The sequence below is a fragment of the Streptomyces griseosporeus genome (genome assembly GCF_014656055.1).
Classification (GTDB): Bacteria; Actinomycetota; Actinomycetes; order Streptomycetales; family Streptomycetaceae; genus Streptomyces; species Streptomyces griseosporeus.
The window spans coordinates 1-115,343 of sequence record NZ_BNBR01000004.1; the positions used below are offsets into that span (position 1 = coordinate 1).

At 72.8% G+C, this 115,343-nt stretch carries 94 protein-coding genes, 1 tRNA gene, 1 rRNA gene, 1 other RNA gene and 1 pseudogene; 58 read left to right on the top strand and 40 right to left on the bottom strand.

All coding sequences use genetic code 11. From position 1 onward, the window contains the following. Nucleotides 1-64, top strand: a 5S ribosomal RNA gene (gene rrf, locus IE308_RS37580); the annotation flags it as partial. Nucleotides 65-175: 111 nt separating this feature from the next. Here the strand turns inward: rrf and IE308_RS19025 are convergent. Genes IE308_RS19025 through IE308_RS19045 form a run of 5 tightly spaced genes read right to left on the bottom strand, consistent with a single transcriptional unit; the run spans nucleotide 176 to nucleotide 5,753 of the window. After that, nucleotides 176-1,486: a DUF58 domain-containing protein gene (locus IE308_RS19025; protein ID WP_190218868.1), complete on the bottom strand. Its 1,311-nt coding sequence runs from the start codon at nucleotides 1,484-1,486 to the stop codon at nucleotides 176-178. Next, nucleotides 1,486-2,475, bottom strand: a complete 990-nt coding sequence (locus tag IE308_RS19030) for an AAA family ATPase (RefSeq protein WP_110628547.1) — start codon at nucleotides 2,473-2,475, stop codon at nucleotides 1,486-1,488. Before IE308_RS19030 ends, IE308_RS19025 begins: the two co-directional genes overlap by 1 nt. After that, complete coding sequence (locus IE308_RS19035; protein WP_190218869.1) at nucleotides 2,475-3,668, bottom strand: DUF4350 domain-containing protein; 1,194 nt, start codon at nucleotides 3,666-3,668, stop codon at nucleotides 2,475-2,477. Before IE308_RS19035 ends, IE308_RS19030 begins: the two co-directional genes overlap by 1 nt. Further along, nucleotides 3,665-4,441, bottom strand: coding sequence for a DUF4129 domain-containing protein (locus tag IE308_RS19040; protein ID WP_190218870.1), 777 nt, complete (start codon nucleotides 4,439-4,441; stop codon nucleotides 3,665-3,667). The genes IE308_RS19035 and IE308_RS19040 overlap by 4 nt, the downstream gene beginning before the upstream one ends. A 4-nt stretch (nucleotides 4,442-4,445) precedes the next feature. Beyond that, nucleotides 4,446-5,753, bottom strand: a complete 1,308-nt coding sequence (locus tag IE308_RS19045) for a DUF7847 domain-containing protein (RefSeq protein WP_190218871.1) — start codon at nucleotides 5,751-5,753, stop codon at nucleotides 4,446-4,448. A 140-nt stretch (nucleotides 5,754-5,893) separates the two neighbouring features. On the opposite strand from IE308_RS19045, the gene mtnA reads away from it, so the two are divergent. The 7 genes from mtnA to IE308_RS19080 all read left to right on the top strand — a co-directional run bounded on the left by mtnA (nucleotide 5,894) and on the right by IE308_RS19080 (nucleotide 15,156). Further along, nucleotides 5,894-7,036 carry an S-methyl-5-thioribose-1-phosphate isomerase gene (gene mtnA / locus IE308_RS19050; protein ID WP_190218872.1) on the top strand — a complete coding sequence of 381 codons (1,143 nt, stop codon included), beginning with the start codon at nucleotides 5,894-5,896 and terminating at the stop codon, nucleotides 7,034-7,036. Between the two features lie 339 nt (nucleotides 7,037-7,375). Continuing rightward, complete coding sequence (gene mtrA / locus IE308_RS19055; protein ID WP_187283109.1) at nucleotides 7,376-8,065, top strand: two-component system response regulator MtrA; 690 nt, start codon at nucleotides 7,376-7,378, stop codon at nucleotides 8,063-8,065. Between the two features lies 1 nt (nucleotide 8,066). After that, nucleotides 8,067-10,322 carry an MtrAB system histidine kinase MtrB gene (gene mtrB / locus IE308_RS19060; protein WP_190218873.1) on the top strand — a complete coding sequence of 752 codons (2,256 nt, stop codon included), beginning with the start codon at nucleotides 8,067-8,069 and terminating at the stop codon, nucleotides 10,320-10,322. After that, a complete protein-coding gene (locus IE308_RS19065) occupies nucleotides 10,312-12,144 on the top strand; it encodes an LpqB family beta-propeller domain-containing protein (protein WP_190218874.1) in 1,833 nt (610 codons plus the stop codon). Before mtrB ends, IE308_RS19065 begins: the two co-directional genes overlap by 11 nt. 180 nt (nucleotides 12,145-12,324) lie before the next feature. Continuing rightward, complete coding sequence (locus tag IE308_RS19070; RefSeq protein WP_190218875.1) at nucleotides 12,325-13,197, top strand: ComF family protein; 873 nt, start codon at nucleotides 12,325-12,327, stop codon at nucleotides 13,195-13,197. A gap of 316 nt (nucleotides 13,198-13,513) precedes the next feature. After that, on the top strand, nucleotides 13,514-14,206 hold the full coding sequence (gene hpf / locus IE308_RS19075) for a ribosome hibernation-promoting factor, HPF/YfiA family (RefSeq protein ID WP_373314527.1): 693 nt from the start codon (nucleotides 13,514-13,516) through the stop codon (nucleotides 14,204-14,206). A gap of 203 nt (nucleotides 14,207-14,409) precedes the next feature. Then, nucleotides 14,410-15,156, top strand: coding sequence for a response regulator (locus IE308_RS19080; RefSeq protein WP_110628538.1), 747 nt, complete (start codon nucleotides 14,410-14,412; stop codon nucleotides 15,154-15,156). Nucleotides 15,157-15,221: 65 nt separating this feature from the next. Here IE308_RS19080 and IE308_RS19085 read toward each other — a convergent pair whose 3' ends face one another. Together IE308_RS19085 and IE308_RS19090 are read right to left on the bottom strand one after the other, a co-directional pair. Then, complete coding sequence (locus IE308_RS19085; protein WP_190218876.1) at nucleotides 15,222-16,400, bottom strand: winged helix-turn-helix domain-containing protein; 1,179 nt, start codon at nucleotides 16,398-16,400, stop codon at nucleotides 15,222-15,224. A gap of 55 nt (nucleotides 16,401-16,455) precedes the next feature. After that, nucleotides 16,456-17,040: a GNAT family N-acetyltransferase gene (locus IE308_RS19090; RefSeq protein WP_190218877.1), complete on the bottom strand. Its 585-nt coding sequence runs from the start codon at nucleotides 17,038-17,040 to the stop codon at nucleotides 16,456-16,458. Nucleotides 17,041-17,311: 271 nt separating this feature from the next. Between IE308_RS19090 and secA the strand changes: the two genes are divergently transcribed. Then, nucleotides 17,312-20,125, top strand: a complete 2,814-nt coding sequence (gene secA / locus IE308_RS19095; protein WP_110628535.1) for a preprotein translocase subunit SecA — start codon at nucleotides 17,312-17,314, stop codon at nucleotides 20,123-20,125. A gap of 80 nt (nucleotides 20,126-20,205) precedes the next feature. On the opposite strand, the gene IE308_RS19100 is transcribed toward secA, so the two are convergent. Continuing rightward, nucleotides 20,206-20,808 carry an Rv3235 family protein gene (locus tag IE308_RS19100; RefSeq protein ID WP_190218878.1) on the bottom strand — a complete coding sequence of 201 codons (603 nt, stop codon included), beginning with the start codon at nucleotides 20,806-20,808 and terminating at the stop codon, nucleotides 20,206-20,208. Between the two features lie 335 nt (nucleotides 20,809-21,143). On the opposite strand from IE308_RS19100, the gene IE308_RS19105 reads away from it, so the two are divergent. Both IE308_RS19105 and IE308_RS19110 read left to right on the top strand, forming a co-directional pair. Next, entirely contained in the window at nucleotides 21,144-21,659 is a 516-nt protein-coding gene (locus tag IE308_RS19105; RefSeq protein ID WP_190218879.1) for a DUF6912 family protein, read from the top strand. A gap of 58 nt (nucleotides 21,660-21,717) precedes the next feature. After that, complete coding sequence (locus tag IE308_RS19110) at nucleotides 21,718-22,407, top strand: HAD family hydrolase (protein ID WP_190218880.1); 690 nt, start codon at nucleotides 21,718-21,720, stop codon at nucleotides 22,405-22,407. 124 nt (nucleotides 22,408-22,531) lie between these two features. Here the strand turns inward: IE308_RS19110 and IE308_RS19115 are convergent, their stop codons facing one another. Continuing rightward, on the bottom strand, nucleotides 22,532-23,098 hold the full coding sequence (locus IE308_RS19115; RefSeq protein ID WP_110628531.1) for a DJ-1/PfpI family protein: 567 nt from the start codon (nucleotides 23,096-23,098) through the stop codon (nucleotides 22,532-22,534). Nucleotides 23,099-23,632: 534 nt separating this feature from the next. Here IE308_RS19115 and IE308_RS19120 point away from each other — a divergent pair. Then, nucleotides 23,633-28,609 carry an NAD-glutamate dehydrogenase gene (locus tag IE308_RS19120; RefSeq protein ID WP_190218881.1) on the top strand — a complete coding sequence of 1,659 codons (4,977 nt, stop codon included), beginning with the start codon at nucleotides 23,633-23,635 and terminating at the stop codon, nucleotides 28,607-28,609. 60 nt (nucleotides 28,610-28,669) lie between these two features. Here the strand turns inward: IE308_RS19120 and IE308_RS19125 are convergent, their stop codons facing one another. Both IE308_RS19125 and IE308_RS19130 read right to left on the bottom strand, forming a co-directional pair. Beyond that, a complete protein-coding gene (locus IE308_RS19125) occupies nucleotides 28,670-29,491 on the bottom strand; it encodes an ABC transporter ATP-binding protein (RefSeq protein ID WP_190218882.1) in 822 nt (273 codons plus the stop codon). After that, entirely contained in the window at nucleotides 29,484-30,401 is a 918-nt protein-coding gene (locus tag IE308_RS19130) for an ABC transporter permease (RefSeq protein ID WP_190218883.1), read from the bottom strand. The genes IE308_RS19125 and IE308_RS19130 overlap by 8 nt, the downstream gene beginning before the upstream one ends. Before the next feature lie 182 nt (nucleotides 30,402-30,583). Here IE308_RS19130 and IE308_RS19135 point away from each other — a divergent pair, with 182 nt between their 5' ends. Next, nucleotides 30,584-31,231, top strand: a complete 648-nt coding sequence (locus IE308_RS19135; RefSeq protein WP_190218884.1) for a TetR/AcrR family transcriptional regulator — start codon at nucleotides 30,584-30,586, stop codon at nucleotides 31,229-31,231. A gap of 130 nt (nucleotides 31,232-31,361) precedes the next feature. Here IE308_RS19135 and IE308_RS19140 read toward each other — a convergent pair whose 3' ends face one another. Beyond that, the gene (locus IE308_RS19140; protein ID WP_190218885.1) at nucleotides 31,362-32,303 is read right to left on the bottom strand and encodes an ADP-ribosylglycohydrolase family protein; all 942 of its coding nucleotides are present in this window, start codon (nucleotides 32,301-32,303) and stop codon (nucleotides 31,362-31,364) included. A 55-nt stretch (nucleotides 32,304-32,358) separates the two neighbouring features. Here IE308_RS19140 and IE308_RS19145 point away from each other — a divergent pair, with 55 nt between their 5' ends. Next, nucleotides 32,359-32,772, top strand: a complete 414-nt coding sequence (locus IE308_RS19145) for an ankyrin repeat domain-containing protein (RefSeq protein WP_190218886.1) — start codon at nucleotides 32,359-32,361, stop codon at nucleotides 32,770-32,772. An 8-nt stretch (nucleotides 32,773-32,780) separates the two neighbouring features. Here IE308_RS19145 and IE308_RS19150 read toward each other — a convergent pair whose 3' ends face one another. Both IE308_RS19150 and IE308_RS19155 read right to left on the bottom strand, forming a co-directional pair. Continuing rightward, a complete protein-coding gene (locus tag IE308_RS19150) occupies nucleotides 32,781-33,953 on the bottom strand; it encodes a glycosyltransferase 87 family protein (RefSeq protein WP_190219363.1) in 1,173 nt (390 codons plus the stop codon). A gap of 152 nt (nucleotides 33,954-34,105) precedes the next feature. Continuing rightward, complete coding sequence (locus IE308_RS19155) at nucleotides 34,106-34,624, bottom strand: MarR family winged helix-turn-helix transcriptional regulator (RefSeq protein WP_229908951.1); 519 nt, start codon at nucleotides 34,622-34,624, stop codon at nucleotides 34,106-34,108. Nucleotides 34,625-34,747: 123 nt separating this feature from the next. On the opposite strand from IE308_RS19155, the gene IE308_RS19160 reads away from it, so the two are divergent. Further along, the gene (locus tag IE308_RS19160) at nucleotides 34,748-35,161 is read left to right on the top strand and encodes an organic hydroperoxide resistance protein (RefSeq protein WP_110628524.1); all 414 of its coding nucleotides are present in this window, start codon (nucleotides 34,748-34,750) and stop codon (nucleotides 35,159-35,161) included. Nucleotides 35,162-35,164: 3 nt separating this feature from the next. On the opposite strand, the gene IE308_RS19165 is transcribed toward IE308_RS19160, so the two are convergent. The 6 genes and pseudogenes from IE308_RS19165 to IE308_RS19190 all read right to left on the bottom strand — a co-directional run bounded on the left by IE308_RS19165 (nucleotide 35,165) and on the right by IE308_RS19190 (nucleotide 45,604). Next, entirely contained in the window at nucleotides 35,165-36,766 is a 1,602-nt protein-coding gene (locus IE308_RS19165; RefSeq protein WP_190218888.1) for a hypothetical protein, read from the bottom strand. Nucleotides 36,767-37,040: 274 nt separating this feature from the next. Then, nucleotides 37,041-37,875: pseudogene (locus IE308_RS19170) on the bottom strand (CDP-glycerol glycerophosphotransferase family protein); the annotation flags it as partial. Between the two features lie 106 nt (nucleotides 37,876-37,981). Then, complete coding sequence (locus IE308_RS19175) at nucleotides 37,982-38,899, bottom strand: carbohydrate ABC transporter permease (RefSeq protein WP_190218890.1); 918 nt, start codon at nucleotides 38,897-38,899, stop codon at nucleotides 37,982-37,984. Beyond that, nucleotides 38,896-40,179 (bottom strand): carbohydrate ABC transporter permease, encoded by a 1,284-nt coding sequence (locus IE308_RS19180; protein ID WP_229908952.1) that lies wholly within the window; start codon nucleotides 40,177-40,179, stop codon nucleotides 38,896-38,898. Before IE308_RS19180 ends, IE308_RS19175 begins: the two co-directional genes overlap by 4 nt. Nucleotides 40,180-40,255: 76 nt before the next feature. After that, on the bottom strand, nucleotides 40,256-41,638 hold the full coding sequence (locus tag IE308_RS19185) for an ABC transporter substrate-binding protein (RefSeq protein ID WP_190218892.1): 1,383 nt from the start codon (nucleotides 41,636-41,638) through the stop codon (nucleotides 40,256-40,258). A gap of 216 nt (nucleotides 41,639-41,854) precedes the next feature. Beyond that, nucleotides 41,855-45,604, bottom strand: coding sequence for an FHA domain-containing protein (locus IE308_RS19190; RefSeq protein WP_190218893.1), 3,750 nt, complete (start codon nucleotides 45,602-45,604; stop codon nucleotides 41,855-41,857). 350 nt (nucleotides 45,605-45,954) lie between these two features. Here IE308_RS19190 and IE308_RS19195 point away from each other — a divergent pair, with 350 nt between their 5' ends. The 4 genes from IE308_RS19195 to IE308_RS19210 all read left to right on the top strand — a co-directional run bounded on the left by IE308_RS19195 (nucleotide 45,955) and on the right by IE308_RS19210 (nucleotide 51,749). Next, nucleotides 45,955-47,619, top strand: a complete 1,665-nt coding sequence (locus IE308_RS19195) for a serine/threonine-protein kinase (RefSeq protein WP_110628518.1) — start codon at nucleotides 45,955-45,957, stop codon at nucleotides 47,617-47,619. 116 nt (nucleotides 47,620-47,735) lie between these two features. Further along, nucleotides 47,736-49,007 carry a serine/threonine-protein kinase gene (locus tag IE308_RS19200; RefSeq protein ID WP_110628517.1) on the top strand — a complete coding sequence of 424 codons (1,272 nt, stop codon included), beginning with the start codon at nucleotides 47,736-47,738 and terminating at the stop codon, nucleotides 49,005-49,007. A gap of 482 nt (nucleotides 49,008-49,489) precedes the next feature. Beyond that, on the top strand, nucleotides 49,490-50,596 hold the full coding sequence (gene prfB / locus IE308_RS19205; RefSeq protein ID WP_110628516.1) for a peptide chain release factor 2: 1,107 nt from the start codon (nucleotides 49,490-49,492) through the stop codon (nucleotides 50,594-50,596). A 283-nt stretch (nucleotides 50,597-50,879) separates the two neighbouring features. Beyond that, nucleotides 50,880-51,749 (top strand): hypothetical protein, encoded by an 870-nt coding sequence (locus tag IE308_RS19210; RefSeq protein ID WP_190218894.1) that lies wholly within the window; start codon nucleotides 50,880-50,882, stop codon nucleotides 51,747-51,749. Nucleotides 51,750-51,853: 104 nt separating this feature from the next. Here the strand turns inward: IE308_RS19210 and IE308_RS19215 are convergent, their stop codons facing one another. Continuing rightward, nucleotides 51,854-52,045, bottom strand: a complete 192-nt coding sequence (locus tag IE308_RS19215; RefSeq protein WP_110628514.1) for a hypothetical protein — start codon at nucleotides 52,043-52,045, stop codon at nucleotides 51,854-51,856. Between the two features lie 288 nt (nucleotides 52,046-52,333). Here IE308_RS19215 and ftsE point away from each other — a divergent pair, with 288 nt between their 5' ends. The 7 genes from ftsE (at nucleotide 52,334) to IE308_RS19250 (ending at nucleotide 58,516) form a co-directional block, all read left to right on the top strand. Then, nucleotides 52,334-53,023: a cell division ATP-binding protein FtsE gene (gene ftsE, locus IE308_RS19220; protein WP_110628513.1), complete on the top strand. Its 690-nt coding sequence runs from the start codon at nucleotides 52,334-52,336 to the stop codon at nucleotides 53,021-53,023. A 32-nt stretch (nucleotides 53,024-53,055) separates the two neighbouring features. Further along, nucleotides 53,056-53,973 (top strand): permease-like cell division protein FtsX, encoded by a 918-nt coding sequence (gene ftsX / locus IE308_RS19225; RefSeq protein ID WP_110628512.1) that lies wholly within the window; start codon nucleotides 53,056-53,058, stop codon nucleotides 53,971-53,973. Nucleotides 53,974-54,041: 68 nt separating this feature from the next. After that, the gene (locus IE308_RS19230; protein WP_190218895.1) at nucleotides 54,042-55,217 is read left to right on the top strand and encodes a S41 family peptidase; all 1,176 of its coding nucleotides are present in this window, start codon (nucleotides 54,042-54,044) and stop codon (nucleotides 55,215-55,217) included. 55 nt (nucleotides 55,218-55,272) lie between these two features. Then, complete coding sequence (gene smpB, locus IE308_RS19235) at nucleotides 55,273-55,752, top strand: SsrA-binding protein SmpB (RefSeq protein WP_110628510.1); 480 nt, start codon at nucleotides 55,273-55,275, stop codon at nucleotides 55,750-55,752. Nucleotides 55,753-55,864: 112 nt separating this feature from the next. After that, nucleotides 55,865-56,233: a transfer-messenger RNA gene (gene ssrA, locus IE308_RS19240) on the top strand. 184 nt (nucleotides 56,234-56,417) lie between these two features. Then, entirely contained in the window at nucleotides 56,418-57,518 is a 1,101-nt protein-coding gene (locus IE308_RS19245; RefSeq protein WP_190218896.1) for a glycoside hydrolase family 18 protein, read from the top strand. Nucleotides 57,519-57,613: 95 nt separating this feature from the next. Beyond that, on the top strand, nucleotides 57,614-58,516 hold the full coding sequence (locus IE308_RS19250) for a DUF4232 domain-containing protein (protein ID WP_190218897.1): 903 nt from the start codon (nucleotides 57,614-57,616) through the stop codon (nucleotides 58,514-58,516). 23 nt (nucleotides 58,517-58,539) lie between these two features. Here IE308_RS19250 and IE308_RS19255 read toward each other — a convergent pair whose 3' ends face one another. Both IE308_RS19255 and IE308_RS19260 read right to left on the bottom strand, forming a co-directional pair. Continuing rightward, nucleotides 58,540-59,223, bottom strand: coding sequence for a nitroreductase family protein (locus tag IE308_RS19255; RefSeq protein ID WP_190218898.1), 684 nt, complete (start codon nucleotides 59,221-59,223; stop codon nucleotides 58,540-58,542). A gap of 52 nt (nucleotides 59,224-59,275) precedes the next feature. Continuing rightward, the gene (locus IE308_RS19260; RefSeq protein WP_190218899.1) at nucleotides 59,276-60,637 is read right to left on the bottom strand and encodes an MFS transporter; all 1,362 of its coding nucleotides are present in this window, start codon (nucleotides 60,635-60,637) and stop codon (nucleotides 59,276-59,278) included. Nucleotides 60,638-60,773: 136 nt separating this feature from the next. Between IE308_RS19260 and IE308_RS19265 the strand changes: the two genes are divergently transcribed. Together IE308_RS19265 and IE308_RS19270 are read left to right on the top strand one after the other, a co-directional pair. Then, the gene (locus IE308_RS19265; protein WP_110636558.1) at nucleotides 60,774-61,235 is read left to right on the top strand and encodes a MarR family winged helix-turn-helix transcriptional regulator; all 462 of its coding nucleotides are present in this window, start codon (nucleotides 60,774-60,776) and stop codon (nucleotides 61,233-61,235) included. Nucleotides 61,236-61,334: 99 nt separating this feature from the next. Next, nucleotides 61,335-62,369, top strand: a complete 1,035-nt coding sequence (locus IE308_RS19270; protein ID WP_190218900.1) for an extracellular catalytic domain type 1 short-chain-length polyhydroxyalkanoate depolymerase — start codon at nucleotides 61,335-61,337, stop codon at nucleotides 62,367-62,369. On the opposite strand, the gene IE308_RS19275 is transcribed toward IE308_RS19270, so the two are convergent. Further along, nucleotides 62,314-63,645 carry an MFS transporter gene (locus IE308_RS19275; protein WP_229908953.1) on the bottom strand — a complete coding sequence of 444 codons (1,332 nt, stop codon included), beginning with the start codon at nucleotides 63,643-63,645 and terminating at the stop codon, nucleotides 62,314-62,316. The genes IE308_RS19270 and IE308_RS19275 overlap by 56 nt on opposite strands. Before the next feature lie 84 nt (nucleotides 63,646-63,729). On the opposite strand from IE308_RS19275, the gene IE308_RS19280 reads away from it, so the two are divergent. The 4 genes from IE308_RS19280 (at nucleotide 63,730) to IE308_RS19295 (ending at nucleotide 69,815) form a co-directional block, all read left to right on the top strand. Beyond that, nucleotides 63,730-64,710, top strand: a complete 981-nt coding sequence (locus tag IE308_RS19280) for a LysR family transcriptional regulator (RefSeq protein WP_190218901.1) — start codon at nucleotides 63,730-63,732, stop codon at nucleotides 64,708-64,710. A gap of 157 nt (nucleotides 64,711-64,867) precedes the next feature. Beyond that, complete coding sequence (locus IE308_RS19285) at nucleotides 64,868-66,202, top strand: hypothetical protein (protein WP_190218902.1); 1,335 nt, start codon at nucleotides 64,868-64,870, stop codon at nucleotides 66,200-66,202. Beyond that, nucleotides 66,202-68,403, top strand: a complete 2,202-nt coding sequence (locus IE308_RS19290) for a bifunctional polysaccharide deacetylase/glycosyltransferase family 2 protein (RefSeq protein WP_190218903.1) — start codon at nucleotides 66,202-66,204, stop codon at nucleotides 68,401-68,403. The genes IE308_RS19285 and IE308_RS19290 overlap by 1 nt, the downstream gene beginning before the upstream one ends. Next, complete coding sequence (locus IE308_RS19295; protein WP_373314531.1) at nucleotides 68,400-69,815, top strand: acyltransferase family protein; 1,416 nt, start codon at nucleotides 68,400-68,402, stop codon at nucleotides 69,813-69,815. The genes IE308_RS19290 and IE308_RS19295 overlap by 4 nt, the downstream gene beginning before the upstream one ends. Before the next feature lie 82 nt (nucleotides 69,816-69,897). Here IE308_RS19295 and infA read toward each other — a convergent pair whose 3' ends face one another. The 4 genes from infA to IE308_RS19315 form a co-directional block, all read right to left on the bottom strand. Beyond that, entirely contained in the window at nucleotides 69,898-70,122 is a 225-nt protein-coding gene (gene infA / locus IE308_RS19300) for a translation initiation factor IF-1 (protein ID WP_110628501.1), read from the bottom strand. 53 nt (nucleotides 70,123-70,175) lie between these two features. Further along, nucleotides 70,176-70,937 (bottom strand): GNAT family N-acetyltransferase, encoded by a 762-nt coding sequence (locus tag IE308_RS19305; protein ID WP_190218904.1) that lies wholly within the window; start codon nucleotides 70,935-70,937, stop codon nucleotides 70,176-70,178. 217 nt (nucleotides 70,938-71,154) lie between these two features. Next, nucleotides 71,155-71,664, bottom strand: a complete 510-nt coding sequence (locus tag IE308_RS19310; protein ID WP_229908955.1) for a hypothetical protein — start codon at nucleotides 71,662-71,664, stop codon at nucleotides 71,155-71,157. Then, the gene (locus tag IE308_RS19315) at nucleotides 71,664-71,828 is read right to left on the bottom strand and encodes a hypothetical protein (RefSeq protein WP_229908956.1); all 165 of its coding nucleotides are present in this window, start codon (nucleotides 71,826-71,828) and stop codon (nucleotides 71,664-71,666) included. Before IE308_RS19315 ends, IE308_RS19310 begins: the two co-directional genes overlap by 1 nt. Before the next feature lie 460 nt (nucleotides 71,829-72,288). On the opposite strand from IE308_RS19315, the gene IE308_RS19320 reads away from it, so the two are divergent. The 9 genes from IE308_RS19320 (at nucleotide 72,289) to IE308_RS19360 (ending at nucleotide 83,714) form a co-directional block, all read left to right on the top strand. Continuing rightward, complete coding sequence (locus tag IE308_RS19320; protein WP_229908957.1) at nucleotides 72,289-73,056, top strand: PT domain-containing protein; 768 nt, start codon at nucleotides 72,289-72,291, stop codon at nucleotides 73,054-73,056. A 161-nt stretch (nucleotides 73,057-73,217) separates the two neighbouring features. After that, nucleotides 73,218-74,600 carry a nitrate/nitrite transporter gene (locus IE308_RS19325; protein ID WP_190218906.1) on the top strand — a complete coding sequence of 461 codons (1,383 nt, stop codon included), beginning with the start codon at nucleotides 73,218-73,220 and terminating at the stop codon, nucleotides 74,598-74,600. 121 nt (nucleotides 74,601-74,721) lie between these two features. Continuing rightward, entirely contained in the window at nucleotides 74,722-75,876 is a 1,155-nt protein-coding gene (locus tag IE308_RS19330) for a uroporphyrinogen-III synthase (RefSeq protein WP_110628497.1), read from the top strand. Nucleotides 75,877-76,742: 866 nt separating this feature from the next. Then, on the top strand, nucleotides 76,743-77,351 hold the full coding sequence (locus tag IE308_RS19335; RefSeq protein ID WP_190218907.1) for a CGNR zinc finger domain-containing protein: 609 nt from the start codon (nucleotides 76,743-76,745) through the stop codon (nucleotides 77,349-77,351). Nucleotides 77,352-77,582: 231 nt separating this feature from the next. Beyond that, nucleotides 77,583-78,167, top strand: a complete 585-nt coding sequence (locus IE308_RS19340; RefSeq protein ID WP_030167252.1) for a sigma-70 family RNA polymerase sigma factor — start codon at nucleotides 77,583-77,585, stop codon at nucleotides 78,165-78,167. Further along, nucleotides 78,167-79,006, top strand: a complete 840-nt coding sequence (locus tag IE308_RS19345) for an anti-sigma factor family protein (RefSeq protein ID WP_190218908.1) — start codon at nucleotides 78,167-78,169, stop codon at nucleotides 79,004-79,006. The genes IE308_RS19340 and IE308_RS19345 overlap by 1 nt, the downstream gene beginning before the upstream one ends. Before the next feature lie 60 nt (nucleotides 79,007-79,066). Further along, on the top strand, nucleotides 79,067-81,352 hold the full coding sequence (locus tag IE308_RS19350; RefSeq protein ID WP_190218909.1) for a HelD family protein: 2,286 nt from the start codon (nucleotides 79,067-79,069) through the stop codon (nucleotides 81,350-81,352). A 359-nt stretch (nucleotides 81,353-81,711) separates the two neighbouring features. Further along, nucleotides 81,712-83,127 carry an NAD-dependent malic enzyme gene (locus tag IE308_RS19355; protein ID WP_190218910.1) on the top strand — a complete coding sequence of 472 codons (1,416 nt, stop codon included), beginning with the start codon at nucleotides 81,712-81,714 and terminating at the stop codon, nucleotides 83,125-83,127. A gap of 305 nt (nucleotides 83,128-83,432) precedes the next feature. Next, a complete protein-coding gene (locus IE308_RS19360) occupies nucleotides 83,433-83,714 on the top strand; it encodes an HU family DNA-binding protein (RefSeq protein ID WP_003990598.1) in 282 nt (93 codons plus the stop codon). Between the two features lie 168 nt (nucleotides 83,715-83,882). On the opposite strand, the gene murA is transcribed toward IE308_RS19360, so the two are convergent. Then, on the bottom strand, nucleotides 83,883-85,223 hold the full coding sequence (gene murA / locus IE308_RS19365) for a UDP-N-acetylglucosamine 1-carboxyvinyltransferase (RefSeq protein ID WP_110628492.1): 1,341 nt from the start codon (nucleotides 85,221-85,223) through the stop codon (nucleotides 83,883-83,885). A 250-nt stretch (nucleotides 85,224-85,473) separates the two neighbouring features. Between murA and IE308_RS19370 the strand changes: the two genes are divergently transcribed. From IE308_RS19370 to IE308_RS19410, 9 genes are all read left to right on the top strand, one after another. After that, nucleotides 85,474-86,046 carry a YqgE/AlgH family protein gene (locus tag IE308_RS19370; RefSeq protein ID WP_162655526.1) on the top strand — a complete coding sequence of 191 codons (573 nt, stop codon included), beginning with the start codon at nucleotides 85,474-85,476 and terminating at the stop codon, nucleotides 86,044-86,046. A gap of 28 nt (nucleotides 86,047-86,074) precedes the next feature. Continuing rightward, nucleotides 86,075-86,359, top strand: a complete 285-nt coding sequence (locus IE308_RS19375) for a DUF3039 domain-containing protein (RefSeq protein ID WP_110628490.1) — start codon at nucleotides 86,075-86,077, stop codon at nucleotides 86,357-86,359. Between the two features lie 84 nt (nucleotides 86,360-86,443). Further along, nucleotides 86,444-88,093 (top strand): beta-N-acetylhexosaminidase, encoded by a 1,650-nt coding sequence (locus tag IE308_RS19380; RefSeq protein ID WP_190218911.1) that lies wholly within the window; start codon nucleotides 86,444-86,446, stop codon nucleotides 88,091-88,093. A gap of 280 nt (nucleotides 88,094-88,373) precedes the next feature. Beyond that, nucleotides 88,374-89,267 carry an FAD binding domain-containing protein gene (locus IE308_RS19385; protein ID WP_110628488.1) on the top strand — a complete coding sequence of 298 codons (894 nt, stop codon included), beginning with the start codon at nucleotides 88,374-88,376 and terminating at the stop codon, nucleotides 89,265-89,267. Beyond that, nucleotides 89,264-91,162, top strand: a complete 1,899-nt coding sequence (locus IE308_RS19390) for a 2Fe-2S iron-sulfur cluster-binding protein (RefSeq protein ID WP_190218912.1) — start codon at nucleotides 89,264-89,266, stop codon at nucleotides 91,160-91,162. The genes IE308_RS19385 and IE308_RS19390 overlap by 4 nt, the downstream gene beginning before the upstream one ends. Then, a complete protein-coding gene (locus tag IE308_RS19395; protein ID WP_190218913.1) occupies nucleotides 91,159-93,483 on the top strand; it encodes a xanthine dehydrogenase family protein molybdopterin-binding subunit in 2,325 nt (774 codons plus the stop codon). The genes IE308_RS19390 and IE308_RS19395 overlap by 4 nt, the downstream gene beginning before the upstream one ends. A 250-nt stretch (nucleotides 93,484-93,733) precedes the next feature. Continuing rightward, nucleotides 93,734-94,264 (top strand): SUKH-4 family immunity protein, encoded by a 531-nt coding sequence (locus IE308_RS19400; RefSeq protein ID WP_229908958.1) that lies wholly within the window; start codon nucleotides 93,734-93,736, stop codon nucleotides 94,262-94,264. Nucleotides 94,265-94,335: 71 nt separating this feature from the next. Beyond that, nucleotides 94,336-95,352, top strand: coding sequence for a DUF6528 family protein (locus IE308_RS19405; RefSeq protein ID WP_190218915.1), 1,017 nt, complete (start codon nucleotides 94,336-94,338; stop codon nucleotides 95,350-95,352). Nucleotides 95,353-95,365: 13 nt separating this feature from the next. Then, nucleotides 95,366-95,590 carry a hypothetical protein gene (locus tag IE308_RS19410; RefSeq protein ID WP_190218916.1) on the top strand — a complete coding sequence of 75 codons (225 nt, stop codon included), beginning with the start codon at nucleotides 95,366-95,368 and terminating at the stop codon, nucleotides 95,588-95,590. A gap of 30 nt (nucleotides 95,591-95,620) precedes the next feature. On the opposite strand, the gene IE308_RS19415 is transcribed toward IE308_RS19410, so the two are convergent. Further along, nucleotides 95,621-95,971, bottom strand: coding sequence for a hypothetical protein (locus tag IE308_RS19415; protein ID WP_190218917.1), 351 nt, complete (start codon nucleotides 95,969-95,971; stop codon nucleotides 95,621-95,623). A 250-nt stretch (nucleotides 95,972-96,221) separates the two neighbouring features. Continuing rightward, nucleotides 96,222-96,293 (bottom strand) — tRNA-Cys (locus IE308_RS19420). A 235-nt stretch (nucleotides 96,294-96,528) separates the two neighbouring features. Between IE308_RS19420 and IE308_RS19425 the strand changes: the two genes are divergently transcribed. From IE308_RS19425 to dapE, 4 genes are all read left to right on the top strand, one after another. Further along, the gene (locus tag IE308_RS19425) at nucleotides 96,529-98,028 is read left to right on the top strand and encodes an MFS transporter (protein ID WP_190218918.1); all 1,500 of its coding nucleotides are present in this window, start codon (nucleotides 96,529-96,531) and stop codon (nucleotides 98,026-98,028) included. Between the two features lie 156 nt (nucleotides 98,029-98,184). Then, on the top strand, nucleotides 98,185-99,990 hold the full coding sequence (locus IE308_RS19430; RefSeq protein ID WP_190218919.1) for a DEAD/DEAH box helicase: 1,806 nt from the start codon (nucleotides 98,185-98,187) through the stop codon (nucleotides 99,988-99,990). Between the two features lie 323 nt (nucleotides 99,991-100,313). After that, nucleotides 100,314-100,955, top strand: a complete 642-nt coding sequence (locus IE308_RS19435; RefSeq protein ID WP_110636542.1) for an IclR family transcriptional regulator — start codon at nucleotides 100,314-100,316, stop codon at nucleotides 100,953-100,955. An 89-nt stretch (nucleotides 100,956-101,044) separates the two neighbouring features. Beyond that, nucleotides 101,045-102,106 (top strand): succinyl-diaminopimelate desuccinylase, encoded by a 1,062-nt coding sequence (gene dapE, locus IE308_RS19440; RefSeq protein WP_190218920.1) that lies wholly within the window; start codon nucleotides 101,045-101,047, stop codon nucleotides 102,104-102,106. On the opposite strand, the gene IE308_RS19445 is transcribed toward dapE, so the two are convergent. After that, the gene (locus IE308_RS19445; protein ID WP_190218921.1) at nucleotides 102,087-103,637 is read right to left on the bottom strand and encodes a PucR family transcriptional regulator; all 1,551 of its coding nucleotides are present in this window, start codon (nucleotides 103,635-103,637) and stop codon (nucleotides 102,087-102,089) included. The two genes, dapE and IE308_RS19445, sit on opposite strands and share 20 nt — an antisense overlap. Nucleotides 103,638-103,767: 130 nt before the next feature. Here IE308_RS19445 and IE308_RS19450 point away from each other — a divergent pair, with 130 nt between their 5' ends. The 3 genes from IE308_RS19450 to IE308_RS19460 all read left to right on the top strand — a co-directional run bounded on the left by IE308_RS19450 (nucleotide 103,768) and on the right by IE308_RS19460 (nucleotide 106,590). Further along, nucleotides 103,768-104,532 carry a chorismate synthase gene (locus tag IE308_RS19450; protein WP_190218922.1) on the top strand — a complete coding sequence of 255 codons (765 nt, stop codon included), beginning with the start codon at nucleotides 103,768-103,770 and terminating at the stop codon, nucleotides 104,530-104,532. After that, nucleotides 104,529-105,638, top strand: coding sequence for an o-succinylbenzoate synthase (gene menC, locus IE308_RS19455; protein ID WP_190218923.1), 1,110 nt, complete (start codon nucleotides 104,529-104,531; stop codon nucleotides 105,636-105,638). The genes IE308_RS19450 and menC overlap by 4 nt, the downstream gene beginning before the upstream one ends. A 160-nt stretch (nucleotides 105,639-105,798) precedes the next feature. Then, entirely contained in the window at nucleotides 105,799-106,590 is a 792-nt protein-coding gene (locus IE308_RS19460) for a S16 family serine protease (RefSeq protein ID WP_110628476.1), read from the top strand. 13 nt (nucleotides 106,591-106,603) lie between these two features. On the opposite strand, the gene IE308_RS19465 is transcribed toward IE308_RS19460, so the two are convergent. The 7 genes from IE308_RS19465 to IE308_RS19495 all read right to left on the bottom strand — a co-directional run bounded on the left by IE308_RS19465 (nucleotide 106,604) and on the right by IE308_RS19495 (nucleotide 111,857). Next, nucleotides 106,604-106,792 (bottom strand): hypothetical protein, encoded by a 189-nt coding sequence (locus tag IE308_RS19465; protein ID WP_190218924.1) that lies wholly within the window; start codon nucleotides 106,790-106,792, stop codon nucleotides 106,604-106,606. A gap of 77 nt (nucleotides 106,793-106,869) precedes the next feature. Then, the gene (locus IE308_RS19470) at nucleotides 106,870-107,460 is read right to left on the bottom strand and encodes an ArsR/SmtB family transcription factor (protein WP_229908959.1); all 591 of its coding nucleotides are present in this window, start codon (nucleotides 107,458-107,460) and stop codon (nucleotides 106,870-106,872) included. Nucleotides 107,461-107,554: 94 nt separating this feature from the next. Continuing rightward, nucleotides 107,555-108,508 (bottom strand): glycine betaine ABC transporter substrate-binding protein, encoded by a 954-nt coding sequence (locus IE308_RS19475; RefSeq protein WP_229908960.1) that lies wholly within the window; start codon nucleotides 108,506-108,508, stop codon nucleotides 107,555-107,557. A 101-nt stretch (nucleotides 108,509-108,609) separates the two neighbouring features. Next, the gene (locus tag IE308_RS19480) at nucleotides 108,610-109,428 is read right to left on the bottom strand and encodes an ABC transporter permease (protein ID WP_373314533.1); all 819 of its coding nucleotides are present in this window, start codon (nucleotides 109,426-109,428) and stop codon (nucleotides 108,610-108,612) included. After that, complete coding sequence (locus IE308_RS19485) at nucleotides 109,425-110,633, bottom strand: betaine/proline/choline family ABC transporter ATP-binding protein (RefSeq protein ID WP_190219367.1); 1,209 nt, start codon at nucleotides 110,631-110,633, stop codon at nucleotides 109,425-109,427. Before IE308_RS19485 ends, IE308_RS19480 begins: the two co-directional genes overlap by 4 nt. A gap of 76 nt (nucleotides 110,634-110,709) precedes the next feature. Further along, nucleotides 110,710-111,357 (bottom strand): ABC transporter permease, encoded by a 648-nt coding sequence (locus IE308_RS19490; RefSeq protein ID WP_190218927.1) that lies wholly within the window; start codon nucleotides 111,355-111,357, stop codon nucleotides 110,710-110,712. A gap of 20 nt (nucleotides 111,358-111,377) precedes the next feature. Next, nucleotides 111,378-111,857, bottom strand: coding sequence for an Lrp/AsnC family transcriptional regulator (locus IE308_RS19495; protein ID WP_110628472.1), 480 nt, complete (start codon nucleotides 111,855-111,857; stop codon nucleotides 111,378-111,380). Nucleotides 111,858-111,984: 127 nt separating this feature from the next. Between IE308_RS19495 and hppD the strand changes: the two genes are divergently transcribed. Beyond that, complete coding sequence (gene hppD, locus IE308_RS19500) at nucleotides 111,985-113,133, top strand: 4-hydroxyphenylpyruvate dioxygenase (protein WP_190218928.1); 1,149 nt, start codon at nucleotides 111,985-111,987, stop codon at nucleotides 113,131-113,133. Between the two features lie 78 nt (nucleotides 113,134-113,211). On the opposite strand, the gene IE308_RS19505 is transcribed toward hppD, so the two are convergent. Next, nucleotides 113,212-114,594 (bottom strand): tetratricopeptide repeat protein, encoded by a 1,383-nt coding sequence (locus IE308_RS19505; protein WP_190219368.1) that lies wholly within the window; start codon nucleotides 114,592-114,594, stop codon nucleotides 113,212-113,214. Between the last annotated feature and the right edge of the window lie 749 nt (nucleotides 114,595-115,343).

Sequence of the window (115,343 nt, forward strand, 5' to 3'; positions counted from 1 at the left end):
TAAGCCTCACAGCGCCGATGGTACTGCAGGGGGGACCCTGTGGGAGAGTAGGACGCCGCCGAACAATTTTTCCGGGAAACCCCGCACCTTCTGGTGCGGGGTTTTCTGCGTTTCCGTGCAGTTTTCAGGACGTGCAGGGAATGGAATGCGGGCCCTTTCCAGGGCCCGCATCGCCTCAGAGACGTCCGCCCGCTTTCAGGGCCAGGTAGGCGTCCGCCAGCGCCGGCGCGAGCTCGTCCGGCGTCGCGTCCACGACCGTAACGCCGTGGCGTCGGAGTTGTTCGGCGGTACGGTGGCGTTCCGACTGGGCCTGGGCCGCTGCTGCGGCCTCGTACACCGCGTCCGTCGTACCGCGGGAGCGAGCCATGGCGGCGATGTGCGGGTCGGCGACAGACGCCACCAAGACCGTGTGCCGCTGGGTGAGTTGGGGGAGGACGGGGAGGATGCCCTCCTGGAACGGGGCCGCGTCGAGGGTCGTGAACAGGACGATCAACGAGCGGCGTGGTGCCGTACGCAGAGCGGTCGCCGTGAGGCCCCGGGCGTCCGTTTCGACGAGTTCCGGTTCGATGGTGGCCATGGCGTTGACCAAGGACGGCAGGACGTCGCCTGCCGTGCGGCCCTGGACGAGGGCGCGTACGCGGCGGTCGTAGGCGAGCAGGTCGACGCGGTCGCCCGCCCTGGAGGCCAGGGCCGCGAGGAGAAGCGCCGCGTCCATCGCGGCGTCGAGACGCGGGGCGTCGCCCACGCGGCCGGCCGAGGTACGGCCTGTGTCCAGGGCCAGGAGGATGTGCCGGTCCCGTTCCGGGCGCCAGGTGCGTACGGCGACCGAGGACTGGCGGGCGGTCGCGCGCCAGTCGATGGAGCGGGTGTCGTCGCCGGGGACGTATTCGCGCAAGCTGTCGAACTCTGTGCCCTCACCGCGTTGGAGGACGCTCGTGCGGCCGTCCAGTTCTCGCAGGCGGGCCAGTTTCGACGGGAGGTGCTTGCGGCTGGTGAAGGGCGGGAGGACGCGGACCGTCCAGGGGACGCGGTGGGTGCCCTGGCGGGTGAAGAGACCCAGGGGGCCGTACGAGCGGATGGTGACGCGGTCGGCCCGGTGGTCGCCGCGTCGGGTGGGGCGCAGGCGGGTGGTGATGCGGCGGCGTTCGCCCGCCGGGACGGTGAGGCGGTGGCGGGAGGCCGCGGTCTCGGTGCCGGGCTGCCAGCTGCTGGGGGGCCAGGCGTCGCGCACGTGAGCGCGCAGCGGGCGGCGGGAGGGGTTGGTGACGGTGAGCGTGATGTCCGCGGGATCGCCCAGGCGGACGGAGGTGTCGCCGGAGCGGGTCAGGCCGAGGCGCCGTACGGGTGCCGCGAGGGCGAAGTCGCAGGCGCAGGCTACGGCCAGTGGTGCGTTGACGGCGAGGATGCCCGCCCAGCCGGGTTCCCAGAGGCCGATGGGAAGGGAGCCGAGTGCCGCGAGGAGCGCGGTGCGTCCGGTGAGTGCCATCAGCGGGGGACGGGGACGTGGGTGAGGATCGCGTTGATGACCGAGTCGGCGGTCACGCCCTCCATCTCGGCCTCCGGGCGGAGTTGGACGCGGTGGCGGAGGGTGGGGAGGGCCAGGGCTTTGACGTCGTCGGGGATGACGTAGTCGCGGCCGGTCAGCCAAGCCCAGGCGCGTGAGGTGGCGAGCAGGGCGGTGGCGCCTCGTGGTGACACGCCGAGGGTGAGGGACGGCGATTCGCGGGTGGCGCGGCAGATGTCGACGACGTAGGCGGTGATCTCGGGGGAGATCGTGGTCTTGGCGACGGCGGCGCGGGCCGCTTCCAGGTCGGCGGCGGTGGCGACGGGGCGTACGCCGGCGGCGTGCAGGTCGCGTGGGTTGAAGCCGGCGGCGTGGCGGGTGAGGACGTCGATCTCGTCCTCGCGGGAGGGGAGCGGGATCGTCAGCTTGAGGAGGAAGCGGTCCAGCTGGGCTTCCGGGAGGGGGTAGGTGCCCTCGTACTCGACCGGGTTCTGGGTCGCGGCGACCAGGAACGGGTCGGGGAGCGGGCGGGGGGTGCCGTCGACCGTGACCTGGCGTTCCTCCATGGCTTCGAGGAGGGAGGACTGGGTCTTGGGCGGGGTGCGGTTGATCTCGTCCGCGAGGAGGAGGTTGGTGAAGACGGGGCCGGGCTGGAAGGAGAACTCGGCGGTGCGGGCGTCGTAGACGAGGGAGCCGGTGACGTCGCTCGGCATGAGGTCCGGGGTGAACTGGACGCGCTTGGTGTCCAGTTCGAGTGCGGACGCGAGTGCGCGGACGAGCAACGTTTTGGCCACCCCGGGGACTCCTTCAAGGAGAACGTGTCCGCGGCAGAGCAGAGCGACGACGAGGCCGGTCACGGCGGGGTCCTGGCCGACCACGGCCTTGGCGATCTCGGCGCGCAGGGCTTCGAGGGCGGCCCGGGGGCTGCCCGGATGCCCGGTCTGCCCGGCGTTGTCAGTGGTCGGGTCCATCATGGACGGCGTACCTCTCTTTCGAGGGCGTCGAGTTGGTCGGCGAGGGTGATGAGGGCCGCGTCGTCGTGCGGCGGCGGGCCGAAGAGGAGGGTGTGCAGGGGCTGTCCGTCACCGTGGAGATGGGCGGACAGGGCGGGGAGCAGGGCCTCGGGCGCGTGCGCCTGGGTGACGGGGACGCCTACGAGGGGGGCGAGGCGGGTGCGGGTGGTGGAGCGGAGAGCGGCGGCCGCGCGGTCGCGGGCGTTCGCCTTGCGGTAGAGGCGGGCGCGGCCTTCGACGGTTTCGGAGGCGCGGATCGCCACGGGGAGTTTTTCGGGGACGAGGGGGCCGAGCCGGCGTGCCCGCCAGAGGGCGGCCAGGGCTACGGCGATGAAGAGTTGCAGGGTTCCCCACAGCCAGCCCGAGGGGAGCAGGTCCAGCAGGCTCTGCTCGTCGTCGGGGTCGGTGGCGGTGGTGTCGGACAGTGAGGGGAGGTACCAGACCAGATGGGGGCGGGAGCCGAGGAGTTGGAGGGCGAGCGAGGCGTTGCCCTGCTCGTCGAGGCGTTTGTTGAAGAGGATGTCGGGCGCGCCCAGGACGACGGTGTCGCCGTTCCCGGAGGCCGGCAGGCGCAGGAGGGTGGCGAGGCGGCGGCTGGGGTAGCACTCGTCGGCGTCGAGGCGGGTGGTGGTGTAGCGGATGCCGCCGGTGTCGGCGGTGCCGGCGCGGCGGGCGGCGGGCAGGTCGCAGTCCGGGGAGAGGGTGGAGTCGGCGCTGGTGGCGGGGTCCGCGGTGACCCCGGGCGCGAGTGTCTCGACGGAGGTGGTGCCGGGGGCGACGAGGAGGGTGCGTCCGCCGGACTCCGCGGTGGCCGTGTGGAGTTGCCGTTGCTGACCGGCTGTCAGCAGGTCGGGGACGGCGACGAGGAGGGTGGTGTCCGGGCCGGCGGCGTTGCGTGCCTCGTCGAGGGTGGTGACCACGCGGGTGTGCACGCCGCGGTCGGCGAGGAGCTGGGCGACGGCGCGGCTGCCGAGGGGGTCGGCGGAGCGCGGGTCGAGGGTGCCGTGCCGGTCGTTGGAGCGGACGACGGCGATGGCGATCGCCCCGGCCAGCAGCAGCACCAGGGCGAGGGCGATGCCGCGGGTGCGGGTGAGGACCTGGCGGGCGGTGGGGGAGGCCGAGGTGGACGGGAGCGTGGCCTCGGTCGTCATCCGGCGGCTCCCTGGCGGCTGTTGTTGTCGGTGCTGGGTGCGCTGCTCGCGAGGTGGGGCCTGCTGCGTTCCAGGTCGCGGTCGAGTTCGGCGATGCGGTGGTACGACTGCTCGGACGCTCTGCGTCCGCCGTACGTGACGTCGTCGAACTCGCGGGCGGCGGCGCGGAGTCGGTCGGTGTGGGCGGGAAGGGTGCGGCCCGCTTCGGCTGCGGCCTCGTCGGCGGTGCGGCCGGGGCGGGTGTCGAGGAGGGCGCGTTCCTCCAGGGCGCGGACGATGGCGCGCATGCGTTCCTGGAGGGCCTGGTTCCAGTGGCCCTGGGCGGCGTGGGCCTCGGCGGCCGCGCGGTGGTCGGCGGCGCTGCGCGGGCGGTCGTCGAAGAGCGCGGCGGAGAGGGCGGGTTGGCGGCGCGGGGTGCCGAGGCGCCACCAGAGGGCGGCCAGGACGGCGATGACGGTCACGATGATGACGACGAGTCCGACGGCCCCGCCGGGTGCGGCGGTGGAGGCGGCGCCGAAGAGTTTGTCGAGCCAGTCCCAGAAGGCGTTGAGGGCGCGCTCCACCGGGCTGGGGTCGTTCTCGTGGTACATGCCCTTGGACAGTTCGCGCCGGGCCGCCTCCCGGGCGGGGCCACGGTCGATGACGACTGGGGGGCCGTCGTCGCCGCGCGCCGACGACAGGATCTCGCCCGCGCGCAGCAGGGACCGTACGGGCGGCCCGGCGGCGGGGGGCAGTGCCGGTGCCGTGGTGAGGACCTCCCCCGTCAGGCTCACCGCATCAGCTCCTGGGAGTGGTGGGGGACGTGTTGTAGCCGGGGAGACCGGCGGCGCGGCCCAGTTCGAGGTCGAGGGCTTCGCGGCGGATGCGCTGGTCGATGTAGAGGAGTACGGTCACGCCGGCCGTGATCGGGAAGGTGATCATGGAGCCGATCACCGCGCCGATGCCGCTGATGATCAGGAAGGCCCAGCCGGGGCTGCCGCTGCTGTTGACGAAGCCGGAGATGCCGTCTCCGCTGGAGGCGGCGCCGAGCAGGGTGAAGGGGACGACGATGATCGCCGCGACGATGTTCGCGATGATCATGGCGAGCAGCTGGATGCCGAAGACCCGCCACCAGGAGCCGCGGACGAGCTTCACGGAGCGGCTCATGGACTTGCCGATGCCCTGCTTCTCCAGCATCAGCGCGGGGGAGGCCAGGGAGAAGCGGATCAGCAGCCACAGGGCGACGACGCCGGCGCCGAGGCCGCCGAGGACGATGAGGCCGGCTCCCGCCTCGACCTGGCCCGAGACCGCCAGGAGGATGCCGGGGAGGGCCCCGAGGGCGCCGAGGCCCACGGCGATGAGGAGCAGCAGGAAGATCAGGCCGAAGAGTCGCGGCAGCTGGGGGCGGGCCTCCTGCCAGGCCTCGCGGGCCGTGACGGACCGGCCGAGGACGGCGCGGCTGGTGACCGTGGTGAGCAGGGCGGTCGCGATGACCATGCCGATCATCTGGATCAGGGAGACGACCGCGCTGTCGAGCATGACGTCGCCCATGGCGCGGGTGATCTCGCTGAGGGTGGCGCTGGGGTCGTCGAGGGCGTCGGTGCTCGCCCTGTCATTGAGGACGAGGCCGCGCAGAAGCACCGTGACGACCTCGATGACGACGGCGACGGTCAGGGAGATGCCGAGCACGGTGCGCCAGTGGGTGCGCATCGTGGACACCGCGCCGTCGAGGATCTCGCCCACGCCGAGCGGGCGCAGCGGGATCACGCCGGGCTTGGCGGCGGGCGGGGGACCGCCCCAGCCGGCGCCCCAGGCGCCGTAACCGGCGGGGCCGGGGCCGCCGTAGCCGCCGGGGTGCTGAGGGGCGCCCCAGCCGGGGCCGGGCGGCGGGGGCGGCGGGGTCTGGCCGGGCTGCTGCGGGGCGCCGGTGGGCGCGGACCACTGTCCGGGCGGCGGCTGAACGGGGGACCATTTCGCGGCGGGGCCGTGCGGGTTCTGGTCCGGCTGGTCCGCGGGCTGTGCCTGGTCGGCAGGCGGGTGGCCGCCGGGCTGCGGCCCGTCGGAGGGGGCGGATCCGGGCGACGCCCAGCCCGGAGTGTCGTTCATCGTCGCTCCTTCACGGTGCCCGTCCGCGGTCGCGGCGGCAGGTTGGCAGCCATCGTGCCATGGGGTGGTTCTCGGGGTACCGGCCGAGGTCGGGGCTGTACACCTTCAATTGTCCGCCGGATAAGGGGCAGACTGACGGCATGGCTGATCAGTACGCGCAATCCGGCGAGGACAAGCAGCCCACCGGGATCCCCGCGATTCGATGGGAGGAGCCACCCGAAGGACCCGTTGTGGTCCTGCTCGATCAGACGAGGCTGCCCGCCGAGGAGGTGGAGCTGGTCTGTACGGACGCGTCCGCGCTGGTGGAGGCGATCGGTTCGCTCGCCGTGCGCGGGGCGCCGCTGCTGGGCATCGCGGGGGCGTACGGCGTCGCGCTCGCCGCCGCGCGCGGCTTCGACGTGGACGAGGCCGCGACCGCGCTGGCCGGTGCCCGGCCCACCGCGGTGAACCTGTCCGTCGGGGTGCGCCGGGCGCAGGAGGCGCACCGGGCCGCGCTGGCCGGGGGCGGCTCTCCCGGCCAGGCGGCGCAGGCGGCGCTCGCGGCGGCGCGGACGCTGCACCGGGAGGACGCCGAGGCCAGTGCGCGGATGGCGGAGCACGGGCTGCGGCTGCTGGAGGAGCTGCTGCCGGGCGGCGGGCACCGCATCCTCACGCACTGCAATACCGGGGCGCTGGTGTCGGGTGGTGAGGGCACGGCGCTCGCGGTGGCGCTGGCTGCGCACCGGGCGGGGCAGCTGCGGCGGCTGTGGGTGGACGAGACACGTCCGCTGCTGCAGGGTGCCCGGCTGACGGCGTGGGAGGCGGCTCGGCACGGCATGGCGTACTCGCTGCTCACCGACAACGCGGCGGGGTCGCTGTTCGCGGCCGGTGAGGTGGACGCGGTGCTGATCGGGGCCGATCGCATCGCGGCCGACGGGTCGGTGGCGAACAAGGTCGGCAGCTATCCGCTGGCGGTGCTGGCGCGCTACCACCATGTGCCGTTCATCGTGGTGGCGCCGGCGACGACGGTCGACCTGGACACGCCGGACGGGGCGTCCATCGAGGTCGAGCAGCGGCCGGGGTACGAGGTGACGGAGATCAGCGCGCCGCAGGCCCCGGTGACGGGGGCCGGCGGGGGCATCCCGGTGGCGCCGCTGGGCGCGCAGGCCTACAACCCGGCGTTCGACGTGACGCCGCCGGAGCTGGTGACGGCGATCGTCACCGAGGGCGGTACTGCGTCGCCGGTGACGGCCGAGTCCCTCGCGGAGCTGTGCGCCCGCTCGCGGCAGGAGGCGCTGGGCTAGCGCGGCGGTCCGTGTTCTCCCGCACGCCGCGCGTGGGCGCGGGCGTGCGGGAGGCGTGTGTGCCGTTCGTGCGTGTGCCGTTCGTGCGGGTGTCGTTCGGGGCGGCGGTCCCTGGGGCGGAGTCTCCGAGGTCGGCCGCTGCCGCTTCTTGCGCGCGCGCACGGCGACGGCTGAGATCATCGAGGGGCCACAGGCCGCCTCGCGGCGTCATCCCCGCACCCGGTGGGGACATCGGCACGGCACCGGGAGACGAGGGCAGACAGTGACGGCTCGGTACGACTATCGTCACAGGCCAGTGAGCTGCCTCACCACGCCGACAGACACTGTTACGAGAATGGGATGATGTCGTTTATGAAGGGACGAGTCCTTGTCGTCGACGACGACACCGCACTGGCCGAGATGCTCGGCATCGTGCTGCGTGGTGAAGGTTTCGAGCCGTCTTTCGTGGCCGACGGCGACAAGGCGCTGGCTGCATTCCGTGAGGCCAAGCCCGATCTGGTGTTGCTGGACCTGATGCTGCCCGGCCGGGACGGCATCGAGGTGTGCCGCCTGATCAGGGCCGAGTCCGGGGTGCCGATCGTGATGCTCACGGCGAAGAGCGACACCGTCGACGTCGTGGTCGGCCTCGAGTCGGGGGCGGACGACTACATCGTCAAGCCGTTCAAGCCGAAGGAGCTCGTCGCGCGGATCAGGGCGCGGCTCAGGAGGTCGGAGGAGCCGGCTCCGGAGCAGCTGGCCATCGGTGACCTGGTCATCGACGTGGCCGGGCACTCCGTGAAGCGGGACGGGCAGTCGATCGCGCTGACCCCGCTGGAGTTCGATCTGCTGGTCGCGCTGGCCCGCAAGCCCTGGCAGGTGTTCACCCGTGAGGTGCTCCTGGAGCAGGTGTGGGGCTACCGGCACGCGGCGGACACGCGGCTGGTCAACGTGCATGTGCAGCGGCTGCGCTCCAAGGTCGAGAAGGACCCGGAGCGGCCGGAGATCGTGGTGACCGTCCGTGGTGTCGGTTACAAGGCCGGGCCGAGCTGACATGTCCGGGGACAGTGCCGCTTCGGCGCCCGGCCGGTCCGGGGCCGGTGCCGGGCGGCCTGTCGGCCGGAAGGCGGCGGGTTCGCGCTGGGGACGCCTGCTGGAGGACGGGCTGCTGCAGGGCGGCGTCCAGGGCAGCCCGGTCGTCCGCCTGTTCATGCGGTGGGTACGCCGTCCGCTGCTGCCGGTGATACGGCTGTGGCGGCGCAACATCCAGCTCAAGGTCGTCGCCACCACGCTGCTCATGTCACTGGGCGTGGTGCTGCTGCTGGGCTTCGTGGTGATCGGGCAGGTCCGCAACGGGCTGCTGGACGCCAAGGTGAAGGCCTCGCAGAGCCAGGCCACGGGCGGGTTCGCGGTGGCCAAGCAGAAGGCCGACGAGGCCGCGGCCGGCACCGACGACGACGCCTCCGGGGTGGACGGGCGGCCCGCGCCGAACGTCATCGAGTGGATGAGCAATCTGGTGCTGTCGCTGTCCAGCGGCGGTCAGGGTGCCTTCGACGTGGTGACCCTGCCCGCGGGCGAGGACAGCGCGGGCGGCCGCGGTCCGCGTGCCTCCGGCTTCGTCGTCCCCTCCGCCAGCGTGCCCGAGGATCTGCGTGAGCGGGTCGACTCCGGTACGACGGCGGCCCAGAGCTACACACGGATCGTCTACTACAACGGCAAGGAGTCCCAGCCGGGACTGGTCATCGGCAAGAAGGTCAACGACCCCAACGGCAACCCGTACCAGCTGTACTACCTCTTCCCGCTCACGCAGGAGGAGAAGTCCCTCAGCCTGGTCAAGGGCACGCTGGCCACCGCCGGGCTCTTCGTCGTCGTACTCCTCGGGGCCATCGCGTGGCTGGTGGTGCGGCAGGTCGTCACGCCGGTGCGGATGGCGGCGGGGATCGCGGAGCGGCTGTCGGCCGGGCGGCTGCAGGAACGGATGAAGGTCACCGGCGAGGACGACATCGCGCGGCTGGGCGAGGCGTTCAACAAGATGGCGCAGAACCTCCAGCTGAAGATCAACCAGCTGGAGGACCTGTCGCGGATGCAGCGGCGGTTCGTGTCCGATGTGTCGCACGAGCTGCGTACGCCGCTGACGACCGTGCGGATGGCGGCGGACGTCATCCATGAGGCGCGGGAGGACTTCGACCCGGTGACCGCGCGGTCGGCGGAGCTGCTGGCCGATCAGCTGGACCGGTTCGAGTCGCTGCTCGCGGACCTGCTGGAGATCAGCCGGTTCGACGCGGGCGCGGCGGCGCTGGAGGCGGAGCCGATCGACCTCAGGGACGTCGTGCGGCGTGTGGTCAGCGGGGCCGAGCCGCTCGCCGAGCGCAAGGGCACGCGGATACGGGTCGTCGGCGACCAGCAGCCCGTCATCGCCGAGGCCGACGCCCGGCGGGTCGAGCGCATTCTGCGCAACCTCGTCGTCAACGCCGTCGAGCACGGCGAGGGCAAGGACGTGATAGTCAAGCTCGCCGCGGCGGGCGGCGCGGTCGCGGTCGCGGTGCGCGACTACGGCGTCGGGCTCAAGCCGGGCGAGGCGACACGCGTGTTCAGCCGGTTCTGGCGGGCCGACCCGGCACGCGCGCGTACCACGGGCGGTACCGGCCTCGGGCTGTCCATCGCGCTGGAGGACGCGCGGCTGCACGGCGGCTGGCTGCAGGCGTGGGGCGAGCCCGGTGGTGGCTCGCAGTTCCGGCTGACGCTGCCCAGGACCGCCGACGAGCCGCTGCGGGGCTCGCCGATACCGCTGGAACCGAAGGACTCGCGGCGCAACCGCGGGCTCGACGACGCAGGTCTGCCGCGCGGCGAGAAGACCGCCACCGTGCCGGCCCAGCCGAACGGGGACAAGGGCACGCCGCTCGCGTCGCGTTCGGCGATACCGCCCCGGCTGTCGGCCGTGCCGCCGACGGCCGATCCGACGGCGCTGCCCGGCAACGGCGCGCGTGTCGTGCCGCGGCCGGGCGGCGGGACGCTGCGACCGGACGGGGCGGGGCGTCGGGAGAGGGGGCCTGCGGGGCCTGGCGGGTCGGCGGGGGCCGCGAGGGCGGGTGACCCGGGCGGTTCCGGTTCCGGCACGGGCCGGGCCGATCGTCCGGAGGCAGGGCGCGCGGATCACGAGGAACGTACAGGGCGGCCCCAGCGGTCTGAGCAGTCCGAGCCGTCCGCGCGGTTCGGTGGAGCGGCAGGGGCCGAGGGCGCCGGTGGTGGCCGGGGCTCCGCCGGGGCTCAGCAGTCCGATCATCAAGGGGAGGCGTTCCGTGGGCGGTGACCGCAAGGGGGGCGCCCGGCGTACGCCGGTGCGCGCGGTGGCGTACGCCGTCTGCGGGGTCGTTCTGCTGGCCGGGTGCGCCTCGATGCCCGACAGCGGGGATCTGCGCGGGGTGGAGTCGACGCCGCGGCAGGACTCGCAGGTGCGGGTCTTCGCCATGCCGCCCCGGGAGGGGGCGCTGCCCTCGGAGATCGTGCAGGGCTTTCTGGAGGCCCTGACCAGCGACGACCCCACGTATGCGACGGCACGGCAGTACCTGACGAAGCAGGCGTCGGCCCACTGGAGGCCGGAGCGGTCCACCACGGTGCTCGAGGACGGGCCCGGCACGGAGGCCGACCGTTCCGCGGACCGGGAGGACGGTGACGACTACTCGTTCACCCTGACCGGGACCCGGGTGGCCACGATCGACGAGCAGCAGTCGTACACGCCCGCTCCGGGGACGTACCGGCAGCCGGTGCACCTCGTGCGGGACCGGAAGACGGGCCAGTGGCGCATCGACGGACCGCCGCCCGGGGTCGTCATGGGCAGGTCGGACTTCCAGCGCAACTACATGTCCGTCGACAAGTACTACTTCGCCTCGAACGGGGCCCAGACGTCCGGCGCGCCTGTGGCGGTCGCCGATCCCGTGTATGTGCGGGAGCGGGTGAACCCCATGACGCAGATCGTGCGGTCGGTGCTGACCGGCCCCACGAGATGGCTGCGGCACGTGGTCCGGTCGAGTTTCCCCACCGGTACGGCGCTGGCCGACCGGGCCGGCACGCTGACGCCGGACGACCAGAACAAGCTGACCGTGCCGCTCAACGACAAGGCCGCGCGGGTGGGGCGGGGCAAGTGCGAGGAGATGGCGGCCCAACTGCTGTTCACCCTGCAGAAGCTGACGCCCGCGGTGGACGAGGTCGAGCTGAAGTCGGGCGGCCGGCATCTGTGCTCCCTCAGTGAGGACCGGGCCGACGCGGTCGCCGTGCGCGGTTCGCAGAAGCATCCCGAGTACCTGTACTTCATCAACGGCGACGGCCGGCTGGTGCGGCTGGCCGGCGGCAGCAGCGGCATCAAGCCCGACCCGGTGCCGGGGCCGCTCGGCGAGGGCGCCGTGCAGCTCGGGGCGGTGGCGGTCTCGCGCGACGAGCACGAGGCGGCCGGTGTCACCGCCGACGGCGCCAGGCTGTACGTCGCGTCGATGGTGTCGGCCAGCTCGCTCGACGGCAGCCTGGTCACCAGCAAGGGCAAGACCGAGCGGGAGCGGCTGACGACGCCCAGCTGGGACGCGCGCGGCGACCTGTGGGTGGCCGACCGCAACCCCGCAGGCGGGGGACTGTTCATGCTGGCGCAGGGCGCCGGGAAGCCGGTGCGGGTGGCGCTGCCGGGGCTCGACGGCACCATCCAGGACGTGCGGGTCGCCGCCGACGGGGTGCGCATCGCGCTGGTCGTCGAGAAGGGCGGCAAGCAGTCCTTGGCCATCGGCCGGATCGAGCGCGGGGACGGCAAGGACGGCGGGCAGCCGGAGGTGTCCGTCCTCGAACTGCGGTCATCCGCGCCGGAGTTGGAGGAGGTCGCGGCCATCTCGTGGGCCGGTGACAGCCGGCTCGTGGTGGTCGGGCGCGAGGAGGGCGGCGTGCAGCAGATGCGGTACGTCCAGGTCGACGGCTCCACGCCGGAGGGGCCGGCGCCTGCAGCGCTGACCGGGGTGCAGGAGATCGCCGCCTCCGAGGACGACCGGGTGCCGCTCGTCGCCCACTCGGTGGACGGCATCGTGCGGCTGCCCTCCGGGGGGCAGTGGGAGAAGGTCGTGAAGGAAGGGTCGGCGCCGGTTTATCCGGGGTGAGTCACCCGTCTTCGCCTCTTTCTCGGGGCGGAGGCATGCATCCGCTTTTACCGCTGTTTCCGGCCGGACCGCGGTTACTCACTCGTATGGGTGAGGGACCGTGGAGAAAGCGCGGAGTTTTCCACAAGGCGTTTTCCACAGGGCTGGTCGGGTCCCGCGGGTGTTGGCACAGTGGAGTGCATGCGGGGGTGGTGGCAGGACCTCACCGACCTGGTGCTGCCGGCCGAGTGCGGAGGCTGCGGAAAGCCTCGCACGGTGCTCTGTCCCGAGTGCCGTGCCGCCCTGACCGGGGCCGTACCGAGCCGGGTGCGACCGGTGCCGGAGCCGCCCGGGCTGCCGGTGGTGCACGCGGCGGCCCGGTACGCCGACGAGGTGCGCGCGGTGCTGCTGGCCCACAAGGAACGGGGCGCGCTGGCCCTGGCGGCTCCCCTGGGCGCGGCGCTGGCCCGGGCGGTGCGGGCAGGGCTGGAGTCCGCCGACGGCCGTCAGGTGCTGCTCGTTCCCGTGCCGTCCGCGCGCGGTGCGGTGCGGGCGCGGGGGCACGATCCGGTGCGGAGGACGGCGCTCGCGGCCGCGGGCGACCTGCGGCGGAGCGGGATGCCGGTGCGGGTGGCCGCCGTGCTGCGGCAGCGGCGTCCCGTGGCCGACCAGTCGGGGCTGGACTCCCGGCAGCGGCAGGAGAACCTGGCGGGCGCGCTGTCGGTGGTGTCCGGCGGGGGCCGGCTGCTGGCGACGGGCTCGGTGGTGCTCGTCGACGACCTGATGACGACGGGTGCCTCTCTGGCGGAGGCCGCCCGCGCCGTCCGGGAGGCGGTGAGCGCGGAAGCGGGCTCTGCGGAGGTGTCGGCCGTGTACGGGCGGGCCACTCGGGAAGAAAGAGGGGAACACCGGGCCACGGGGACGGAAGGGAACCCTGGGACCGGGGCGTCGGAAGGGAGCGTGGCGGAGATGCCCGTCGTGCGGGGAGACGCGGGGGTCCGAGTGCCTGGTGGCGGGCTGTGCGCGGCGGTGGTCGCCGCTTCTCCCGATGCTTTCGCAATAAACCGGAACTGACAGCAAAGTTGCGTCGTTGCAGGTAATGAGAGAGCCAATTCACCGGAACGGAGGTACGCCGCGGTAGAGGGTGACGACATCCGTCCGGGCGAGATATGTTCGGTTGTGAGGGAAAGCCGCAGGCCATGCCCCTCAAATCCGAATGCCGTGCTGCGGGATCGCGGTAATCGCCCGCAGCCCTGGGGGTGTAGATCTTGCCCTTGGGGGAGGAGGAGGTGGACGTCACCGAGTCCGAGGTTCCGGCACTCACCGGAGCCTGGTGCAAAAGGGAGATGCTCCGCCAGTGATGCGGAGTGATCCGGGAACGGAGTTCTGCGTGGACATCGTCGTCAAGGGCCGCAAGACCGAGGTGCCCGAGCGGTTCCGCAAGCACGTGGCCGAGAAGCTGAAGCTGGACAAGATCCAGAAGCTCGATGCCAAGGTGATCAGCCTCGATGTCGAGGTGTCCAAGGAGCCCAACCCGCGACAGGCCGACCGCTGCGACCGAGTGGAGATCACGCTCCGTTCCCGCGGTCCGGTGATCCGGGCGGAGGCGGCGGCCAGCGATCCGTACGCGGCACTCGACCTGGCCGCGGAGAAGCTGGATGCCCGGCTGCGCAAGCAGCACGACAAGCGTTACACGCGCCGCGGAGCCCGCAGGCTCACGGCAGCAGAAGTTGCCGACCACGTTCCGGGAGTGGCGACGCTCAACGGAAACGGCCTTCCCGTCCCGGCGGAAGAGTCCGACAGCGTGCCCACCAAGAAGATCGGCTCGCTGGAAGTGCAGGGCGAAGGACCCCTCGTGGTCCGCGAGAAGACACACGTCGCCTCCCCGATGACGCTCGACCAGGCCCTCTACGAGATGGAGCTGGTCGGCCACGACTTCTATCTGTTCGTCGACTCCGAGACCAAGGAGCCCAGCGTCGTCTACCGACGCCACGCCTACGACTACGGCGTGATCCACCTCAGGACGGACACGATGGTCACCCGGTCCCACACCCCCGAAGCGGGCGGAACGCTGGGCGGCTGACACTCCGGACGACAGCTGGGCCGGTGCCCCTGGAGCGCGGCGTGCGCCCCCAGGGGCACCGGTGTGCGACCCTTCGCCCACCGTGCTGTCACCGCGTTGTCGTCCGGACATGGAATCATGGCGGCAACGGCTCAACCGGTGGGCCGGCGCCTTGGGTTGGCGATGGCTCAGGACCACAGGCCACAGCCTCAGGGGGAGGAACGATGGCGGACAGCTTCGGACCGATGCGGGACGAGGACGCCGACGGCGGCGTCGACGGCATGGGCCCGGAGGCGGGCTCTCCACGCAAGGAGCCGATCAGAGTCCTGGTCGTGGACGACCACGCCCTGTTCCGCCGTGGCCTGGAGATCGTGCTCGCCGCCGAGGAGGACATCCAGGTCGTGGGCGAGGCCGGCGATGGTGCCGAGGCCGTCGACAAGGCCGCCGACCTGCTGCCCGACATCGTCCTGATGGACGTGCGGATGCCCAAGCGGGGCGGGATCGAGGCCTGCACCTCCATCAAGGAGGTCGCCCCCAGCGCCAAGATCATCATGCTGACGATCAGCGACGAGGAGGCCGACCTCTACGACGCGATCAAGGCGGGCGCCACCGGCTACCTCCTCAAGGAGATCTCCACCGACGAGGTGGCCACCGCCATCCGCGCGGTCGCCGACGGACAGTCCCAGATCAGCCCCTCCATGGCCTCCAAGCTGCTCACCGAGTTCAAGTCGATGATCCAGCGCACCGACGAGCGGCGGCTGGTGCCGGCGCCGCGGCTGACCGACCGGGAGCTGGAGGTCCTCAAGCTCGTCGCCACGGGGATGAACAACCGGGACATCGCCAAGGAACTGTTCATCTCCGAGAACACCGTGAAGAACCACGTCCGCAACATCCTGGAGAAGCTTCAGCTGCACTCCAGGATGGAGGCCGTGGTGTACGCGATGCGGGAGAAGATCCTCGAGATCCGGTAGCCGTAACCGGGCTGCCGGGCAGGCGGGCTGCCGGGCAGGCGGCCAGACGGCCAGGCGGCGGTGGGTCAGCCCACGGTGCGGGACAGCTCCGCGGTGAGCGGTTCGCGCAGCTCGGGGGCGTCGACGCGTTCGACCCGGACGTTGGTGCAGTCGACCCAGGTCGCCGCCTCCAGCAGGGCCTGGGCCACCGCCGGGACCGCCTTGGGGCCGTCCAGGGTGACCTGCTTGGCGACCAGGGTGCGCCCCTCGCGCGCCGGGTCCACCCGGCCGACGAGGCGCCCGCCGGCCAGTACCGGCATAGCGAAGTAGCCGTACACCCGCTTGGGCTTCGGGACGTACGCCTCCAGGCGGTGGGTGAAGCCGAAGATCCGCTCCGTGCGGGCCCGTTCCCAGATCAGGGAGTCGAACGGGGACAGCAGCGTCGTGCGGTGGCGGCCGCGCGGCGGGGTCCGAAGGGCCGCCGGGTCCGCCCAGGCCGGCTTCCCCCAGCCCGCCACCGTGACCGGGACCAGGCCCGAGTCGGCGATCACCGCGTCGACCTGCTCGCCCTTGAGCCGGTGGTAGTCGGCGATGTCCGCGCGTGTGCCCACGCCGAGGGCCTCGCCGGCCAGGCGGACCAGGCGGCGCAGGCATTCGGTGTCGTCCAGGTCGTCGTGCAGCAGGTCGGCCGGGACGGCGCGCTCGGCGAGGTCGTAGACGCGCTTCCAGCCGCGGCGCTCCACACACACCACCTCGCCGTACATCAGGGCGCGTTCCACGGCGACCTTGGTGCCGGACCAGTCCCACCACTCGCTCGTGCGCTTGGCGCCGCCCAGTTCAGTGGCCGTCAGCGGTCCCTCGGCGCGCAGTTGCTTGATGACCTGGTCGTAGGTGCCGTCGGGGAGCTGGTGGTTCCAGTGCGGGCGGTCGCGGTAGGCGCGGCGGCGGAAGGCGAAGTGGGGCCACTCCTCGATGGGGAGGATGCAGGCGGCGTGCGACCAGTACTCGAAGGCGTGGGTGTCCTTCCAGTAGGCGTCCTCGACGGTCTTGCGGCCCACGGCGCCGAGGCGGGCGTAGGGCACCAGCTCGTGGGAGCGGGCCAGGACGGAGATCGTGTCCAGCTGGACCGCGCCGAGATGGCGGAGCACGCCGCGGACGCCTGCGCGGCGGGCGGCGGCGGGCATGCCGAGAAAACCCTGGGCGCGGAGGGCGATGCGGCGGGCTTCGTCGGCCGAGAGTTCTGTCGTCGGGCGCGAGGTCGTCATGAAGGCACGGTAGGGGGTGGGACTGACAGCGGGCTATGAGCTGGGGTTTTCGGGGTTACCTCGGCGACGGGTCGGGAGCCGGGAGGTAAGGGGCCGTCGACGGGAGGCCCAGGTCCGAGGGGAGGAGGGACGCGACCCAGCAGTCCCGGCGCACGCCCTTGTTGTTGACTGCGGAGCGCAGCGTGCCCTCCACGGTGAAGCCGGCGCGCAGGGCGACGGCCCGGGAGGCGTGGTTGCCGACCTCGGCGCGCCATTCGACCCGGTCGACGGCGATGGCGGTGAACGCCCAGTGCGAGGCGGCCACGGTGGCCTCGGTGAGGTAGCCGCGGCCGCGGTGCTCCTTGGTGGCCCAGAAGCCGATCTCGGCCACCCCCAGGGAGCGCATCGTCAGCCCCACCATGCCCACCAGCTCCTCCCCTTCGGGGAGGAAGACGCCGAAGGTGTACATGGAGCCGTCGGCCCAGCCGTCGGGGACGACCTGTTCCGTGAAACCACGCGCGTGCTCGCGGAGGTACGGCGAGGGGATCGTCGTCCAGCGCTGGATGTCGGGGTCCTGGGCGGCGGCGTACACCGCGTCGGTGTCCTGCGGGCCCACCGCGCGCAGGAGCAGACGGCCGGTGGTGAGCGTGACGGGTTCCATCGGGCGATTCTGCGCGGGGCCGGCCCGGACGCGCCATCTTTTCGCCGTGCGTGAAGAGGCGATCACAATTCGCGCAATTCGTCGGAGTGATCCGGCACCATCCGCGGGGCCCGGACGTTGTCCCCATCGAAGGAGATCAGAACGGCGGCGGTCACGCCTCCTTACAGCAGGCCTCCCGGCGCAGCGGGGTCCTCGCATACGATGGCCGTTGCTCAGTAAGTCAAATCGAAACCGACCGTCCCAGGCCCGACCGGCAAGGAGACCAACCCCCGTGTCCGTCCTCTCGAAGATCATGCGTGCAGGCGAAGGCAAGATCCTGCGCAAGCTGCACCGCATCGCGGACCAGGTCAACTCCATCGAAGAGGACTTCGTCGACCTCTCCGACGCCGAGCTGCGGGCCCTCACCGATGAGTACAAGCAGCGGTACGCGGACGGGGAGAGCCTTGACGACCTGCTCCCCGAGGCCTTCGCGACCGTCCGCGAGGCCGCCAAGCGCGTCCTCGGCCAGCGGCACTACGACGTCCAGATGATGGGCGGCGCCGCCCTGCACCTCGGGTATGTGGCCGAGATGAAGACCGGTGAGGGCAAGACTCTCGTCGGCACGCTCCCGGCGTATCTGAACGCGCTGTCGGGAGACGGCGTCCACATCGTCACGGTCAACGACTACCTGGCCGAGCGCGACTCGGAGATGATGGGCCGCGTCCACCGCTTCCTCGGCCTGTCCGTCGGCTGCATCCTCGCCAACATGACGCCGGCGCAGCGCCGCGAGCAGTACGCGTGCGACATCACCTACGGCACCAACAACGAGTTCGGCTTCGACTACCTGCGCGACAACATGGCGTGGTCGAAGGACGAACTGGTCCAGCGCGGCCACAACTTCGCCATCGTCGACGAGGTCGACTCCATCCTCATCGACGAGGCCCGTACGCCGCTGATCATCTCCGGTCCGGCCGACCAGGCCACGAAGTGGTACGGCGACTTCGCCAAGCTGGTCAAGCGCCTCAAGCGCGGCGAGCCGGGCAACCCGCTCAAGGGCCTGGAGGAGACCGGCGACTACGACGTCGACGAGAAGAAGCGCACGGTCGCCATCCACGAGTCCGGCGTCAGCAAGGTCGAGGACTGGCTGGGCATCGACAACCTCTACGAGTCGGTGAACACCCCCCTCGTCGGCTACCTGAACAACGCCATCAAGGCCAAGGAACTGTTCAAGAAGGACAAGGACTACGTCGTCATCGACGGCGAGGTCATGATCGTCGACGAGCACACCGGCCGTATCCTCGCCGGCCGCCGCTACAACGAGGGCATGCACCAGGCGATCGAGGCGAAGGAAGGGGTGGACATCAAGGACGAGAACCAGACGCTCGCCACGATCACCCTGCAGAACTTCTTCCGCCTCTACAACAAGCTCTCCGGCATGACCGGTACGGCGATGACCGAGGCCGCCGAGTTCCACCAGATCTACAAGCTCGGCGTGGTCCCGATCCCGACCAACAAGCCGATGGTCCGCAAGGACCAGTCCGACCTCATCTACCGCACCGAGGTCGCCAAGTTCGAGGCGGTCGTCGACGACATCGCGGAGAAGCACGAGAAGGGCCAGCCGATCCTCGTCGGCACGACCTCCGTGGAGAAGTCGGAGTACCTGTCGCAGCAGCTGAGCAAGCGCGGCATCCAGCACGAGGTGCTCAACGCCAAGCACCACGAGCGTGAGGCGCAGATCGTCGCGCAGGCCGGCCGCAAGGGTGCCGTGACCGTGGCCACCAACATGGCCGGCCGTGGTACGGACATCAAGCTCGGCGGCAACCCCGAGGACCTCGCCGAGGCCGAGCTGCGCCAGCGCGGCCTCGACCCGGAGGAGCACATCGAGGAGTGGGCGGCGGCCCTGCCCGAGGCGCTCAAGCGCGCCGAGGCGGCGGTCAAGGCCGAGAAGGAAGAGGTCGAGGCGCTCGGCGGCCTGTACGTGCTGGGCACCGAGCGGCACGAGTCGCGCCGTATCGACAACCAGCTGCGCGGTCGTTCCGGCCGTCAGGGCGACCCCGGTGAGTCGCGGTTCTACCTCTCCCTCGGCGACGACCTGATGCGTCTGTTCAAGGCGCAGATGGTCGAGCGCGTGATGTCGATGGCGAACGTCCCCGACGACGTGCCGATCGAGAACAAGATGGTCACGCGCGCGATCGCGTCCGCGCAGTCGCAGGTCGAGACGCAGAACTTCGAGACCCGTAAGAACGTCCTGAAGTACGACGAGGTCCTCAACCGGCAGCGCGAGGTCATCTACGGCGAGCGGCGCCGCGTCCTGGAGGGCGAGGACCTGCACGAGCAGATCCAGCACTTCATGGACGACACGATCGACGCGTACATCGCCGCGGAGACCGCCGAGGGCTTCCCCGAGGACTGGGACCTGGACCGGCTGTGGGGCGCCTTCAAGCAGCTCTACCCGTGCAAGGTGACCATCGAGGAGCTGGAGGAGGCGGCCGGCGACCGGGCCGGGCTGACCGCCGAGTTCATCGCCGAGTCCATCAAGGACGACATCCACGAGCAGTACGAGGCGCGCGAGGCGCAGCTCGGCTCCGAGATCATGCGTGAGCTGGAGCGCCGGGTCGTGCTGTCCGTCCTGGACCGCAAGTGGCGTGAGCACCTCTACGAGATGGACTACCTCCAGGAGGGCATCGGCCTGCGCGCCATGGCGCAGAAGGACCCGCTGGTCGAGTACCAGCGCGAGGGCTTCGACATGTTCAGCGCCATGATGGACGGCATCAAGGAGGAGTCCGTCGGCTACCTGTTCAACCTGGAGGTCCAGGTCGAGCAGCAGGTCGAGGAGGTCCCGGTGGAGGACGCCGCGCCGGCCGCCGAGGGCGTGCAGGACGCGGTGCCCGCGCAGGCGGGTGCCCGGCCGGAGATCCGCGCCAAGGGGCTCGACGCGCCCCAGCCGCGCAACCTCCACTTCACCGCGCCGACCGTGGACGGCGAGGGCGGTGTCATCGAGGGCGAGTTCACCGCCGACGGCGAGCCGGTCCGCTCCGAGGCCGACGGTCTGACCCGTGCCGAGCGCCGCAAGCAGGCGCGTGCGGGGCGGCGCCGTAAGAAGTGACGCGGGCTCCTCGCCGGACGGGGAGCTGTGGTGAGAAGGGCCGGGCACCGGAGGGTGTCCGGCCCTTCGCATGCCGGTGGTCAGTCGGTGGCCTGACGGGGCGGGCGGGGGCCGCCCAGTTCGACGGCCGTGCAGCGCCAGCGCAGGTCGGGGCCGCGTTCCAGGCGGAAGGCCATCGCGCGGAGCTGGTCGCCGGCGCCGATGCGGGCGAAGGCCTCGACGGCGCCCGGCCGGACGACGTAGTAGCCGATGTCGCGGACGACGGGACGGATGCCGCGGGTGGTGCGTAGCGGGCCGCGTTCGGCGAGCCAGGCCAGCTCGTCGTAGGCGCGGCCCACGGTGTGGCGGAGCATCGAGTGGACCGGGCGGTGGCCGCTGAGCACGGCGAGGAGGCGGTCGGCGAAGACGTCGGTGGGGCGGGGAATCGGCTGGGCGGCGTCAGGGCTCGCCGTGGGCGCGGCGAGTGCCGCGGGGCGGCTCGGGGAGCGGGTGTCGGCCGGCTTCGTACGGCTGAGGGTGGTCCGGGAGCCGGGCGCGCGTGGGGGGCGGCCGTCGCCGGACGCGGGGCGGGTGGGGCCGCCGCCCGGGGTGCGGGGCGGGGGACCGCCGGGGCGGCGCTGGTCGCGGCGGGCCGGGGGGCGGGTGCCGGGGAGGGGCTGCGTCCTGGTCATGACCTTGTTCATGGGGTCCCCGTTTCGTCGTGCCCGGCCGGGTCGGCGTGTACCGGGCAGTAACTTCCTGTTGGAGATCTTGTACGGGCTGTGACGAGCGCCCGGCAAGCGCGGGGAGGGGCCGCTGGGAGCCGGCGGGACATTCACTTATCCGGGTGATCCCATGGGGCGTCCCGCCTGTGGTCGCGGGGATGTGCCGGGTGAATCCCGGGCGGAAGGTGGACGCTCGGTGCGCGGTGGCCGGGGCCTCGAAAGAGGACCCCCGCACGTATCCTGAAGGCGCTCCGGCGGTGCGCCCGCGCCGTGCCGGAGACCTGCGGAGTCCTCCGACACGAAAGCGGCCGGCCATGCGCGTTTACGTCCCCCTGACCCTCTCCGGTCTCGCCGAGGCGTACAAGACGGGTGAGCTGGCGGCCGGGGCGGAGGGAGCCGTCGTCGCCTACGCCGTCACGCCCGCCCTGCGCGAGTGGTACCTCTCCGACGACATCGAGGAGCTGGAGTACGCCGCGCTCGGCCGGGCCGCGCTGGCCTCGCTGCGACTGCTCGCAGCCGACCCCGGGGCGGTCCGGCGCCGGGTCGTCGTCGCCGTCGACGTGCCCGACGGGGCCGCGAGCGCCGACCCCGACCGCGGGCTCGACCCGGCGGCCCTCGGTGAGGTGCGGGTGGCCGGTCCCGTACCGCTGGCGAAGGCGGCGGCCGTGCACGTCGACGCGGCGGACGCGGAGGCGGACGTCGCCGCGGCGGCCGGCGCGGTGGAGGCGGCGGACGGCGGGGACGACGACGCGCAGTTCGTGGTGGACGGCGCCGAGGACCACGAGCTGCTGTGGTTCGCGACGCAGGAGATCCCCAACCTGGTGGGCTGAGGCCCCCGGCCCTTCCCTCGATCTCTGGTTGTCAGTGGGGCCGGGTACGTTGAGGGGTATGGGGAAGCGCGGAGCTTCGCACATTGTGTGGGACTGGAACGGGACGCTGTTCCACGACAATGACGCGATCATCGGGGCGACGAACGCGGCGTTCGCCGACCTGGGAATGGAACCGATCACGCTGGAGCGGTACCGGGCGCTGTACTGCGTGCCGGTGCCGAAGTTCTACGAGCGGCTGCTCGGACGGATGCCGACCGACGCCGAGTGGCAGGTCATGGACGACACCTTCCACCGGTACTACACCGAGCACCGGGTGCGGTGCTCGCTCACCGAGGGCGCGGGCCTGCTGCTCGCCGAGTGGCGGTCGGCGGGGCACAGCCAGTCGCTGCTCAGCATGTACGGGCACGAGGAGCTGGTGCCGCTGGTGCGCGGGTTCGGCATCGAGGAGCACTTCATACGCGTGCAGGGGCGGGTCGGCCCGTCCGGGGGCAGCAAGGCGGACCACATGGTGCGGCACCTGGAGGCGCTCGCCCGGCACGGGGTGGAGCCCGGGCGCACGGTGGTGATCGGGGACGCCGCCGACGACGCGGTCGCCGCCCGGCACGCGGGGGCGCGGGCCGTGCTGTACACCGGGGGGTCGCACAGCCGGGCCAGTCTGGAGGCGGTGGGGGTGCCGGTGGTGGACACCCTGGCCGAGGCCGTGGCGGTCGCGAAGGACTTCGGGAGCGGCGCAACGGCCTTCGGCTGAGGTGCGGCTCGCGGCTCTCGGCCCTCGGATCTGGGCCCTCGGCTCTCGGCCCTCGGCCCTCGGCCCTCGGCCCTCGGCCCTCGGCTCTCCGCGCGGCCGCACCTCCCGGATGTCGCCCGCGGGGTCAGCTCGCCGGGGCCTTGGCGCGCAGGACCTTCAGGAACTCGCGCATCCACGTGGGATGGTCCGGCCAGGCGCGGGAGGACACCAGCGTGCCGTCCACCACGGCCTCGGAGTCCTGGTAGGTGGCGCCGGCGGCCTGCATGTCCAGCTCCAGCGCGGGGTACGCGGTGACGCGGCGGCCCCGGAGGCTGTCGACCGCGGCGGTGATCAGCGGGCCGTGGCAGATCTGGGCGACGGGCTTGTCCGCGTCGAAGAAGGACTTCAGGATCTTGCGGAGCTCGGGGTCGTTGCGGAGGTACTCGGGGGCGCGGCCGCCGGGGATGACGACGGCGACGTACTCGCCGGGGTCCACGTCGGCGAAGGCGAGGTCGGCGGGCCAGGTGTAGCCGGGCTTCTCCGTGTAGGTGTCGAAGCCGGGTTCGAAGTCGTGGACGACGAAGCGGAGGGTCTTGCGGGTGGGGGCCGCGACATGGACCTCGTAGCCCTCTTCCAGGAGGCGTTGGTAGGGGTAGAGGACTTCGAGGGACTCTGCGGCGTCACCGGTGACGATGAGGACTTTCGCGGCCATGGGGGGCTCCCCTCGGGGATGCGGGTACCAGCGGTGTCTCTCAGCGTGCCCGGTGCGACGGGCGGCGTCTACCGCGCCGCACCCGGCAGTCGGCCCTGTGCAGAACGTCAAACTTCCACCCCCAGTTTTGTACACATACGGCTCATGACGGGCCCCCGGTAAGGAGCGATAGCCTTGGTGGCGTGATCAGCGCGATATCTCGCGGGGGCGGCGTTGCCCCTGCCCTGCGCCCGGCACACCCGGAGTACCTCCGGGGCCGGGCGGCGGTCGCTGGTTTCCGCGGGTGGGAAGGGGCCTTCGAGGAGGCCCGGACGCCTCGGGCGTCGGATCAGGCCCACAGCCCCGAACAGGTGGCGCTCGCGGCCTCCCGTGCTACGGGCGTGTTGAAAATGGCTGACATCCCCCCGCTCATCTCACCTCGCGGCATAGCGTCGGAGCAGACCGGACACCCCGCGTCTCGGCGTTACGTCGGAGGGCAAGAGACCGTACTTCCTTCTACGTCACGCAACGGCGCGCGACAGGAGCCAGAGGACAATGCAGACCAAGCTGGACGAAGCCAAGGCCGAGCTGCTCGAGAGGGCGGCCCGGGTCGCTGAGAACAGCCCGGTCGGGGGGCACCTACCGACCGGGACGACGGGCGAGGGCTCTCCGGACACCCCGGACACCCAGGGCACCTCGGACCGTGAGTCCGTGCTCGCGTTCCTCCAGCGTTACTACCTGCACACCGCCCCCGAGGACCTCACCGACCGCGACCCGGTCGACGTCTTCGGAGCCGCCTACTCGCACTACCGGCTCGCCGAGAACCGGCCGCAGGGCACCGCCAACGTGCGCGTGCACACGCCGACCGTCGAGGAGAACGGCTGGACCTGCAGCCACTCCGTCGTCGAGGTCGTCACCGACGACATGCCCTTCCTCGTCGACTCCGTCACCAACGAGCTGACCCGCCAGGGACGCGGCATCCACGTCGTGATCCACCCGCAGGTCGTCGTGCGCCGGGACCTGACCGGCAAGCTCATCGAGATCCTGCCCTCCACCCCGGCCGCCGCCGAGCTGCCGCACGACGCGCACATCGAGTCCTGGATCCACGTCGAGATCGACCGTGAGACCGACCGCGCCGACCTGAAGCAGATCACCGCCGACCTGCTGCGCGTGCTGTCCGACGTGCGGGAAGCCGTCGAGGACTGGGAGAAGATGCGGGACGCGGCGACCCGGCTCGCCGAGGGCCTGCCGGACGAGCCCATCCCCGCGGACCTGCCCGGACCGCAGGTCGAGGAGGCGCGGGAGCTGCTGCGCTGGCTCGCCGCCGACCACTTCACCTTCCTCGGGTACCGGGAGTACCAGCTGCGCGAGGACGACTCCCTCGCGGCCGTGCCCGGCACCGGGCTCGGCATCCTGCGCGCCGACCCGCACCACGCCGGGGACGACCAGCACCCCGTCAGCCCCTCCTTCGAGCGGCTGCCCGCCGACGCCCGCGCCAAGGCGCGCGAGCACAAGCTGCTCGTCCTCACCAAGGCCAACAGCCGGGCCACCGTGCACCGGCCGTCCTACCTCGACTACGTCGGCGTGAAGAAGTTCGACGCCGACGGCAACGTGGTCGGCGAGCGGCGGTTCCTCGGGCTGTTCTCGTCCGCCGCGTACACCGAGTCCGTGTCGCGCGTGCCCGTCATCCGGCGCAAGGTCGAGGCCGTCCTGCAGGGCGCCGGGTTCTCGCCCAACAGCCATGACGGGCGCGACCTGCTGCAGATCCTGGAGACCTACCCGCGCGACGAGCTGTTCCAGACGCCCGTCGACGAGCTGCGGGCCATCGCCACGTCCGTGCTGTACCTCCAGGAGCGACGGCGGCTGCGGCTCTACCTGCGCCAGGACGAGTACGGGCGCTACTACTCCGCCCTCGTCTACCTGCCCCGCGACCGCTACACCACCAGCGTCCGCCTGCGGATCATCGACATCCTGAAGGAGGAGCTCGGCGGCATCAGCGTCGACTTCACCGCCTGGAACACCGAGTCGATCCTCTCCCGCCTGCACTTCGTCGTGCGCGTGCCGCCGGGCACCGAGCTGCCGCAGCTCAGCGACAGCGACAAGGAGCGCATCGAGGCACGGCTGGTGGAGGCGGCCCGGTCCTGGGCGGACGGGTTCGCCGAGGCGCTCGGCGCCGAGTTCGGCGAGGAGCGCGCCGCCGAGCTGCTGCGCCGCTACGGCAACGCCTTCCCCGAGGGCTACAAGGCCGACCACACCCCGCGCTCCGCGGTCGCCGACCTGGCCCGTCTGGAGGGCCTCGGCGACGGCGAGAGCGGCCCGGACTTCGCGCTGAGCCTGTACGAGCCGGTGGGCGCCGCCCCCGACGAGCGCCGCTTCAAGATCTACCGCCGCGGCGAGGCCATCTCCCTGTCCCGGGTGCTGCCGGTGCTGGCCCAGCTCGGCGTCGAGGTGATGGACGAGCGGCCGTACGAGCTGCGCTGCGCGGACCGCAGCATCGCCTGGATCTACGACTTCGGCCTGCGGATGCCGCGCTCGCAGAGCGGTTCCGCCGACGGCGCCTACCTGGGCGACGACGCCCGTGAGCGGTTCCAGGACGCCTTCGCCGCGACCTGGACCGGCCAGGCGGAGAACGACGGCTTCAACGCGCTGGTGCTGAGCGCCGGGCTGACCTGGCGCCAGGCGATGGTGCTGCGGGCGTACGCGAAGTACCTGCGGCAGGCCGGGTCGACGTTCTCGCAGGACTACATGGAGGACACCCTCCGCAACAACGTCCACACCACCCGGCTGCTCGTCTCCCTGTTCGAGGCGCGGATGTCGCCGGACCGGCAGCGCGCCGGGCACGAGATCGTCGACGCGCTCCTGGAGGAGCTGGACGCGGCGCTCGACCAGGTGGCGAGCCTCGACGAGGACCGCATCCTGCGGGCCTTCCTCACCGTCATCAAGGCGACCCTGCGGACCAACTTCTTCCAGGAGGCGCTGGGCGGCAGGCCGCACGACTACGTCTCCATGAAGTTCGACCCGCAGGCCATCCCCGACCTGCCGGCGCCGCGTCCGGCGTACGAGATCTGGGTGTACTCGCCGCGGGTGGAGGGCGTGCACCTGCGGTTCGGCAAGGTCGCGCGCGGTGGCCTGCGCTGGTCCGACCGGCGTGAGGACTTCCGCACCGAGATCCTCGGCCTGGTGAAGGCGCAGATGGTGAAGAACACCGTCATCGTGCCGGTCGGCGCCAAGGGCGGCTTCGTCGCCAAGCAGCTGCCCGACCCGAGCGTCGACCGGGACGCGTGGCTGGCCGAAGGCATCGCCAGCTACCGCACCTTCATCTCCGCGCTGCTCGACATCACCGACAACATGGTCGCCGGCGAGGTTGTGCCGCCGCAGGACGTGGTCCGGCACGACGAGGACGACACCTACCTGGTGGTCGCGGCCGACAAGGGCACGGCGACGTTCTCCGACATCGCCAACGAGGTCGCGCAGTCGTACAACTTCTGGCTCGGCGACGCCTTCGCCTCCGGCGGTTCGGCCGGCTACGACCACAAGGGCATGGGCATCACCGCCCGCGGCGCCTGGGAGTCGGTCAAGCGGCACTTCCGCGAGCTGGGCGTGGACACCCAGAGCGAGGACTTCACGGTCGTCGGCATCGGTGACATGTCCGGTGACGTGTTCGGCAACGGCATGCTGCTCAGCGAGCACATCCGCCTGGTCGCCGCCTTCGACCACCGGCACATCTTCATCGACCCGAACCCGGACGCGGCGACCTCCTACGCCGAGCGGCGGCGCCTGTTCGAACTGCCGCGCAGCTCCTGGGAGGACTACGACAGCGACCTGATCTCCGCGGGCGGCGGCGTGTTCCCGCGCACCGCCAAGGCGATCCAGCTCAACAGCCACATCCGCGAGGCCCTGGGCATCGAGGGCAAGGTCGCCAAGATGACCCCGGCCGACCTGATGAAGGCCATCCTCCAGGCGCCGGTCGACCTGCTGTGGAACGGCGGCATCGGTACGTACGTCAAGGCGTCCACCGAGTCGCACGCCGACGTCGGCGACAAGGCCAACGACCCGATCCGCGTCGACGGCAAGGACCTGCGCGTCAAGGTCGTCGGCGAGGGCGGCAACCTGGGCCTGACCCAGCTCGGCCGGATCGAGTTCGCGCAGGCCGGCGGCAAGGTCAACACCGACGCCATCGACAACAGCGCGGGCGTGGACACCTCCGACCACGAGGTGAACATCAAGATCCTGCTCAACGGCCTGGTCGCGGACGGCGACATGACGGTCAAGCAGCGCAACAAGCTGCTCGCCGAGATGACCGACGAGGTCGGCCGTCTGGTCCTGCGCAACAACTACGCGCAGAACACGGCGATCGCCAACGCGCTGGCCCAGTCCAAGGACATGCTCCACGCCCAGCAGCGCTTCATGAAGCACCTGGTGCGCGAGGGCCACCTGGACCGGGCGCTGGAGTTCCTGCCCACCGACCGGCAGATCCGCGAGCGCCTGAGCGCCGGGCACGGCCTGACCGGTCCGGAGACGGCCGTCCTGCTGGCGTACACGAAGATCACGGTCGCCGAGGAGCTGCTGCACACCTCGCTGCCGGACGACCCGTACCTGCGCGGGCTGCTGCACTGCTACTTCCCGACCGCGCTGCGCGAGCAGTTCGGCGACCGCATCGACGGTCACCCGCTGCGCCGGGAGATCACCACGACCGTGCTGGTCAACGACACGGTCAACACGGGCGGTACGACGTATCTGCACCGGCTGCGCGAGGAGACGGGCGCCTCGCTGGAGGAGATCGTCCGGGCGCAGACCGCGGCCCGCGCGATCTTCCGCTCGGCCGCGGTGTGGGACGCGGTGGAGGACCTGGACAACCGGGTCGAGGCCGAGGTGCAGACCCGGATCCGGCTGCACTCGCGCCGCCTGGTGGAGCGCGGCACGCGCTGGCTGCTCAACAACCGGCCGCAGCCGCTCCAGCTCGCCGAGACGGTGGAGTTCTTCGCCGAGCGCGTCGAGCAGGTGTGGCAGCAGCTGCCGAAGCTGCTCAAGGGCGCGGACCTGGAGTGGTGGCAGCAGATCCACGACGAGCTGACCGACGCGGGCGTGCCGGACGAGGTCGCCACCCGGGTGGCCGGGTTCTCCTCGGCGTTCCCGGCGCTGGACATCGTCTCGGTGGCCGACCGCATGGGCAAGGAGCCGCTGGACGTCGCCGAGGTGTACTACGACCTCGGTGACCGGCTCGGCATCACGCAGCTGATGGACCGCATCATCGAGCTGCCGCGTGCCGACCGCTGGCAGTCCATGGCCCGCGCGGCGATCCGCGAGGACCTGTACGCCGCCCACGCGGCCCTGACGGCCGACGTGCTGGCCGTGGGGAACGGCACGTCGACGCCGGAGCAGCGGTTCAAGCTGTGGGAGCAGAAGAACGCGCCGATCCTGGCCCGGGCCCGTACGACGCTGGAGGAGATCCAGAGCTCGGACGAGTTCGACCTGGCCAACCTGTCGGTGGCGATGCGGACGATGCGGACGCTGCTGCGGACGCACTCGTAGGCCGTAGGAACAGGTGAGGGGGCGCTCCGCCGGGGAGCGCCCCCTCATTCCGTCGTGGGCCTACCGCTTGCTGAACTTCTCGTACTCCCTGAGCACTTCGTCGGTCGGCCCGTCCAGCCGCATCTCGCCGCGCTCCAGCCAGATCACCCGCTCGCAGGTGTCGCGGATGGACTTGTTGCTGTGGCTGACGAGGAAGACGGTGCCGGCCTCCTTGCGCAATTCGCGGATGCGTTCCTCGGAGCGCTTCTGGAACTTGGCGTCGCCGGTCGCGAGGGCCTCGTCGATGAGGAGGACGTCGTGGTTCTTGGCGGCGGCGATGGAGAAGCGCAGGCGGGCGGCCATGCCGGAGGAGTAGGTGCGCATGGGCAGGGTGATGAAGTCGCCCTTCTCGTTGATGCCGGAGAAGTCGACGATGTCCTGGTAGCGCTCCTTGATCTCGGCGCGGGACATGCCCATGGCGAGGCCGCCGAGGTGGACGTTGCGCTCGCCGGTGAGGTCGTTCATCAGGGCGGCGTTGACGCCGAGGAGGGAGGGCTGGCCGTCGGTGAAGATCCGGCCGTTCTCCACGGGGAGCAGGCCGGCGACCGCCTTCAGCAGGGTGGACTTGCCGGAGCCGTTGGTGCCGATGAGGCCGATCGCCTCGCCCTTGTAGGCGACGAAGGAGACGTTCTTCACGGCGTGCACCTTGCGGACGCCGGACGCCTTCTCCGTCTCCTTGCGGCGCAGGATGCGGTTGAGGGCGGCGGTGGCGGAACCGCGGCCGGAGCCCGTGCCGTTGACGCGGTAGACGATGTCGACGCCGTCGACGACGACGGTCGGGACGCGCGGGTCGACCGGGGCGGTGGCCGGCGCGGGGATCGTTGCGAGAGTCTGCTCAGCCACGGCCGTAGGTCTCCTCAGCCTTCCAGAAGTAGATGAAGCCGCCGATCCCGAAGAGCAGGGACCAGCCGGTCGCGACCGCCCACACGTGCGGGGGCAACTGGTTCGCGTGGAAGCTGTCGATCAGCGCGAAACGCATCAGGTCGATGTAGACGGCGGCGGGGTTGCACTGGAGCGCGGTCATCGCCCAGTCGGGCAGGTGGCTGTTCTTCAGGGTCGCGGCGATGCTCCACATCACGCCGGAGACGTACATCCAGGTGCGCAGCACGAACGGCATCAGCTGGGCGATGTCGGGGGTCTGGGCGCCCCAGCGGGCCATCAGCATCGACACGCCGGCGTTGAAGCCGAACTGCAGCAGCAGGGCGGGCAGCACCAGCAGCCAGGAGGCGCTGACCGGGACGCCGAAGCAGAGCAGGATGACGAAGAGCGCCGCCATGGAGAACAGCAGCTGCTGCAGCTGCTGGAGGCAGAACGAGATCGGCAGCGCGGCGCGCGGGAAGTGCAGGGCGCGCACCAGGCCGAGGTTGCCGGAGATGGCGCGGGTGCCCGCCATGATCGAGCTCTGCGTGAAGGTCCACACGAAGACGCCGGTGACCAGGAACGGGACGTAGTCCGGGACGCCCTGCTTGGTGCCGAGCAGCACACCGAAGATGAAGTAGTAGACCGCCGCGTTGAGCAGCGGGGTCATCACCTGCCACACCTGGCCGAGCTTGGCCTGGCTGTACTGGGCGGTCAGCTTGGCCGTGGCGAACGCGGTGATGAAGTGGCGGCGGGCCCACAGCTGGCGCACGTACTCCGGCAGGGAGGGGCGGGCGCCGCTGACCGCGAGGCCGTGGCGGGCGGCCAGCTCCGCCAGGTCGAGCGCGTCGGCCGGGGCGGGTGGCTGGGGCGGTGTGTGGAGGACCTGGCTCACATCCGCTGCTTTCGTTCGGGGGTGGGGGTGGCGCGCGCTCGGAGGGGCGGGGCGGGGGTGGGGTGCCCGGGGTCTCCTTACGCTTCTCTTCACGTTCTCTTACGTCGGGACGGGACCGTATCGTCGCAACGCGAGCGTAGGCCGAGTCGACGTCGGAACGCAACCGTTTCGTCGTAACGCCTATGCTGGTCCGCATGACGACGAACGCCGACCACGCAGCCGGGCCCGGGCCGCGCCCGCGCCGCAGGCGGCCTGCCGGGGCCGCGGTGCTCCGGGAGGACGTGACGGAGGCGATCCGCGCGGCCGTCTTCGAGGAGCTGGCGGCGGTCGGGTACGCCCGGATGTCCATCGAGGGCATCGCGCGGCGCGCCGGGGTCGGCAAGACGGCCGTGTACCGGCGCTGGCGTTCCAAGCTGCACCTGGTGCTGGACGTGGTGTCGGCGCTCGCGGTGATGGGCCTGCCTGCGCCGGACACGGGCACCCTGGAGGGCGATCTGCGGCTGCTGTACGAGGTGACCTCGCGCGCCCTGCGCCACCCGGTGGCCTCGCAGATCATCCCCGACCTCCAGGCGGAGGCGGCCCGCAACCCGGACATCGCCGAGGCCTTGCAGAAGGCGCTGCGCGAGGGCCAGGACGGCGTCGCCAGCGGCATCGTGGCGGCGGCCCAGCGGCGCGGCGAGATCCGCGCGGACGCCGACGGGCAGCTGGCGCTGGACCTCATCTCGGGCCCGCTGTACTGGCGCTCGGTGGTGATCCGCGACCCGAAGCCGCCCAAGGGCTACCTGGACACTCTGACCCGCACGACGGCGGCGGCCCTCAAGGCGCTGTGAGATCCCGTGTTGAGGGCGCGGCTAGGCCCCGCCCTCAGGGCGCTGGGAGACCCCGTGCTCAGGGTGCGGTGATGCCCGGCCCTCAGGGCGCTGGGAGACCCCGTGCTCAGGGTGCGGTGATGCCCGGCCCTCAGGGCGCTGTGAGCCCCCGCGTGAGGGCCGCCAGGTCCGCTGCCCTCAGCACCCGGTCGCCGGACCCGGGCAGCGGCACGTGGAGCGCCTCGCGCCAGCGCTGCGGGATGCCCTGGACGCCGTACAGAGCACCGGCGAGGCCGCCCGTCACCGCCGCCACGGTGTCCGTGTCGCCGCCGCAGTCGATCGCGGCGCGTACGGCGTCCTCGTAGCCGGACGTGGTGCGCACGGCCCACACGGCCGAGCCGAGGCAGGGCCACACGGCCCCGTTGAACTCGGTGGCCAGGTCGGGGTGCCAGTCCGGGGCGAGGACAGCGGCGTAACGCTCGCGGTGGGCGGGGCGGACGGCCGCGAGCGCGTCCGGTACGACGGCCACCGGGTCGCCGCCGGACAGGGCGACGCGCATCAGCTCGTGGTAGAGCGCGGTGCCCTCCCAGGCGGCGGCGTCGCCGTGGGTGAGGGCGGCGAGGCGGCGCCCGGCGTCCATGGTGGCGGCGCGACCGGCACGCGCGAAGTACACGGCCGAGGGCGCGGCCCGCATCAACGCCCCGTTCCCCGCCGCTCGCTGGCTGGTCTGGAAGTGCAGCGCGGCGGCCGTGTCCCAGGGATCGCCGCTGCTGAGGACCGCTTCCGTCTGGAGGCCGATGTCCTTGGGGTCGCCGGCGGCCCAGCGGCGGAACCGGTCGAAGACGTCGGCCGGGTCGAGCCCGCCGCGCTCCAGCAGCGACTCCGCCACGAGCACGGCCATCTGCGTGTCGTCCGTCGCCTCACCCGGGTCCCAGCCGCCGCCCCCGCACATCTCCCCGCCCTGCCCGGGCCGCGGGAAACGGGCGGAGAAGGCCCCCTCGGGGCCGAACTCGAAGGGGGCGCCCAGCGCGTCCCCCACGGCGGAGCCGAGGACGGCGCCGAGCGCGCGGTCGGCCGGTGTCGGGGCGGTCATCGCAGCAGCGTAAAGGGCGCGACGGCACCGGCTCACGGCAATAACCTGGGCCGCCGTGAACAGACGGAAGCGGAAGAAACTGACGGCGCGGCTGGTGTGGGCGGCGCGGCTCGGGCAGACGGCGGAGGTGGACCGGCTGCTGCGAGCCGGTGCCTCGCCCGTGGCGGCCGACGGGGAGGGCAGCACGCCGCTGTACGCCGCGTCCGTGCACGGCGCGACGGACATCGTGCTGCGGCTGCTGGCGGCCGGGGCCCCGCCCGACGCCGAGAGCGGACACGGCACAGAGGGCACACCGCTGTGCGGGGCCGCCTGCTGGGGCCACACCGAAACGGTCCGGACGCTGCTCGCCCACGGCGCCGACCCCGGCCTGCGCGAGGACCACGGGATGGGGCGCTCCCCGCTGGAATGGGCCCTGACCGGGCCGTACGAGGAGACGGTCGCCGTCCTGCGCGCGGCGGGCGCGGGCTAGGGGGCGGGCTAGGAGGCTGCGGCGGTGAGCGCCGGGCGCTGGGGGGCCGGGAGGCGCGGCGCCGGGCGCGTCGCGCGCCACAGGCGGCCGTAGGACACGGCGGCGGCCGTCAGGAGCAGGGCGTTGCGCAGGAGCAGCAGGGCGGTGCCGGGCCAGGTGCCGGCCATGACCTCGTCGTAGCAGACCGGGTAGATCACGCTGCTCACGGCGCTCGCCGCCGCGACCAGCGCGGCCACCGGGCGCTGGGACGTGTGCCGCGAGGTCAGGCAGACCGCGGACAGGCCCAGCAGCCAGATCAGGTACTGCGGGCTGATCACCCGGCTGGTCACCGTGAACAGCAGCACCGCGCTCAGCGCCGCGTCGTACGGCGTCGCCGGGGTCCGGTGGCGGGCCCGCGCGCGCCACAGCAGGAGCAGGCCGAGGCCGGCGGCCGTCAGGGCGAGGGAGGCGTCGGCGACGAGAGAGACGTACGGGCCGGTGAACTCCATCGCCCCGTAGCGGTAGCGGACGGTGCCCGGCCAGCCGGCGTGCGAGGCGAGCGAGAGCAGCGTCCCGCCCAGGGACTCGATCTGCACGCCCCGGCCGCCCTGGTTGCGCAGGAAGTCCAGGGGATGGGTGAAGCCGAGGGACAGGGCCGTGAGGGCCGCGGCCCCCGTCGCTCCCGCCCACAGCCACGCCGACCTCGCCGCCCGTCCCGTCGGCACGCCCAGCAGGACCAGGACCGGCCACACCTTCACCAGCGCGCCCAGGGCGGCCAGTGCCCCGCACGCGCGCGTGGAGCGCGTCAGCGCCAGCAGGGCGAGCACGGCCAGGGCGGTGACCTGGACGTCGTAGCGGGCGAAGGGCAGGTGGAGGAGGAGGGGGAGGCCGCAGATCCAGTAGGCGGCGCCGCGCAGGCTGCGGGCGGGGGCGGTGCCCGCGCGGAGCAGGGCCGCGGTGATCAGCGCGTCCGCGGCGAGGGCCAGGACGACGAAGGCACGGAAGTACGTCAGTCCCGGGAGCAGTCCCGGCGACAGCAGGATCGGGCCGGCGCCCGGCGGGTACTGCCACAGCGGGTCATGGACGGGGAAACCGCCGTCGGCCAGGACGCCGTACCAGTGCCGGTACAGACCCCACACCTCGCGGGCGACCCCGCCGCTTCCCAGCAGTGGGCGGGAGTTGAGGGCCAGCAGCCACAGCATCAGGGCGCGGGTGGCGACCCAGGCGGCGATCAGGCGGGTGACGGGACGGCGGCGGGTGACGGGGCGACGGCGGGTGACGGGGCGGCGGCTGCTGAAGGGGCGGCGGCGGGTCACACGCCGGATCGTAAGCCGGACGAAACGGGATCTACGGCTTATTCGGCACGGGGTACCGCCGCGTCGGCCGTCATCGCCTCGGCCGCCGCCGTGTCCAGCGCCGCCGTGAGGTCGTCGAGGTGTTCGCGCAGGGCGCGGATCTCGTCCAGGTCGCAGCCGGTGGCGGCGACGATGCGGCGCGGGACCTGGAGGGCGCGCCCGCGCAGCGCGACGCCCTCCTCGGTCAGCCGTACCTCCACCGAGCGTTCGTCGCGGGCGCTGCGCTCACGCCGGACGAGGCCGGCCGCCTCCAGCCGCTTCAGCAGCGGGGACAGCGTGCCGGAGTCCAGCCGCAGGTGCTCGCCGAGCTTCTTGACCGGCAGCTCGCCCCGCTCCCACAGCACCAGCATCACCAGGTACTGGGGGTAGGTGAGGCCGAGGTCCTTGAGGATCACGCGGTAGACGCCGTTGAAGGCGCGGGACGCGGCGTGCAGCGAGAAGCAGATCTGGCGGTCCAGGCGGAGCCAGTCCTCCTCGGAGGCGGTGGCGGCAGCGGCGGCGGGATCGGTCGGGCTCATGCCTCCAGGGTAGCGCTTGCCCGCCATCTAGTTGTGCACAACTTAATTGTGTGCTCTACTTGTGGTCGTGCGGCGGCCGGACCGACCGAGCCGCCGGAACACGACGAGAGGGATGGTTCAGACATGGACGCGCTCTACACCGCAGTCGCCACCGCCACCCACGGCCGCGAGGGCCGCGCCGTCAGCTCCGACGGCAAGATCGACCTCGCGCTCGGCCTGCCGGTCGAGATGGGCGGCAACGGTCAGGGCACGAACCCCGAGCAGCTCTTCGCCGCCGGTTACGCAGCCTGCTTCGGCAGCGCCCTCGGCCTCGTCGGCCGCCAGGCCAAGGTCGACGTGAGCGACGCCGCCGTCACCGCCGAGGTCGGCATCGGCAAGCAGGGCGAGGGCTTCGGGCTCTCCGTCGTGCTCCGCGTCGAGCTGCCCGACACCGTCGACGAGGCGACCGGCCGCAAGCTGGTCGAGCAGGCCCACCAGGTCTGCCCCTACTCCAACGCCACCCGCGGCAACATCGATGTCGAGCTCGTCATCGAGTAGCCCTCAGCCCGCGACCCGCGCCAGCACCTCACCCGTCCGCGGGCTCCACGCCACCACCACCGCCTCCTCGGGCAGCCTGCGCCGCGGCGTCAGCAGCAGCCAGCGCACGTGGTACCGGCGGACGATCGCGGCCCGCCCGGCGCGGGTCGAGCCGGCGGCGAGGTAGGCGTGCACGTCGGCCATGCGCCGCCGCCGCTCCGCCTCGTCCAGCGCCGGGTCGGGCCAGGCCGGGGCGGCGAGGTCGGGGCCGTACCCGGCGAGCGCGTGGACCGCGTAGTAACCGTCGGCGATCACCACCTCGCCGGGCCGGATGTGCCGCGCGGCCCACGCGTACGACGGCCAGCGCGGCGGCTGCTCGAAGCCCACCGGGTCCAGGGAACGCGGCACCACCGCCCCGGCCTGCACGGTCAGGAACCCGGTCAGCGCCGCGCCCGCGGCCACCGCGGCCAGCAGCCGCCGCCAGGCCCGCCACGGCCGGGGTGCCGCCAGCTCCACCGCGACCGCGCACTGCGGCGCCATCAGCGTCAGGCCCAGGACACGGCCGTAGGTGTAGTGCCCGGAGCCCCAGCCGTACGCCACCACCAGGCAGTCCACGGCGAACATCAGCACCAGCGGATCCCGCCACGCCCACCGCCACGCCACACCCCCGGACGCCCGCCTCCCCGCCCGCCGGGCCCGCAGCCACAGCGCCGGCAGGCCGGGCAGCAGCGCCAGCCAGAAACGGTCGGCGAGATCGTCGTACAGCCGCCGGTGGATCATGTCGACACCGGTGTTCCCGGCCAGCGAGAACGCGTCGAAGTACGGCCACGCCGCCGCCGTCAGCACCGCCGCCGCGCCCGTCACCGCCCAGCGCACCGCCACCGCCCGCGACCAGCGCCGCTGCCACGCGGCGACGAAGGCGAACGCGCCCGTCGCCGCCGCGACCGACGTGATCGGGTGGACCAGCAGGATCGTGCCGTACAGGACGCCCAGCGCCCCGTATCCGGCTGCACCGCGCAGCCCGCTCGGGCCGACGTAGCGCACCGGGCGCGCGTCCCGTGCCCGCGCGGCCGTCAGTGACCAGGCCCAGAAGGTCAGCCCGATCGCGAAGGTGGACGGATAGCCGAGGTTGCCGGTCATCGACATCAGGCCCAGATAGCCGCTCCACCAGGCCCGCTCGGTGCCCCACAGCAGTGTCATCGCGCCCAGCGCCAGCACCGGCGCCCACGGCCGAGGCGTCAGCGCCCGCACGAGACGGCCGAGGCCCGCCAGCAGCACCAGCAGGTTCACCGGCCCGGCGAGCCGCACCACCTCCCAGCCGCCCAGTCCGGTCAGCCGCGCGAAGACGCCCTGCGCGACGGCGTACGGCGAGTAGTACGGGCTGCCCGCACCCGGCAGGTCCGCCGTCGGGTGACGCGGACTCAGCAGACGCGCCGTCAGCCTCTCGACAACCGCAGCGTGCTGACCGGCGTCGCAGCACAGCGGCACCCGCCAGTAGGCGAGCGTCATCACCAGCCAGAACAGGAAGCCGAAGACCTGGTACGGCGTCGGCCGCCAGGCCCGTCCGCCGCGCAGCGCCGTGGCACCGCGCGCCGGGCGGCGGACGAGGACACCGGTGACCGTCATCGGGCAGCTACCACAAGGCAAGGCATTTGCCCTATATGCCCGATCAGGTCAGCGGGCCGGCCTCACCTCACCCGATCGGGGTACGGCCGGGACGGCCGGCCGGACGCCAGGTGGGCGGACGACTGGGGGTGGGCCGCGACGGACCGGGGGACATGGGAACTCCCGTACGGATATACGACGGTCAGAGACGCTCGGCGACGGTCGGCGCGGCGGCCGGCCGTGGAACCGTGGCCAGCGGCGGACGCGCGAACGCCGCCGCCGCCGACGGCACCGGAGGCCGCTCGTCGAGCGGCACCACCTGTGCTTGAGCCGGGGTGCCGTGCCGCGTCTGCACGAACACCTGGCCGGGCCGCTTCACCAGGCCCAGGTGGTCGTTGCTGACGACGTACCGGGAGCGGGCGAGCGCCGTCCAGTAGGCGGCCGGGCCCGGGGCGATGCGGCGCGGGCCCGGCGGGACCGTGCGATGGTGCTCGGGCGCGGCGATCCACGCGGTGCGCACCTGCGGGGCCTGCGCGCGGAACGCCTGCTCCAGCGCGCCCGGGTGGCAGCCGTGGCCGCGGTCCCGGTGGGCGGCGAAGACGGCACGGTCGGCGCGCAGCGGCAGGCGCAGCTGGACGCGGTAGTGCAGCCGCAGCAGGGCGGAGCGGCCGGCCCGCGCGGCCTTCACGGCGGCCTTGGCGAGCCGCCCGGCCGCCGCCTGTGCCAGGCGCAGGAGCCGGTGGGTGCGGTGCAGGCCGAAGCGGATGAGAGCGTGCCGCAGCCGGCCGGCCGGCCGGACCGCGGCGCCCGGGGTGCGGTAGCGGCGGTAGTGGGCACGGGCCGGCGGCAGGAACTCGGTCAGCACCATCCCGGCCGCGTCGCGCTCCACCCGGCCGTCCCGGTGGGCGTGCGCGACGGCGTGGACCAGCACGTCCGGCTCGCCGGTCTCCTTCAGCCGGTCCGCGATCGCGCGCAGCGCGTGCGCGGTGAGCGTGTCGTCGCCGTACGACTGCGTCAGCACCGAGTCCAGGCATGCCGGCAGATACGCCTGGACCTGGTACGCGGGGACGATGACACTGAACCTGGGCAACGGGACATCCATGGGTCGGCGCGGGCGTTCTGCCCGGCAACGGCCGCCGGCGCGCCCTGGTTACGCGCCCCGCGGCATCCGGGGGACCCGGGACGGACGAGGGGGCGGACCGCACCGGCCCGCCCCCAAGTCATGGCACCCGTCCGTTACTTGACCGCGCCCGCCATCACGCCGGACACGAACTGCCGCTGGAACGCGAAGAACACGACCAGCGGGACCACCATCGAGATGAACGCGCCGGGCGCGAGGACGTCGACGTTGTTGCCGAACTGCCGTACCTGCGTCTGCAGCGCGACCGTGATCGGCTGGGTGCCCGATTTGGTGAACACCAGCGCGACCAGCATGTCGTTCCACACCCACAGGAACTGGAAGATGCCCAGCGAGGCGATCGCCGGACCACCCAGCGGCATCACGACCCGGGCGAACAGCCGCAGTTCGCCCGCGCCGTCCAGACGGGCCGCCTCCAGCAGCTCGCGCGGGATCTCCGCGAAGAAGTTCCGCAGCAGGAACACCGCGAACGGCAGCCCGAAGCCGACGTGGAACAGGATCACGCCGAACACCGTGCCGAACAGGCCCAGGTTCCCGAAGAGTTCCGCGATCGGGATCAGCGCCACCTGCACCGGCACCACCAGCAGCCCGACCACCAGCAGGAACCACCAGTCCCGCCCGGGGAACTCCATCCACGCGAACGCGTAGCCCGCCAGCGAGCCGATCACCACGACCAGGATCGTCGCCGGCACCGTGATCAGCACCGTGTTGACCAGGGAGTCCTGGATGTCCGGGTTCTCCAGCAGCGACCGGTAGCTCTCGAAGGTCAGCTGCGACGGCTCGGAGAACACCGTCCACCAGCCGCTCTCACCCATGTCCTCCGGCGTGCGCAGCGACGAGATCAGCAGACCGATCGTCGGCACCAGCCAGAACAGGCCCACCACGATCAGGAACACGCGCAGCACCCCGCCGCTGACCGCCCCCACCAGCCGCGCGCCGAGCGACCGGCGGCCCTGGACGGAGGAGGAGGCGGGCGGCGGCGCCGCCTTGGTGACACTGCCGGCGTCCGTGGTCATCGCCGTACCTCCCGCCTGAGCCTGCGGATGTTGAACCACATCACCGGAATCACCAGCAGCAGCAGGAACACCGCGATCGCGCTCGCGATGCCCGGCTGGTCCTCCGAGAAGCCCTTGCGGTACAGCTCCAGGGCGAGCACGTTCGCGTCGTCCTGGGAGGAGCCCGGGGCGATGATGAAGACCAGGTCGAAGATCTTCAGCACGTTGATCATCAGGGTCACCACGACCACCGCGAGGACCGGCGCCAGCAGCGGCACCGTGACCTTGCGGAACACCTGCCACTCGTTGGCCCCGTCGACCCGTGCCGCCTCCAGCAGGTCCCTCGGGATGCCCGCGAGCCCCGCCGCGATGAGGACCATCGCGAAGCCCGCCCACATCCAGATGTACGACCCGATGATCGACGGCGTCACCAGCGCCGGGCCGAGCCAGTCCAGGCCGTTGTACGCCTCCTTGAAGTTGCTCGCCGGCAGCCTCAGCACAGCTCCGTCCGCGCTCGCCGGCAGCGTGAACGTGCCGTCGGAGGCCGCCTTCGCCGTGGCCACCACCTTGCCGTCCTTGACCGCCTCGATCTTCATGCCGGCATAGCCCAGCTCGGCGGAGTCCACCGCGTTCAGCTTGCCGACGCCCTTGCCGCGCGTGAAGTCCTGCCAGGTCGTGCCCGTGATCTTCCCCGGGTCGGCCTTCGGCGCGGCCGCGTTCTTCGCGCTGTCGGGCATCTGGTCCGGGGCGACACCGACGAGCGGCAGCGTGACCGCCTGACCGGTGTGCACCGGCGCCTTCGTGACGAACCCGCCGCCCTTCGCCGGCTCCAGCGGCGACTCACGCCCCGGGTGCGCCTTGGGGAAGGCGGACGCCTCGGCGAAGGTGTCGTGCACGCCCACCCACACCGCGTTAGCCACGCCCTTGTCCGGGTCCTGGTCGTACACCAGCCGGAAGATGATGCCCGCGGCCAGCATCGAGATCGCCATCGGCATGAAGACGACCAGCTTGAACGCCGTGCCCCAGCGCACCCGTTCGGTCAGCACCGCGAAGATCAGCCCGAGCGCGGTCGCGATCGTCGGCGCGAACACGACCCAGATGATGTTGTTCTTCAGCGCGGTGCGGATGCCCTCGTCGGTGAAGAGGGCCTTGTAGTTGTCGACGCCGGCGAACGAGTCCCCGGACTGGTCGTAGAAACTGCGGATCACCGAGTACCCGATCGGGTACACCACGAGCGCGCCCAGCAACACCAGCGCCGGCAGCAGGAACAACGCCGCCACCGTCCTGCGGGTGCCGGTCACGCTCTTGCGCCCACGGGGTACGGGGGGTCTCGCCGGATTCTTGGCGACACCCCCCGCGGCTGTCGACGCCATCGCGTCAGCTCCCGTAGGCCGCGGCCGCGTCGGCCTCCAGCTTGCGCTGCGCGCCCGCGACGTCGGACGGGTTCTTCAGGAAGTCCTGCAGGTCCTTCCACTCGCCCTTGCCCGGCGTGCCGCCGAACGACTGCGGCGCCTGGTCGGACATGTCGAACCGGAAGTCGTCACCCGAGTCGATCAGCGCCTTGGCGATCTTCTGCTGCACCGCGTTCGGGTACGCGTCGTTCGGCACGTTCTTGTTCGGGGAGAGGTAGCCGCCCAGCTTCGCCTGGATCGTCGCCGCCTCCGGCGAGGCCAGCCACTTCACCAGCGCCTGCGCGCCCTTGGAGTCCTTCAGGATCACCGCCGCGTCACCGCCGGTCACCACCGGGGCGGTGTCACCCACGGCCGGGAACGGGAACACCTTCGCGTCCGTGCCCACCTTCGCCTTGGTCTGCGCGATGTTGACCTGCACGAAGTCACCCTCGTACACCATCGCCGACTTGGGCTGGTCGCCACCGGTGAAGGTCTGCTCCACGGAGTCGGTGAACGACGTCTGCAGGGCGCCCTTGCTGCCGCCCGCGACCCAGTCCTTCTTGCCCCAGATCTGCGCGAGCGTGGTCAGCGCGTCCTTCACGGACGGGTCCGTCCACTTGATCTGGTGCTTCGCCAGCTGGTCGTACTTCTCCGGGCCCGCCTGCGAGAGGTAGACGTTCTCGAACCAGTCCGTCAGCGGCCAGCCGTCGGCGCCCGCCACCGAGAACGGGGTGACGCCCGAGTCGTACACCGTCTGCGCGGTGTTCAGCAGGTCCTTCCACGTCTTCGGCTCGCTCGCGCCCGCGTTCTCGAAGACCTTGGCGTTGTACCAGATCAGCGACTTGTTCGCGGCCTTGTAGTACGCGCCGTACTGCTTGCCGTTCACCTTGCCGATGTCCTGCCAGCCCTGCGAGTAGTTCTTCGCCAGCTCCGACTGCACGTCCGCGTTGAGCGGCTTCGCCCAGCCCTTGTCGACCGCCTGCTTGATGGCGCCGGGCTGCGGGAGCATCGCCACGTCCGGCGGCTGCCCGCCCGCGACCTTGGAACCCAGGAAGTTGATGATCGGGTCCTGTGCCGGTACGAAGGTGATCTTCGCGCCGGTGCGTTTGCTGAACTCCGCCAGGACCTGCTTGAAGTTCTTCTGCTCGTCGCCCGTCCAGACGGCCGCGACCTCCAGGGTCGTCCCGTCGAGCTTCGGGAGAGCGAGGGCGCCGCCGCTCTCCGTGCCCTTGGTGCTGCCGCCGCTGCCGCCGCCGTCGTTGTCGTCGCCCCCGCAGGCGGAGAGCGAGAGCGCGAGCGCTCCCGCGGCCAGGGCGGCGGCGGCCCTCATCGATGTACGTGTCCGGTGTGTGCTGCTCGTGCTGCGCATGACTGCCCCGTTCTTCGTCCTCGTCGAACGTCGAGCGCTGTCCCGTGCGCTCTGGTCTACGCCGGGTCACCGGGGTCGGCAAGAGCGCCTACGGTGTCAAGCGGAGTTTCGTGACCGCGTCGTGACGAGGCACGGGGCGGGCCGGCCGGCCCGCCTCCAGCATGGACCGCGGGGGCGGGGCCGGCATGCCGGAGGGGGCCGGGCGGGGCAGCGGCCTCACAGCAGCGACGGCACCTGCGCCGCCGACACCTCGCGGGCCGCCCGCTCCAGGGCGCTGGCCAGCAGGGCCAGGTCGGTGGGGCCGTTGCCCAGCTCGCGCACCGGGCGGCGGGTCGGCGGGTCGCCCATGCGGTGCCACTCCAGCGGCACGACCGTCGGCCGCAGCGTCGCCGTCCGCGGGATACGGCCCGTGACGCGCCCCGCCTGGAACGGCGTGGTCCGCCCGTCCGTGCCGGTCAGCCTCCCGCGCCCCGGCGCCGGATCGTCCGCCCCGGACCCCGGCGCGTCCAGCGCGACCCGCAGCGCGGCCCGCCGGGCCGGCTCCGACTCCGCCGTACGCCCGCCCGGACCGGCCGCGGCCACCAGGTGCACGCCGAGCCGCTCGCCGCCCCGGGCCACCGCCTCCAGCGCCCGCATCACCGACCCGGCCGCCGGGCGGCCCGGGGAGCCCAGCGCGGGCGAGACCAGCGCGTCCAGGTCGTCCACGACCACCACCAGACGCGGTAGCGGCGGCGCGGTCTCCGCCGGCCGGCGGGCGGCGGACGGACGCAGCCGGATGGTGGAGCTGGGCGGGGCCTCTATGTCACCGGAGCCATGACCCGCCCCCGGGGCGGCCGTCGGGGTGCGCTGGGCGACGATACGGCCGGACACCTCGCGGTGCCGGTGCCACTCGGCGAAGTCCGAACGCCCCAGCAGCTCCGCCCGCCGCTTCAGCTCGGCGCTCAGCGACTGCGCGAACTCCCGCATCCGCACGGGGTCGTTGGCGATGAGATGGGTGGTCACATGCGGGACGTCCGTGCACACCCGCAGCCCGTCGCCCGCGGCGCCGCCCACCCGGTCCCGGCCGTCCATCAGCACGATGCCGAGCCGGTCCGGACGCTCGGCCGCGGCCAGCGACGCGACCACCGCCCGCAGCAGCTCCGTACGCCCGCTGCCGTGCGGCCCCTCGATCAGCAGATGGGGGCCGTCGGCGACCAGGTCGACGCCGACCGGGCCGCGCGGGCCGGCGCCCAGCACGGCCCGGGCCCGGCCGCCGAGCGCGTCGGTGTCGTCGGCCGCGTCCGCCCACCGCGCCATCAGGGACGCCGGGGTCGCCCGGGCCAGCCCCAGCTCCTCCAGCAGCCGCGCCGCCTGCGGCAGCGGCGCCGACACGCGCGCGTGCCGCTCCGCCGGGCCGTCGGGACGCAGCGGGGCCAGGGCACGGGCGAAGCGCTCCGCCCAGGCGGGGGAGACCGCGTCGACCGTGGCCAGGGTGCCGTGGCCGACCGGGGCGGCCTCCCGGCGGGCCACCCGCAGCAGCCGCAGCGCCGTCGCCACGTCCCCGCTGAGCAGCGCCACGGCACCGCAGTCCGCGAAGGTCGGGGACGCCTCGCACGCCGCCCGGAAGGTCTGCGCCACGGGTGACGCGGGCGAGGCCGGGTCCGTCTCCGCCAGGCACACCACGTGGATCCCGGCCCGCGGCCCCTCCACCGCCAGCCGCGCCACCGCCTCCCGCAGCCCGGGCCCACCGGGATCGCCGTCCACCACGACGACGGTGTACGGGCCGGGGTGACCGGGCCCGGCCACGCCGTGGGAGTCGCCGGAGCCGTCGCCGGGGCCGTCGTCGGGGCGGGCCCAGGAGGGGCGGCGGGGGGTGGTGGGGGCAGCGGTGCCGCCCGAAGTGGTCTGGGGGTCCGGGGGGTGGCCGAGGCCCGGCGTGGTGTGGGTCTCCCTGGGGCCGGTGATCCAGCCGTCCACCGGGTGGGCTTCGGTGGAGCGCCGGGCAGGGGTGTCCGTGGGACGGCCGGCGCGCGGTGCGGCCGAGCCGTTCACGGGGTGTGCCGTGCCGAGCCGGGCCGCTTCCGTGCTCCGCTCGGCGTCCTGGTCGGCGAGGCGGCGCAGGAGTTCGTCGGTGCGGGCGGCGGCCTGCTCGCGGTCGTAGGCGAGGAGCAGGCGGCAGTCCTGGCCGTGGCCGGGCCGCACGTGCGGCAGCCAGCCCAGCCAGGACCACTCCGCGGTCCGCTCCTCCAGGGACCGCGCCCGGTCCACGCTGATCAGCACGATCTCCAGGGTGTCCGGCGAGTGCAGCGCCGCCAGCTGCGCGACCACCGCCCGGGCGAGCCCCGACAGCCGCGGACGCGGCCCGGCGAGACCCAGCGCGCCCGCCTCCCGCAGCCCGGCGGTCACCGGTACGGCGGGCAGCAGGCCCGAGCCGTCGGGCGCCGCGCGGTCGGCGGTGCCGAGCCGCACGGTCAGCGCCTCCGGGTGACCCGGCCCGCGCTCCCACAGCCGGGGGCCCGGGCCCAGGGCGGTCAGCAGCAGCGCCGCCGGGTCCGGCCAGGTCTCGGGCACACCCGAGGGAACCGGCTCCGCCGGGGCGGCGCCGGTGCGCTCCTCGTCGTACACCTCCGGCACGACGGCCTCCGCGGCGGCACGCCCCCCGGTCAGCCGCCGCGCCCACGCCGACAGCCCCCGCCGCCGTCCGGTGCCCTGGGGGACGTCGGTGCCGCGCGGTGCGCCCCGTCCGTCCGCGCGCCCGTCCTGAGCGAAGGTCCCCGCGTCGCGCCCAGCGGCGCGCGCGTCCCGTCCGTCTGTGCCCGTGCCTGTGCCTGTGCCTGTGCCCGTGCCCGGAGCGAAGGGTTCGCCGCGCCCGTCCGCCGCCGTGCCGTGACCGTCCGCCCCGCGCACGTCCACCCCCGCCCCATGGGTCGGGAGACCGGTGCCGGGTGTCGGAAGCCCTGTGCCGGGAGTCGGGGCGGTCCCCGGGAGTCCTGACGCCGCGCGGTCCGGTGCTGCTGCCGGGCGGAGGCCGGACGCCGTGCCGTCCGGTGCCGTGCCGTCGGCGCGGTGTCCTGACGCCGTGCGGTCCGGTGCCGTGCCGTCTGGTCCCGCTGGGCGGTGCCCCGGTGCCGTCCCGTCCGCCGCCCCCGGCCGGTGTTCGATCCCCGGTGCCCCCGCCTGCCCCGGCACCGTCGGGTGGGCCGCCGGGCCGCCGGCCGGCCGGGCGCCGGGGGCGGGGCTGCCGGACCAGGTCACGCCGCCGTGGCCGTGGCCGGTGGGCGCGGAGGGGGCCGGGGGGCCGTCCACGCGCGCGGGAAGGGCCTCCGCCGTCTCCGTGCCGCACGGCACGCGCACGTGCCCCTCGCCGTCCGGCGTCGTCGGCACCCGGGCCCCCGGCCCCCCGGCGGGAGCCATCCGCAGGGCCGACTCGCCGATCCGCAGCAGGGAACCCGGCCCGAAGCGCACCGGGCGCTGGTCCACGCGCGTGCCGTCCAGCACCGTGCCGTTGGTGGAGCCGAGGTCGGCGACCGTGACGCGGCCGTCGGGGGAGAGGGTGACCGCGCAGTGCAGCCGGGAGACGTCCGGGTCGTCGAGAGGGACGTCGGCGTCGGCGGAGCGGCCCACCCGCACCTCGCCGCCGTGCAGCAGATGGACACCGCCCGCGTCCGGGCCCGCGACCACGTGCAGCTGAGCCGGGGCGTCGTCCAGCTCGGGATGCGGCTCGGGGTCGGCGGGGGCGCCCAGCGACAGCACCGCGCCGTCGGTCAGCGGGGGCTCGCCGAGCGTGCAGCGCTGGGCGTCGAGCCGCTCCGCACCGGCGTACAGCACCACCGGACCGTCACCGGCCTGCACCGCCGCGGCGAGTCCCGACGCCACCGCGGCCAGAGCCGTCCCCGCGGGCGCGGTGACCAGCACGTCGCAGCTCGCGGCACGGCCGCGCGCCCCGGCGGGGGCCAGCGGATCTACGACGGTCAGCCGGATCTGCATCGGCGTCAGCGGTCCCTTCTGCGCGGGCGCGGACTCCCCCCACCCCACACGAGCACGACGGCCAGTTGCTGCCTGCATCCTCGCACCTGCCACTGACAACACGCCCGGCCGTCCCGGACAAGTGATCTTGATTGGTCGGCTCTGCCCGCAAAAGTGCCTGACGAGCGCGGCGCCCGTGACCGTCCGGGGCCGACTTGAGATCGGTCACGTCCGCTTTCCGCAACCCGGAGGACCACCTGAGGCGTCTTTCCGGTGCAGGACGTACAGGTCTCCGACAGGCCCGGTGCCGGGCACCACGGCACTACAGTGGGTCGGAACGAAGGCAAGGCAAGCAGCAGGGAGCGCGTGACGTGCGGCCAGTCGGCAGCAAGTACCTGCTCGAGGAGCCGCTCGGACGCGGCGCCACGGGCACCGTCTGGCGAGCCCGCCAGCGGGAGACCGCGGGCGCCGAGGCGGCCGTGGCCGGCCAGCCCGGCGAGACCGTCGCGATCAAGGTCCTCAAGGAGGAACTGGCGAACGACGCCGACGTCGTCATGCGGTTCCTGCGGGAGCGGTCCGTCCTGCTCCGGCTGACCCACCCGAACATCGTCCGGGTGCGCGACCTGGTCGTCGAGGGCGATCTGCTCGCCCTCGTCATGGACCTCGTCGATGGCCCCGACCTGCACCGCTACCTGCGCGAGAACGGCCCCTTCACACCCGTCGCCGCCGCGCTGCTCACCGCGCAGATCGCCGACGCGCTCGCCGCCAGCCACGCCGACGGGGTCGTGCACCGCGACCTCAAGCCCGCCAACGTGCTGCTGAAGCAGGACGGCGGCCAGATGCACCCGATGCTGACCGACTTCGGCATCGCCCGTCTGGCCGACTCCCCGGGCCTGACCCGCACCCACGAGTTCGTCGGCACGCCCGCGTACGTGGCGCCGGAGTCCGCCGAGGGCCGCCCGCAGACCTCCGCCGTCGACATCTACGGCGCCGGCATCCTGCTCTACGAGCTGGTCACCGGCCGCCCGCCGTTCGGCGGCGGCAGCGCCCTGGAGGTGCTCCACCAGCACCTGAGCGCCGAACCGCGCCGCCCCTCCACCGTCCCCGACCCGCTGTGGACGGTCATCGAGCGCTGCCTGCGCAAGAACCCGGACCAGCGGCCCAGCGCCGAGAACCTCGCCCGGGCCCTGCGCGTCGTCGCCGAGGGCGTCGGCGTGCACGCGAACGCCGCGCAGATCGCGGCCGCCGAGAACGTCGGCGCGCTGCTCGCCCCCGACCCGGCGCCGGCGCCCGTGCCCGGCTCGGCCGACCCGACGCAGGTGCTGCCGCAGGGACAGGCCGGGGCGTACGACCCCAACGCCGCCACCAGCGTCCTGCCGCACACCGGCGGGCCGGTGCCGGCCGGTGCCGCGGACCCCACCGCCGTACTGCCGCACACCGGGGCGGCCGACCCGACGGCCGTCATGCCGCCCGTACCGCCCGGCGGGCAGCAGCCCGAGCAGCCGCACCCCTGGCAGACCCAGCTGCGCGCCGCCCGCGACCGCAACGAGCAGACGCAGGTCCACCAGTACCTCGACCCCGGCGAGGACCCGCTGCGGCGCCGCCCCCAGCGGCAGGTCGCCCGGCCGCAGCAGCCGCAGCAGCCCCAGCGGCCCGCCCAGCAGCAGCGCCCGCCGCAGCGGTACGCCGCCCAGCAGCCGCAGCAGTACGCGCCGCCCCCGCAGCAGCCCCAGCGGTACGCCGCGCCGCAGCCGCACCAGCCCCAGCAGCCGCCGCAGCAGCAGCGGCCCGCGCGCGAGCCGCGTGCCCCTCGGCAGCGCAGCGCCAACCCGATGAAGATCCCCGGGCTGGGCTGCCTCAAGGGCTGCCTGTTCATGGTCGTCGTCCTGTTCGTCGCCGGATGGCTGGTCTGGGAGTTGACCCCCCTTCAGGACTGGATCGGCACCGGCAAGAGCTACTGGCAGCAGCTGAGCGACTGGTTCGACACGGTCACGGGGTGGATCGGCGACCTCGGCAGCGGCTCGTCCTCGCAGTGACACCTCGGCGAGTCTGTGGATTTGTCGACAACTGACGGGTGATTTCCGTCTCCGCGGTGAGGATCGGCTCGTCGGACGCGTAGTTTTAACGACAACACGCGTCTGTAGGAGCAGTCTTGGCACGGAAGATCGGCAGCCGGTACACCGCCCACCAGATCCTGGGGCGGGGCAGCGCCGGCACGGTGTGGCTCGGCGAAGGGCCCGACGGACCCGTCGCCATCAAGCTGCTGCGTGAGGATCTCGCCTCCGACGAGGAGCTGGTGGGCCGCTTCGTGCAGGAGCGCACGGCGCTGCTCGGGCTGGAGCATCCCAACGTGGTGTCCGTACGGGACCTGGTCGTCGACGGCAACGACCTCGCGCTCGTCATGGACCTCGTCCGGGGCACCGACCTGCGGACCCGGCTGGAGCGGGAGCGGCGGCTCGCGCCCGAGGCCGCGGTGGCCATCGTCGCCGACGTCGCCGAGGGGCTGGCCGCGGCGCACGCGGCCGGGGTCGTCCACCGGGACGTCAAGCCGGAGAACGTCCTGCTCGACATGCAGGGCCCGCTCGGACCCGGGGGCGCGCACCCGGCGCTGCTGACGGACTTCGGGGTCGCCAAGCTGATCGACACGCCGAAGCGGACGCGTGCCACGAAGATCATCGGGACGCCGGACTACCTCGCGCCGGAGATCGTCGAAGGCCTGCCGCCGCGCGCGGCCGTCGACATCTACGCGCTGGCGACCGTGCTGTACGAGCTGCTGGCCGGGTTCACGCCGTTCGGCGGCGGGCATCCGGGCGCGGTGCTGCGGCGGCACGTGACCGAGACGGTCGTGCCGCTGCCCGGCATCCCCGACGAGCTGTGGCAGCTCCTCGTCCAGTGCCTGGCCAAGGCCCCCGCCTCCCGGCTGCGCGCCTCCGAGCTGGCGGCGCGGCTGCGCGAGCAGCTGCCGACGCTGGCGGGGATGCCGCCGCTGGACGTGGACGAGCCGGACGCGGAGGCGGACGGCGAGGACGGCGAGCCGGACGACTTCCGCGCCGACGCGGGCCCGCGGGGCCTCTCCGGGGATACGGCGGACATCTCGCCGTCGGGCGGGCGGGTACGGCGGGGAGCCGTGCCGCTCGTGCCCGGCGCCAAGCCGGACTCCAACCGGGACACGCACACCTCGATGCGGGTGCCGGGGCCGGACGAGCTGGCCGGGGGCGCGCACGGGACGGCGCGGGCGCCTCGGGCGGCGGGGGCGCCGCGGCCGGGGTCGGCCCGCAACCGGGCTGCCGCCCGGCGCCGCCGGGTCACGCTGGGCGTGGCCGGGGTGGTGCTGGCGGCGGCGGTCGGGGTGGGGGCGTGGGTCGCGACGTCCTCCGACGACGCACCGCCTCCGGCGACCCCGACGGCACCCACGTCCCCGTGACAAGGGGCACCGCGCCTGTCCCCGGCCATTTCCCACCCACCCGCCCGATTCGGTGGGCCGAGAGGTGGCCCTCGCCCCGGGGCTCCGCCCCGGACCCCGGCAGGGGCTCCGCCCCCTGCACCCCCGCTTGCCCACCCGCCCACCCGTCTCGGTCGGTTGAATGGTGGCCCTCGCCCCGGGGCTCCGCCCCGGACCCCGGCGGGGGCTCCGCCCCCTGCATCCCGGCGGGGGCTGCGCGTCCTGCATCCCGGCGGGGCTGCGCCCCCTGCATCCCGGCGGGGCTCCGCCCCCTGCATCCCGGCGGGGCTGCGCCCCCTGCATCCCGGCGGGGCTGCGCCCCCTGCACCCCGGCGGGGCTGCGCCCCCTGCACCCCGGCGGGGCTGCGCCCCCCGCTCCCCGGCCGGAGGCAGAACCCCCGCCCCCACCACCCCCGCCCGCTCCCTCGGCCCCCACCCCTTGGCGGAGCCGTTACGCTGGAGGCGTGGCAGTCGTCGATGTATCCGAAGAGCTCAAGTCCCTCTCCTCGACCATGGAGTCGATCGAGGCCGTTCTGGACCTCGACCAGCTGAGGGCAGATATCGCCGTGCTCGAGGAGCAGGCGGCAGCGCCGTCCCTGTGGGACAACCCGGACGAGGCGCAGAAGATCACCAGCAAGCTCTCCCACCTCCAGGCGGAGGTGAGGAAGGCCGAGGCCCTGCGCTCGCGGATCGACGATCTCGCCGTGCTGTTCGAGATGGCCGAGGAGGAGGACGACCCGGACACCCGTGCCGAGGCCGAGACCGAGCTCGCCGCCGTCAAGAAGGCGCTGGACGAGATGGAGGTCCGGACGCTGCTCAGCGGTGAGTACGACTCCCGTGAGGCGCTCGTCAACATCCGCGCCGAGGCCGGTGGCGTGGACGCCGCCGACTTCGCCGAGAAGCTCCAGCGCATGTACCTGCGCTGGGCCGAGGGCCGCGGCTACAAGACGGAGCTGATCGAGACGTCGTACGCGGAAGAGGCCGGCATCAAGTCGACCACCTTCGCCGTGCACGCCCCGTACGCCTACGGCACCCTCTCCGTCGAGCAGGGCACCCACCGGCTCGTCCGTATCTCCCCCTTCGACAACCAGGGCCGCCGCCAGACCTCCTTCGCGGGCGTCGAGGTCCTCCCCGTCGTCGAGCAGTCCGACCACGTCGAGATCGACGAGAGCGAGCTGCGCATCGACGTGTACCGGTCCTCCGGGCCGGGCGGCCAGGGCGTCAACACGACCGACTCCGCCGTGCGCATCACGCACCTGCCCACCGGCATCGTCGTCTCCTGCCAGAACGAGCGCTCCCAGCTCCAGAACAAGGCCACGGCGATGAACGTCCTCCAGGCCAAGCTGCTGGAGCGGCGCCGGCAGGAGGAGCAGGCCAAGATGGACGCCCTCAAGGGCGACGGCGGCAACTCCTGGGGCAACCAGATGCGCTCCTACGTCCTGCACCCGTACCAGATGGTGAAGGACCTGCGCACCGAGCACGAGGTCGGCAACCCCGAGGCCGTCTTCAACGGCGAGATCGACGGGTTCCTGGAGGCCGGTATTCGCTGGCGCAAGCAGCAGGAGAAGTAAGTTTGTCGACAAGGCAACTGTCGCCTCACAGGCGGCAGTTGCCTTTTTGTCTGGGTTCTACATCACACTCACAGCTTGCCGTTTCCCCTAAACAATCATGAACAGGACATCGCGCGCACAACGACCTTGACGCTTCTGTCAAAAGTCGGAAGGGTGCAGGTTGGCATGCGTTATGTCTGGGGCGCATGTGAACCGGGGGACGTGCGCACCTTCTGCTGCCCTCCGTTGATCACGGCCCCGGCCGCGGCCTCATCGACGATCAGCTACTGGGGGTAGCAACCACATGACGAAGAAGACGCGCGTTCGCGTCGCGCGCATAGCGGCCGCCGCCGTGATCGCGGCCGGTGCCTCCCTGACCGCCGCGGGTGCGGCCTCCGCGCTCGAGATCAACATCGGCGTGGACCTGGACGGCACCGACAGCGGCGGCAGCACCGAGGGCACGTCCAGCGGCAGCACCGAGGGTGCGACCGAGGGTGCGTCCGAGGGCGCCTCGGTCGGCGTCTCCGAGGGCGCCAGCGAGGGCACGTCCACGGGTACCTCCGAGGGCACCTCGACCGGCACGTCCGAGGGCACCTCGACCGGCACCTCCGAGGGCACCACCGAGGGCGGCCTGATCATCGGCGGCACCTCGGAGGGCACCAGCGAGGGCACCTCCACCGGCACCTCCGAGGGCACCTCGACCGGCACCTCCACGGGCGCCAGCGAGGGCACGTCGACGGGTACGTCCGCGGGCACCTCGGCCGGCACCACCGACGGCGGCACCGGCAACAACGGCGGATCCGGCAACAACGGCGGTTCCGGCGACAACGGCGGCAACGGCAACGGTGGCGGCAACGGCAACGGTGGTGGGAACGGCGGCGGCGGCAACGCCTCCACCGGCGGTTCCGGCGGCAACGACAACACCACCCCCGACGGCGGCAACGACAACGCCGCTCAGGAGGCCGGTTCCTCCGCGCTGACCGACACCGGCTCGGCCACCTCCTCGACCGGCGGTTCCGCCGCGTCGGCGCAGGGTGACGGCAAGGAGCTGGCGGAGACCGGTGCCGGGCAGACCACCTTCCTGGTCATCGGCGCCGCGACGATGATCGCCGGCGGTGTCGGCTTCCGCATCCTGCCCCGCCTGGTGGGCGGTCGCGGCGGCGCCGCTGCCTGACGGTAGCCGGCGGCACACACGCCGTACGGACCCGCGGTGACGACGAAGGGCCCGGAGCTGTCCGCTCCGGGCCCTTCGCGTGGTCTGTGAGGCTGGATCGGCCGTCACACGGTCTGGTGGGCCAGCAGGGCCACCGCCGCCACCAGCACCGCCAGCAGTGCGATCAGGGCCATCGGGTTCAGGCCTCCGAGAAAGCTCTCCTGCTGCAGCCGCTCGCGGTTCGCCCGGCACACCGGGCACCGGCCCTCGCTCACGGGCGCCGCGCAGCTCGCGCACACCAGCCGGTCGTACGTCATGCGCTCGCCCTCCTTGCACCGGTTCTGTCCCTCATAACGCTCACGGAAACGCGAACGTTCCCCCTCCACTGTGCCAGGTTCCCCCGGAGCGTGCGCGGGGCCCCGGGAAGGGAGGCGGTTTCCGGGCCCCGGCCGCCCCCCGGTCCGCCTTCCGGTCCGGACCCCGCGTCGTGAAGTTCCGTACAAAAACGCACAACCCTCGCGCAACCGCAACCGGTGCCTGCGCCGGTGCACCGGGTTCGCGTATGGTCACGCTCATCTACCTCCGGCGACCCGTGGTGTGCATCCGTGATCCGATTCGACAACGTCTCCAAGGTCTACCCCAAGCAGAGCCGCCCCGCCCTCAGGGATGTGTCCCTGGAGGTCGAGAAGGGCGAGTTCGTCTTCCTCGTGGGGTCCTCCGGCTCCGGAAAGTCCACCTTCCTGCGGCTGATCCTGCGTGAGGAGCGGGCCAGCCACGGCCAGGTGCACGTCCTGGGCAAGGACCTCGCCCGGCTGTCCAACTGGAAGGTGCCGCACATGCGGCGCCAGCTGGGGACGGTCTTCCAGGACTTCCGCCTGCTGCCGAACAAGACGGTCGCCGAGAACGTCGCCTTCGCGCAGGAGGTCATCGGCAAGTCCCGCGGCGAGATCCGCAAGTCGGTGCCGCAGGTGCTCGACCTGGTCGGCCTCGGCGGCAAGGAGGACCGGATGCCCGGCGAGCTGTCCGGCGGTGAGCAGCAGCGCGTGGCCATCGCGCGGGCCTTCGTCAACCGGCCCAAGCTGCTGATCGCGGACGAGCCGACCGGCAACCTCGACCCGCAGACCTCCGTCGGCATCATGAAGCTGCTCGACCGGATCAACCGGACCGGCACCACCGTCGTGATGGCGACGCACGACCAGAACATCGTGGACCAGATGCGCAAGCGCGTCATCGAGCTGGAGAAGGGCCGACTCGTCCGCGACCAGGCCCGCGGCGTCTACGGCTACCAGCACTGACGATCCACGACGGAAAGGCTTAACCCGACGCCATGCGCGCCCAGTTCGTTCTGTCGGAGATCGGAGTCGGTCTCCGCCGCAACCTCACGATGACGTTCGCGGTCATCGTCTCCGTTGCCCTGTCCCTGGCCCTGTTCGGCGGTTCGCTCCTGATGAGCGACCAGGTCAGCACGATGAAGGGCTACTGGTACGACAAGGTCAACGTCTCGGTCTTCCTCTGCAACAAGAGCGACGCCGAATCGGACCCCAACTGCGCCAAGGGCGCGGTGACCCAGGACCAGAAGAACCAGATCCTGACCGACCTGAAGAAGATGACGGTCGTCCAGAGCGTCACGTACGAGTCGCAGGACGAGGCGTACAAGCACTACAAGGAGCAGTTCGGCGACTCCCCGCTGGCGGCCTCCCTCACGCCGGACCAGATGCAGGAGTCGTACCGCATCAAGCTGAAGGACCCGGAGAAGTACCAGGTCATCGCGACCGCCTTCGACGGGCGGGACGGCGTGCAGTCGGTGCAGGACCAGAAGGGCATCCTGGACAACCTCTTCGAGCTGCTCAACGGCATGAACTGGGCGGCACGCGCGGTGATGGCGCTGATGCTCGTCGTGGCGCTGATGCTGATCGTCAACACCGTGCGGGTGTCCGCGTTCAGCCGGCGGCGCGAGACCGGGATCATGCGCCTGGTGGGCGCCTCGGGCTTCTACATCCAGGCGCCGTTCATCGCGGAGGCCGCGGTCGCCGGGCTCATCGGCGGCACGGTCGCGTGCGGCTTCCTGCTGGTGGCGCGGTACTTCATCATCGACCACGGCCTGGCCCTGTCGGAGAAGCTGAATCTGATCAACTTCATCGGCTGGGACGCCGTGTTGACGAAGCTTCCGCTCATCCTCGCCACCAGCCTGCTGATGCCCGCGTTGGCCGCGTTCTTCGCGTTGCGCAAGTATCTGAAGGTGTGACGCACGCCAAGGGGACCGTGCGGGCAAGACGCCGTACGGCCCCGGAGGGTTGTCCTAGACTCACCGCCATGTCAGGTCGTGACCTGTTCTGTCAGCCCCGCCGCGCCGGCCGCGGGGCCGCCCTGACATTGGTGTTCGCGAGCGTGCTCGTCGCCGGTGCCGCCACGGGCTCCCTGCCCGGCACCGGCTCCGGCCACGGCCAGGAGGCCCGCGCCGCCCGGTCCGCGGCCCCCGTGAGCCGGCCCGAGCAGGTCGCGCGGGCCGCCGAGGAGGCGATGGCCGACGGCAAGTCCCCGATGGAGGCCGCCGAACGCGCCGTCAGCCGCAGCGGCGACCGCTGGGGCGCGGTCTACTCCCGGGGCGAGTACGAGGAGTTCCAGGACGCCCTCGACGGCCGCTACACCGGCGTCGGCCTGTGGGCGCGACGCGAGCGGGACGGCCGTATCGAGGTGACCAAGGTGGCCGCCGGGTCCCCCGCCGCCGAGGCCGGGATCCGCGCCGGCGACCGCCTGCGCAGCGTCGACGGTCGACGGGTCGACGGGCGTCCGGTCACCGAGGTCGTCTCCCTGCTGCGCGGCGACGCCACCGGCGCGTCCGCCGGTACGACCGTCACGCTCGGCCTGGAGCGCGGCACGCGCGCGTGGAGCCTCACCCTGCGCCGCGCCCGGCTGTCCACGGACTCGGTGACCGTGCGCCGGCTGGCCGGCGGGGTCACCGTCATCCGCATCGCCTCCTTCACCAAGGGCGTCGGCGACACCGTCCGCACCGCGGTGCGGCAGGCCCCGTCCGGCGCGGGCGTCATCCTCGACCTGCGCGGCAACTCCGGCGGGCTGGTCGCCGAGGCCGTCACCACCGCCTCCGCCTTCCTCGACGGCGGCCTGGTCGCCACCTACGACGTCGACGGCGAGCAGCGCGCCCTGCACGCCGAGCCCGGCGGCGACACCACCCGGCCCCTGGTCGCGGTCGTCGACGGCGGGACGATGAGCGCGGCCGAGCTGCTCACCGGCGCGCTGAAGGACCGCGGGCGGGCGGTCGTCGTCGGCTCCCGCACCTTCGGCAAGGGCTCGGTGCAGATGCCGAGCCGGCTGCCGGACGGTTCGGTCGCCGAGCTGACGGTCGGCCACTACCGCACCCCCTCCGGCCGCGGCGTCGACGGCACCGGCGTCACGCCCGACCTGGAGGCCGACGCGCACGCCGTGCAGCGGGCCCGGACGATCCTCGACGGGCTGGGCGACGCGTCGTAGCCCGCGTAATCCACTTCCCCGGCACCCCCTCCGTAGTGCGAAAATGGACGGCACTATGGCTAAGGAAAAAGGGCGCAAGCTGATCGCGCAGAACAAGAAGGCGCGGCACGACTACCTCATCCTCGACACCTACGAGGCCGGTCTGGTCCTCACCGGGACCGAGGTGAAGTCCCTGCGCCAGGGGAGGGCCTCGCTGGTCGACGGCTTCGTCCAGCTGGACGGGCACGAGGCGTGGCTGTACAACGTGCACGTGCCCGAGTACAGCCAGGGCACCTGGACGAACCACAGCGCCCGCCGCAAGCGCAAGCTGCTGCTGCACCGCGCGGAGATCGAGAAGCTGGAGGCGAAGGCGCAGGAGACGGGGCACACCATCGTGCCGCTGGCCCTGTACTTCAAGGACGGCCGGGCCAAGGTCGAGATCGCGCTGGCGCGGGGCAAGAAGGAGTACGACAAGCGGCAGACGCTGCGGGAGAAGCAGGACCGCCGTGAGGCGGAGCGGGTCATGTCGGCGGTACGGCGCCGGCAGCGGGCGTGAGCCTCCTCGCGTCGCCCTCCCGTCGCCGGGAATGCGCTGGCATCCGCCCGCGTTGGTCACGTACGATGGGACGCGTGCCCCCTGGCGGGTACACGGTTTGAAAAATCAACATGGGGATGATCGGTTTCGACAGCGGCTGTCGAAGCAGGGGAAGCGTGTCGAGGAAGCGGCCATGATCTCGTAAACCACAGGCCGAAAAAAATAATCGCCAACACCAAGCGCGATTCCTTCGCCCTCGCTGCCTAAGTAGCGACTTGCGAAGTGTCAGCCCGGGGCTGTTCCCGACCCGGATCCTGGCATCAGCTAGGGAACTAAACCTTGATCCCGGTCACGGGGTGAAGAGGGAAATCAAACAGTGACTGAGCCCGTCGGAGACTTGTCCGCGTGATCTCCGGGGCCGAGAAAAGCACAGCGGACTGCACACGGAGAAGCCCTGATTCCGCACCGTTGGACGCGGGTTCGATTCCCGCCATCTCCACGAACCCCTTCGGGGGTACCCCATGTGGGCAAGGCCCCGTCGCTTCGAGCGGCGGGGCCTTCGTCTTGCCCTCTTGTGGGGTGTTGCCACGCCCTCTTGTGGGCTTGGTCTGGACCTGCCACGCTGCGTGCGCCACCCCCGCGTCCCGTAGGCCGCTCCTCACCGGAGGCACGTCATGGCACGTCGTATGGCAGGTGCACGTCATAGATCGCTCGCGGTGCTGCTCGGACTCCTCGGCACGCTCCTGGTCCCCACCGCCGCACCCCCGGCCTCGGCGGCCGCGGCCGCCACCACACCGCAGATCCACGGCGCCTGGCACTGCTCCAACGACGCGTGCACCTGGGGCGCGGTCCGCACGGCCGCCGAGTTCGACTCGCAGAACCACTGGCTGATCGACCGCGGCGACGGCCGGCCCTCGGTCAACCTGGTCGTCCTCAGCTTCGTCGAACCGCTCAAACTGCTGCACGGCACCACCGACGCCACCACCGTGAACGGCGTACCGAAGGGCATGACCCGCGAGATCGTGCAGTACTTCACCGCGCACGGGATCCGGGTGATGCTCTCGATCGGCGGCATCACCTACACCGACGCGTGGAACACCGCCCTCGCCGAGAACGCGACCCTGCTCGGGCAGCGCGCGGCGGCGCTGGCGAGCAGCCTCGGTGTCGGCATCGAGATCGACTACGAGGAGAACACCGCCCCAGACCTCACCGGACTCCAGGCCTTCATCGACGCCTACCGCGCGGCGCACCCCTACGACGCGACGGGCGCCGACCCGACCGCCCGCCTCACCCTCGACACCGCCGCCGGGGATCGCTGGCTGATCGCCCTCAACCGCAAGGCCACCGCCGACTGGCTGCGCACCGACTGGCCCGTCCTGGACTACGCCAACGCCATGGTGCCCGCCCGCCAGCCCTCCACCAGCGGCGCGATCGCCAACTGGCAGGAGCACGTGGACGGCAAGCCCACCTACTCCCCGCCGGTGCCGCCGCTGGCGCCCGCGAAGTTCACCGGCGCCGTCTACATCAGCGACCAGTCCAAGTCCCTGCCCGAGTGCACCGACTTCGCGAACTCCCTGCAGAAGTCGACGGGTTCGTACACCCAGACCGTCGCGCCGAACGGTGCCGGCACCTCCTCCGGGATGCTCGGCTACATGTTCTGGGCGGCGGAACGCCCCTCGACGCGGGGGAGCGGGACGACTCCGCCGAACACCTGCGAGGGCGGGGTGGGGGCCGGGGCGACGGCGTACGGGATCCCGGTGCCGATGCCCGCGCTGCGGCAGAGCTGAGAGCGCCGGGGCGCGTGCCCGTCTGTGACACCCCTGTGACCGGAGCTGTGGCCTCCGCCACAGCCCGGCCGGTCCCCTGCTGATGGGGTGACCGGATGCGGACCTTCCCCCTCGCCGCCCTCGCCGGCGCCGCCCTGCTCCTCGCGGCCTGCGGTACGCAGACCCCGGCCGCGCGCGGCGACGGCGACCGCCGCTGCCCCTCCGCCTCGCCGCTGCCCCCGGGCGCGGCGGGGCTGTCCGAGGGCGGCGTGCGGATCACCTCCTTCGCCGGTGCGGCGACCGCGGGCGGCGGCTGCCCGGCGTCCGAGGCGACGGCGACGTACGAGGTCACCAACGACTCGGGGACACCGATGACGTACACCGTCGCCCTCGGCTTCCGCTCGGCCTCCGGCGGGGCGGTCGACGTCGTGACGCAGACGGTGGCCGGGGTCCGGCCGGGCCAGACGGTCCGGCGCACGGTCCGCCCGAACCGACTGCCGTCCGCGGCACCGGCGGTGACGGGTGCGGAGATCAGCAAGGTGCGCAGCGTCCCCGCCGCCGAGGCACCTTCGCAGGGCGGCCCCTGCCCGCGCTCCGGGGTGCGCGTGTACGCCGATCAGGGCGACGCCGCGATGGGGCTCCGCGTGGTGGGCCTGCACCTGGAGAACTGCTCAACCGGCGTCTACCGCCTCGACGGCTATCCCGAACTGCAGCTCCTCGACGAGAAGCACGCCCCCGTCACCGGCGTCCGCGTCCAGCGCGGCGGCGCCGGCATCTCCTCCGGCACCGGCGCCGACGCGCCCCCCGTCCCCCTCGCCCTGAAGCCGGGCGAGGCGGCGAGGGCCACGCTGACCTGGCGCAACACCACCGGGTTCGGCGACCCGGTGAACGCCCCCTACGTCCGCGTCCACGCCCGGCCCGGCGCCGCCCCGGTCACGGTGACCCCGGAACTCGACCTGGGCACGACGGGCAGGCTCGGGGTGGGCGCCTGGCAGCACGCCGACGCGGGCACGCCCTAGGGCGGCGGGAGCTCGGACATCCCCTAGCGCGGCGGCTCGGCGGACGGGTGCTCCCCGCGGCTCCAGCGGTCCCAGTGCAGGACGTGCTCGCGGGGGATCCGGCGGGCCGGCTTGAAGTCGGTGCCGAGGGTGTAGGCCAGCGGGACGAACGCGGCCAGCATGACCTCGTCGTACGGGACCCCGAGCACCTCGGCCAGCTCCCGCTCCAGCGGGCCCTGTGCCGTCGTCCAGGTCGTGCCCAGGCCGCGGGCCCGTGCGGCCAGCATGAAGCTCCACACCGCCGGCAGGATCGACCCCCACACCCCCGCCTGCACGGACACCGGGGCGTGATCGGTGCGCCCCTCCACGCCGGGGATGACGAAGGCGGGCACCCGGTGGATGTGGGTGGCCAGGTGGCGCAGGCCGTCGAAGACCCGGTCGGTGGAGTCGCGGTGGTAGTTCATCCGCCACAGGTCGGCCTCGGTCAGGGGGTGCCCGGTGGCCAGGGGCAGGGCGCGCAGGAAGATGTCGGCGACGGCCCGCCGCTGGGCGGGTTCGGTGACGACGACGAAGTGCCAGCGCTGCCGGTTGCGGCCGGTCGGCGCCTGGGTGGCCAGGTCCACGCACTCCTCGATCAGTGAGCGCGGGACCGGGCGGTCGAAGTCGAGGCGCTTGCGTACGGCACGGGTGGTGGAGAGTAGCTGGTCGGGCGTCAGATCCAGGGTCACGGGCGGGTCCTTGCTCTCGGAGCGTGCGAAGGTGCGGGTCGGTGGGGGCCGTTCACACCGTGGCCGGTGCCTCGGTGCCCCGGGTGCGGGTGCGCAGGCCGGTGTGGGCCAGGGCGGCGCCGGCCAGGGAGAAGCAGCCGGCCACGAGGAAGGCGGCGCGGTAGCTGTCGATGCCGGGCCCGGCCGAGGACATGACCGAGGCGAGGACGGCGACGCCGATGCCCGCGCCGATCTGCACGGCGGAGGTGATCAGCCCGGACGCGAGGCCCTGCTGGTCCTCGGGGAGGGCGCCGACGGCCGCGATGTTGAGACTGGGGAAGGACAGGCCGTTGCCGATGCCGTGCACCACCAGCGCGGGCAGCAGCACCCAGGCGTAGGCGGTTTCGGTGCCGGCCCGCAGGAAGAGCAGGATCCCCGCGGCCTGCACGAGCATGCCGGCCGTCGCGGTGCGGCCCAGCCCCCAGCGGGCGATCGGCCGGCCGGCGACCTTGGCGGTCACCATGATGGCGGCGCCCATGGGGACAATGCCCAGGCCGGTCGCGAGGGCGCCGTACCCGCGGACCTGCTGGAGGTAGAGCACCGCGGCGAACTGCCAGCCGATGGTGGCGCAGGCCCAGGCCAGCGCGGCGAGGTTGGCGCCGGAGACGGCACGCGAGCGGAAGACGCCGAGCGGTACGAGCGGGAACCGCTGCCGCCGCTCGGCGAGCACGAAACCGGCGAGCAGCAGCGCGGCGGCCACCCCGGCGGTCAGGCTCGTCTCGGTCAGCGCGTACACCAGCGACAGCACGCCCGCGGTCACCATGACGGCGCCCACGGCGTCGAACCTCCGGCCCGCGCTGTCGGACCGGCCGTTGTCCGGCAGCGCCATCGGGGCGACGAGCAGCACCAGCAGGGCGATGGGCACCGGCAGGAAGAACACCAGCCGCCAGCTGACCTGGGTGAGCAGCCCTGAGGCGATCAGACCGCCGCTGTAGCCGGTGGCGCCGGCCAGGGCGTACACGCCGAGGGCGCGGGTGCGCTGGGTCTCCTCGGTGAACGTCGTCGTGATGAGGGACAGGGCGGCCGGGGCCGTCAGCGCCGCCGCCAGCCCCTTGACCACGCGGGTGACGACGAGCGGCCATCCGTCGGACAGCACTCCGCCGACAAGGCTCGCGGCCGCGAAGACCGCGAGGGAGAGCAGGAACATGCGGCGCCGTCCGAGCAGGTCGGCGAGGCGCCCGCCGAGCAGCAGGAAGCCGCCGTAGGTGACAGCGTAGCCGGACACGAGCCACTGGAGGGTGTCCTCGGACAGGGACAGGTCCCGCCCGATGGCGGGCAGCGCGACGCCCATCAGCGACAGGTCCATCGAGTCCAGGAACACGGCGGTGCACAGCAGTAAGAGGGCCAGCCGCCTGCGCCCGTCGGGTGTGAACATGCCCATCTCCTTCTCCATCTCCACGCAAATCATCTGTGAGCAGATGATTGGCGAGCATACAAATGGGATGGGTGGAGGGCAAACAATCTGAGGAAAGACGGTTTTGCTACGGTGGGGAGTGAAGGAGGTGGGCCGTATGCCGCCCAGGACCGCCGACCGTGAGGCCGTGTACTTCCCGACGCTCGCCGCGGAGCGCCTCGACATCGCGCTGTGCCGGGCCTCGGCCGCCGTGGCCCGCGCCGCGGAGGCCCGGGCGAACGAGTCGGGGATCGGCGTCGGACAGCACCTCGTGCTGAAGATGCTCGCCGAGGTCGGACCCACGTCGCAGCGCGTGCTGAGCGATCAGCTGCGCATCGACCGCAGCGTCATGGTCGGCATCTGCGACAGCCTGGAGCAGGCGGGCCACGTACGGCGCGAACGCGACGCCGGGGACCGCCGGGCCTACGCCGTCACCCTCACCGACTCGGGCCGGCAGCTCCTCGCCCGCGCCGAGGAGGACGTGCCGGCGTTCCTCGACGACACCTTCGCGCCCCTCGCCCCGGCCGAACGCGAGCAGCTCAGCGCGCTGCTCGGCAAGCTGCTGCGGCTCGACGCCTGAGGAGGCGTCACCCCCCGTCTCCGCACCCAGGATCCGCCCCGCGATTGTGGGTGCGCGCCCCATATCGGAGGGTCGTTCACGCTTCTACCGTCCCTCCGCATGACACCGACCAGAGCCGCACACCCCCACCTCGCCGGCCCGCGTCACCGCCTCGCCGGCGCACACCCGCGCATCGCCGCCGCGCTCGCGGCGCTGCTCGTCGCGCTGGGCCTCGGCCTCCTCACGCCCGGCAGGGCCGCCGCGGCCTCCCTCCAGGAGGTCACCGGCTTCGGCAGCAACCCCGGAGCCCTGCGCATGTTCCGCTACGTCCCCGACGGGCTGCCCGCCGGCCGGCCCGTGGTCGTCGCGCTGCACGGCTGCACGCAGAACGCCGCCGGATACGGCACCGGCAGCGGCTGGCTCCAGCTCGCCGACCGCTGGGGCTTCTCCGTCGTCCTGCCGCAGCAGCAGAGCGCCAACAACGCCTCCTCCTGCTTCGACTGGTTCCAGACCGGCGACATCCAGCGCGGCCAGGGCGAGGCCGCGTCCGTCGCGCAGATGGTGGACCGGCACCTCGCCGACGTGGGCGGGGACGCCTCGCGGGTGTACGTCACCGGGCTGTCCGCGGGCGGCGGCATGACCGCCGTGATGATGGCGGCGTACCCGGAGAAGTTCGCCGCCGGAGGGATCGTCGCCGGGCTGCCGTACGGCTGCGCGCAGGCCGCCGGGTCGCCGTACGTGTGCATGTACGTCGGCGCCACCCAGACCCCGCGCCAGTGGGGCGACCGGGTGCGCGCCGCCCGCCCCGGCTACACCGGCCCCTGGCCGGCCCTGACCGTCTTCCAGGGCACCGCCGACTACACCGTCAAGCCGGTCAACATGACCGACCTGATGAAGCAGTGGACCGACGTGCAGGGCGCCGACCAGACCGCCGACGTCAGCGACACCGTCGCCGGGTATCCGCACCAGGTGTACCGGGCGCCGTCGGGTGCCGCCGTCGTGGAGACGTACAGCATCACCGGCATGGGGCACGGGCAGCCGGTGGACCCCGGCAGCGGGGCCGGGCAGTGCGGGACGGCCGGGGCGTACCTCCTCGACGTCAACCTCTGCGCGGCGTACCGGATGGGCGTGGGCTGGGGTCTCGACTCGGCCTGAGCTGCGTCACCTTGTCCGGAGGGCCGCCCCGGGAGGGCCCGCTGACGGACCGGGAGGCCGCGACGGACAGGAGCAGGGCCGTCGCGGCCGCCGCCACCGGGACGCCGTAACCCGCCGCCGGGGACAGGTGGTCCGCCACCCAGCCGCCGGTCGCGCTGCCCGCCGCGATGCCGCCGAGGAGGCCGGTCACCGCGAGGGTCATGCCCTCGTTGAGGCGGCCCTCGGGGGTGCGCTCCTGCACCAGGGTCATCGTCGTGATCATCGTCGGCGCGGTGGCCGACCCCGCGATCAGCAGGGCGGCGGCGAGGAGCGGCAGGGCACCCGAGAGGGTCGCGGCCAGCAGGGGCAGGGCCAGCAGCGCGGCCATCGCGGCGAGGCACCACGGGTAGCGGCGCGCGGCGGAGCCCTTCGCCCCCACGGCGCCGTACACCAGCCCGGCCACCGCCGAACCCGCCGCCTGGAACGCCAGCACGACCCCCGCGGCCGTACGGTGCCCATGGGCGTCCGCGAACGCGATCGTGACGACCTCCATCGCGCCGAACACCGCGCCCGTGGCCAGGCACACCGCGAGCAGCGGCGGCATGCCGGGGGCGGTGAGCGGCGACTTCCGCGCCCGGTGCGCCGGGGTGGCCGGCGGCTCGGTCGAGCGCTGCGCGGCGAACAGCAGCACGCCCGTCACCAGCAGCACCCCGCCGACCAGCGTGCCCGCCTCCGGGAAGAACGTCCCGCACAGGAACGCCGCGAGCACCGGCCCCAGCATGAAGCACAGTTCGTCCGCGGCCTGCTCGAAGGAGTTGGCGGTGTGCAGCGCCTCGGCGTCGCCCTTCAGCAGATGGGCCCAGCGGGCGCGGGACATGCCGCCGGTGTTCGGGGTGGTGGCGGTGGCGGCGTAGGAGGCGAACAGGGTCCAGCCGGGGGCGCCGTAGCGCACGCACAGCAGCAGGCTGAGGCTGCCGAGCGCGGCGACCAGGGTCGCGGGGACGGCCACGCGGGCCTGCCCGTACCGGTCGACCAGCCGCGCCACCCGCGGCGCGAGCAGCGCGGTCGCGGCGAGGCCGGTCGCGGTGACGGCGCCGGCGAGGGCGTACGACCCCCGGGACCCGGCGATCATCACGACCGCGCTCACGCTGAACATGCCCATGGGCAGCCGGGCGAGGAGGTTGCCGAGGGTGAAGGCGAGGGCGCCGGGGACGGCGAAGAGGCGGGCGTAGGGGCGGAGCGGGGCGGGCAGTGCGGGCAGGACGGGCAGGTCCGGCAGCGCAGGGCGGGAGGGCATGGACACCACCGTCGCCCGGAGTGGATCACCGGGTCCAACACCTGTTCGGGCCGGATTCACGCACCCGTGTTGTAAGTTCACGGGATGTCCCCAGGCCCGCCGCCCGCCCACCTCGACCCGCGCCTGCTGCGCGCCTTCGTCACCGTCGCCGAGGAACTGCACTTCACCCGCGCCGCCGCCCGCCTCTTCGTCGCCCAGCAGGCGCTGAGCCGGGACGTACGGCGACTGGAGCGGGAGCTGGGCACCGAGCTGTTCGTCCGCACGACCCGGCAGGTCACCCTCACCGCCGACGGCGAGCGCCTGGTGCCGCTGGCCCGGCGGGCCCTGGAGGCGCAGGACGCGCTGCTGGCCGCCTTCGGCGAGGTCCGCCCGCTCCTGGTGGACCTGAACTCGCCCGGCCTGGACACCCCGCGGCGCGTCCTGCACCGGGCCCGCGACCTCGCCCCCGACCTGGAACTCATGGCCCGCTACGAGAGCGGCCTGACCGGCGCCGCCACCGAGATCCTCGCCGGGCGCCTGGACGCGTCCTTCGGCCGGTACGCGGGCCTCGACCCGGCACTGCGGGCGGGCCTCGCCCACCAGCCCGTCCGCTGCGAGCCCATGGCCGTCGTCCTGCCCGAGGACCACCGGCTGGCCGGACTCGACCGGGTGCCGCTCGCCGCGCTGGCGGGCGAGACCGTGTACGCCGGCGCCGGGAACCCGCGCACGCCGGAGTGGACCGACTTCGCCCGTCACCTGTTCGAGGGACGCGGGATCGACCTCGCGCCACCCGCGCCGCTCGCGGTCGGCGTGGAGGAGTTCGAGAGGATCATGGCGAAGACGCGGTGTCCGATCCTCGCCGTGGTCGGCTTTCCGGCCATGCCGCACACCGTCGTCCGGCCGCTCGTCCACCCCGTCCCGCTGTCACCGGTGTCACTGGTGTGGCGAAAGGGGCTGGTGCACCGCGGATTGGACGCGCTGCGCCGCGCGGCCGGGCAGCTCGCGGCCGAGAACGGGTGGCTCAGCTCACCCGCCGATGGTTGGATTCCGGCCAGTGACAAAGCCACAATGAGGTCCCACAACTGACACGTGGCGAACACGGGACCCCCGCGTGCGCTACATTCATGGCCTGAGCACGGTGTGGTAAAGGGGGCGCTCGGACCGGGTGGGGGCCCGGTTCCGACGACGAGGTGCTCGGGGTCGGGTGCGCTTCCAGAACTGTCCCGTGGGGGGATGTACACGCGTGAACAACTGGCGGGAAGACGCCCAACCGGAATGGCCCGAGGCCGCATCCGCGACCCGGAGCCTGCCGGAAACGGGGGGCGATACGCAGGCGTTCCCGGACAACGGGCGACGTGAGGTACTCGACGGAAGCGGACGGACCGGACTCCCCGGCCCGGCCGCGTTCCACGGCCACGGCGCCCCAGGCGTCCCCGGCCCCGCCGCCGGACCGCAGGCGGAGTTCCTCTCCCGGGCGGCGCGGGCGCGACTCGGCGGTACGGCCGGCCCGTACCCGGCACCGGGCGCGCAGGGCTACACCGGGGGCGCGCACGGCTACACCGGGGGCGCGCAGGGCCACACCGGGGGCTACGCCGACGCGGACGCCACCGCCGTGATCCCGCAGGCCGGTCCGGCCGACGCGACGGCCGTGCTGCCGACGGTGGGCCCGGCGGACGCCACCGCCGTCCTGCCCCAGACGGGCCCCGCCGACGCCACCCAGCTCCTCTCCTCCGCCCGCCCCGCGCCCGCCGTGCGCGACCCCTGGGCCGAGACCGGCGCCGACGCGCTGCCGGACCCCGGTGCCACCCACGACCCGCACGAGGTGACCGTCCAGCTCGACGCCGTCCAGCTCGGCGCGGGCGGCCTGCGCCCCGCCGGCGCCGCGCCGCTCGGCGCCTCGGAGAACTCCGACGGCCCGGTCTTCGTCGACGAGTCCGGCCGCCGCAGCCGCACCTTCCGCCGCCTGGGGATTCTCATCGGGCTGGCGTGTGCGGTGTATGCCGTGGTCATCGTGGCGACGCTGGTGTCGGGGAACTCCAGCGCGCCGTGGCTGCCCGTGCCGGACCAGAAGAAGGAGGAACCGGCCGGCGAGGTCGACACCACGCCGCTGCCGGACCAGTCCGCACAGCCCTCCGGCTCCCCGGGCGTCTCCCCGGGCGCGAGCGCGTCGGCGAGCGACGGCGCGACGCCGTCCCCCGGCGCCTCCACCGGCACCGCTCCCGGCGCGAGCACCGGCTCCGGCGGGCAGGCCACCACCGCCGACCCCGCGCCGACGGCGACCAAGTCCACCCCGGGCACCGGAGGCGGCGGCGGAACCGTGCCCCGCCCGGGCACCTCCGTGCCGCCCGCGACCTCCGACCCGGCGCCGGACCCGACCACGCCGACCGAGGGCCCCGCCACCTCGCCCACGCCGACCGAGACCGCGACCACCGGCACCGGTGACAGCGGCGGCACCGGCACCGTCGCCGACGGTCCGAGCGACCCCACACCCATCACACAGAGCCCCGCCGAGGAAGCCGGCAGCGTCGCCTCATCCTCGCCCGCCCTGTCCTCGGACTCCCCGGAGAACACCCTCTGATGGCATCCCGCACCCGCCGTCACCGGCAGCCCGCCTCCCGAGCCGGTGACGGCTCCCGGCGACGCCGCCTGCCCATGCGCCTGCTGCTGCCGGTGCTCGTCCTCGTCGCCCTGATGGCGATGCTCATGCTGCGCGGCTACGTGCACAGCGAGATCCTCGCCGACCACCGCATCCAGCCCGAGGCCTCCTCGGACAAGGTCCCCGAGAACATCGTGGACGGCGGCCCGGTGATCGACACCCGCGGCGGCCGCGCCACCAGCCTCGGCGTCCCCGACCACAAGCTCGTCCTCACCTTCGACGACGGCCCCGACCCGACCTGGACCCCGAAGGTCCTGGACGTCCTCAAGAAGCACCACGCGCACGCGGTCTTCTTCGTCACCGGCACCATGACCTCGCGCTACCCGGACCTGGTGCAGCGGATGGTGGAGGAGGGCCACGAGGTCGGCCTGCACACCTTCAACCACCCCGACCTGTCCTTCCAGTCCAAGAAGCGCATCGACTGGGAACTGTCGCAGAACCAGCTCGCGATCACCGGCGCCGCCGGCATCCGCACCTCGCTGTTCCGGCCGCCGTACTCCTCCTTCGCCGACGCCATGGACGACAAGTCCTGGCCCGTGACGAAGTACATCGGCTCCCGCGGCTACATCACCGTCGTCAACAACACCGACAGTGAGGACTGGCAGAAGCCCGGCGTCGACGAGATCATCCGGCGCGCCACACCGCACGGCGGCAAGGGCGCCATCGTCCTGATGCACGACTCCGGCGGCGACCGCCACCAGACCGTGCAGGCGCTCGACAGGTTCCTGCCCGAACTCCAGGCCCAGGGTTACGAGTTCGACAACCTCACCGAGGCCCTCGACGCGCCCAGCGCCCACACCGAGGTCACCGGCCCCGAGCTGTGGAAGGGCAAGGCGTGGATCTTCCTGGTCCAGGCCGCGGAGCACATCACCGACGTCCTCGTGGTCGGCCTGTCCATCATCGGCGCCCTCGTCATCGGCCGGTTCGTGCTGATGCTGCTGCTGTCCGGCATCCACGCCCGCCGGGTGCGCCGCCGCGGCTTCAGCTGGGGACCGCCCATCACCGAACCGGTGTCGGTGCTGGTCCCGGCGTACAACGAGGCCAAGTGCATCGAGAACACGGTCCGTTCGCTCGCCGACAGCGACCACCCCATCGAGGTCCTCGTCATCGACGACGGCTCCTCCGACGGCACCGCCCGCATCGTCGAGGCGATGGGCCTGCCCAACGTCCGCGTCATCCGGCAGCTCAACGCGGGCAAGCCGGCCGCGCTCAACCGGGGCCTGGCCAACGCCCGTCACGACATCATCGTGATGATGGACGGCGACACCGTCTTCGAGCCGTCCACCGTCCGCGAACTGGTCCAGCCGTTCGGCGACCGGCGCGTCGGCGCCGTCGCCGGCAACGCCAAGGTCGGCAACCGGGACTCGCTCATCGGCGCCTGGCAGCACATCGAGTACGTGATGGGCTTCAACCTCGACCGGCGCATGTACGACATCCTCGGCTGCATGCCGACCATCCCCGGCGCCGTCGGCGCCTTCCGGCGCTCGGCGCTGGAGCGGATCGGCGGCATGAGCGAGGACACGCTCGCCGAGGACACCGACGTCACCATGGCGCTGCACCGCGACGGCTGGCGGGTCGTCTACGCGGAGAACGCCCGCGCCTGGACCGAGGCCCCCGAGTCCGTCCAGCAGCTGTGGTCCCAGCGCTACCGCTGGTCCTACGGCACCATGCAGGCGATCTGGAAGCACCGCAAGGCCCTGGTGGAGCGAGGCCCCTCGGGCCGCTTCGGCCGGGTCGGCCTGCCGCTGGTCTCCCTGTTCATGGTCGTGGCCCCGCTGCTGGCGCCGCTGATCGACGTGTTCCTGCTGTACGGCGTGATCTTCGGCCCGACGCAGAAGACGATCGTGGCCTGGCTGGGCGTCCTGGCGATCCAGCTGGTCTGCGCCGCCTACGCCTTCCGCCTGGACAAGGAGAAGATGACCCACCTGATCTCGCTGCCGCTGCAGCAGATCCTGTACCGCCAGCTCATGTACGTCGTGCTCCTCCAGTCCTGGATCACCGCGCTCACCGGCGGCCGGCTGCGCTGGCAGAAGCTGCGCCGCACCGGCGTCGTGGAGGCGCCCGGCGGTCCGGTACCGCGTCAGCGCACGGGCGGCAGCAGTGATCGGAGGCCCGTCGGATGACGCAGGGATACCCCAGCCAGAGCCCGAGCTCGCCGGGACCTGACTCGCCGGTGCCCGCGTACGAGGGGCCGGCCGAGCCGTCGTACGGATCGGCGTACGACGCGCTGTACGGGCTGCCGCAGCAGCGGACGACGGACGTCACGGACGCGGCCCTCGGCGCGGAACCGGCCCCCCGGTCCGCGGCCGTCGGCACCGCGGAGGTCCCCGAGACACCCGCACCCGCCCCGAAGAAGGCCGGCAAGCCCGGCGGCCGTGACCGCTACCTGGACCTGCTGCGCTCCCTCGCCCTCGTCCGCGTCGTCGTCTACCACCTGTTCGGGTGGGCCTGGCTGACGGTGCTGTTCCCGTCGATGGGCGTGATGTTCGCGCTGGCCGGCTCGCTGATGGCGCGCTCGCTGAACCGTCCGGCGCTCAGCGTGATCCGCGGCCGGGTCCGGCGCCTGCTGCCACCGCTGTGGGCGTTCAGCGCGGTGGCGCTGGCCATGATGCTCGCGGGCGGCTGGAACCCCACGGACAACCCCGACGGCAGCACGTGGGGCATCGTTGAGCTGTTCAACTACATCGTCCCGGTCGGCGCCCCGCCGTTCCCGTGGAGTCTCGGCTCCAAGTCCGGCCTGCTGGAGAACACCTGGGCCGTGCAGGCGGCGGGCGTGCTGTGGTACCTGCGGGCCTACCTGTGGTTCGTGGTCGCCTCGCCGCTGCTGCTGTGGGCCTTCCGCAGGCTGCCCTGGGTCACCCTGGTGGCGCCGCTGGCGCTGACCGCGGTGGTGGGCACCGGCGTGGTGAAGATCCCCGGCGAGACCGGCAACGCGGTCACCGACTTCGCGGTCTACGGCGGCTGCTGGGTGCTGGGCTTCGCCCACCAGGAGGGCCTGCTCAAGCAGATTCCGCGCTATGTGGCCGTCTCCGCGGCCGGCCTGGTGATGGCCTTCGGCCTGTGGTGGGCCTCGGGCCACCAGGGCCCCGACGGCTGGGACCTGAACGACATTCCGCTGGCCCAGGCGACCTGGTCCTTCGGTTTCGTCGTCATCCTGCTCCAGTACTCGCCGTCCTGGCAGGAGCTGCCGGGCCGGCTGGCGCGCTGGGACAAGCTGGTCACGCTCTCCAACAACCGAGCGGTCACCATCTACCTGTGGCACAACCTCCTGATCATCTCCACGGTGCCGATCATCGACCTGGCGTACAGCCTGCCGTTCATGGAGAACGCCCGGGCGACGGCGGCGCTGGACTCGACGTACATGCTGTGGATGTTCGCCCTGGTGTGGCCGCTGATCGGGCTGGCGATCGTCGCCTTCGGCTGGGTGGAGGACATCGCGGCGAAGCGCAGTCCCCGGCTGTGGCCGAACGGCGCGAAGAAGGGGCGGCAGAAGGACAGGGGCCGGCAGAAGGGGCGGCAGCGGGCGCGTCGCTGACGCGGGACACGCTGTTCGCGGGTGACGGTCGGCGCGGCGCGCGCCCGGGTTCCACCGGGCGCGCGCTTTCTGCTGGGGCGGGTCAGTTGCGGTAGCGGTACAGGATCCGCCCGCGGGTCAGGTCGTACGGGCTGAGCTCCACGAGGACGCGGTCGTACGGGAGGATCCGGATGTGGTGCTTACGGATCTTGCCGCTGATGTGGGCGAGCACGTGATGCCCGTTCTGCAGCTCCACCTTAAAGGTGGCGTCGCGCAGGCATTCGATGACCGTGCCCTCGATCTCCAGGCCGTTCGCTGTTCGTGCCAAGGTGTTCCGTCTCTCCAAGAGGTCGGTGGGGTGGTGTGGTGTGGGGGCCGGTGTCAGTGGCGCACCAGCTCAAGGCAACTGCCCGCTCGGCGCCCGCCGACACCTTCCGCCAGCGCGATCGCCGCGGCGTTGGACGCGTCGATCTCGGCCCGGGCGGGCCCAATGCCGTCCCGGTGCAGCGCGCCCAGGGCGTGGGTCAGCAGGGCCCGTCCGATGCCGCGCCGCTGCAGGTCGGCCCGTACGGCGAGCAGCCCGATCCGCGCCCGGCGGGGCACGCGGGCGACGCGGACGAGGCCGACGTACGCGCCGTCCAGGACGGCGACGGCGTACTTCGACGGCTCGACGACCATCGCCGCGCGGGGGACGACCTCGGCGGGCATGGTGTGCCAGCCGACGGTGGCCTCGACCTCGTCCCGGATCGCCCGGTCCAGCGCGCGCAGCGGACCCTCGTCCGCCTCGCCCGCGGGCAGGATCGTCACCCCCGCGGGGAGGCGCGAGGTGCCCGTCTCTCGGGGGTCGGTGGGCAGGACGTACTCCCACTCCCGGCGCCCGACGGCGAACCCGAGCCGTTCCCAGCGTGCCGTGAGGGAGTGGTCGTCCTCGCCGACCAGGGTGTGGAGCGGCCGGTCGAGGTCCGCCAGCATCGCGGCGGCGAGCTGGTCGAAGGCCTCGTCCTGCCAGACGTCGATGCTGAGGAAGAGCCGCCCGTCGGCGCGGCGCGCGAGGTCGCCGTGTCCGACGACGCGGTCCCCGGACAGGGCTTCCCAGCGGTCCTCGGCGAGGCGAGCGGTACTGACTGTGTTCCCGGTGTTCATGGCGGTCCGCCTTTCAGGAGTGCCGTAGTTACGAGGCGCTCCCGACGACACCTGGGTCAGTCGCACACCGTGACGGAACGAGGGAGCCCCCACTTCGCTGCTGCGTTCACGGGTCTCACCTCCTCGACTCAGTCACGGTCGCGTGCAGGTTACTTGGCGGGGGAGGGGGCCGGCCAATGGTTTTTCCCCAAGGTGCGGTCTGCTGAGCGGTGGCCTCTCAGAAGGCCTGCAGATAGACCCTCGCCTGGTCGGGCTGGAGGGACTGGACGTAGATCTCGATCCACTGCACCCGCGTACGGCGGGTGTCGTCGGCGCAGGGCGGACACACCCCGGCCCAGCGCGTCCCGGTGAGCGTCTGCGGTTCGGGCAGGCCGAGGTGGCCGAACCGTTCCCCTTCGGGGGCGAAGTCCTTCTTCCTCGCCCGCAAAGGCTCCCGGGCGTGCAGGTCGGCCGCGACGCCCTCGGCGTTCTTCTCGGTGGTGACGAAGGAGAGGAGGTAGACGTCCTCCTGCGGATTGACCTGGACGGCACCCTTGGTCCGGGTGGCGCCCTCGGGCACCGTCACACCCATGAACGCGGCCACCTCGGCCGCACCCGCGTCCTTCTTCCACCCTTGCCCTGCGGACCGCTCGGACCCCTGACGGCCGTCGCCGCCCGAGCCGAAACACGAGGCGAGAAGGAGGACGGCCGCCAGCGCGGCAAGAGCGGGGGCGGCACGTCGGATCATCAGCGGTTCTCCTCGTCGCCGCGGGAGACGTCCGCGCGGGTGCCTTCGCGGCCCTGATCCGGCGGAGTCACCACCACCATTCCGGACACGATCTGCTGATGCGAGCCGATTGCGTGGTACCACTCGTCACACTGGAACGTGCGGCCGAGCGCCTGGCTCTCCACGGGAACGACCACTGTTTTGTTGCCGCCCGCAAGCCGCCTTCTTCTGCGCCGGGGAGGAGGCGAAGTCGCTTCCAGGCGCCATTTCCCCCGTAGATGGTTGTGGCGATGGCCAGACTAGGCGGGACAGCCCTGTCTCACATACGTGTATTCGGTCACCCGATCCCCTGACCTCCGGCGGGGGCTGTGGGCGACGGCACGGCCGTGGAAAACGGGCCGTGTCCGTTCGGTGTGTGGTGAAGACTGGTGGGGCGCTTGGCGCGTGAAGTGCCGTCAGTACCGCTCATGCCGACAAGGAGAACGTCTCCCGATGACATACCCACCGGCCCAGCCCCCGCAGGACGGACAGGGACACGGTCCCGGACCCGGACCCGGTCATGGGTATGGGGGGCCGCCGCCGCAACAGCCGCCCTATCCGGGGCCGTACGCCTCGCCCACGCCCCCGCAGCCCCCGGGGCAGCCGGTGCCCAATCCGTACGGCGGGCCGCCGATACCCGAGCAGCAGCCGTACGGCGGGCAGCCTCCTTATGGTGGGCAGCCCCAAGGCGGTCAGTCTCCTTACGGCGGGCAGCCGCCCTACGGTGGGCAAGCGCCGTATCCGCAGGCGCAGTTCGGGCAGCCGCAGCCCCCGTACGGGACCCCGGGCGGGTATCCGCCGCCGCCCGGTGACGGCGGTGCGAAGGGCAAGCGGCTGGCGCTGATCATCGGGGGTGCCGTCGTCGCCGTGGCCCTCGTCGCCGGGGCCGTGTTCTTCGTGACCAACGACGACGGGGGCGGGACCCCGCAGGCAGGTGGCAGCACCTCCGCCGCGCCGACCGTCTCCGAGAGCCCGACCGATGAGCCGACTGTCTCGGAGAGCCCCACCGGGGAACCCACCGCAGAGCCCACGGACGAGCCGACCGAGGAGCCCACCGACGCGCCCGGGGGCGCGCCCGCGACCGGGTTCAAGGGGCAGTGGCAGAGCACTGAGGGGAAGACCCTCACCATCGGGGAGAAGTTCACCTCCGGGCAGTACAAGGGCTACTACAACTGCAACTGGATCGCCTCCGGGGACGGCATCCTCATCGGCATCGGGCAGGACCGCAGCGACGGGTCGTTCCGGATCGCGCTCGCGCCCATGGGCAGCGACGACGAGAGCAAGGGCAAGGGCGGGAACCTGGTCCGCGTCGGCGACTCCGTGAAGATCAGCTGGGACAAGGGGGGCACGGACACCCTCGACTGGGTCGGCTGACACCGCCGGCCGCCTCACCGGCCGCCGTAGCGGAAGGTGAGAGCAACGTTCCCTTCCGGTCACCGGCAGCCACAGCCACGAAACGCGTCCTCCCTACCGTCGGGACTCAGCCACTCCCAGGCACACAGCACCACCGAGCCCCGTCGCACCGTGGAGGCGTCATGACAGCCACTGGTACTGCCCCCGCACCCCCGAGCAGGGGCGGTCGCTGGATCCGGCAGTGGGATCCGGAGAACGAGACGTTCTGGAAGGAGACGGGGGAGAAGGTCGCCCGGCGGAATCTTCTCTTCTCCGTCCTCTCCGAGCACATCGGGTTCTCCGTGTGGACCATGTGGTCCGTGCTCGTGCTCTTCATGGGCCCGGAGTACGGCCTCACCCCCGCCGACAAGTTCATGCTCACCTCGATGGTGACGCTGGTCGGGGCCGTCGTCCGCGTCCCCTACACCTTCGCTGTCGCGATCTTCGGCGGGCGGAACTGGACGATCATCTCCGCGAGTCTGCTGCTCGTCCCGTCGGTCGCCGCCTTCCTGGTGATGGAGCCCGGGACCTCCTTCTCCACCTTCCTCCTCGTCGGCCTCCTCGCCGGCGTCGGCGGCGGCAACTTCGCCTCCTCCATGACCAACATCAACGCCTTCTTCCCGCTGAAGAAGAAGGGCTGGGCGCTCGGCCTCAACGCCGGCGGCGGCAACATCGGCGTGCCCGTCATCCAGCTGGCCGCCCTCGCCATCATCGGTGCCAGCGGCGGGCCGCGCGTGCTGCTCGGGATCTACATCCCGCTGATCGTCGTAGCCGCCGTCCTCGCCGCGCTGTTCATGGACAACCTGGAGAACGTCAAGAACGACACCGGCGCCGCCAAGGACGCCGCCCGCGACGGCCACACCTGGATCATGGCCGTCCTCTACATCGGCACCTTCGGCTCGTTCATCGGCTACTCCTTCGCCTTCGGGCAGGTCCTCACCAACCAGTTCGGCCGTACGCCGCTGCAGGCCGCGTACGTCACCTTCATCGGCCCGCTGCTCGGCTCCCTCATCCGGCCGCTCGGCGGCTGGCTCGCCGACCGGTGGGGCGGGGCGCGCATCACCCTCTACAACTACGTCGCCATGGGCGCCGCGACCGCCGTCCTGATCGCCGCGTCCATGCAGAAGTCGCTGGTCCTGTTCACCGTCGCCTTCGTCGTCCTCTTCGTCCTCACCGGGCTCGGCAACGGCTCCACCTTCAAGATGATCCCCGGCATCTTCCAGGCCAAGGCCCAGGCGCAGGGGCTCACCGGTGAGGCCGCGGCCGCCTACGGGCGGCGGCTGTCCGGCGCCTCCATGGGGCTCATCGGAGCCGTCGGCGCGCTCGGCGGCGTCGGCATCAACCTCGCCTTCCGCCAGTCCTTCCTCTCCTACGGCTCCGGGACCGGCGCCTTCGTCGCCTTCCTCGCCTACTACGCCGTCTGCTTCGCCGTCACCTGGGCCGTATACCTTCGACGCAGTGCCGCCCGCTCCCAGGCGACCACCGCCGCCGAGGCGAAGCCGCAGCTCAGCTACGCGGAGGTGTGACGTAACACCGGCGACATAAAGCCGAACCGAGCCTGTCACGAGCCGTTGACAGGCTCGGTCGGCATGGACGGCACGTAGTGCACACCCCGGTGCACACGAACTCGAGTGCGGGACGAGAGTTATGTACGACGAACAACAGCAGCCATCGGAACACGGGCCCCTCGCCGGCTTCACCGTGGGCGTGACGGCCGCCCGCCGGGCCGACGAGCTGGGCGCGCTGCTCCAGCGCCGCGGCGCGGCCGTCCTGCACGCCCCCGCCCTGCGCATCGTGCCGCTCGCGGACGACGGTGAGCTGCTGGCCGCGACCAAGCAGCTGATCGACCAGGCGCCGGACGTGGTCGTCGCCACCACTGCGATCGGGTTCCGGGGGTGGATCGAGGCCGCCGAGGGGTGGGGGCTCGGCGAGGCCCTGCTGGAGCGGCTGCGCGCGGTGGAGCTGCTGGCCCGCGGGCCCAAGGTGAAGGGCTCGGTACGAGCCGCCGGGCTCACCGAGGAGTGGTCGCCGTCGAGCGAGTCCATGGCCGAGGTGCTCGACCGGCTGCTGGAGGAGGGCGTCGAGGGCCGCCGGATCGCCGTCCAGCTGCACGGGGAGCCGCTGCCCGGGTTCGTGGAGGCGCTGCGGGAGGGCGGGGCGGAGGTCGTGGGGGTGCCGGTGTACCGGTGGATGCCGCCCGAGGACGTCTCGCCCCTGGACCGGCTGCTCGACGCGGCCGTCTCGCGCGGCCTGGACGCGGTGACCTTCACCAGCGCCCCGGCCGCGGTGTCCCTCCTCAACCGGGCGGAGGAGCGCGGTCTGCTGCCGGAGCTGCTCGCCGCGCTCGACCATGACGTGCTGCCGGCCTGTGTGGGACCGGTGACGGCGGTGCCGTTGCAGGCGCGCGGGGTGGAGACCGTACAGCCGGAGCGTTTCCGCCTCGGCCCGCTCGTGCAGCTGCTGTGCCAGGAGCTGCCGGGGCGGGCGCGGGCGCTGCCGGTCGCGGGGCACCGGGTGGAGATCCGGGGGCACGCGGTGCTGGTCGACGGGGCGTTGCGGCCGGTGCCGCCGGCCGGGATGGCACTGCTGCGGGCGCTGGCGCGGCGGCCGGGGTGGGTGGTGGCGCGGGCCGATCTGCTGCGGGCGCTGCCGGGGGCGGGCCGGGACGAGCACGCCGTCGAGACGGCGATGGCCCGGCTCCGTACGGCGCTGGGTGCGCCGAAGTTGATCCAGACGGTGGTGAAGCGGGGGTACCGGCTGGCGTTGGACCCAGCGGCGGACGCGAAGTACGCCGACGCGTAGTCATGTGCGCGGCTGGGGTCGAGTTACCCCGGGGGTTGGCCGCGCGCCCGGTGCTCATGGGTGCCGCCCCTGCGCTACGGCCACCCGCACCCGCCGACGACTCGGCACCCGGCGCTGATGCGGGCCGGGGGTGGGCGGCGCAGCCCGGCGCTACGGGGTGCCGCTGCGCCCACCCGTGCCGCCCCAGCGGCACGACTGCCCGCAGCTAGGCGGATAGACGGCCCGCTGCTGGGTGGGCGCCGGCCCAGCGGTGCGGCTGCCCGCAGCTAGGCGGATAGACGGCCCGCTGCTGGGTGGGCGCCGGCCCAGCGGTGCGGCTGCCCCGCAGCTAGGCGGACTGACGGCCGCTGCTGGGTGGGCGCCGGCCCAGCGGGGCGGCTGCCCCGCAGCTAGGCGGACTGGCGGCCGCTGCTGGGTGGGCGCCGCCTCAGCGGTGTGGCTGCCCGATACCCCCCAGCGGGGCGGCCTCGCTGCCGCAGTCAGGGCGGCCGGTAGGCGCCCGCGGCGGGGAGGGGACGTGTCGGGGGGTGTCCGCCCGCAGCGGGCGCCGGAAAGAGAGGGTGCCAATTTGACCGTACGCAGCGGCGCACCGAGGACGGATACCCCCCGGCGCGGCCCCGACCCCCCCACCAGCAGATGGCGCTACATCAGCCACCCACTCACCCGCGCGGGCCGCCGCAGGCATTCAGGGGCGCGGGGAACTGCGCGAGCAACCACCCACCCACCCGCACACGCCGCCGCAGGCACCGGCACCGCTCACGGCCGGTACGAGGGGTTCCGGGGGCGCCCGCGGGCAGGCACTGTAGAAGGACGACCCCGGGATCGACCCCCACAGCCCCTGGTAACCCCTAGGCGGTGACAGGCACATGGCACTGGGTACGGCCACGGCCCCCTACGAGCTGCGGTTCGGCGCCGGACGGATCTGCCTGGATCTCCTCGCGACCACGCACCCCGGGGAACGCCTCGGGTCCGTCGAGGTGCTGCGGGCGTGGATCGCCGGCTCGGGGATGGTGCCGCCGGGCACGCCGCTGGCGCACGCCGACCCGTCCTGGCTGCTGGGGTTCCGTGAACTGAGGGAACTGGTGGGACAGTTGGTGCAGGAGTGGCTGCACCCCGGCGCACTGCTACAGAGCGTCGGCGTGCCGTCGTACGACCGCACCCTCGTCCGCGTCAACGACATCGCCCGCACCGCACCCCCCGCCCCCCGCGCCGTCCGCACCCTCGACGGTCTCCTCGTAAGGGAGTTGGACGCACCGCCCACCGCCCCCGCGCTGCTCGCCGTCGTCGCCCGGGACGCCGTGGAGCTGCTCACCGATCCCGTCGCGCGAGCGTGCCTGCGGCAGTGCGCGGGGGACAACTGCCCGATCGTGTACCTCGACACCTCCCGCGGCCACCGCAGGCGCTGGTGCAGCAGCGAGGTCTGCGGCAACCGGGAACGCGTCGCACGGCACCGGAGGCGCGCCGCACGCGTGTGATTTGCATTACGTCCCGTTTACTTACGGTCCCGTAGGGAAAGCGATTCCCTTCGGATTACTTCCCTTCCCCTTGTGGGGTAAATGTAAAGAACGCGGGGCCGACATGTGCGCCCATGTCCCCTCTCGTCACGTCACCCGGCAGAAAATCTGTCACCTCACCTTGAACATCCGAAGCCCCGTCTCCGTACCCGTGGTCGAGCGACCGACTGGGGGAACCCCCGGACACCGGAGGTGGGCGTGCGCAAGGATGCGGCCGTGGCCAATGAACGTGGATCGAGGGCCCGACATCGCATGTCCTCACAGCCCTCGGAACCTGACGAGGAGCTGATGCGTGCGCTGTATCGAGAGCACGCCGGACCCTTGCTGGCGTACGTGCTGCGCCTGGTCGCCGGAGACCGGCAGCGCGCCGAGGACGTCGTGCAGGAGACGCTCATCCGTGCCTGGAAGAACGCCGGCCAGCTCAATCGAGCGACCGGATCGGTACGCCCCTGGCTGGTGACGGTCGCGCGCCGCATCGTCATCGACGGCCACCGCAGCCGGCAGGCCCGGCCGCAGGAGGTCGATCCGTCGCCGCTGGAGGTCATCCCCGCGGAGGACGAGATCGACAAGGCGCTGTGGCTGATGACGCTGTCGGACGCGCTCGACGACCTGACCCCGGCCCACCGGGAGGTCCTCGTCGAGACCTACTTCAAAGGGCGTACCGTCAACGAGGCGGCCGAGACGCTGGGCATCCCCAGTGGCACCGTCCGCTCAAGGGTTTTCTACGCCCTTCGGTCGATGAAGCTGGCACTGGAGGAGCGGGGGGTGACGGCGTGATGAGCGGGTACGGGGGAATGCAGGGGTACGGGCCAGGTGGTCCGGGTATGTCTGGCCCCATGGGTCCCATGAGTTCCGGGCAGGGAGCGTCCGTGCCGAACGAGCACGAAACCGTCGGCGCCTACGCCCTCGGGATTCTCGACGACGCCGAAGCAACCGCTTTCGAAGCGCATCTGGCGACCTGCGAATGGTGCGCCCAGCAGCTCGACGAGCTGGCCGGGATGGAGCCCGTGCTCGCCGCCCTCGCGGACCTGCCGGGCTCCGGCAGCACCCCGGCGATCGGTGAGTCGCTGTCCGCGCGGCCCAGCCCGCGGCTGGCGGAGAAGCTCGTCGACGAGGTCGCCGAGCGCCGCGCGCGCAAGCGCCGCCGCAGTTTCTACCTGGTCGCGGCCGCGGCCGCGCTGATCATCGGCGGTCCGCTGGTCGCCGTGGCCACCTCGGGCGGGGACTCCGGGGGCAATGTGGCGGCGGGCGCGAGCCCCGCGAAGACGCTGTTCTCCGCCATGCCCGACAAGGTCACCGGCACCGACCCGGCCACCGACGTCACCGCGACCGTCGGCATGGCGAAGAAGGACTGGGGCACCCAGGCCGTCCTGGAGCTGAAGAACGTCAAGGGCCCGCTCAAGTGCTCCCTGATCGCGGTGGGCACCAACGGCGAGCGCGAGACCCTCTCCTCCTGGTCCGTCCCGAACTGGGGCTACGGCATCCCGGGCGCCAAGTCGGAGGAGGCGAAGAACCCGCTCTACATCGGCGGAGGCGCGGCCTTCCAGCCGAACGAGATCGACCACTTCGAGGTGATGACCTTCGACGGGAAGAAGTTGGTCGAGGTCGACGCGTAGCCTCCGGTGGCCCCCTTCGCGTACGGTTGACGGCTGCCCAGCACGTCAGAAGGGGGCCCGGTGGCCGCTCAGGCTCAAAAGGAAACCGCGGTCGACTCGGTCCGGGACCGGGAGATCAGCGTCGAACAGGAACACCTCGACCGGGTGTACCGGCGCCTGGAGGAGAAGATCCACGAGGCCGAGTTCCTGATGAACGACGCGGCCAAGCGCGCCCAGGTCGGCACGCCCGGCGCCCTGGCCGAGCGGGACGCGCAGGTCTTCCGGGCCGGCATCCACCTCAACCGGCTCAACAACGAGTTCGAGGACTTCCTCTTCGGCCGGATCGACCTGCTGCTCGGCAAGGACGGCAAGAAGGGCCCCGACGGGGCGTACACGGCGGTGGAGCCCGCCGAGGGGGCCGTCCGCTCCGACAACACCGCCGATATCGCCGAGACCCTGCACATCGGCCGTATAGGAGTCCTCGACGGGGACTACGCGCCGCTGGTCATCGACTGGCGGGCGCCGGCCGCCGCGCCCTTCTACCGCTCCACGCCGGTCGACCCCGGCCGGGTGGTACGGCGCCGGGTCATCCGCTCCAAGGGCCGCCGCGTCCTCGGCGTCGAGGACGACCTTATGCGGCCCGAGCTGACGGCGTTCCTCGACGGCCACGAGCTGCCCGTGATCGGCGACGGCGCCCTGATGGCCGCGCTGGGACAGGCACGCACCCACACCATGCGGGACATCGTCGCCTCCATCCAGGCCGAGCAGGACATGGTGATCCGCGCGCCCGCCGCCTCCGTGACGTACGTCGAGGGCGGCCCGGGCACCGGCAAGACCGCCGTCGCCCTGCACCGCGCCGCCTACCTGCTCTACCAGGACCGGCGGCGCTACGCGGGCGGCATCCTGATCGTCTCGCCCACGCCCCTGCTGGTCGCCTACACGGAGGGCGTGCTGCCCTCCCTTGGCGAGGAGGGTCAGGTCGCGATCCGCGCCATCGGCTCGCTCGTCGACGGCGCCGAGGCCACGCTGTACGACTCCCCGGCCACCGCCCGCGCCAAGGGCTCCTCCCGCATGCTGAAGGTGCTGCGCAAGGCCGCCCGCGGCGCCCTGGAGCGCCCGGAGGCGCCGAAGCGGCTGCGGGTCGTGGCCTTCGGGCGCCGGCTGGAGCTGGAGGCGGAGGAACTGGACCGGGTGCGCCGCACCGCGCTCGGCGGTACGGCGCCGGTGAACCTGCTGCGTCCGCGCGCCCGCAAGCTGCTGCTGGACGCCCTGTGGGAGAAGTCCGGCGCGGCCGGCCGGCACACCGACCCCGAGCTGGCCGCCGAACTGCGCTCCTCCTTCGACGAGGACGTCAGCACCGAGGACTCCTTCACCGCGTTCCTGGACGCCTGGTGGCCGGAGCTGACCCCGGCGGGCGTGCTCGCCGCGATGGCCGACGAGCGGCGCCTGGGCCGCTGGGCCCGGCGCGTCCTCAATCCGGGCGAGGTCCGCAAGGTGGCCCGCTCGCTGCGCCGCGACGGGCTCACCGTGCACGACATCGCGCTGCTGGACGAGCTGCAGGCGATCCTCGGCGCCCCGGCCCGCCCGAGGAAGAAGCGCGAGCTCGACCCGCTGGACCAGCTCACCGGCCTGGAGGAGCTGATGCCGGTGCGCGAGGAGTCGCAGCGCGAGCGCGCCGAGCGGCTGGCCGCCGAGCGCGTCGAGTACGCCCACGTCATCGTCGACGAGGCGCAGGACCTCACGCCGATGCAGTGGCGCATGGTCGGCCGCCGCGGCCGGCACGCCACCTGGACGGTCGTCGGGGACCCGGCCCAGTCCTCCTGGTCCGACCCGGACGAGGCCGCCGAGGCCCGTGACGAGGCCCTCGGCACGCGGCCGCGCCGCCGCTTCCAGCTCACCGTGAACTACCGCAACCCGGCGGAGATCGCCGAGCTGGCCGCGAAGGTGCTGGCCCTGGCCATGCCCGGCTCGCAGGCCCCGTCGGCGGTGCGCTCCACGGGCGTACGGCCCCGCTTCAGTGTCGTGCAGGACTCGCTGGAGAAGACCGTGCGGGCGGAAGCCGAGCGGCTGCTCGGCACGGTCGACGGCACCGTCGGCGTCGTCGTGGCCATGCAGCGCCGTGAGGAGGCCCGCCGCTGGCTGGCCGGGCTCGGCGACCGCGTGGTGGCGCTGGGCAGCCTGGAGGCCAAGGGCCTGGAGTACGACGCGACGGTGGTGGTCTCCCCGGCGGAGATCGCCGACGAGTCCCCGGCCGGCCTGCGCGTGCTGTACGTCGCCCTGACCCGGGCCACGCAGCAGCTGACGGTGGTCTCCGGGGAGCGGGACGAGCCGGACGCGGACGGGGTGCCGGACCTTCTGCGCGATTAGGGGCGGAAGAAGTCCCCGCACGGGAATGGCTCCGCGCCATCCGTTTGTTAGCCTGGACGTGACACCGGCCCGATCCAAGCCCCCGGGCCCAACCTTCGTCCCTCAGAGGGACCACTTGCCGCGAGGCGAGCATGGCGGGTCGGTGTCACTCAGCTTCGGAGAGGCCCACGTCACCAAGTGTGACGTGGGCCTCTTTCTTTACCCGATCTTCTCTCGTATGGTGGAAGTCAGTTTCCGAAAAGCTACCGGAGCTGTGAACAAAACGTCCGCAACCCGAGGCGGCTACCGCGTACTGAGGGGTAGGTGCGACGATCGGACGGCACAACTTCGCGACACGGTGAAAGCAGAGGAAGTCGGCCATGGCAACGGCGCCCAGCGTCTCCTACTCGATGACGATCCGGCTGGAGGTGCCCGCGAGCGGAACCGCCGTCTCGCAGCTCACCACCGCCGTGGAGTCCTCCGGAGGCTCGGTGACCGGCCTCGACGTCACCGCGTCCGGCCACGAGAAGCTCCGGATCGACGTCACCATCGCGGCCAGCTCGACCGCGCACGCCGACGAGATCGTGGCCAAGCTCCGCACCATCGAGGGCGTCACGCTCGGCAAGGTCTCCGACCGTACGTTCCTGATGCACCTCGGCGGCAAGATCGAGATGGCGTCCAAGCACCCCATCCGCAACCGTGACGACCTCTCCATGGTCTACACGCCCGGTGTCGCCCGCGTCTGCATGGCGATCGCCGAGAACCCCGAGGACGCCCGCCGCCTCACCATCAAGCGCAACTCCGTTGCGGTCGTGACGGACGGCTCCGCCGTGCTCGGCCTCGGCAACATCGGCCCCAAGGCCGCGCTGCCCGTCATGGAGGGCAAGGCGGCCCTCTTCAAGCGGTTCGCCGGCATCGACGCCTGGCCGATCTGCCTCGACACCCAGGACACCGACGCCATCGTCGAGATCGTCAAGGCGATCGCCCCCGGCTTCGCCGGCATCAACCTGGAGGACATCTCCGCGCCGCGCTGCTTCGAGATCGAGGCCAGGCTGCGCGAGGCCCTCGACATCCCCGTCTTCCACGACGACCAGCACGGCACCGCCATCGTCGTCCTCGCCGCGCTGACGAACGCGCTGCGCGTCGTAGGCAAGGGCATCGGCGACGTGCGCGTGGTGATGTCCGGCGCCGGCGCCGCCGGCACGGCCATCCTCAAGCTGCTGCTCGCCGCCGGCGTGAAGAACGCCGTCGTCGCCGACATCCACGGCGTCGTCCACGCCGGCCGCGAGGACCTGGTGGATGCCCCCGCCGGCTCCGCGCTGCGCTGGATCGCCGACAACACCAACCCCGAGAACCTGACGGGCACCCTGAAGGAAGCGGTGCGCGGCGCCGACGTCTTCATCGGCGTCTCCGCGCCCAACGTCCTCGACGGCGACGACGTCGCCGCCATGGCCGAAGGCGCGATCGTGTTCGCGCTCGCGAACCCCGACCCGGAGGTCGACCCGGCAATCGCCCGTCAGACGGCCGCAGTTGTGGCCACCGGCCGGTCCGACTTCCCCAACCAGATCAACAACGTCCTCGTCTTCCCGGGCGTCTTCCGCGGCCTGCTGGACGCCCAGTCCCGCACCGTCAACACGGACATGATGCTCGCCGCCGCCAAGGCCCTGGCCGACGTGGTGACCGAGGACGAACTCAACCCCAACTACATCGTGCCGAGCGTCTTCAACGACAAGGTCGCGGGCGCGGTCGCCGGGGCGGTCCGGGAGGCCGCCAAGGCGGCGGGCGCGACCGCGTAACGCGCTCGGCGGGCCGGCGCGGAGGCTGTGAGGATCACCACGACAGCCTCGGCACCGGCGCGTCGTGGAACCACCTGCCCTCGGCGGCCCTCTAGGGTGGCGGCCGGGCGACGGCGCTTTCCGTGTGACTCCCTAGGGTGTTCTCGTGACTCCCATGGGTGCCGGATTGGCGTTCCCGCCGCAGGTAGGGGCAGGATGCGTCCCTGGGCACGAGCGCATGTCGATCTGTCGACCTGCGCGGTGCCCCTCATGCGGCTCCGCCGCGTGGCACGCCTCAACGGCAAGAAGAACACGGGAGTAACAACATGAACCGCAGTGAGCTGGTGGCCGCGCTGGCCGACCGCGCCGAGGTGACCCGCAAGGACGCCGACGCCGTGCTGGCCGCGTTCGCCGACGTCGTCGGCGACATCGTCTCCAAGGGGGACGAGAAGGTCACCATCCCCGGCTTCCTCACCTTCGAGCGCACCCACCGTGCCGCTCGCACCGCCCGCAACCCGCAGACCGGCGAGCCGATCCAGATCCCGGCCGGCTACAGCGTGAAGGTCTCGGCGGGCTCCAAGCTCAAGGAAGCGGCCAAGGGTAAGTAAGGGCGCCTGAGCGCCGTTACGGCGTGGCGCCGTGGGCGACCGCAGCGCCGTCGTGGCTGGTCGCGCAGTTCCCCGCGCCCCTGAAGGGCTGCACTGAACGCCGATGGGGCGGTCACCCGAGTCGGGTGCCGCCCCTTCGCCGTACGCTACTGCGAAACCGCTGAACCGCTAGCCGAGCGCCTTGCCCGGCAGTTCCACCTTCGCGCCCAGTTCCACGAGCTTCTCCATGAAGTTCTCGTAGCCGCGGTTGATCAGTTCGATGCCGTGGACCCGGGACGTGCCCTGGGCCGCCAGCGCCGCGATGAGGTACGAGAAGCCGCCGCGCAGGTCGGGGATGACCAGGTCGGCGCCCTGCAGCTTGGTCGGTCCCGAGACGACCGCCGAGTGCAGGAAGTTGCGCTGGCCGAAGCGGCAGTCCGAGCCGCCCAGGCACTCGCGGTAGAGCTGGATGTGCGCGCCCATCTGGTTCAGCGCGGAGGTGAAGCCGAGGCGGGACTCGTACACCGTCTCGTGGATGATCGACAGGCCCGTGGCCTGCGTCAGCGCCACCACCAGCGGCTGCTGCCAGTCGGTCTGGAAGCCGGGGTGCACGTCCGTCTCCAGCGCGATCGACTTCAACTGGCCGCCGGGGTGCCAGAAGCGGATGCCCTCGTCGTCGATCTGGAAGGCGCCGCCCACCTTCCGGTAGGTGTTCAGGAACGTCATCATCGAGCGCTGCTGGGCGCCGCGGACGTAGATGTCGCCCTCGGTCGCCAGCGCCGCGGACGCCCACGAGGCGGCCTCCAGGCGGTCCGGCAGGGCGCGGTGGGTGTAGCCGCCGAGTTTCTCCACACCGGTGATGCGGATCGTGCGGTCGGTGTCCATCGCGATGATCGCGCCCATCTTCTGCAGCACGCAGATGAGGTCCTCGATCTCCGGCTCCACCGCCGCGTTCGACAGCTCGGTCACGCCCTCGGCCAGCACGGCCGTCAGCAGCACCTGCTCGGTCGCGCCGACCGACGGGTACGGCAGCCGGATCTTCGTGCCGCGCAGCCGCTGCGGCGCCTCCAGGTACTGCCCGTCGGCCCGCTTCTCGATCGTCGCGCCGAACTGCCGCAGCACGTCGAAGTGGAAGTCGATGGGCCGGCCGCCGATGTCGCAGCCCCCGAGGCCCGGGATGAACGCGTGGCCGAGACGGTGCAGCAGCGGCCCGCAGAACAGGATCGGGATCCGGCTGGAGCCCGCGTGGGCATCGATGTCAGCGACGTTGGCGCTCTCGACATGGGTCGGGTCGAGCACCAGCTCGCCCGGTTCCTCACCCGGACGGACCGTCACCCCGTGCAGCTGGAGCAGCCCGCGCACGACCCGCACGTCACGGATGTCCGGAACATTGCGCAGTCGGCTCGGCTCACTGCCCAGCAGGGCGGCGACCATGGCCTTGGGTACGAGGTTCTTCGCACCGCGGACACGGATCTCGCCCTCCAGCGGGGTTCCGCCGTGGACAAGCAGGACATCGTCGTTGACGGTCATGTATCTCGCGTTCCGATGAGTCGGGCAGGGGAGAACAGACAGAGTAATCGCCGCCGACCCCCCTCCCGTAAGCCCGCGGAGCACCCAGCGACGTCATAGCTCTGTCACAACACGAACCGTTCGCCACCGGGCACATGGGGTCACCGGCGGGTCCGTGCGCAGGGGACGCTTCGGTGCGCCCTGGCCTGCGCTCACTCGCTTACCCCCGTTGGCTCCCCACAGCGCGGCAAGATGCGGGATCATGTCTGGCATGACCGAGGTGTCCTCGCTCACAGGGCGGCTGCTCGTGGCCACGCCCGCCCTGGCGGACCCGAACTTCGAGCGTGCGGTGGTGCTGCTCCTCGACCACGACGAGGAGGGCTCCCTCGGTGTCGTCCTCAACCGCCCCACCCCGGTGGACGTGGGCGACATCCTGGAGGGCTGGGCGGATCTCGCCGGGGAGCCCGGCGTGGTCTTCCAGGGCGGCCCCGTGTCGCTGGACTCGGCGCTGGGGGTGGCGGTCGTACCGGGCGAGCCCGGCGCGGACAGCACCCCGCTGGGCTGGCGGCGCGTGCACGGGGCGATCGGCCTGGTCGACCTGGAGGCCCCGCCCGAGCTGCTCGCCTCCGCCGTCGGCTCGCTGCGGATCTTCGCCGGGTACGCCGGCTGGGGCCCCGGCCAGCTGGAGGACGAGCTGGTGGAGGGCGCCTGGTACGTGGTCGAGTCCGAGCCCGGCGACGTGTCCTCACCGGCCCCCGAGCGGCTGTGGCGCGAGGTGCTGCGCCGCCAGCGCAACGAGCTGGCGATGGTGGCGACCTATCCGGACGACCCATCGCTCAACTGATGCGTACGCCCTTCAGTACCCTTGCCGTATGAGCACTCTCGAGCCCGAGCGCGGGACTGGTACGGGGACCCTCGTAGAGCCGACGCCGCAGGTGTCCCACGGCGACGGCGACCACGAGCGCTTCGCCCACTACGTCCAGAAGGACAAGATCATGGCGAGCGCCCTCGACGGCACCCCCGTCGTGGCGCTCTGCGGCAAGGTCTGGGTGCCGGGCCGCGACCCGAAGAAGTACCCCGTGTGCCCCATGTGCAAGGAGATCTACGAGTCCATGGGCAGCGGCGGCGACGACAAGGGCAAGGGCAAGGACAAGTAGCCCCTTCCCGAGCCTGCGGGCCCTGGGCGCGTCCGACGTGCCCGGGGCCTTCCCGCTACCCGGTCGGCGGGGTAAAGCTCTGGGGTGACTTCGACGACGGACCTCATTCCGGCACCCCGTGCCCTCGACGGCCCCCTGCGCTGCGGTTTCGTGTTCGACGAGCGGACCGCCCTGTGGGCCGGGCCGGGCACCGGCAGCACGGAACGCTGGCTGCGCTCCGTGCTCGGCCCCGCCCTGGACCTGCCGCTGCCGCCGGGCCCGGAGGACTCTCCGCAGGCCGTGCGGCTGCGCGTGGACGACACCCTGGAACCCGAGGCCTACCGCCTCGCCGTCTCCGCCACCTGGGGGGTCGAGATCCGCGGGGGCGACCCGGCCGGGGTGTTCTGGGGCGCCCAGACCCTGCGCCAGCTGCTCGGCCCGGAGGCCTTCCGGCGGGCGCCCGTACGGCCCGGCATGCGCTACGGCATCCCGCACCAGACCGTCGAGGACGCGCCCCGCTTCCGCTGGCGCGGCCTGCTCCTCGACGTCGCCCGGCACTTCATGCCCAAGGACGGCGTCCTGCGCTACCTGGACCTGATGGCCGCGCACAAACTCAACGTGCTGCACCTGCACCTGACGGACGACCAGGGCTGGCGCATCGAGATCAAGCGCCACCCGAAGCTCACCGAGACCGGCTCCTGGCGCTCCCGCACCAGACTCGGGCACCGCGCCTCACCGCTGTGGGACGAGCGCCCCCACGGCGGCTTCTACACCCAGGACGACATCCGCGAGATCGTCGCCTACGCCGCCCAGCGGCATATCAGCGTCGTCCCCGAGATCGACGTGCCCGGGCACTCGCAGGCCGCCATCGCCGCGTACCCGGAACTCGGCAACACCGACGTCATCGACACCACCGCCCTCCCCGTCTGGGACACCTGGGGAATCAACCCCAACGTACTCGCCCCCACCGACACCACCCTGCGCTTCTACGAGGGGGTGTTCGAGGAGGTGCTGGAGCTGTTCCCCGCGGACGCCGCCGCGTTCTCGGCCTTCGTGCACATCGGGGGCGACGAGTGCCCCAAGGACCAGTGGCGGCGCTCGCCCGCCGCGCAGGCCCGCATCAAGGAACTCGGGCTGGCCGGCGAGGACGAGCTGCAGGCGTGGTTCGTCGGCCACTTCGACCGGTGGCTCGCCGCGCGCGGGCGCCGGCTCATCGGCTGGGACGAGATCCTGGAGGGCGGCCTCGCGCCCGGCGCGGCCGTGTCCTCCTGGCGCGGGTACGCGGGCGGGATCGCCGCCGCCCGCGCGGGCCACGACGTCGTCATGTGCCCCGAGCAGCAGGTCTACCTGGACCACCGGCAGGCCGCGGGGGAGGACGAGCCGGTGCCGATCGGGTACGTGCGCACCCTGGAGGACGTCTACCGCTTCGAGCCCGTGCCACCGCAGTTGACCGCCGAGGAGGCCGGGCACGTGCTGGGCACCCAGGCCAACGTGTGGACGGAGGTGCTGGAGGACCACGCGCGCGTGGACTACCAGACGTTCCCGCGGCTCGCGGCCTTCGCGGAGGTGGCGTGGAGCGCGCTGCCCACGCCCGCCGAGCGGGACTTCGCGGACTTCGAGCGCCGTATGACCGCCCACTACGCGCGACTTGACGCCCTCGGGGTCGCCTACCGGCCGCCCGGCGGGCCGAAGCCGTGGCAGCGGCGACCAGGGATCCTCGGCCGGCCGATCGACGGGGCACCGCCCAACCGGTAGCCGACCGGGGCCGGATCTCCGGTCGGGGCGGCGGGGTCCGGCTCCGAACACGTACCGGAAAAACCCCGGCAGGGTCACCGAAGAGTGGCAATTCGAGCGCACCGGTGATGCCGTGCGAAATCGGACCATCTCCCGGGTGAGGTGGGCGAACGGCACCTGGCGGACCCCCGTCCTCGGCTCTTGCGAAGATGTGCCAGAGTTGCCACGTCCGCCCTGTCAGCACGTACCGTACGGCGCAACAGGTGGGACCAGGTGGGGCAGCGGGAAGGGGCAGCCGGTTTTGACCACGCACGCACCGCAGGCGGCGCAGGCCGTCACGCTGCCCACGACGCTGGACGAGGCAGTGGCGGCGCTCACCGCCGTGCCCACCGCCGTCCCCGTCGCGGGCGGCACCGACCTGATGGCCGCCGTCAACTCCGGGCAGCTCAGGCCCGCCGCACTGGTGGGTCTGAACCGCATCAGCGAGATCCGCGGCTGGCAGTACCAGGACGGACACGCACTGCTCGGCGCGGGCCTCACGCACGCGCGCATGGGCCGCCCCGACTTCGCCGCCCTCATCCCGGCGCTCGCCGCCGCCGCGCGCGCCGCGGGCCCGCCGCACATCCGCAACGCGGGCACCCTGGGCGGCAACATCGCCACCGCCGCCCCCACCGGCGACGCCCTGCCGGTGCTGGCCGCCCTGGAGGCGACACTGATCATCGCGGGCCCGGGCGGAGCCCGCCGGGAGATCCCGGTGTCGCACCTGCTGGCCGGCATGGAGATGCTGCGCGGCGGCGAACTCATCGGGTACGTGCGCGTGCCGCTGCTGCACGCGCCGCAGGTCTTCCTGAAGGCGACCGGCCGCACCGGCCCCGGACGCGCCGTCGCCTCGGTCGCGCTCGTCCTCGACCCGGCCCGGCGGGGCGTGCGGTGCGCGGTCGGCGCCATAGCGCCGATGCCGCTGCGGCCCCTGGAGGCCGAGCACTGGGTCGCCCAGCTCATCGACTGGGACAACAACCGCGCGATCGTCCCCGAGGCGCTGCACGCCTTCGGCGAGTACGTCGCCGCGGCCTGCATCCCCGACCCGGTCCCCGCCGAGGACGGTTCGGTGACCCCGCTTCCGCCCGCCGTACTGCACCTGCGGCGCACCGTCGCCGCGCTGGCCCGACGAGCACTGGGGAGGGCGCTGTCGTGACCGACGACCAGCACGGACAGGGCGCGCAGGGCGCGTCCGGCGCACCGCAGGGCGGCGGGCGCTGGGATCCGCTGCCCCAGGGCGAGTACGACGACGGCGCCACCGCGTTCGTGAAGCTGCCCGAGGGCGGCATCGACGCCCTGCTGGCCGGTGACAGCCCGCTCGCGGCGCCCGGCCACGGCTATGTGCCGCCGCAGATAACGGTCGCGCCCGCCACCATGGCCGGCACCGACCCGGCGGCCACCGGCACCTGGTCCCTGCCCGTCACGCCCCCGGACGGGGCGGAGGCCGGCGGCCAGAGCGCGCACCCAGCGCACGGCGGTGGCGAGGCCGGTGCGCACGGCGAGCCCCGGATCGGCACCCCCTGGCCCGACCCGAACGCGGGCGCGCCGCAGGCGGGCGCCGAGGACCGGTTCACCTACCACCCCGGCGCCACCGGCCAGTGGACCTTCGAGGAGCCCGCGGCGTCCGGGCCCGCCCCCGGGCACGACGTGACCGGCCAGTGGTCGATCCCCGTCGCGGGCGGCGACCTGCCGGACGAGTCCGGCGAGTACTCCACGGCGGCCCTGGCCGAGCAGTGGGGCGCCGCACCCCCCACCCTGCCGGGCGGCGCGCCCGCCCCCTGGGCGACGCCGGACGACCAGGCCGGCGGCCCGTGGGGGCAGGCCGGCCCGGCGGACGGGGACCAGCCCGCTCCCGGGGCGACCGGGCAGCCGCCGTACGCCGGAGGGGCGCACGGGGCGCCGGAGCAGCAAGGCGCGCCACGGACGCCGGAGGCGACGGACGGTGCGGACGCCACCGACGGGCACGAGGGCGCCGCTCAGGGGGACGCCGGGGCGCACCAGGAAGACGCTGTCGAGCACTCGCCGGAGGCCGCACAGGCCCCTGCCGACCAGCCCGACGAGCCCGGGACCGACCCCGCCGCGGCCGAGCCGGACGGCGCCGACAGCGCCGTATCCGAGACCTCCGTGGGCGAGCCCGCCGCGCCCGGTGCCGCCGCGGCCGGGCCGGAGGAGCCGGCGGAGCCGTCCGCGCCGGGCTCCGGGGCGGCGCACGAGGAGCACCCCCTCGTCTCCTACGTCCTGCGGGTCAACGGCACCGACCGCCCCGTCCCGGACGCCTGGATCGGCGAGTCCCTGCTGTACGTGCTGCGCGAGCGGCTCGGGCTCGCGGGCGCCAAGGACGGCTGCTCGCAGGGCGAGTGCGGGGCGTGCAACGTCCAGGTCGACGGGCGGCTCGTCGCCTCCTGCCTGGTCCCGGCCGTCACCGCCGCGGGCAGCGAGGTGCGCACCGTGGAGGGCCTGGCCGCCGACGGGCAGCCGTCCGACGTGCAGCGGGCGCTCGCCCGGTGCGGCGCGGTGCAGTGCGGGTTCTGCGTGCCCGGCATGGCGATGACCGTGCACGACCTGCTGGAGGGCAACCCGGCGCCGACCGAGCTGGAGACCCGCCAGGCGCTCTGCGGCAACCTGTGCCGCTGCTCGGGCTACCGGGGCGTCGTGGAGGCCGTCAAGGAGGTCGTGGCCGAGCGCGAGGCGAACGCCGCCGCCGACGCCGAGACGGACGGCGACGAGGCACGTATTCCCCACCAGGCGGGCCCGGGCGCCGGAGGCGTCCACCCGTCGGTGTTCGAGGCACCCGGCGCCATGGGCCCGGCCCCGCACGGCCAGGCCTACGGCGAGGACGGCGGCGGTCAGGCGTACGGCGACGGTCCGGCGTACGGCGACGGCGACGGCGACGACCAGACGTACGGCGGTGGTCAGGCGTACGGCGACGGCGACGGCCAGGCCTACGACACCGGCACGCACGCGTACGGCGACGGAAACGCCGCCTACGACCACGGCAGCGCCCCCTACGGGCACGGTCAGGGCCAGGAACAGGACGGAGGCCAGGCGTGAGCAACGAAGCCGCCACCGCGACGACCGGCGTACCGACCGCCGCGGAGGCCGCAACCGCCCCCGAGCAGATCCCGCACGGGCTCGGCTCCTCCTTGCCGCCCGCCGACGCCCGCGCCAAGACCGAGGGCACGTTCCCGTACGCCGCCGACCTGTGGGCCGAGGGCCTGCTCTGGGCCGCCGTACTCCGCTCTCCGCACCCGCACGCGCGGATCCGCTCGATCGACACCACGCACGCGCGTGAGATGCCCGGCGTCCGCGCGGTCGTCACGCACGAGGACGTGCCCGGCACCCCGCTGTACGGCCGCGGCCGGGCCGACCGGCCGGTCTTCGCCTCCGAGGTCGTACGCCACCACGGCGAGCCCATCGCGGCCGTCGCCGCCGACCACCCCGACACCGCGCGGATGGCCGCCGCGGCCGTCATCGTCGAGTACGACGTCCTCGACCCGGTCACCGACCCCGAACAGGCCTTCGAGGCCGAGCCGCTGCACCCGGACGGCAACCTGGTCCGGCACATCCCGCTGCGGCACGGCGACCCGGAGGCCGTCGGCGAGGTCATCGTCGAGGGCCTGTACCGCATCGGCCGCCAGGACCCCGCGCCGATCGGCGCCGAGGCCGGTCTGGCCGTGCCGCGCCCCGACGGCGGCGTGGAGCTGTACACCGCCTCCACCGACCCGCACGCCGACCGCGACACGCTCGCCGCCTGCTACGGCCTCGAACCCGAGCGCGTGAAGGTCGTCGTCACCGGCGTGCCCGGTGCCACCGCCGACCGCGAGGACCAGGGCTTCCAGCTGCCGCTCGGCCTGCTCGCGCTGAAGACCGGCTGCCCGGTGAAGCTCACGGCGACCCGCGAGGAGTCCTTCCTCGGCCACGCCCACCGCCACCCCACCCTGCTGCGCTACCGGCACCACGCCGACGCCGAGGGCCGGCTGGTGAAGGTGGAGGCGCAGATCCTGCTGGACGCGGGCGCGTACGCCGACACCTCCTCGGACGCGCTGGCCGCCGCGGTGGCCTTCGCCTGCGGCCCGTACGTCGTCCCGAACGCCTTCATCGAGGGCTGGGCCGTACGCACCAACAACCCGCCCTCCGGCCATGTGCGCGGCGAGGGCGCGATGCAGGTGTGCGCCGCGTACGAGGCGCAGATGGACAAGCTGGCGAAGAAGCTCGGCCTCGACCCGGCGGAGCTGCGCCTGCGCAACGTGATGGCCACGGGCGACGTCCTGCCGACGGGCCAGACGGTGACCTGCCCGGCGCCGGTCGCCGAACTCCTCCAGGCCGTACGGGACTTCCCGCTCCCGGCCCTGCCGAAGGACACGCCGGAGGAGGAGTGGCTGCTGCCCGGCGGCCCCGAAGGCGCGGGCGAACCGGGCGCGGTGCGGCGCGGCGTGGGCTACGGCATCGGCATGGTGCACATGCTCGGCGCGGAGGGCGCCGACGAGGTGTCGACGGCGACCGTGAAGATCCAGGACGGCGTGGCCACGGTGCTGTGCGCGGCCGTCGAGACCGGCCAGGGCTTCTCCACGCTGGCCCGGCAGATCGTGCAGGAGACGCTCGGCATCGACGAGGTGCACGTGGCGCCGGTGGACACCGACCAGCCCCCGGCCGGCGCGGGCTGCCGGGGCCGGCACACCTGGGTCTCGGGCGGCGCGGTGGAGCGGGCCGCGAAGATGGTCCGCACGCAGCTCCTGCAGCCCCTGGCGCACAAGTTCGGCATGTCCACCGAACTCCTGCAGATCACCGACGGCAAGATCACCTCGTACGACGGTGTCCTGTCGACGACGGTGACCGAGGCGATGGACGGCAAGGAGCTGTGGGCCACCGCGCAGTGCCGCCCGCATCCCACCGAGCCGCTGGACGAGTCCGGGCAGGGTGACGCCTTCGTCGGCATGGCCTTCTGCGCGATCCGCGCGGTCGTCGACGTCGACATCGAGCTGGGCTCGGTGCGCGTGGTCGAACTGGCGGTCGCCCAGGACGTGGGCCGGGTCCTGAACCCGGCGCAGCTGGCGGCGCGGATCGAGGCGGGCGTCACGCAGGGCGTGGGCATCGCGCTGACGGAGAACCTGCGCACGCCGAGAGGCCTGATCCGGCACCCCGACCTGACGGGTTACGCCCTCCCCACCGCCCTGGACGCCCCCGATATCCGCATCGTGAAGCTGGTGGAGGAACGGGACGTCGTCGCGCCGTTCGGCGCGAAGGCCGTCAGCGCGGTGCCGGTGGTGGCGTCCCCGGCGGCCATCGCCTCGGCGGTGCGCGCCGCGACGGGCCGCCCGGTCAACCGCCTCCCCATCCGCCCGCAGGCGGCGGTGGTGACGGAACAGCGCTGAGTGGGCGGGCGCGACGGACCGGGGCCGCGGCGGGAGCCGGGGCCCCGACGCGTTTCCGGGGCGGGCGGGCAACGTGCGAAGTGCGGCGCGCGTCTTATCCGTTGGGGCGTTGTCAGTGGTGGGTCGTAGTGTGGGGGCAGTGGGACGACGACCGCCGCTGAGGGCGAGGCCGGGTGCCCGCGGAACAGGCGTGGGGCCACGGGAACGCGGGGGAGCACGGGGGGCACTGGGGACGATGGGTACTTGCACGATGACTCCGGTCGAGACGGAGCTGCACCAGCTGACGGCCGTGGCGCAGGGCGTGTGGACGCCGGACGCGGACTGGTCGCTGACCCGGTCCGGGCTGAGCCTCGACCTGCCGCCGCGCCTCCTGGACGACGCCTTCGGTCCCGGCCGGATCGTCCGCTTCGAGGAGCTGGACCTCCCGCCCGCGCTCACCCATGAGCCGACCCGCCGCTTCCTGCGGGACGTGGGCCTGCCGGAGCACGCGGGCGGTTTCACCCTGGACCTGGACGCACCGCTGCGGACACCCGGGGAGTACGCGGCGGACGAGGACGACCGGCTGACCCTGCCCCGGGGCGCCACCGGCCTGATACGGCTGGGCTGCCTCGCCCATGACGGGCACGCGGTCGTCGACGTCACCACCGGCACGCTCCTGCGCTGGACCGGCGGCGACGGCGCCCTGGTTCCGCTGGAGACGGACATCGCGGCCTTCGCGTTCACGCTGTGGCAGTCGACGCGTCCCGCAGTGGCGGACGTGACCGCAATCGACCCGGTCTAGCGCTGTGGTTTTCGCCCGCCCTGTGCGAAAGTGATCATCTTCTTTGTCAAGAGTGATCCAAGGGGCGGGTGTTGAGACGCAGAACGCTGCTGCGCGGAGTGGTGACGGCAGGCCTGGCGGCGGCGGGCGGCGCCGCCACGGTACGGCCGGCGGCCGCAAGTACGGACTACCTGGTCGTCGTTGTCGAACAGGCCGCCAACCAGATCCAGCGGTTCAGCAACGCCACCACCGACTGGAACGGCACACCCGGCTGGTACTGGAGCGCACCCGCCACGGACACCTGGCGGCTGCTGTCCGACGCCAAGCGCCGCGTCACCGCCAACTGGGACGACGTCCTGGTGTGCTGCGCCAACGGCTCGTCGAGCACGGGTGGCCGGGCCGCCATGGTCCGGGAGAGCGACAAGGCGGTCATCTGGACGGCGGTCGTGCCGGGCAACCCGCACTCCGTGGAGCGCATCGACGGGCACGGCGCCGTCGTCACCGCTTCCTCCAAGGCCCGGGTCTTCGGCGACGCCTACCAGTCGGGCGGCGGCATCAACCTCTTCGTCCCGAGCACGCACGGCGGTCTGCCGCCGACGTCGTACGCCGACAGCATCAGCGTCGGCTTCTCCGGCGCGCACGGCGTGCTGTGGGACGACGCCAACGAACTGCTGCTGGCGATCGGCGACAAGGAGCTGCGCGCCTACCGCCTGGTGACCGACGCAAGCGACATCATCACCGGCCTCACGCTGGTGGCGACCCTGACCTTCAGCGGCACGGGCCACGACCTGCAGCCCGACTACGCCTCCGAGGACATCTTCTACACGGTGGGCGGAGACGCCACCAACCCGGACCACGGCGTGTGGAAGACCCGCCCGGTGTACGACGTGGCCACCGGCACGTGGAGCTTCGCCGCTCCGACCAGGCTGCACGACTGGTACTACACCAAGTCCTTCAGCCGGCTCCCCGACGGCACGGAGTTCTGGGTCGACGCCCCGAGCGCAGCCACGTGGTGGAACGACACGGTCGGCTTCTCGGGCCGAGCGGACTCGGTCCGCACGGGCGCCAAGTTCTACAAGGCCCGCTTCTGGTCGCATGTCCTGACGTAGGACGAAGTCGAAGGTGGTCCTGAAGGGCCGGACCACGGCCGAACTCGCCGACGCGGTGCTGCCCGCCCTGACCTCGACGATGACCGTGCTGAAGGAGCAGGGCGAGGCCCCGGCGGCCGACTTCCGCAGCACCGTCCTGATCGCCCTGGAAAGCGCCGCGCGCTCCACCAAGGGCGGCCCCGGCCCCGCCGTCACCGACATGATCCGCAAGATCACCGAGGCGCTCGACGCCGCGTGACGGGACGGCGGGGCGCGGCCCTCCAGGCCGTCACGCGCCCTCCCTGCCCCCGGCGAGCCGCCGACGCCACCACAGGCCGGACCCCCACTGCCGCTGCTCGGCGAAAGGGTCCGGCAGGGTGCGCCGCAGATACCCGGCGTCCAGGACGGCCACTCGGCGTCCCAACTCGGCGCGGGCACGGGGAGGCAGGTGCCGCAGGACCTCGGCGAGCACATCCCGCGCGTGCCGCACGTCGTCGAAGGAACACCCTCGACACGAGCACTCGGCGTCCTGCGGGTACCGAGGGCGGCGCCCCGGCGCCCGCGCGAAGGCCTCGTAGCGCCGCAACGCCCGTGCCGTGGCGCCGGGATACACGTAGTAGTCGGCCGAAAGCCTCTCCACCCGGTGCACGGCCAGGCTGGTCAGAGGGGACAGCCCGTGGATCCGACCGGGCGGCGGCTCGTCCCACACCCGCGGCTGATGTCGTCGGTCGGCCCGGAGCCGACGAGGCCGCCTACGCGGCATCGGCCTTTCGGTACGCGTTCATGCCCGCCATGATGCCACCAACTCCCGCGCCGCAAACGGCCGGACGCCGGAAGGGCGACACCCCAGGGGGATGCCGCCCTTCCACGCTGCCCGCTCAGGCAGTCCGAGGCCGTGGCGGGGATCGAACCCGCGTAACTCGCTTTGCAGGCGAGCCCCTGAACCACTCGGGCACACGGCCGTGGTGTGCTTCCGAGAACGACCGTAGGGGGCCGTGGGGGAGGGCTCAAGGGTTTGGCCGGGGCTGCAACAGGGCTGCCATACGGCGTTCATGAAAGTTCATGAAAGGGGTCCGACATGGGGTCGGGTGCGTCGCCCCACCGCTCCGGGACCCCACGGTCCTACGACCGACGACCGAGGCCACTCGCGACCCCGGACAGGGGTCACCACGGCGATCACACCTTACGCTGACGGGCATGGCCGCCCTTGATCCCCGCGAAGCCACCGACCCCGGTGACGCCCTTCCTCCCAGCCCTTCGACCCTGCCCGGCGACGACCCGACCGCACTGCCCGGACCCGAGGAGGGCGTGCTCGGGCGGGCCCACCGGGCGCTGAGCATCGGGATGGTGTCCGTCATCCTGCTCATCGCCTTCGAGGCGACGGCCGTCGGCACCGCGATGCCCGTCGCGGCGCGGGAGCTGCACGGGGTGTCCCTGTACGCGTTCGCGTTCTCCGGGTACTTCACGACGAGCCTGTTCGGCATGGTGCTCGCCGGGCAGTGGTCGGACCGGCGCGGGCCGCTCGGGGCGCTGACCGCCGGGATCGCGGCCTTCGCCGCCGGGCTGCTGCTGGCCGGGACCGCCGGCGCGATGTGGCTGTTCATCCTCGGGCGGGCCGTGCAGGGGCTCGGCGGCGGACTGGTGATCGTCGCGCTGTACGTCGTCGTCGGCCGGGCCTACCCGGAGCGGCTGCGCCCGGCGATCATGGCGGCGTTCGCCGCGAGCTGGGTCGTGCCGTCGATCGTCGGGCCGCTGGCCGCCGGGGCCGTCACCGAGCACCTCGGGTGGCGGTGGGTGTTCGTCGGGATCCCCGTACTGGTCGTGCTGCCGATGGCGCTCGCCCTGCCCGAGATACGGCGGAGGGCCTCCGGGCCCGTGACGGCGGACGACGTCGACGCCCCGCCCGCCGCCCCCGACCGGCGGCGCATCCGGCTCGCGCTCGCCGTCTCCCTCGGCGCGGGGCTCCTCCAGTACGCCGCCCAGGACCTGACCAGCCCGCTCTCGCTCGTCGCCGGTGCGGCCGGCGCCGCGCTGCTCGTGCCCGCCGTGCGCGGCCTGCTGCCCCGCGGCACCTACCGCGCCGCCCGGGGCCTGCCCTCGGTGGTGCTGCTGCGCGGTGTGGCCGCCGGGTCGTTCATCGCCGCCGAGTCCTTCGTGCCGCTGATGCTGGTCACCGAGCGGGGCCTCGCACCGACCCTCGCCGGGTTCTCGCTGGCCGCGGGCGGCGTCACCTGGGCGCTGGGCTCCTGGGTGCAGTCCCGGCCGCGCGTCGAGCCGTACCGGGAGCGGCTGATGACGCTCGGCATGGTGCTGGTGGCGGCGGCGATCGCGGCCGCGCCCGGCGTGCTGGTCCACTCGGTGCCGGTGTGGACGGTGGCCGTGGCCTGGGCGTTCGGCTGCTTCGGCATGGGCCTGGTGATCTCCTCCACCAGCGTGCTGCTGCTGAAGCTCTCCGCGCCCGAGGAGGCCGGCGCCAACTCCGCCGCGCTGCAGATCTCCGACGGCCTCGCCAACGTCCTCCTCCTCGCCGCCGGGGGCGCCGCCTTCGCGGCCCTCGGCGGGGGCTCGGTGACCCACACGGCCACCGCGGCCCACGCGGGCGGCTCCCACCCGGCCGCGTTCGCCGCCGTCTTCCTGCCCATGGCCGCGGTGGCGCTGGCGGGGGCCTGGGTGACCACCCGGCTTCAGAAGCGGTGAGACCGCCGTACCCTCACGCGTACTCCCGTGGGACCGCTGTGACGTGGGTCCCACCCTCGGGGGACGCGGGCCTGTCCGGACGTTGACCGGGCCGGGGCGCCGGTAGGGTGGCCCGGTTGTCATACGTAGCCGAGCCGCCCTACCCCTACGGAGACCGTGACTACCACCGCCGCCAGCTCCAGCTCGTCCCACTCGCACCACCTGTCGCCCGCGTTTCCCGGCCGCGCCCCCTGGGGCACCGCCAGCAAGCTGCGGGCCTGGCAGCAGGGGGCGATGGAGAAGTACATCCAGGAGCAGCCGCGTGACTTCCTCGCCGTCGCCACCCCGGGCGCCGGCAAGACGACCTTCGCGCTGACCCTGGCGTCCTGGCTGCTGCACCACCACGTCGTACAGCAGGTGACCGTCGTCGCGCCGACCGAGCACCTGAAGAAGCAGTGGGCCGAGGCGGCCGCGCGGATAGGGATCAAGCTCGACCCGGAGTACAGCGCCGGCCCGCTCGGCCGGGAGTACGACGGTGTCGCCGTCACCTACGCCGGTGTGGGCGTGCGGCCCATGCTGCACCGCAACCGCGTCGAGCAGCGCAAGACCCTCGTCATCCTCGACGAGATCCACCACGCCGGTGACTCCAAGTCGTGGGGCGAGGCCTGCCTGGAGGCCTTCGAGCCCGCCACGCGACGGCTCGCGCTGACCGGTACGCCGTTCCGGTCCGACACCAACCCCATCCCCTTCGTCACGTACGAGGAGGGCACGGACGGCATCCGGCGCTCGGCCGCCGACTACACCTACGGCTACGGCTCCGCCCTCGCCGACGGCGTCGTCCGCCCGGTCATCTTCCTCTCCTACAGCGGCAACATGCGCTGGCGCACCAAGGCCGGCGACGAGATCGAGGCCCGCCTCGGCGAGCCCATGACCAAGGACGCCATCAGCCAGGCCTGGCGTACGGCGCTCGACCCGCGCGGCGACTGGATGCCGGCCGTGCTGCGCGCCGCCGACCAGCGGCTCACCGAGGTCCGCAAGGCCATCCCCGACGCCGGTGCCCTCGTCATCGCCTCCGACCAGGAGTCGGCCCGCGCGTACGCCAAGCTGATCCGGGACATCACCGGGCACAAGGCGACCCTCGTGCTGTCCGACGACACCGGGGCCTCGAAGCGGATCGACGACTTCAGCGCGAGCGACGACCGGTGGATGGTCGCCGTCCGCATGGTGTCCGAGGGCGTCGACGTGCCGCGTCTCGCGGTCGGCGTGTACGCGACGACGATCTCCACGCCGCTGTTCTTCGCGCAGGCCGTCGGCCGTTTCGTACGGTCCCGGCGGCGCGGCGAGACGGCGTCCGTGTTCCTGCCGACCGTGCCCGACCTGCTCTCCTTCGCCAACGAGATGGAGCGCGAGCGCGACCACGTCCTCGACAAGCCGAAGAAGGACGGCGAGGAGGACCCCTACGCCGAGGAGGAGAAGCTCCTCCAGGAGGCCGAGAAGCAGCAGGACGAGGACACCGGCGAGCAGGACATGCTGCCCTTCGAGGCGCTGGAGTCCGACGCCGTCTTCGACCGGGTCATGTACAACGGCGCCGAGTTCGGCATGCAGGCCCACCCGGGCAGCGAGGAGGAGCAGGACTACCTCGGCATCCCGGGGCTCCTGGAGCCCGACCAGGTGCAGTTGCTGCTGCAGAAGCGGCAGGCCCGGCAGATCGCGCACAGCCGCAAGAAGCCGGCCGAGGAGGCCGACCTGCTGGAGATGCCCGCCGAGCGGCGGCCCGTCGTCACGCACAAGGAGCTGATGGAGCTGCGCCGGCAGCTCAACACCATGGTCGGCGCCTACGTCCACCAGAGCGGCAAGCCGCACGGCGTGATCCACACCGAGCTGCGGCGCGTGTGCGGCGGCCCGCCGAGCGCTGAGGCGACGGCGGGGCAGCTGCGGCAGCGCATCGCCAAGGTGCAGGAGTGGGCGACGCGGATGAAGTGACGCCGCCGGCCGGCCGGTGGTGCCGGTGGTGAAGGCGGTGCGCGTGCGCTGTACGTATCGGGACAAACACAGGTAGTCCCTCCCGGGCCTTGACCGGATTCTGGACGGAGCCTTCCGCTCAGCGAACCTGCTTCGCTACTGTCCCGCTACGCACACGCCCCGTGGCAGCGCCGCCGCGGAGCGCAGCCGTGAAGCGACCGGTCCCGGAGAGCATCCCGGACCGTCACCGATCGGCGGCCTCTGACGCGCGTCGCCGACGGGACTCGGTGACGCAGAACCGCCGTGCGGGGCCGCCGACCTCACCACCAGGAGGAGTGGGCGTCGTGACCGCGGAGACCTCTCAGACGCTCGACCGAGGACTGCGTGTCCTCAAGCTGCTGGCCGACACGGACCACGGGCTGACCGTCACCGAGCTTTCCAACAAACTGGGCGTGAACCGGACCGTGGTGTACCGGCTGCTCGCCACGCTGGAGCAGCACGCCCTCGTACGGCGTGACCTGGGCGGGCGGGCCCGCGTGGGCCTCGGGGTGCTGCGGCTGGGCCGGCAGGTGCACCCGCTGGTCCGGGAGGCCGCGTTGCCCGCGCTGCGCTCGCTGGCCGAGGACATCGGGGCGACCGCGCACCTGACGCTGGTGGACGGGACCGAGGCGCTGGCCGTGGCGGTCGTGGAGCCGACGTGGACGGACTACCACGTGGCCTACCGGGCCGGGTTCCGGCATCCGCTGGACCGGGGCGCCGCCGGCCGGGCGATCCTCGCCGCGCGGGCCCAGCCCCTGGGAGACCCCGGGTACACGCTCACGCACGGCGAGCTGGAGGCGGGGGCGAGCGGGGCGGCGGCGCCGCTGCTCGGCGTGACCGGCGTCGAGGGCAGTGTGGGCGTGGTCATGCTGGCCGACGCGGTGCCGGAGCGGGTGGGGCCGCGGGTGGTGGACGCGGCGCGGGAGGTGGCGGAAGCCCTGCGCTGAGCCGGGTTGGCCCACCCGACAAACACCGCCAGCCAGCTCTGTCCGTTTCTCTCATCACCCGCCGCCGAGCGCCGTCGATCATCGACGGCATGCACACCCCTCACCTCGACCTCACCGCCGACGTCGTCTCCCTGACCCGTGCCCTCGTCGACACCCCCTCCGAGAGCGGGGCGGAGGCCGCCCTCGCGGACGCCGTCGAAGGCGCCCTCCGCGCCCTGCCCCATCTCGTCGTCGACCGCGTCGGGGACTCCGTCGTCGCACGGACCGGCTTGGGGCGCCCGGAACGGGTGGTGCTCGCCGGGCACCTCGACACCGTTCCCGCCGCCGGGAACCTCCCGGCGCGGATGGACGGCGAGCGGGTGTACGGGCTCGGGGCCTGCGACATGAAGGGCGGGGTCGCCGTCGCCCTGCGGATCGCGGCCGGCGTCCCCCGGCCCTCCCGCGACCTCACCTTCGTCTTCTACGCCTGCGAGGAGGTCGAGAGCGACCGCAACGGCCTCCACCGGATCCTCGCCGAACGGCCCGGACTCGTCGCCGACGCCGGTCTCGCGATCCTCATGGAGCCGTCCGGCGCCGGAGTGGAGGCCGGCTGCCAGGGCATCCTCACCGCCGACGTCGTCGTGCGCGGCGAACGGGCGCACAACGCGCGCGCCTGGCAGGGCGTCAACGCCGCGCACAAGGCGGCGCCGGTGCTGCGGCGGCTCGACGAGCACCGGGCCGAACGGGTCGTCGTCGACGGGCTGGAGTACCGGGAGGGGCTGAGCGCCGTCGCCGTACGGGCCGGGGTGGCCGGGAACGTCGTACCCGACGAGTGTGTCGTGACGGTCGACTACCGGTTCGCGCCGAGCCGTACGGAGGCGCAGGCCGAGGCGTACGTGCGCGGCCTCTTCCCCGGGTACGAGGTGCGCGTCACGGAGGTCGTGCCGGGGGCGGCGCCGCGCCTGGACCGGGTCGGCGGGCTCGTCGCCGCCCTCGGGGGCCGGCCGCGGCCCAAGCTCGGCTGGACCGACGTGGCCCGGTTCGCCGCGCTGGGCGTGCCCGCGCTGAACTACGGCCCCGGCGACCCGACCCTCGCCCACACGGCGGGGGAGTACGTCCCCGTGGCGCACCTGCGCGCCTGCGAGGAACGGCTCAGGCGGTGGCTGGCCTGAGCCCGGCCAGCGTCCGCAGCTGCAGCCACAGCACGAGCCGTTCGTCGGGATCGTCGAGGTCGACGCCGAGCTGCCGCTGGACCTGCCGGAGGCGGTAGCGGCAGGTGTTGGGGTGCACGGCGAGCCGTTTCGCCGCGCCCGCCATGTCGCAGCCCGCGTCGAACCAGCAGACCAGGGTGCGCGCGTGGTCGGTGCCGTGCTCGGCGTCATAGGACAGCACCCGCCGCCACGCGCCGTCCGCGCTCAACTCCCTGTGCTCCGCCATGAGTTCCCGCAGCCGCAGCAGGACCACCCGCGGGCGCGCCTCGTCGATCGTCGCCACCGGCACGTCCGGATCCGGTACCCGCAGGACCAGGTCCGCGTCCGCGCGGGACTCCGCCGCCCCCGCCACGTCCGGCACCGTCCCGCCCAGCGCCGCCCGCACCGGCACCCGCAGCGCCCGCCCGGCCCGCGCCACGATGTCCTCGGCGAGCGCCCGGTGCCGTGCGCCCGGCGCCGGCAGCAGCGCGTACACCACTCCGTCGACCAGGACGCACGCGTGCCGCCCGTAGCGCGCCTCGCACTGCAGGCGTACGACGTCCAGCAGGCGCAGCGCGGTCCGCTCGGCGTCCGGTCCGCTCGCCGTGGCGTCGGGCACGAACGCGGCCACCCGCACCGCCCCGTCGAGGCCGAGCCGCTGGGCGGCCGTCGCGGCGTCCGCGGTGCCCTCCAGCAGGCGGCGCAGCAGGTCGTCGCCGAGGTGCCGGGCCAGCTCCCGCGCCGCCCGGGCCCGCAACAGCAGCAGCGCCGCGGTGGAGGCGCCCTGGACGAGGGTGTCCTCGGCGTCGGGGGCGAGGGTGCCGGCGTCGATCACCCAGACCGAGCCGAGCGTCTCGCCGCCCGCCCGCACGGCCACCGCCAGGCGCGGCAGGCCGCCCTCGCGCAGCGCGGGCAGCCGGACCGGGCCGTCGGCCGCGAACAGCCGCCGGTACTGCTCGGTGTTCTCCGCGCTGACCGGCACCTGCAGGCCGAGGATGCCCTGCCGGCGGTCCTCGTCGACCGGCTGGCCCGGCACGGTGGAGTAGGCCAGGATCCGCTGCCGCGGGTCCTCCACGGCCGTCGCCCCGCCGGCCGCCGCCGCGATGGCGTCCGCCAGCGCGAACAGGTCGCCGAGGCCGCCCGCGGAGGGGGCGGGCCGGGCGCCGATCGCCGACGCCAGCAGCAGGTGCACGTGGTGCCAGGCGGCGTCCTCGTCGACCGACAGCAGTGCCACGCCGTGCGCGTGCGCGTCGTCGGGGGCGTGGCCGTCGGCCCCGCGCAGCACCACGCCCGTCATCTCGGCCTCCGCCGCGGCCGCCAGCACCGGCCCGGCGTCGTCCGGCCGCACCCCCACCGCCAGCAGCAGCGCGCCCGGCACGCGGGGGAGCGGGGCATGCGCGTCGTACAGCAGCGCCTCGGTGATCGGGGCGGTCAGCCCGGCGGGCGCGGTCACCAGGCGGACGGAGGCGCCGCCGACCGCGTCGAGCAGGTCGCCGAGGGTGCGGACGTCCATGGGCGGTGCGCGGTTCCTCGTGAGGGGTCGGGCCGACCGGCCGAGGATTTGGCCGATCCCGCAAGGACCGTACGTCGTCCTTGGACGCCCGCACAACACGCGACGGGCACCGGGCCCGCAGACTCGGGGCATGACCCCAGTCATCCTCCGCAGCGTCCACGACGTGGCCTCCCTCGCCGCCGTGGCCGACCACTTCAGCGACGTCTGGCAGACACCCCGCACCGCCCCGCCCTTCCCGGCCGAGCTGCTGCACAGCCTCGTCCACGCGGGCGGGGCCGTGCACGCCGCCTACGCCGACGGGCGGCTCGCCGGGGCCGCCGTCGCCGTCTTCGGGCCGGACCGGCAGACGTACTCCCTGGTCGCCGCCGCCGAACGCGGCCTCGGGGCCCGGGTGAAGCAGGCCCAGCGCGCCTGGGCGCTGGAACGCGGCGCCCGCACCATGCGCTGGACCTTCGACCCGCTGGTCGGCCGCAACGCCCGCTTCAACCTGGTCAAGCTGGGCGCGGTCGGCACGGAGTACCTCGTCGACTTCTACGGCCCCATGTCGGACGGCGTGAACAGCGGCGACGAGAGCGACCGGCTGACGGTCACCTGGGACCTGACGGCCCCCGAGACACCGCACGGCCCGGACGACCCGGCCGACCGGGCCGGTGCCCCCGTCGTCGCCACCGCTCCCGACGGCGGTCCCCTCGCGCACCGGGACGGCGACCGGCGCGTGTGGTGCCGCGTCCCCGACGACATCGTGAAGCTGCGCGCCGCCGACCCCGTGCTCGCGCTGCGCTGGCGGTACGCCGTGCGCGAGGTGTTCACCGGGGCCTTCGCCCAGGGGTTCACCCCGACCGGCATGTCCCGCGACGGCTGGTACACCCTCACCCGGACGGAGGACGCGGCGTGAAGCTCGAACGCGTCGAGATCGTGCACGTGGCGATCCCGCTGGTCACCCCCTTCCGCACGTCCTTCGGGACGATGACGGACAAGGACACCTTCCTGCTGCACGTCGTCACCGACGAGGCCGAGGGCTGGTCGGAGTTCGCCGCCGACCCCGAGCCCCGGTACTGCTCCGAGTTCACCGCCGGCGCCGAGCTGGTGCTGCGCGACTTCCTGCTGCCGCGGGTCGCCGCCCTGCCCCGCCCGACCACCGCCGCCCTCGCCCCGGTGCTGGCCGGCGTCAAGGGCCACGAGCTGGCGAAGGCCGCCCTGGAGACGGCACTGCTGGACGCGGAGCTGCGGGCGTACGGCATGCCGCTGGTGACGTATCTCGGCGCGGTCCGCGACCGGGTCCCGGCGGGCGTCTCGGTCGGCATCAAGAACTCCGTCCCCGAACTGCTGGACGACGTGGAGCGGTACCTCGCCGAGGGGTACGTCCGCATCAAGCTGAAGATCGAGCCCGGCTGGGACCTGGCGCCGGTGCGGGCCGTGCGCGAGCGGTTCGGGGCGGAGTTGCCGCTCCAGGTCGACGCGAACACGGCGTACACCCTGGCGGACGCCGAGCATCTGCGGCGGCTGGACGAGTTCGGGCTGCTGCTGATCGAGGAGCCGCTGGAGGAGAACAACCTGTACGCCCACGCCCGGCTCCAGCAGCGCCTGGCCACCCCCGTCTGCCTGGACGAGTCCCTGCACAACGCCCGCGACACCGCGTCCGCGATCGCGCTGGACGCCTGCCGGGTCGTGAACGTCAAGCCCGCCCGGGTCGGCGGCTACCTGGAGGCCCGGCGTGTGCACGACGTGGCGTCCGCGCACGGGGTGCCCGTGTGGTGCGGGGGCATGCTGGAGACCGGCATCGGCCGGGCCCCGAACCTGGCGCTGGCCGCGCTGCCCGGGTTCACGTTGCCCGGGGACACCTCCGCCTCCGGCCGCTACTTCGCCGAGGACATCACCGAGCCGTTCGTGCTGGAGGACGGGCACCTGCCGGTCCCGACCGGCCCCGGCATCGGCATCGAGCCCCGCCCGGAGGCGCTGCGGCGCTTCACGCGGCAGCGCAGGGACCTGTACGTGCGGTGACCGGGGCGGGTGCGGGGGCGGGGACGGTGGGATGCGCGGGTGGCGTGACCGGGGCGGGGGCGGCGGGATGCGCGGGTGGCGTGACCGGGACGGGCGCCGGGGACCGTGGGTGGCGTGACCGGCCCGGGGCCCGTGCGGTCGCTCACGTTAGATTGACTCCGTGCTCTCACGCCTCACACGCCCCCAGGCCCTGGCCGTCTGCGGTCTGCCCGTCGTGGCCCTGATCGCCACGGCGGCGTTCGCCCCGCTGCCGTTCTCCCTGGCGCAGCCCGGTCTCACGGCGGACGTACTGGGCGAGAACAAGGGCACCCCGGTGATCACGGTCTCCGGGGCGCCGACCCGGCAGACGCGCGGCGAGCTGCGGATGGTCACCATCGAGGCGACGCCGCCCGGCGCGCGCGTCACGCTCGGGGACGTCCTCGACGGCTGGTTCGCCACCGACCGGGCGGTCATGCCGCACGACTCGGTGTATCCCGGCGGGGGCAGCGTGAAGGACATCGAGCGGCACAACACCGAGGAGATGGAGCGGTCGCAGGACGACGCGACCGCCGCCGCGCTCGGTTACCTGCACCTGAGCCCGAAGGACGTCAAGGTCGATCTGACCCTCGCCGACGTCGGCGGGCCCAGCGCCGGGCTGCTGTTCACGCTCGGCATCATCGACAAGCTGGACGGCGACGGCAGTGGCGGCGACCTGACCGGCGGCCGGACGATCGCCGGTACCGGCACGATCGACCCGGACGGCAAGGTCGGCGCGGTCGGCGGCGTGGCGCTGAAGACGCAGGCCGCGCGGCGGGACGGGGCGACCGTGTTCCTCGTGCCGAAGGCCGAGTGCGGTGACGCCAAGGCCGAGCTGCCCAAGGGGCTGCGGCTCGTCCCGGTCACCACGCTGAAGAGCGCGGTCGACGCGCTCGTGGCGCTGGAGAAGGGAAAGGGCGAGGTACCCAGCTGCTAGGCCGTGTCCACGGCTAGACGGCGAGCGCCACGTCCGCCCCCTTCGGCGCGGCGAGCCGCAGCCCGACGTCGACCAGGGTCCAGCCCAGCCGGGTGCGCAGCCGGCGCGGATGTCCGGCCGCCTGCCGGGCGAGGCGGTGGGCGTCGGCCACGGCGCGCAGGTCGGCGGCGTGCTCACGGGCGAGGTGGGTCTCGATACGCATGATGCTGCCTCTCGGTCGGTCCGAACGGGTGCGTGTGCGGTCTCTCAGCCGGTCTGAACCGGTGCGTGTGCGGTCTCTCAGTCGGTCTCGACGGGGAACAGGTGCGTGTGGATGCGGACTTGCTCCGAGCCGGGGGTGTCCTGGTCGGGGACGCGGCCGCGGTAGTCCTCGATCAGGGCGCGCATCTTCTCGACCAGCTCCGTGGCCAGTTCCGGCGTGAGCCGGAGCGTGGCGTCGCTCATGTCGCTCGACCGGGACCAGTCCTTGCCCCAGCGCTCCCGCGTGCCGAGCCAGCCGGACAGCTCGCGGGCGTGGGTGGCGGCGATCTCGTGGAGGTAGGTCTCGGCGAGCCCGCGCACCTCCGGTCCGGTGCCCTCGAAGTCGTCGCTGTCGAAGACCAGGCCCTGGTCCACTGCCCGCCACCAGCGCTCCCGTCCCTTGCCGTGGCCGGGGGCGTCCTCGACGAAGCCGTGGGCGGCGAGCTGGCGCAGGTGGTAGCTGGTCGCGCCGCTGGACTCGCCCAGGCGTTCGGCCAGCCGGGAGGCGGTGGCCGGGCCGCTGCGGCGCAGGGCGTCCAGCAGCTGCATCCGCAGCGGGTGGGCGAGGCCGCGCAGGGAGCGGGGGTCGAGGTGGCGCAGTTTCCGGGGTGCGGGTGCGGGCTCTGTCACGCGTACAAAGGTATCTATGCAAAGCTTCCTTTGCAAGCACTTCTTTGTAAGGGCGGCCGTGCAGTCGCTCCCGACAACTCCCCGTGACTCCGCCCTACTTCACGAACCCCTCCTTCTCCATCCAGTCCAGCGCCACCTGGTGCGGGTCCTCCCCGTCCACGTCCACCTTGGCGTTCAGCTCCTGCGCCACGTCGTTGGTCAGTTTCTTCGTGACCGGGTCGAGGACCTCCGCCATCGCGGGCCACTGCTTCAGCGTGTCGGCGTTGATCACGGGGGCCGCGTTGTAGTTGGGGAAGAACTTGCGGTCGTCCTTCATCACCACCAGGTGCATGGACCTGATCCGGCCGTCGGTGGTGAACACCTCGCCGAAGGTGCAGTTGCCCTTCGCGGTCTGCGTGTAGATGATCCCGGTGTCCATCTGCGTGACGTTCTTCGCCGGCACGTCCATGCCGTACGCCTTCTCCATGCCCGGCAGCCCGTCGGCGCGGTTGGCGAACTCGCCCTCCACGCACAGCGTCACCGCCCCCGGGTCGCGCTCGGCCAGGGCGGCCACGTCGGACAGGGTCTTCGTGCCGTACTTCTTGTAGTTGGCCTCGTTCATGGCCAGCGCGTAGGTGTTGTTCAGCGCCGCCGGCGGCAGCCAGGCCACCCCGTTGTCCACGTCCGCCGCGCGGACCGCCTCCCACTGTTTGTGCGGGTCGGTGATGGGCTTGCCGTTGCCCTGGTACGTGATCCAGGCGGTGCCCGTGTACTCGTACATGGCGTCCGCGTCACCGCTCTTGATCGCCTCGCGTCCGCCGACGGACCCCTGGATCCCGGTGCGGTCCAGGACGTCCGCACCGGCCGCCTGCAGCGCGATGCCCATCATCGCGCCCATGATCAGGCTCTCGGTGAACGACTTGGACGTCACCGTCAGATGGGCGCCCTTCAGCGGCCTGCCCTTGCCGATCGAGCCGGGCTCCACGTCGTCGACCATCGGCGATCCGCTGGTCAGACCGCAGCCGGCCACCAGCGCGCCCGCCAGTCCCAGACCCAACGCCCGCCTCACGCGCCTGTCCGCCCGCCTCACGCGCCTGTCCGCCCGCCGCACGTGCCCGCACGCCTGCCTCACGTGCCCGAACGCCCGCCTCATGCGCCCGTCCGCCCGCCTCACGTCCCCACCTCCAACCCGCGCGGCCGCAGCAGCAGTTCGGCCAGCGAGGCCAGCCAGTCCACCAGCAGCGCGAGGGCGACGGTGAGGATCGAGCCGAGGACCAGCACCGGCATCCGCTGGTTGGTGATGCCGGCCGTGATCAGCACGCCCAGCCCGCCGCCCCCGCCGAACGTCGCCAGCGTCGCCGTACCGACGTTCAGCACCAGGGCCGTGCGCACGCCCGCCAGGATCAGCGGCACCGCCAGCGGCAGCTCCACCCGGGCCAGCACGCCCAGCGGGGACATGCCGATGCCGCGCGCCGCCTCCAGCAGCGTCGGGTCGTTCGCCTTCAGGCCGGCGATGGTGTTCGACAGCACCGGCAGGACGGCGTAGGCGATGATGCCGATCAGGGCCGCGCGGCGGCCGATGCCGAGCCAGATCACCAGCAGCGCCAGCAGACCGATCGCCGGGGTCGCCTGCCCCATGTTGGCGAGGGCCATCGCCACCGGGGTGGCCTTGCGGAACGCCCGCCGGGTCAGCAGGATCCCGAGCGGGATCGCGATGACCAGCACGAAGAAGGTGGAGATCACCGTCAGCTGCACGTGCTGCCACAGCGCCTTCGACACCTGCCCGTTCGACAGCGCGTTCTCGCTGACCGGATCCAGGTCCGCCTGCGCGAACCACAGCCACGTCGCCAGCAGCACGGCGACCAGCAGCGCCGGCAGGAACGTCAGCTTCCGCCAGCCGATGCGCGGCCTGCGGGAAGCCGGCCGCGGGGCCTGCCGCTCGTGACGCTCCTCGTCCTCCGCCTCCGGGACCACCTCCGGCACGCTCACGCCTTCGGCCCTCCCCCCTCGCCCTCCTGCTCGGCGTGCGTCTGCGCGGCCCGGATCTCCGCCAGCTCGTGCTGGTGCTCCATGGCGTCCAGCCGGTCGGCCTCCAGCAGCTCGTGCACGGAGTTCATCAGCGTCTCCATGTCGACGACGCCCGTGTACTCGCCGCGCCGCCCGGTCACCGCCACCCGGCCCGCGTTGTCCGTCAGCACCGCCTCCAGCGCGTCCCGCAGCGTCGCGTCCCGGGTCACCGTGTCGTGCACCAGCGTCCCCGCCCGGGCCAGCGAGCCGCGTGCCCGCATCAGGTCGCCGCGCCGCAGCCACTTGTAGGGGCGGCGGCGCCGGTCGAGGAGCAGGATCTCGTTGGTCCCGCTGGACCGCAGCAGCAGGAAGATCTCCTGCAGCGGGGTGTCCACGGTGACCGTCGGATAGTCCGTGATCTCCACGTCACGCACCCGGGTGAGGTTCAGCCGCTTCAGCGCCGCGCCCGCGCCGACGAACCCGGAGACGAAGTCGTCGGCCGGGTTGGTCAGGATCGCCTCCGGCGTGTCGAACTGGGCGATGTGCGAGCGCTCGCGCAGCACCGCGATCCGGTCGCCCAGCTTGATCGCCTCGTCGAAGTCGTGGGTGACGAACACGATCGTCTTGTGCAGCTCGTGCTGGAGCCGGATCAGCTCGTCCTGGAGGTGGTCGCGGGTGATCGGGTCGACCGCGCCGAACGGCTCGTCCATCAGCAGCACCGGCGGATCCGCGGCCAGCGCCCGCGCCACGCCCACCCGCTGCTGCTGCCCGCCGGACAGCTGGCGCGGATAGCGGCCGTGGAACTCGCCGGGGTCCAGCCCGACCAGGTCCAGCAGCTCCTCCACCCGGGCCCTGATCCGCGCCTTGGACCAGCCGATCATCTTCGGAACGAGCGCGATGTTCTGCGCGACCGTCATGTGCGGGAACAGGCCCGCCGACTGGATGGCGTACCCGACCTTGCGGCGCAGCTTCACCGGGTCGATGTCGGTGACGTCCTCGCCGCCGATGCGGATCCGGCCGCCGCTCGGCTCGATCAGCCGGTTGATCATCTTCAGGGTCGTGGACTTCCCGCAGCCCGACGGACCCACGAAGATCACCGTCTCGCCGGCCTTGATCTCCATGGAGACGTTGTCCACGGCCGGCTGCGGGCTGCCCGGATACCGCTTGGTCAGGTTCTCCAGCTCGATCGAGGCGCCATGGCCGTCGGACCGGGCGCGCTCGGCGGACGCGGAACGCTCCGCGGACGCACCCTGCGTGGCGGTGTCAGACACGGATCCCCCTCGGGATGGTCAGCCGCCCGATCAGCACATACGCGGCGTCGAACAGGAGCGCGAGGATGATGATCCCGAGGGTGCCCGCCAGCACCTGGTTCAGCGCGTTCTTGCTGCCCAGCGAGGCCAGCCCGCGGAAGATCTCGTTGCCCAGACCCGGCCCCGAGGCGTACGCGGCGATCGCGGCGATGCCCATCAGCATCTGCGTGGAGACCCGGATCCCGGTCAGGATCGGCGGCCAGGCCAGCGGCAGCTCCACCCGCACCAGCCGCATCGGCCCCGACATGCCGATGCCGCGCGCCGCGTCCACCAGCGTCGGATCGACGCCGCGCAGGCCCACGATGGAGTTGCGGACGATCGGCAGCAGCCCGTACAAGGTCAGCGCGATCACCGTCGGCGGCACCCCCAGCCCGACGACCGGCACCAGCAGGCCGATCATCGCCAGGGACGGGATGGTCAGGATCGTGGACGTCGTGGTGGTGGCGAGGTTGCCCGCCCAGCCGCTGCGATAGGTGACGACCCCGATGAGCACACCGAGGACGGTCGCCAGCACCATGCACTGGAACACCGCGCTGGCGTGCTGCCAGGCGTCGGTGAGCAGCTGCTGGTGACGGCTGTCGAGGTACTCCCAGAAGTCCAAGCGCGGGCACCCCCTGACGGTCAGGTCCGGTCCCGGTCCTCCGCCGCCTGCTCCACCAGCGGGATGATCCGCAGCGGAACGGGGTTCTCCATGACGATCGCGGTGGAGGCCCGGACGATCCCATCGAAACCGACGACCCGGTCGATCACACGCTGGAGATCGGCGTTGGAACGGGCCACCAGCCGGCACAGCATGTCCCCGGTGCCGGTCGTCGTGTGCAGCTCCAGCACCTCCGGCACCGTCGCCAAGTGCGCCCGCACATCGGCCCCTTGGCCCTGCCGGATCTGCAGCGTCGCGAACGCGGTGACCGGGTAGCCGAGGGCCGCCGGATCCACCTCGGGACCGAACCCGCGGATGACTCCGTTCGACTGAAGCCGGTCCAGCCGCGCCTGCACCGTCCCACGCGCCACCCCGAGTCGCCGGGACATCTCCAGCACCCCGATCCGCGGCTCCCGCGCGAGCAGCACGATGATCCGCCCGTCCAGATGATCGATCGCCATGAGGACCCGCCTCCAGGGGTGGTCATCCTGTACAGAAAGCCCGCCGATACCGCCGTACCAGTGAGCACATTGCCCAGTCGGAGCGCAAACTATTGCGCACCTTGCAGAGCGGGTCCAGTCTGCGGCCATGACGCAGACCACACACCACACTCCCGACACGACCGCCCGGCAGGACGACCCCTTCCCGGTCAAGGGAATGGACGCGGTCGTCTTCGCCGTGGGCAACGCCAAGCAGGCGGCGCACTACTACTCCACCGCCTTCGGCATGAAGCTGGTCGCCTACTCCGGACCGGAGAACGGCAGCCGCGAGACCGCCAGCTACGTACTGGAGAACGGCTCCGCCCGCTTCGTCCTCACCTCGGTCATCAAGCCCGCCACCACCTGGGGCCACTTCCTCGCCCAGCACGTGGCCGAGCACGGCGACGGCGTCATCGACCTCGCCATCGAGGTCCCGGACGCGCGCCGCGCCTACGCGTACGCCATCGAGCACGGCGCGCGGTCCGTCGCCGAGCCGTACGAGCTGAAGGACGAGCACGGCACCGTCGTCCTCGCCGCGATCGCCACCTACGGCGAGACCCGCCACACCCTCGTCGACCGCTCCGGCTACGACGGCCCCTACCTGCCGGGCTACGTCGCCGCCGACCCGATCGTCGAGCCGCCCGCGCAGCGCACCTTCCAGGCCATCGACCACTGCGTCGGCAACGTCGAACTCGGCCGCATGAACGAGTGGGTGGAGTTCTACAACAAGGTCATGGGCTTCACGAACATGAAGGAGTTCGTGGGCGACGACATCGCCACCGAGTACAGCGCGCTGATGTCGAAGGTGGTGGCCGACGGCACGCTCAAGGTCAAGTTCCCGATCAACGAGCCCGCCGTCGCCAAGAAGAAGTCCCAGATCGACGAGTACCTGGAGTTCTACGGCGGCGCCGGTGTCCAGCACATCGCGCTGAACACCAACGACATCGTCGCCACCGTCCGCGCCATGCGCGCCGCCGGTGTCCAGTTCCTCGACACCCCGGACTCCTACTACGACACCCTCGGCGAGTGGGTCGGCGACACCCGCGTGCCGATCGAGACGCTGCGCGAGCTGAAGATCCTCGCCGACCGCGACGAGGACGGCTACCTGCTGCAGATCTTCACCAAGCCGGTCCAGGACAAGCCGACCGTCTTCTTCGAACTCATCGAGCGGCACGGCTCGATGGGCTTCGGCAAGGGCAACTTCAAGGCCCTGTTCGAGGCGATCGAGCGCGAGCAGGCCAAGCGCGGCAACCTGTAGGACCCCTCACCGCTCGGGCCTGTTGTCAAACTCCCGTCCGCCCGAAGGGCGTGGCAGACGGGAGTTTGACGACAGGCCCTAGGGCGGGCCGTCCCCGGACGGCTCGCCCAGCGCCCGCAGCGCCGCCCGCGCCGCCGGCGCGTGCACGACGGAGAAGTACGGGTTGATCCGCAGCGCCTCCTGAAGGTGCCTGCGGGCCGGCCCGTACTGCTTCAGCGCCCGCTCGATCATGCCCCGGTGGTAGGCGTACGGCGCACTGCGCACCCCGCCGCCGTGCGCCTTGTCGGTGGCGATCGCCGCGAACCGCAGCGCCTCCTTGTCCGCGCCGGCCCGGTGCAGCGCCCAGCCCAGCGCGTCCGCCACGTCGATGCCCGGCTGCCGCCGCCACTCGGCCCGCAGCAGCCGCACCGCCGTCGCCGGATCCCCGTGGTCCGCCTCGAACCGGCCCAGCGTCAGGTTCCCGTCGACCCCGCCGGCCGCGTGCTGCCGCACCAGCGCCCGCAGCAGGTCGTACTCCACCCGCGCCGCGTCCCTGAGCCCCAGCGACTCGTACAACTCGCCCAGTTCCAGGGCGTACTGCGGTTCCGGCTGCCGGGTCAGCGCCACCCGGTACGCGCTCAGCGCCTCCGAGGAACGCCCCAGCGCCGCCAGCACCCGCGCCTGCCCGGCCTGCGCGGCCCGCAGGTCCGGGTCGGTCCGCGCCGCCGCCCGGAAGTGCCGCAGCGCGTCCTGGAGGTCACCGCGCTCCCACGCCAGCTCGCCCGCCCCCTGCAGATACGCCGCCCGCTCGGCCGGCGCCCCCGCCGCCGCGGCCGCGTCCGCCAGCGCCGCCTGCGCGTCCTCCCGCCAGCCGCGGTCCCGGTAGACGGCCGCCGCCCGCGCCCGCACGGCGGGCCCCGAGTGCAGCTCGGTCAGCCGGTCCAGCGCCCGCCCGGCCCCCTTGTGGTCGCCGAGCCCGGTCAGCGCCTCGATCAGCAGCGGATACGTCCGCCAGCGCTTCGGCCGCTCCTTCAGCGCCGCCTCCGCGTAGCCCTTGGCGGCCCGGAAGTCGCGGCGCGCGTTCGCCAGCGCCGCGAGCCCGTCCAGCGCGTCGGGGTTCCGTTTCGGCGTGCTCTTCAGCGACCGGCGCAGCGCGCTCTCTGCCTTGGGATACAGGGCCGCCTCCGCCGTACGCCGGCCCTGCTCGACGTAGGCCGTCCCGAGCAGCGCCCAGGACCGGGCGTCCTTCGGGTGTGCGCGCAGATACGCCTCCTGCTCCCCGATCAGCACCGTCAGATCCGGCAGCGCGGCCGGCGCCCCCGCCGCCAGCGCGGCCCGCGCCTGCGGTCCCGGCGCCGGGACGGGAGCCGACCGCACCGGCGCCTCGGCCGGCAACCCGACCAGCACCCCACCGACCACCAGCGCCCCTGCGGCAAGCGAGGCGATCAACGCCCAGCGCCGCCGGGACCGGGACCGGGGCACAGCGGCGGCACCTTCCTCGGCCGGGTCCTCCTCGCTCGGGGCGGGGGCATCCGGGGCTGTGGCGTCTGACGCTGGGGCACCTGGGGTCGAGTCGGCTGCGGCCGGGGCGTCTGACGCTGGGGCGCCTGGGGTCGAGTCGGCTGCGGCCGGGGCGTCTGGGGTGGGGGTGTCTGAGGGCGTGGGGTCCTGATCGGCGGTGGCCTGGGGGCCGTCGTCCTGCGGTGCCGGGTCGGGGGTGGGGTCGTCTTGGGGCGTGGCGTCCTGGTCGGCGGCGGCCTCGGGGCCGTCATCCTCCTGGTCCGGGCGCGTGGCGCCGCCGTCCTCGGCTCGGGGGTGCGTGGACGCGTCACCGGTGGGGGCGGGGGCCTTGCGCAGGTCGACCGCGGGGTGCGTGGGCGCGTCGTCGGTGGGGGCGGGGGCCTTGCGCAGGTCGACCGCGGCGTGCGTGGGCGCGTCGTCGGTGGGGGCGGAGGCTTTGCGCAGGTCGACCGCGGGGTGCGTGGTTCCGTCGTCCGTGGGGGCAGGCGCCTCGGTGCTGTCGTCCTCGGCGCGGGGGCACGTGGGCGTGTCGTCGGTGGAGGCGGGGGCCTCCGTGCCGGCGTCCTCGGCGTCGTGGTGCGTGGGCGCGTCGTCGGTGGGGCCGGAGGCCTTCCGCAGGTCGACCGTGGGGGTGGTGGGCGGACGACCGTCGCCCGTGGGACCGGTGGGCGGGCCGCTGCCGTCCACGGGGCCGACGGGGGCGGAGCCGT

Coding starts and splice junctions, on each gene's coding strand:
- IE308_RS19025 (WP_190218868.1), bottom strand. CDS start 1,486: ATGGCACTCACCGGACGCACCGCGCTCCTCGCGGCACTCGGCTCCCTT.
- IE308_RS19030 (WP_110628547.1), bottom strand. CDS start 2,475: ATGGACCCGACCACTGACAACGCCGGGCAGACCGGGCATCCGGGCAGC.
- IE308_RS19035 (WP_190218869.1), bottom strand. CDS start 3,668: ATGACGACCGAGGCCACGCTCCCGTCCACCTCGGCCTCCCCCACCGCC.
- IE308_RS19045 (WP_190218871.1), bottom strand. CDS start 5,753: ATGAACGACACTCCGGGCTGGGCGTCGCCCGGATCCGCCCCCTCCGAC.
- mtnA (WP_190218872.1), top strand. CDS start 5,894: ATGGCTGATCAGTACGCGCAATCCGGCGAGGACAAGCAGCCCACCGGG.
- mtrA (WP_187283109.1), top strand. CDS start 7,376: ATGATGTCGTTTATGAAGGGACGAGTCCTTGTCGTCGACGACGACACC.
- mtrB (WP_190218873.1), top strand. CDS start 8,067: ATGTCCGGGGACAGTGCCGCTTCGGCGCCCGGCCGGTCCGGGGCCGGT.
- IE308_RS19070 (WP_190218875.1), top strand. CDS start 12,325: ATGCGGGGGTGGTGGCAGGACCTCACCGACCTGGTGCTGCCGGCCGAG.
- IE308_RS19080 (WP_110628538.1), top strand. CDS start 14,410: ATGGCGGACAGCTTCGGACCGATGCGGGACGAGGACGCCGACGGCGGC.
- IE308_RS19085 (WP_190218876.1), bottom strand. CDS start 16,400: ATGACGACCTCGCGCCCGACGACAGAACTCTCGGCCGACGAAGCCCGC.
- IE308_RS19090 (WP_190218877.1), bottom strand. CDS start 17,040: ATGGAACCCGTCACGCTCACCACCGGCCGTCTGCTCCTGCGCGCGGTG.
- IE308_RS19100 (WP_190218878.1), bottom strand. CDS start 20,808: ATGAACAAGGTCATGACCAGGACGCAGCCCCTCCCCGGCACCCGCCCC.
- IE308_RS19105 (WP_190218879.1), top strand. CDS start 21,144: ATGCGCGTTTACGTCCCCCTGACCCTCTCCGGTCTCGCCGAGGCGTAC.
- IE308_RS19110 (WP_190218880.1), top strand. CDS start 21,718: ATGGGGAAGCGCGGAGCTTCGCACATTGTGTGGGACTGGAACGGGACG.
- IE308_RS19115 (WP_110628531.1), bottom strand. CDS start 23,098: ATGGCCGCGAAAGTCCTCATCGTCACCGGTGACGCCGCAGAGTCCCTC.
- IE308_RS19120 (WP_190218881.1), top strand. CDS start 23,633: ATGCAGACCAAGCTGGACGAAGCCAAGGCCGAGCTGCTCGAGAGGGCG.
- IE308_RS19135 (WP_190218884.1), top strand. CDS start 30,584: ATGCTGGTCCGCATGACGACGAACGCCGACCACGCAGCCGGGCCCGGG.
- IE308_RS19140 (WP_190218885.1), bottom strand. CDS start 32,303: ATGACCGCCCCGACACCGGCCGACCGCGCGCTCGGCGCCGTCCTCGGC.
- IE308_RS19150 (WP_190219363.1), bottom strand. CDS start 33,953: ATGCTGTGGCTGCTGGCCCTCAACTCCCGCCCACTGCTGGGAAGCGGC.
- IE308_RS19155 (WP_229908951.1), bottom strand. CDS start 34,624: ATGAGCCCGACCGATCCCGCCGCCGCTGCCGCCACCGCCTCCGAGGAG.
- IE308_RS19160 (WP_110628524.1), top strand. CDS start 34,748: ATGGACGCGCTCTACACCGCAGTCGCCACCGCCACCCACGGCCGCGAG.
- IE308_RS19165 (WP_190218888.1), bottom strand. CDS start 36,766: ATGACGGTCACCGGTGTCCTCGTCCGCCGCCCGGCGCGCGGTGCCACG.
- IE308_RS19175 (WP_190218890.1), bottom strand. CDS start 38,899: ATGACCACGGACGCCGGCAGTGTCACCAAGGCGGCGCCGCCGCCCGCC.
- IE308_RS19185 (WP_190218892.1), bottom strand. CDS start 41,638: ATGCGCAGCACGAGCAGCACACACCGGACACGTACATCGATGAGGGCC.
- IE308_RS19190 (WP_190218893.1), bottom strand. CDS start 45,604: ATGCAGATCCGGCTGACCGTCGTAGATCCGCTGGCCCCCGCCGGGGCG.
- IE308_RS19210 (WP_190218894.1), top strand. CDS start 50,880: ATGACGAAGAAGACGCGCGTTCGCGTCGCGCGCATAGCGGCCGCCGCC.
- IE308_RS19215 (WP_110628514.1), bottom strand. CDS start 52,045: ATGACGTACGACCGGCTGGTGTGCGCGAGCTGCGCGGCGCCCGTGAGC.
- ftsX (WP_110628512.1), top strand. CDS start 53,056: ATGCGCGCCCAGTTCGTTCTGTCGGAGATCGGAGTCGGTCTCCGCCGC.
- IE308_RS19230 (WP_190218895.1), top strand. CDS start 54,042: ATGTCAGGTCGTGACCTGTTCTGTCAGCCCCGCCGCGCCGGCCGCGGG.
- smpB (WP_110628510.1), top strand. CDS start 55,273: ATGGCTAAGGAAAAAGGGCGCAAGCTGATCGCGCAGAACAAGAAGGCG.
- IE308_RS19245 (WP_190218896.1), top strand. CDS start 56,418: ATGGCAGGTGCACGTCATAGATCGCTCGCGGTGCTGCTCGGACTCCTC.
- IE308_RS19250 (WP_190218897.1), top strand. CDS start 57,614: ATGCGGACCTTCCCCCTCGCCGCCCTCGCCGGCGCCGCCCTGCTCCTC.
- IE308_RS19260 (WP_190218899.1), bottom strand. CDS start 60,637: ATGTTCACACCCGACGGGCGCAGGCGGCTGGCCCTCTTACTGCTGTGC.
- IE308_RS19265 (WP_110636558.1), top strand. CDS start 60,774: ATGCCGCCCAGGACCGCCGACCGTGAGGCCGTGTACTTCCCGACGCTC.
- IE308_RS19270 (WP_190218900.1), top strand. CDS start 61,335: ATGACACCGACCAGAGCCGCACACCCCCACCTCGCCGGCCCGCGTCAC.
- IE308_RS19275 (WP_229908953.1), bottom strand. CDS start 63,645: ATGCCCTCCCGCCCTGCGCTGCCGGACCTGCCCGTCCTGCCCGCACTG.
- IE308_RS19280 (WP_190218901.1), top strand. CDS start 63,730: ATGTCCCCAGGCCCGCCGCCCGCCCACCTCGACCCGCGCCTGCTGCGC.
- IE308_RS19290 (WP_190218903.1), top strand. CDS start 66,202: ATGGCATCCCGCACCCGCCGTCACCGGCAGCCCGCCTCCCGAGCCGGT.
- IE308_RS19295 (WP_373314531.1), top strand. CDS start 68,400: ATGACGCAGGGATACCCCAGCCAGAGCCCGAGCTCGCCGGGACCTGAC.
- IE308_RS19305 (WP_190218904.1), bottom strand. CDS start 70,937: ATGAACACCGGGAACACAGTCAGTACCGCTCGCCTCGCCGAGGACCGC.
- IE308_RS19310 (WP_229908955.1), bottom strand. CDS start 71,664: ATGATCCGACGTGCCGCCCCCGCTCTTGCCGCGCTGGCGGCCGTCCTC.
- IE308_RS19325 (WP_190218906.1), top strand. CDS start 73,218: ATGACAGCCACTGGTACTGCCCCCGCACCCCCGAGCAGGGGCGGTCGC.
- IE308_RS19330 (WP_110628497.1), top strand. CDS start 74,722: ATGTACGACGAACAACAGCAGCCATCGGAACACGGGCCCCTCGCCGGC.
- IE308_RS19335 (WP_190218907.1), top strand. CDS start 76,743: ATGGCACTGGGTACGGCCACGGCCCCCTACGAGCTGCGGTTCGGCGCC.
- IE308_RS19345 (WP_190218908.1), top strand. CDS start 78,167: ATGAGCGGGTACGGGGGAATGCAGGGGTACGGGCCAGGTGGTCCGGGT.
- IE308_RS19355 (WP_190218910.1), top strand. CDS start 81,712: ATGGCAACGGCGCCCAGCGTCTCCTACTCGATGACGATCCGGCTGGAG.
- IE308_RS19360 (WP_003990598.1), top strand. CDS start 83,433: ATGAACCGCAGTGAGCTGGTGGCCGCGCTGGCCGACCGCGCCGAGGTG.
- murA (WP_110628492.1), bottom strand. CDS start 85,223: ATGACCGTCAACGACGATGTCCTGCTTGTCCACGGCGGAACCCCGCTG.
- IE308_RS19370 (WP_162655526.1), top strand. CDS start 85,474: ATGACCGAGGTGTCCTCGCTCACAGGGCGGCTGCTCGTGGCCACGCCC.
- IE308_RS19375 (WP_110628490.1), top strand. CDS start 86,075: ATGAGCACTCTCGAGCCCGAGCGCGGGACTGGTACGGGGACCCTCGTA.
- IE308_RS19400 (WP_229908958.1), top strand. CDS start 93,734: ATGACTCCGGTCGAGACGGAGCTGCACCAGCTGACGGCCGTGGCGCAG.
- IE308_RS19425 (WP_190218918.1), top strand. CDS start 96,529: ATGGCCGCCCTTGATCCCCGCGAAGCCACCGACCCCGGTGACGCCCTT.
- dapE (WP_190218920.1), top strand. CDS start 101,045: ATGCACACCCCTCACCTCGACCTCACCGCCGACGTCGTCTCCCTGACC.
- IE308_RS19445 (WP_190218921.1), bottom strand. CDS start 103,637: ATGGACGTCCGCACCCTCGGCGACCTGCTCGACGCGGTCGGCGGCGCC.
- IE308_RS19450 (WP_190218922.1), top strand. CDS start 103,768: ATGACCCCAGTCATCCTCCGCAGCGTCCACGACGTGGCCTCCCTCGCC.
- IE308_RS19465 (WP_190218924.1), bottom strand. CDS start 106,792: ATGCGTATCGAGACCCACCTCGCCCGTGAGCACGCCGCCGACCTGCGC.
- IE308_RS19495 (WP_110628472.1), bottom strand. CDS start 111,857: ATGGCGATCGATCATCTGGACGGGCGGATCATCGTGCTGCTCGCGCGG.
- hppD (WP_190218928.1), top strand. CDS start 111,985: ATGACGCAGACCACACACCACACTCCCGACACGACCGCCCGGCAGGAC.